Below are 95592 nucleotides of genomic sequence, written 5' to 3'. Positions count from 1 at the left end.
ATCAAGTGAGCACAATAGAACATTTCATAGATTGGCTGATGAAGCAGTTGGCCAAGCCGCTGAAGATTCCCATCCGCATCTTTTTCTTCAGTGTCCAGCACTGAGCAAAATTGCCAGGTAGTGCCCTAAAGAAACTGGTTCTTAACCGGTTAATAACTGATATTTACCATACAACTACCACAGTTGATTAGTAAATATTTATAACCGAAATTGCCCTATACTCCTCTACCGTTAACCAAACGCATCGTATGCTGCGCCAACTCCTGCTTTTGGGGCTACTGCTGTTGGCATCGCCCAGCCAGAGCCAGTTACCCGAAAAGCTTACCTTCGACCAGCTCAATACCGTCGACGGCCTGCCCGAGAATTTCGTGCACGCCATGCTACAGGACCATCTGGGCTTTATGTGGCTGGGTACCCAAAACGGGCTGGTTCGGTATGATGGCGCTAAAATGGACGTTTTTCGTTACGACAAGCGAAACCCATTCAGCCTGAAAGCCCTAAACATTAGGGCGCTGCTCGAAGACAAAAACGGTGATGTCTGGATCTGTGGTGATGGATTGTACCGTTTTGACCGGACCACCCAACATTTTATTGATTACACGCCCAAAGGCAAAGATGCACCTGCACAGACAGAACTTGGTCTCTATATGCACCAGGATCGTCAGGGCCAGATCTGGACCATCGGGTGGAGCGATAAAGTAAAAGCACATGTATTGAACCGGTTAAATCCGAAAACGGGTCAGTGGACCGTCTACCGAAACGATGGCTCAAAACGACCCAACCTAACGCACACGGCTATTCATTTCAATCCTTATTTTACAGGAGATCGCCAGGTTAATTTATCGTTTAAGGAGGATCAACAAGGCCAGGTTTGGGTGATTACAACCGATCAAAGAGGGTACACCAGCGGGTTGCTATTACACCGGTATAACCGAGAGAGCGATCGTTTCGAAATTTTTCAGCCTCTGATCGCCCCCCAATCTGACGTAGCTTTTGAAAGGCCTTCAGGCGTTTGCCTGGACAAAAGAGGCCTTCTTTGGGTAAGCACAGCAGGCAACGGTTTATTTCAGATTCATCCGCGTACCCGTAAGATACTAGCCCATTACCAGCACCAGACAGCGCCTGGACTGGCTAATGATTCTATCCTTTCTTTGTATCAGGACCGGCAGTCTAATCTATGGCTGAACACCGTCAAAGGACTAACCAAATTTATACCCTCGTCCGGTACATTCAGGCACTACCGACATATTCCGGCTAATCGGCATACGCCCAGCGGCTCTATTTTGTGGTCGCTGCGGGAGATGAAAAATGGAGATATGTGGTTTAGAGCTCAAAGTACCTGGGGTTATGTCGATCATATTGGGGTAGATTTTTATGACCACCGTACTGACCAGTTTACCCGTTATAAAGATAGTCCGGGGTTACGCATTACCTGGGGTGTTTCAACAGTGCTGGAAGACCACAGCGGTTCAGTGTGGGTAAATGCACCAGGGTTTGGGCTGTTCAAACAGAATCGAATGCCCCGTTTCACCCGATATACCCACGATTCTACCCAAAAAAATACCGTATCTGATATTGTGGTAACCGCCATTTACGAGGCACCCTCAGAGCCCGATGTCCTATGGCTGGGCACATTTAAAGGTCTCGACCGGTGGAACAGGAAAACAGGCGTATTCACGCATTATACGCATGACCCTAAAAATCGTGCATCAATTGCAAAGGGTGGTGTATCCAGTATTGTAGAAGACCGCCAAAAACGGTTGTGGGTTGGGACCTACGGAGGTGGCTTATGTTTGCTCAATCGCCAAACAGGCACATTTACCCGATTTGCAAATAACATCTACGATCAACATACAATAAGCAATGATGTAGTTGAAGCCATTCTACCCGCCCGCGATGGTTCGCTGTGGGTTAGTACAGAATGGGGACTGAACCGGATGGACATTGAACGTCGGCAATTCAAGGCCTTTCATCAGGCAGACACCACCTACCAGGACGTTTTACTCCGACAAGTTGATATGCTGTTGAGGCAAGTTAAGCCGATTGCATCCATTTTACATCCCGCTAATAAGGTAGATAAAACAATACCTTTTGCCCTGACCAAACCTGGTGCGGTACTGGTTACTGCTATGGGAGAGCTAACGGCTCTGAACCGCTCTGACTACGGCTGGATTGAAGACAGCAAAGGACACATCGTCTGGGAAATGAACGTTGCCCGCAGCCGCCATGCCGGAGGCAGGCTCGACAATCGCCTGCAGATCGAACCGATTCAATTAGCAGCGGGCAGTTACCGGCTTCGGTACCGGACAAACGAGTGGCACAGCTTTGGTCAATGGCTCTATGCAGGCCCCGACCGACCCGATTGGTGGGGTATTCAGGTGCTGCCGCTGACAACATCGCAGACAGAACAGATAGCAAAACTGGTCCGGAAGTCACAGCTAAACGGTCTATTAGATTATAATAGTCACTGCCTTCTTCAGGATAAAAAGGGAAACATCTGGATTGGAACTGGTAACCAGGGAGTGGCAAAGTACAACCCGGCCACAAATACGTTTATTCACTACCATAATCAGCTCGAAGGCCCCCATTTTGTCGTGTCTCTGCTGGAAGATACCTCAGGTTCAGGTACAATTTGGGCCACCGATTACTTTAAAGGGCTCATGAAGATTGACCCGGAGAAAGGCACTATAAAACGATTTACCTCGGAGCAGGGACTACCTTACCAAGCTGTACGGACGGTGCAGCAGGACCGGCATGGATATATCTGGCTTGGCTCAGATAACGGTCTAAGCCGCTTTGACCCGGCTACGGGTCGGGTCCAGAACTTCAACCCTTCGCAAGGCTTTCCGGATCTGCGCTTTTTCCACCGCAGCACCAAAGCACCGGATGGTACCTTTTACTTCGGCGGGTTTGAAGGCTTTGTCAGATTTCGACCGGATCAAATAACCACCGATACTATTAAGCCAAAGGTAGCGCTGACTGGCCTGACTATCTTCAACACCCCGGTCGAAATTGGCGACAAACAGCCCCTCAAAGCACATATCTCCGTAGCCGATGAAGTTACTCTGGCGTATGACCAGAATGATCTGACGTTTCAATTTGTAGCTCCCCACTACATCCGTGCCGCTCAGATACAGTATGCTTATCGGCTGGATGGTTACGACAAGGACTGGTCACCGGCCACCACCCGGCAGGCCCGCTATACCGATCTGGCCCCCGGCACCTACACCTTCCAGGTCAAAGCCGCTAACGCCGATGGATTATGGAGTGAACGTCCTACCTCAATCAAGGTAATTATATATCCCCCCTGGTGGCATACCTGGTGGGCGTATGTGCTGTATGCGGTGCTGCTGGCCAGTAGTTTGCGGGCGTATATCCTTTACCGCTCCCGCACCTTACGGCGGCAGAACCGGATACTCGAAGAGAAAGTATCGCTCAGAACCCAGCAGATTCAGCAGCAGAAGGAAGAGATCGAAACTCAGCGTGATAACCTGGAAGATACCTTAACTGAGTTAAAAGCCACCCAGGATCAACTCGTCCAGAAAGAAAAAATGGCCTCTTTGGGCCAACTCACCGCCGGCATCGCTCACGAAATCCAGAACCCGTTGAACTTCGTCAATAACCTCTCAGAGGTAAGCACCGAATTGATCGATGAACTCGTGGAAGAGGCTAAAGCCGGCCATACCGACGATGTGCTCGACATTGCCAGTGACCTTAAAGAAACCCTGGAGAAAGTCAGTCACCACGGCAAACGGGCCGATAGCATTGTCAAAGGCATGTTACAGCACTCCCGCGCCAGCAGTGGCGAGAAGCAACCCACCGACCTCAACGCCCTGGCCGACGAATACCTCCGACTAGCCTACCACGGCATTCGGGCCAAAGACCAAAATTTTAATGCCGACCTGCGGCTGAACCTGGACCCCAGCGTAAAGCAGGTTAATATCGCCCCGCAGGAGATAGGCCGGGTACTCTTGAACCTCTACAACAATGCCTTTTATGCCGTGCAGGAAAAGCATCGGCAAACCGGCAACGGCTATCAGCCACAGGTGGAGGTAACCACACATCAGGAGAACGGCAAAGTAGAGTTGCGGGTCAAGGACAATGGCACGGGCATTCCATCGGAAATCCTAACTAAAATCTACCAGCCCTTCTTTACCACTAAACCCACCGGGCAGGGTACAGGACTGGGGCTAAGCCTGAGCTACGATATAGTCACCAAAGGTCATGGGGGAGAGATGCAGGTGGAGACTAAAACAGGCGAGGGGACCGAGTTTATAGTCGAGTTACCTGTTACGGAATAATAGATAAAGAAGGGATAAGATAAGTCGTATAGCAACCGGGCAACCCTGACCCCCGGCTAGTTTCACCACCGCCTTCAAAGAAGCCTGGGTCCCAATGTAGGTAGCGCCGGATGTCTCTCCGGTAGCTTTAATGTTGGCAACATTGGTGTGAAAGGTAAATGTACCTCGATTTTTATTAACAACCCCGACCACCACTGTATTCCCTTGCCCGGAAAATGCGATCATTTCACCCGTGCACTCATTGTAAAGCTCTCCACTCAGCTCAAGCGGTATCGTTTCGTTAAATAAAACCGGCGAGGCCCGTTAGCCTTTCTGACCGTTCGATAAATGGCAGGCCGCAACAATAAGCACTTTTACTTAATATAGGCAACCGATTCCAAGTGAGGCTATCTGTTAGCTAAGCCCTGTTAAACCCTTGCCATTCTGGTCAGCATGATGCCGTCCGTGTTAACTGCCTGCCTGCTATTAGTCAGTGTCCTGCTCCAGGCCATGCCACTGCCACGCACCCGCACGCTGACCATCAACGACGGACTACCCAACAGCAGCGTCAACGGTGTGGTGCAGGACCGGGCCGGCTTTATCTGGCTGGCTACAGCCGATGGACTGGCCCGCTACGACGGCCGTATCATGAAAGTATTCCGGCATACTACCCAGGCTAATTCGCTGGCCGAAAGCAGCATCGGCTGGATGCAATCGTTGTCCGATGGTACGTTGCTGTTACAAACAAGAACCGGCGATGTTCAGCGGTTCGAACCCGCTACTGAACAATTTTCCATGTGGCTACCCCGTCATCGGCAGGGTCGGAACAAGATTGAGTCCGTGGATTTTGCGCCGGATGGTAAAAGCCTCTGGGCGTTATGGCGGGGACAAAAAGCGCAGCACTACGACCTGCGGAGTGGCCGGGTGCGGTACTGGACCGAGCAGCAGGTCGGACCGGCCATCCGGACCCTTCACTCGCTACAGGCCGCTTCCAACGGCCGGGCATTCGGGCATTATGATGAGGGAATAATCGAATTTGATCTGCAGACCGGCCGGCACCGCCTACTTCCCTATCCGGGCTCGCTCAGCCGCTGGATGTACCGCAGTATGCGCGCCATCGACTGGTCTCTGACTGTTGAGCGAAAACCGGGTGAGCTTGTGATTGTCGGCCGGCACTATCTGTTTCTGCTGGACCTGCGCACCGGTCAGTATAAGGATGTCCCCATGCCCGGCACCGATACGGAGCAGGAGATTTACGGCATGCGGCTACTGGCCGACGGAAACGTATATATCTGTATTGCCAACCGAATCTACCGGTTTACGGCCGACAACCAGTTTACGCAGATTGGCGAACTGGCAATCCCTGCTGATAACCGAACCCCGTCCGGAATGCCGATGCTGCTCGACCAGTCTGGTGTGTTGTGGCTCCGGACCCACGAAGGCGGGGTAAGCCTGATGGATCTCCACGCGTTTCCGTTTCAAACGTATCCATACCGCGACGGCTGGAAGTCAGACCTGCTCCGGATGGTTTTAAACATAACCCCTCCTTCCTGGGTCGATTCCAACGGTGACTCCTGGACGCGGTTTACGTACGCCAACAACCACCTCTGGTTTATCGACCTGGCCTCCCTGTACCGGTGCAATCCCGAACCGAAACGGACCACCAGCAGTCACAGCGGTGATAGCACGGGCTGCAAGCTTACCCTTAAAGCTGACCAGCGGGGACACTTTTGGCTATACAGTAATGTAGCAGGCCTGGCTGAAACAGACTCTACCGGTAAGATCATTCAGAAATGGCCCAACAGTATAGTACCGCTGACGTACTCGAATCCCGGACTGGATGTGGGCGATCTGGAACCGATGGGTTCGGTTGTCTGGATGGCTTCCTTTCTGGGAAAAGGATTATTTAAATACGACCTCCACCAACGAAAGATCGTCGCGCAACTGTTGCATCAGCCCACCAAACAGCAGTCTCTGCCGACGAACCAACTGATGTGTCTGGCGGCCGATCCGTATCATCCGGCCGTGTTATGGATTGGCACGCTGGGGGCGGGTCTCGCCCGGTTCGATACCCAAACCGGTCGGTTCCGAACCTTTTCCGAACAGGACGGGCTACCCAACAATACCATTACCAGCCTGCTCACCGACCGGCAGGGTTATCTGTGGGCGGCAACCTATAAAGGACTTGTCAGGCTAAACCCTCGTACGTTCCATAAACGCGTCTTTACACGGTCCGACGGGCTGCAGGACCACGAGTTTGTTTATGCCCTCTCCACCCGGTTACCCGACGGCCGGCTGGCTTTCGGCGGCCGAACCGGCATGACCGTGTTTGACCCGGCTGCCCTCCAGGAGAATTTATTTGAGCCGCCCGTGGTCTTATCGGGATTACGGATCAACAACGCGGTGATCGAAGCCGAGGGGCCCTCCTCCCCCCTACCCGAACCCATTAACGCCCTTGACCAGCTCACGCTCGATCATACCCAAAACTTCCTGACGTTTGAGTTCGCGGGGCTGCAGTACAGCAAGCCGGAGAAGATTCAGTACCGCTACCGGCTGGCGGGTGTCGATGACGACTGGGTAAACGCCGGCACCCAGAACACCGCCAACTACACCCAACTCCGGCCGGGCCGTTACACCTTTGAGGTCATGGCCACCAACGCCGACGGCCGGTGGAGCCGCCACGTCAAGCAACTGGACGTGATGATTACACCCCCGTTCTGGGCGACCTGGTGGGCCTATGCGCTGTACACCCTGGCCTTCGGCGGGGCGGTGTTTGGGTTTGTGCAGTTTCGGATTGGGCAGGCCCGGCAGCAACAGGCGATGCAGTTAAAACAGCAGGAAGCCGAACAACTCCGGGCGGTCGACGAGTTGAAAACCCGCTTCTTCTCCAACATCACCCACGAGTTCCGCACGCCACTGTCGCTGATTCTGTCGCCCACCGAAAAACTGCTGCAGGAGACTAAGCACGATACCGCCACCCGGCAAACGCTGTCGTCCGTCCACCGCAACGCGCGGCAACTCCTGCGGCTCATCAATCAACTGCTGGACCTCTCTAAACTCGAAGCCGGCAACATGACCGTATCCCTGGCGCGGGGCAAGGTAAGCCAGTTTGTAAAGGAATTGCTGAGCGCTTTTCAGCCGCTGGCGCAGCAAAAACGGATAACCCTGCGCTTCACCACCATCGGACCAGACCCGGAGCGGCTGTTCGACGCCGACAAACTGGAAAAGATCATGTACAACCTGGTATCAAACGCTTTAAAGTTTACCGATGCCGGTGGACAGGTCACCGTCCAATTTGACGCCGACGATGCCCATGCCCGACTTACAGTAACCGACACCGGCCGGGGCATTCCGGCCGACAAACTGCCCCATATCTTCGACCGCTTCTACCAGGTCGATACCTCCCGTACCCGAGCCCATGAAGGAACCGGTATCGGGCTGGCGCTGGTCAACGAACTGACTGAATTGATGAGCGGGACCATTTCGGTTAGCAGTGAACTGGGCACTGGCACCCGCATAACCATAGAGATTCCTATGCCGCTGGCCAAAGGACATGAACAGCCCGCCAGCCTGCCGGCCGTACCGGTGTTATCGCCGACGCTTAGCGCAGCCCCGCTGGTGGCTTCTGCTCAAGACGACAGCGACAAACCCCTTATGCTGGTAGTAGAAGACAATACCGAACTCCGCGATTTTATTGCCGGTGAACTGACCGCCTACGTTCGAGTGTTGACGGCCGCCAACGGCGAAGAAGGCTGGCAACTGGTACAAACCGAACTGCCTGCTATAGTGGTTTCGGATGTGATGATGCCGCAGATGGACGGCTACGAGCTGACCCGGCTCATTAAGCAAACTCCCGCCACCAGCCACATTGCCGTGGTGCTGCTGACAGCCAAAGCCGCCCATCCCAGCCGCCTTGAAGGCTTACAGCAGGGTGCCGACGATTACTTGACCAAACCCTTTCATTTCGACGAACTGCACCTGCGGCTGCGTAACCTCCTGGAGCGGCAGTGCAAATTGCGCGACTTCTACCAACGGCAACTCACCTCGGCAAACACCCCGTTCCGGCCCAAAGAAATAGACGAACCGTTCCTGCGCGAGGTCTTTGAATGCATCGAGAGCCGGTTAGACGATTCCGGGTTCACCGTAGATCAACTGGCTGAGATGCGCAACATGAGCCGGCGCACGCTGCACCGCAAGCTCACAGCGCTGACCAATCTATCGGCTAACGACGTCATCCGCAACTACCGGCTGAAGCGGGCATCTGAGTTGTTGCGCCAGGGGCATACTGTTTCGGAAACGGCTTACCTGGTAGGCTTTGAGAATCCCACCTATTTTTCCACCGTCTTCAAGCAGATCTACCAGCAGACCCCCAGCGAGTTTGCCGTTCGGTAGCCTAAAATCCTTTCATTTTTTTACCGCTTGCTCAAGAACGAGTGAGCTTTCCCTGCTTTGTCCCAAAATCAAAGCATTCTGTCCCAAAAGTGAAGGCGGAAAAATCAATCCTTTTCCACTTTTATCTCGTCAGCGTCCCAGCGCTGTTCAGAACAACCAAAACAATCAATAAACGTATTGTACTATGCTATTCTTAAAAACCAAGCCTCTTTTTACGACGGCTCTCCTTTTGGCCTCTCTTCTGGCGTGTGTAAACGAGCCCGTACTAACTCCGATTCACAGTGCAGCCAACGCCCGGCTGGCGGCAACCGATGACCAAGTGCCTATTATTCGCAAAGGCCGATATGTACTGATGTCCACTAACCAGCTTCCCGCTACCCTGACGGCAGATGTGGCGAAAGTCAACGGACGAATTGGTACCCTGATGAGCGGCTTAGGACTTGCTACGGCTACTTCCGATGATCCGGACTTTGCCACCAAAGCCGCTCGTATACCTGGTATTGAAGTTGTGGTGCCGGAGGTACTGTCGCTGCGGACAACGCCACATGATGAACGCACGAAGAAAGCCACCCCACAGATCCAGGCAATTAACCCGCCTAATAGTACTAACACGAATCCACTCTTTAACCGGCAATGGGGCCTTGATGCTGTAAATGCGCCCGAAGCCTGGCAGGCCGGCTATACTGGCGCAGGTGTGCGCGTAGCGGTGCTGAGTGGAGGCTTCGACCTCGACCACCCGGATCTGATGGGCAACATTGAATTCAGTAAAAGCTTCGTACCCGGTGAAGGTGCAGGTTTTCCTGATGAATTCTCCTTCAGTAGCGGTTCTCAGGCAGCGGGTATTATAGCCGCCATGGACAATAACATCGGCATAGTGGGTGTAGCACCCGAGGCTAAACTGCTGCTCTACAAAGTAGCCGGTGATTATTCTTTTTTCTTCCCTGATTCATGGGCCTGGCAGGCCATCGTCGATGCGGTAGACCATCAGGCAGATGTCATTCACCTGGATATAATCAGTAATTTTTCCCGGAATGGCGATTCTTTCTATAATGACAACGGCACGCCCACTGATATCAGCGATGATTACATGGAAACAAACCCCAAACTGGTGCAGTATTACGTGAGTATGTGGAATCGGGTCACTAGCTGGGCCCGCCAGCAGGGAGCTACCTTGGTAGCCCCGATAGCCTTTTGGGGGGAATCAACAAAATATAAATCATCGATTAACGCCGTTTCTGGTTCACCCAACGTAATTGGCGTGGCGGCTACTACCCCCATCGGCTGGGCGGTTGATCCAACTGCCAGCCTGGACCAAATCCCCTTCTACGCCAATCCCGGTACATACGACGTCATGTTAGCCGGGCCTGGTGGCACCATCGAATATTTCTTCGAACATCCCGACAGCGAATGTACATTAGCGGGAGAAACGGCCCCCTGTGCTCTCTTCGACTCAATAATTAGTACGGGTAATGGCTCTTCCGCCGGTGGCGATTACAACCTCGTCTACGGTACCGGTGTGGCAGCCGCACACGTAGCCGGGGTAGCCGCCCTGATCATCGGCAAGAATGGCGGACAGATGGATCCCGCTCGCGTTGAAGCCGTTCTGAAAGCTACCGCTGACGACATTGGCAAACCCGGCCGTGACGCCTATACAGGTTTCGGGCGCGTTGATGCCGCCAAAGCTGTTGGGGCAGGCCTTTAGTGTTAACCCTTAATCCTGCATAGTTACCCCATGATAGCCCGGAGCCAAACCCTTTAGGCTGTCATGGGGATATTGCGCTTACTAATCACGGCCATGAATCTCTTTTTAACCATTGCGCATCAACGTTAGGATTGATTCTGTTACATTTTGTGCCTGCCAGGCATAACCTTTATCCAGACCAGGCGAGTGATCCGGCAAGCCAGAAATGGACAGCTACGGCGCCACCCATTACCATCGATCAATTCATGGGTGCCAATGCGTTTGTGGATGACCCTTTAGACAAGATGCAGATCTGTTGGCTTTATCCGGGAATACCGGGCGCAGATGTACATGCTGCGGGATGTAGATCCTGCCAGTTCCACGCAGTTTTCAACCTGTGGTTTAGTAGGACCAAAAGGCTCCTGGCAACCCAAAAAGTCCTGGTATCAGGCGATCCGTATGGCAGGTCATCCAGACTTTCTATTACCCCTCAGAAAACAATAATCCTCAACGTGAATGAACGTTCACTCTTTGTTGTCATCGACCGAAAAGACAACTAGGTTGCCTGAACGTGTCCGGACATAAAGTAACTTATTTTCCAAATAGCGTATATACCAGAGCGATAGCAGATGAAATGGTAACCGAATAATAAATGGGTATCGTTCTCTTAGTGGAGAAATGTATATGTTAGGTGTTGTGCCTAATCTATATCCCTAACCTATTGCCTATCTTTTGACGTACGCATGAGGGCTTTCTACCTGTTTCAATTGCTGCTTTGCCTGATTGGGGCAGGTATGTGTGCAAAGGTCTATTCGCAACCGCCGGAATTCACCCACTTCTCCATCAACGAAGGATTATCGCACAGCAGAATCCACTGCATCCATCAGGATCGGGAAGGTTTTATGTGGTTTGGCACGTCCAATGGACTCAATCGGTTCGACGGTTATACCTTCACCGTTTACCAACCCGATCCGAAAGACCCTCAGCATAGTTTACGGCACAATATCATCTGGGACATTTGTGAAGACCAGACCGGTAAGCTCTGGATAGCTACCGTAGGCGAAGGCATCCATCAGGTTGACAAACGTACCGGCAAAGCCATTGCCTACCGCACTCCCTATCCGGACCAAAACATCTGCTACCAACTGTGTGCTGATCGACATGGCAAACTTTGGCTGGCCACAGAGGGGGGGCTGAATCAATTTGATCCGGCCACCGGACAGTTCACCTATTATGCCTCCCCTGATCCGAAATCAAAAGCCATTCGGGCGGTTTTAGAAGACAACCGGGGTAGTATATGGGTGGGTACGGCTACCGGGTTATTCCAATTGAATCGACAGACCGGCAGGTTCACCCGCTTTGCGTTGCCGGGTGATCAGGACGGTATGCCGGATTTTGTTATTGCGATTTATCAGGATTCCGGCGGAACTTTGTGGGTGGCGTCCCTCAAAAAAGGCTTGTACCAGCTGGATTTCGATACCCGGCAACAGACCTACCGCCATCCTAAAACCCTTTATCTACCTGGTGACAGCTTTTTTCCTAATTCGCTTTTCGAAGACTCAGCCCATGGTTTATGGATCGGCACCCATGGCGGAGGACTAAAAAGGCTGGATAAAGCTACCGGACAGTGGATCGTATACCGGCCTAACGCATCCGATAAGACAGCTATTAGCAACAATATCATCTGGTCAGTCTACGAGGACAGGTGGGGTACGCTGTGGGTGGGTACCAACAATGGGTTAAACCAAGCCAGTCCAGTAGCTAAAAAGTTTAGGACCTACCAGATTACAGTCGATCAGGAGCTAGCGCAACTGGAAAGAAATGATATTACGAGCATACTCAAAGACCGGAGCGGAAAAATATGGCTGGGTAATTATCATTATGAAGATGGCCTGTTATGCCTCGACTCGCAGGGGAATCTGCTAAGGCGTTACCACCTCCCACCTGTTGCTAATCGTAGCCGGTTAAGTAATCGGGTGAGTGCCCTTTTTGAAGATCATGCCGGGAATTTATGGGTAGGTACTCCCGAGGGCCTTCACCAGTTGGACCAGGCCAAAGGCCAGTTCACCCGTTACCCAACTGCCATCGGCGTATCCTGTATTCAACAGGATCAAGCCGGCGCTTTATGGGTAGGTGGTCAGGGCGGTATCGCACGTTTGCATAAAGGCAACCTGACGTATTATCTGCGTAATCCTCAACATCAGATCAACAGCCTGCTGACGGATTCGTCCGGTACCATCTGGATAGCCATCCAGGGAAAAGGCTTAAGCCGGTTAGACGCTAAACCGGATAAGCCTGTCAGGTACGCTACCCTGAACATAGGGAATGCCGACGATTTTACCAGCCGGGACATAACGGTTCTTCATAAAGACCTGAGGGGTTCACTCTGGATGGGCACCAATCTGGGTGGGCTAAAAAGGCTGAATCTTAAGCGAGGCACCGTTACAACAATCACAACCCGTGACGGGCTACCCAGTAACCACATTGATGGTATTCTGGAGGACAATAAAGGTAATTTATGGCTCTCCACCGACAAAGGGCTCTGCTGCTACTCTGTCAGCCGCAATATTTGCCGCAATTATGATGAGCAGGATGGGCTGCAGGGTAAGGAATTCAATCAGGCATTTGCCCGAAGCCAACAGGGTGAATTGATCTTTGGTGGACGTAATGGTTTTAACCTGTTTCAACCCGACCTCCTGCCTGAGAATCGCCAGATGCCGCCGGTTTTTATTACGGCTATGAAAGTGCTGGATAAAGCCTATCCGTTGTCTGACAGAATTGAGCTTTCCCATGAAGAGAATTCGCTCTCGTTCGAATTTGTAGGACTCAACTATGTTTTACCCGCTAAGAACCAGTATGCCTACCAGTTGAAAGGCGTAGATAAAACATGGACATTGAGTGGCACCCGTCGATATACCAGTTACACCAATTTAGATCCTGGCAGCTATACGTTTCGGGTAAAAGCCTCCAACAACGATGGTATCTGGAACCAGACCGGCAGGTCGGTAGCGGTGATTGTCCATCCACCCTGGTGGGCCACCTGGTGGGCTTACCTGATCTATGCCCTGAGCTTCGGTGGAGCCCTCTTAGGCTTTGTGCGCTTCCGCATTCACCAGGCTCGTCAACAGCAGGAGATTCTCCTCAAACAACGTGAAGCCGAACAACTCCGGGCCGTGGATGAATTGAAAACCCGCTTCTTTTCCAACATTACCCACGAGTTCCGCACTCCGCTCTCGCTGATTCTGTCGCCCACCGAGAAACTGCTGCAGGAGACCAGATACGATACCGATACCCACCAAACGCTGTCGTCGGTCCACCGCAACGCCCGGCAACTCCTGCGGCTCATTAACCAGTTGCTGGACCTCTCTAAACTCGAAGCTGGCAACATGAACGTATCACTGGCTCGGGGACAGGTCGGCCGTTTTATGAAGCAGTTGCTGGATGCCTTTCAGCCCCTGGCGCACCAAAAAGGGATACAGTTGTCTTACACGGCCATCGGAACCGATCCGGAGCGGCTGTTTGATGCCGACAAACTGGAAAAGATTATCTACAACCTGGTCTCAAACGCCCTTAAGTTTACCGATGAAGGGGGACAGGTTACCGTTAAGGTGGAAGCTGACGATACGACGGCTCGGATCGTGGTAGCGGACACTGGCCGGGGTATTCCAGCCGACAAGCTGCCCCACATCTTCGACCGCTTTTATCAGGTAGATGACTCCCGCACCCGGGCTCACGAGGGCACCGGCATCGGCCTAGCACTAGTCAAAGAGCTTACGGAACTGATGCAAGGATCCATTTCGGTCAACAGCACCGTGGATGTGGGCACCACCTTTACCCTACAGGTGCCCATGGCTCTGGCACAAGGCAATGAACAGGCTGCCAGCCTACCACAGCTGGAGACTCTATCCCCAGCACTCATCTTTGCCCCAGTCTCTCTCCCTAGTACAGATGACTCCAGTAAACCCCTGGTGCTGGTGGTGGAAGACAACACCGAACTGCGCAGCCTGGTAGCTAGCGAACTGGCCGCCCATGCCCGGGTGCTCACAGCCGCTGATGGGCAGGAGGGCTGGCAACGGGTGCAGACCGAACTGCCAGATGTAGTAGTTTCGGATGTGATGATGCCCCAGATGGACGGCTATGAACTGACCCGGCTCATCAAACAAGAGTCTTCTACCAGCCACATTGCCGTGGTGCTGCTAACGGCCAAAGCCGCCCACCCCAGCCGCATCGAAGGCTTACAGCAGGGGGCCGACGACTACCTGACTAAACCCTTCCATTTCGATGAACTGCACCTGCGGCTGCGTAACCTGCTGGAGCGGCAGGGCAGACTGCGGGAGTACCATCACCGGCAGCTCACCTCGGCAGATACGACCCTGGAGCCTAAGCAGATCGAAGATCCTTTTCTCAAGCAGGTTTATGAGTGCATCGAAAGCCGATTAGATGATAGCGAGTTTTCGGTGGAGCAGTTGGCCGAGATGAGCAATATGAGCCGGCGCACGCTGCACCGCAAGCTCACGACGCTGACAAACTTGTCAGCCAACGATGTTATCCGCAACTACCGGGTGAAGCGGGCGGCCGAGTTGCTGCGCCAGGGGCATGCCGTATCCGAGACTGCATACCTGGTAGGGTTTGAAAATCCCACTTATTTCTCCACCGTTTTCAAGCAAATTTACAACCAGACGCCCAGCGAGTTTGCCGTTCGGTAGCCTGCCATCCTTTCATTTTCTACCGCTTGCTCAAGAATGAGTGAGCTGCCCCTGCCTTTGTCCCAAAATCAAAGCCTTTTGTCCCAAAACTAAAGGTTTTCTTTCAGCAGTTTGACGACGTTTGATCTGCGTTGAAACGTACACAACTCTACACATTTTTATAATCCGAACGCTATCAGGAGGGGCTGTTGCTTATGAACGCTCGGCCTTCTTACAACTCTTGTTAACCTTAAACTTTGTACCGTTATGTTTATCCTATTAAAAAGATTCCCGTTTCTTGTGGTCTTTATAGCCCTACTGACCAATTGCCAGCCAAAAGAGACAGCTTTTGATCCGGCCCATAGCCCGAAAAAAGTCTGGGATAAAACTTTTGGTGGTACACAAACTGACCGTCTCATCACCATGGTAGCCTCCACAGACGGTGGCTTTCTTTTAACGGGTACTAGTTTATCCGGCATTTCCGGCGACAAATCTGAGAATAGTAAAGGAGACGACGACGTTTGGGCGATTAAGATTGGGGCTAATGGTATGCCCCAATGGAATAAAACCTACGGCGGAACAGGTATGGACTTTGTCAATACAGCTATACCCACCAGAGACGGTGGATTTCTGCTGGCGGGTTGGTCCGTTTCCGATGTCTCTGGCGACAAATCCGAAAAAAAACGGGGAGGGCTCGATTGCTGGCTGGTTAAAGTTGATGCAAACGGAACCAGACAGTGGGATAAGACCTTGGGCGGAACTGGCGAGGAACAAGCCACGGCCTTGGTGGCCATGCCGGACGGCGGTTATCTGGTGGGGGCCTACTCGTTTTCACCATCTTCCGACGACAAATCAGAGGACGGCTACGGAGGGGCGGATTATTGGTTAATTAAGCTCGACGCCAACGGTAATATACAATTTGATAAAACGCTGGGTGGAGGCAAAAATGATTTCCTTAGTGCTCTTGCGCCCACGCCAGACGGTGGCTTTGTACTCTACGGCGATTCCGACTCTAATAGTTCTGGCGACAAATCTGAAAACAGCAAGGGGCAGGTCGACGTATGGCTAGTGAAAGTTAGTGCCGACGGCACTAAACAATGGGACAAGACGCTGGGTGGCAGTAGTCTGGACTATACCTTGCCAATAAACTCAATAGTGGTAACATCGGATGGAGGATTAGTATTCGAGGCTACTTCAAATTCAGGCGCTTCGGGCAACAAATCAGAAGGTAGTAAGGGCGATTACGACTACTGGTTAGTTAAGGTAGACGCTAATGGGAATAAACTGTGGGATAAGTCGTTCGGGACAGCGGGCGCGGATATGGCGTCTGCCTTGACGGCCAGCCCCGACGGCGGCTTTTTACTCGGTTCCCGATCTAGTTCGGGTCAGTCATCTGATAAATCGGAGAACGGACGTGGAAACGTCGACTATTGGCTAGTGAAAGTTGGGGCCGACGGCACCAGGCAGTGGGATAAAACATTGGGGGGCAGTGGACTTGATTACCTGACTTCTGTAGTGGCTACGACAGACGGCGGCTTTTTGGCAGGCGGGTTCTCCATTTCTAATACCAGTGGTGAGAAATCCGAAAACAGCAAAGGGGCTGAAGACTTCTGGATAGTAAAAATCAACTAAAATCAACCAGGGAAGACCCGCCTTTATCAGGCTGAAACGCAAAGTCCGGTCTTACACTTTGCTAATGCAACTCGTTTATTCAAGAACGAATCTCTGCTAACGTTTATACATTTTTATCTTTTAACCTCAAAAAACTGCACTATGAATAAGACACTATTCTTTGCTGTAACCGCTATTGCATTCCTAATCCTGCCTTCTTCCAAACTGCTGGCTCAGACCATTGTTATCGATTATAGTTATAGTTTTCCCGTGTCTGAACCTTACTATACCTGCGATGGCACTGAGATATTTATTCAGGGTACTATTGCAGTATTTGGCAAGGGGGCTATTAATGGCAAACGAGTAAATTTCAATCAACATGTCAATGCTGACCTTACTGGTGTAGATGCGGCCGGTAATACATACATTGGTAAATATAATCAGAACGTCACTCGGAATGGGACCTATGAGGATGGCGCTTATACAGCTTCCACAATTAATATTCTTGATTCCATTCGTTTTGTCAGCCAAGGTTCCGGTCCCAATTTCACAGAACGTTTTCAAGCACATCTCACAGTTACACCCAATGGTCAAGTGACTGTTGACCGAGAGAGGCTTACACCTGATTGCAATTAGTATTCAGGCGTTGGCAGAGATGTGTTCCTAATGACAGTCAGGAGCTTGCTCTCTTGCTCCACAGTTTATTTCTTTTTTCACCTTTAAAAACCCTTATCATGAAAAAGATTCTATTTTTTGTCTTATGTGCTATTGCTTTCCTGTTTCTGCCCTCAACTAAACTACTGGCCCAGGCTGAAGTCGAAAATGGACATTTTGAATATGATTGGTCGGATGTTAATATAGCCTGCGATGGCAGACCCATAGATGTTCAGATTCATAATGTTGTTGATTGGCATGTTGTTACCAACAAAAACAAAACAATTATAAGTGCTTCATTGCGGGGAACCGTCACCGGTGTAGATCAAGCCGGTAATACATATAAGGGGTTCCAGCACTCCCTTAATACTTTCCAAATACCCTTACCGGAAAGCGGCCCAATTAGCCAACATTTAAGACAAATGTTTCACTTAGTTAGCCAGGGTTCTGCTCCTGATCTCAAAGTTCGCTATACATTTAAGGTTACGGTCAACGCAAATGGTGAATTAACGGTTGAACGCGAGAGCCTTAGCATTGACTGTAATTAATGTTCAGGTACTAGCATTGGCAGAGAGCCATTGATGCTACCAGTCCTGACTGGTAGCATCAATGCATACAGACGTATTCATTTTCTCCTACCCAATTTATTAATCATTTTATGCATTTGTACCTGTATCTATGCTCTTACTATTTACGTAAAGCCTTATGCCAGGGCTATGTAATGAGTTTAGCTCTAGCGGTACATAGTGTATCTACCGGTTTTGCCCAGCATTCCCCTGCTGGTCCTGCTTTGCTACCTATAACGGGATCTGTCATTGATTCCGTTAACAGACAGCCATTGGCAGGCGTCAGCATTACCCTTCGGTCGGAACGTACACACTCAACCGGTAGCGTTGCTACTACTCGTGAAGATGGCTCTTTTGTGCTGAGCATACTATCAAATCAGTCTTACGAGTTAGTGATTACCTATATGGGCTATACACCAAAAAAACTACACCTCCCCTCTTCGCCTTCCACTCAACCCACACTCAACCCGATTACACTTTCACCCCAATCCACCACCCTGCAGGAAGTCACGGTAACCGCCCGGAAAAAGCTAATTCACTACGAAGCGGATAAACTCATTTACCAGGTAGCGGACGATCCGGAAAGCACCAACCTCACCACCTTTGAGATACTCCGGAAAATTCCGATGCTTACGATCGATGGAGATGACAACATTGCCATTAACGGTAAAAGCCATTACCAGGTATTGTTAAATAACCGCCCGTCTTCGCTGTTTGTCAATAATGTATCCGACGCGTTCAAAAGCCTGCCGGCCGGTTCGGTCAAAAGCATCGAAATCATTACCCATCCATCCGCCCGATACGAGGCCGAAGGCGTAGGGGGTATCATCAACATCATCACCCATCGAAAAAACGTTACCGGCTATTCCGGCTCGGTACGCGGAGGCTTTAGCACTCCCGGCGGACCCTCTGTTGGCGGTTCAGTACTGGCCAAAGCAGGCAAGCTGGGCCTATCGGGCCTTTGGGGCTACACCGGCAATACCAGCCCAACCACTACCCATAGCACCTACCGGTTGGATAAAGTAAATCAGACCGCTCTTCAACAGACCGGTGAAAACCGGAGCACGGGTAACTTCCTGAATCTGGGTGGAGAACTGAGCTGGCAACCGAATGATCTGAACCTGCTGACTATGTATTACAATACCTCCCAAAGCAATAATCAGAGCCTTGCCACCACAGTAGCCAACATGACCGATGCGAATGGCGTTTCCCTGCAATCATACCGGTCGCTGAACACCTTTCGGACGCGTTCCCCTGGCCACGACTGGGGCATAGACTATCAATTGAGCTTTAAAAAAAGTACCAGCCAATTGCTCACCGTCTCCTACAAAGAACTGAGTAATAGCAGTTCGTCGGGATCGGATAATACGTTACCGGAAAGGAGCAACTCGTCCGTTACCGGCGGGCATTCCGAAAATGACTATCGCTTTACCGAGCAAACGGCTCAGCTCGATTATACGCAGCCGCTGAAAAAGCATTCGCTGGAGGCTGGGGTTAAAGCGATCTGGCGATTCAACGCCAGCGACTACTTTTTTGACCGTGAAGACGCCGGTACGGGCCTGTTCATGCGTGACCCCAGCCTGACCAACCAGTATACCAACCGGCAGGACATTTATGCCGGCTACGTGTCGCTTTCATTACAGGCAGGGCCGTGGCTGCTCCGGGTCGGTGCCAGGGCCGAGCAGACTCACGTTTCAGCCAACTTCCAGACTACCGGCACCCGGATCAGCCAGTCCTATTTTAACATTATTCCGAACAGTACCCTTTCCAGAAGGTTTGGCAACGCCACCACCCTGTCAGTATCGTACAGCCAGCGTTTGCAGCGGCCGGGGCTCTATTATCTCAATCCCTACGTAAATAACCTCGACCCCTACAATATCTCTTACGGTAACCCCACCCTTGGGGCGACGGTAAATCATGTTGCCGATGTCACGCTCAGTACCTTCGTCAATCACACAAACTTATCCGTAAACCTGAACCATAGTTTTACGGATAATGCCATTTTACGCTTTACAACCATCGGGGCCGATACCGTAGCCCGAACGACCTATGGCAACATTGGTACGGAGCAGAATTCGGGTATCACCGTCGGAACCGGATTTACCTTTTTCCGCAAGCTCTCCCTCAATCTGAATAGCAGCCTCAGTTACCGCAAGTATACCACTAGTATCGACAGGCAATTTAAAACCACCGCAGGCTTTACCTATAGACTATCCACTACGGGCAGTTATTCGCTTGGCAAAACCCTGAGGGCGGGTATGTCCATGGCATATAACTCATCTACCTTATTTTTCCAGGGGCGTACCGTTGGCTTCTTTACTCATTCATCTACACTAAACTACAGCTTTCTGAAAAACCGGAAAGCTAATCTGGCACTATCACTCAACAGCCCCTTTCAACTTGCCCGCCGGAATCATACCGTAACCGAACTTTCCAGGTTTTATATGGTCAGAGACCATGTTGTCATCATGCGCCGTTACACGCTGACCTTGAATTACCGGTTCGGAAAGTTACAGGGTGGTATCAAACGCAAACGACGGGGTATTGCCAATGACGATCTGTTGTCGCAATAGGCGAACAGCTACCTGATATGCAGCTGTAAAACCATTACGAGCGAAGCTTGTCCCAAAATCAAAGCCTTTTGTCCCAAAACTGAACGGCCGTTTTTAGCGGTTTGGCGAGGTTTGACTCAGGTTTTCAATCGGTCAACCCGAAAACGTTAAAACAATGAAAACGGCTTTCCTCCTCCCAATCGTCCTGTTGCTGAACCTGCTGTTCGGCTGTCAGGGCAATGAACCAAAACCGGCCAACTCTGAACTGAACCCGGCTACTCCGGTTACTACCAGCCATCAACTGACAAAGGTTGTTTACACCGAGGGATACAACGAGGGCGTACCTCGGTTAAGCAGCACCACCACCTTTACGTATAATGCCGACGGATACCTGGTGAAATACATCCGTCAGTCAACATTATTCAACGAACAGAACCCTACTTCGCAGGGCGCAACCCTAAGCTATACTCCAGATGGACTGCTCGCCAGAGTAGACCGGTTTGGGGGTAATCCCGCTTACGAAACATATTCGTACAGCAACAGAAAGCTTTTTAAGGTGGAGTTTTATGAGCGGGGTTCACTCATTTACCGCTACGACGTCACCACCAACAGCCAGGGGCAGGTTACCGAAATGGTGGGTAGCCGGCATTGGGACGACATCAGCCTGTCGGCTTATCATGTCCGATTCAGCCTGGACAAAACAGGCACCTATATGCTTGCTGACTTTATCTCCAACGGCCGGGTAGACTACCAAATTCAACTGAACAATCCGGATGCCTCCATCCGAAATCCGTACAGCAACTGGAAAGGCGTACCCTTCGATATTACGCGGCACTTCCTGACCTACGTTGAGGAACCGCCCGTCTACGGCTGGCGTGCCTACAACAAGGTGATTACCCAGATTGGCGAGGTATTCAAAGGCAACTATGTAGGTCTGCGTACGCTGATGGAGAGCACCACCACCGTCCAGGTCAACGCCCAGGGGTTACCAACTGAACGCATCGTAAAAGAATATACCGATACAAACCAGCCATTTATCAGACGCAGTAACTACGAATATACCCCGGCCCAAACACGCCAGTGAAAATAGCTTACAATCAATTACATACGTCTATTCTATAAAGTTAAAGAACCAGTAATTATGAAAACACTCAAACTTCTGCTGACCCTTATCATCATCGCTTTTGTTACCGTTACCGGCTGTAAAGAAGATAGTCGTATCGCGCCAGACACCTCCCCCCTCAGGAGCCAACCATCGGCCAGGCAATCCGCCCGGCTTTCTCCCGAGTTAAAAGCAAAACTGGACAAAATGAGAGCCGCCCTGCCGGCTGATTTTCAAAAGCGCCTTGAGCAGCAGGTCAGCAAGTTATCAAAACATCAACCACCATATCGAAAGCGGACGCCCGGTACTTTAAATACAGCAGAATCTGTTTCCTGTGATTTCAACCCACCCATCAATCAATGGCTGGACAGTGAGCTTGCCAACTGGACGGAGGAGGTTTGGCTTCACGCGAATTGGAACGTGCTGTATTGGTTACCCCTTTGGAGTGCGGGTTTCAGCACTAATTCAGAAAATGAATATTTTGGACGTCATGGTGAGTACACGCAGCTAATTACCAAAACAAGCAAAGATCTGAAACGCTTCTGGGGCATCGAATCTGATCAAATTGAGGTGGTTGGTGCGCATGGAAGCGTTTTACGTGATCGGGAGGCTTTGATCAATATGTACATGACAGTATTACAGTTTGACGAGGCAACAGCCGGGAGTACGGCCGATTATATCTTAGCGTTGCTTACTGCATACCCACAATTCCGGAATGGCGATCATCCCTTCCTGACCTTTTTTACCATGTCTTTTGGCGGAACTCCTTCGCGGACGGTAATAGGGGATGGCGTATTGGAGGGTTTTGCGGCCATAGGGTACGGGGATGTAGCGCCCCAGGTATTGTTGGCTCACGAGTTTGGCCATCAGATCCAGATTCAGTCAGGTCAATATGAGGGCAATGGCCCTGAGTTTGTCCGCATGCAGGAATTGATGGCCAGTGCCTACGCGGCTTACTACTTATCACATGCCAGAGGGGCCGCTATGCAATGGAAACGGGTTCAGCAGTTTCTTCAGATTTTCTACAATATCGGCGACTGCTATCCGGATTACTACCAGCATCGCGGAACACCCACCCAACAAATGGCGGCTGCCGAATGGGCTTATAATCTGGCAAATGATGCCCAAAAGCAAGGACATATTTTAACGGCTCAGGAGTTTGCTACCCTCTTTGAAGCACAACTTCCTCTGATTCTCCAGCAGTAAAGACAGTTTGTCCCGTTGCCGTCTATGTTGAGCCTGTCAGCCAGTTAAAAGCTGGTCGGCCAAACATAGACGGCTCATTGTTGCTGCCCTGCCCATCACGGCTGTAGAAAGCCGGCTCATAGCGCAAAAACCACCTGGTAAATAGCCCATAGTATCATCAGGCGGTATACCTTTTACTCAACATGTTTTCATATTCGGGCGCGGGATTGTACATTACCTGCTCAATCGTAACCCCTTCCATGCTGACCCCCGAAGCCCTGGCCCGCCAGCAGATTGACCGAATGCTGGTTAACGCCGGCTGGACCGTGCAAAGCCTGAAACAACTGAACCTGGCCGCCGGGCCGGGCGTGGCCGTCCGCGAATACCCAACCGACTCCGGCCCGGCCGATTACGTGCTGTTTGTTGACCGCCGGCCCGTTGGCATCATTGAAGCCAAGCCCGAAGGCACCGTTCTGACGCCGGTGGAGGAGCAGTCGGTGCGGTACGCGACCAGCCGGCTCAAATGGATTACACAACCAGACCAGCCGCGTGAGCCGCTGCGGTTTCTGTACGAATCGACGGGCGCGGAAACGCACTTTACCGACACCGCCGACCCGGCACCCCGCGCCCGCGACTTTTTCTCATTTCACCGGCCAGAAAGCCTCCGCGACTGGCTCAAACAACCGCAACCCCTCCGCCAGCGCCTGCGGCAGTTTCCACCCCTGAACCCCGAAGGCCTGCGCGACTGTCAGATTACGGCCATCACCAATCTGGAACGCTCTTTTGCCGAGAACCGCCCCCGTGCCCTGGTGCAGATGGCCACCGGTTCGGGTAAGACCTTCACAGCGATTACCACCGTGTACCGGCTGCTGAAGTTCGGCAGGGCTAAACGCATCCTGTTTCTGGTTGACACTAAAAACCTGGGCGAACAGGCAGAGCAGGAGTTTCAGGCGTTTATGCCGAACGACGACCGGCGCAAGTTTACCGAACTCTACGGGGTGCAGCGGCTCAAATCGTCATACATCGATGAGTCGGCGCAGGTCTGTATCTCCACCATTCAGCGGATGTACTCCATCCTGCGGGGCGAAGAACTGGAGGAAGCCGCCGAGGAGCAATCGCTCAACGAAACCAAACCGACGGGCAAAGCACGGGAAGTTGCGTATAACCCCAGGGTACCTATTGAGACATTCGACTTTATTATCATCGACGAGTGCCACCGCAGCATTTATAACGAATGGAAGCAGGTCCTCGACTACTTCGATGCCTTTCTGGTCGGCCTGACCGCTACGCCCGATAAGCGCACCTTCGCCTTCTTTAACCGCAACGTCGTCAGCGAATACACCTACGAGCGGGCCGTGGCCGATGGCGTCAACGTGCCGTTTGATGTGTATACCATCGAAACCGAAATTACCCGCAACGGGGCCGTGGTGAAAGCGGGCGAATGGGTCGATAAACGCGACCGGCTCACCCGGCGCAAACGCTGGGAGCAGGTCGACGAAGATACCACCTATACGGCGACGGCCCTGGACCGCGACGTGGTGAACCCCGACCAGATACGCACCGTAATCCGGACGTTCAAAGAAAAGCTGCCGGAGATCTTTCCCGGCCGCACCGAAGTGCCCAAAACGCTGATCTTCGCCAAGAGTGATTTTCACGCCGACGACATCATCCGCACCGTGCGCGAAGAGTTTGCCGAGCGCAACGACTTCTGCAAGAAAGTCACCTACAGCGTCGGCAAGAATGGCGGGGAAAAACCCTCGGAAGTGCTGCAGCAGTTCCGCACGGCCTATTACCCGCGCATTGCCGTAACCGTCGACATGATTGCCACCGGCACCGATGTAAAGGCCCTTGAGTGCCTGCTGTTTATGCGCGATGTAAAGTCGCGCTCCTATTACGAACAGATGAAAGGCCGGGGTACCCGCACCATGCCCGCCGACGACCTGCGGAAGGTAACCCCCTCGGCCTACGGTAACAAAACGCATTTTGTGCTGGTGGATGCCGTCGGTGTTGAGCAAACCCTGAAGACCGACAGCCGGCCGCTGGAGCGCAAACCCGGCGTGTCGCTGCGGGATCTGATGATGAACGTGGTAATGGGTGATACCAGTGACGATACGCTGACCTCGCTGGCCAACCGCCTGACCCGGCTGGAAAAGCAGCTCTCCCCGGCCGAACGCAAACAGCTTACCGAAGCCGCCGGGGGAAAAACCATTAACCGGGTGGTCAGTGACCTGCTGGATGCCTACAACCCCGACAAAGCCGAAGCACTCGCTAAACATCAGACGGCTGGGAATGGAGAACCCATAACCGACGATACCCTCTCGACCGTCCGGCAGCAGCTCATCCGCGAAGCCGTAGCCGTCTTCGACCAGCCGGGGTATATGGATGCCATCGAAACCGTCCGGCGCAGCCATGAGCAGCTGATCGACGTGGTCAACCCCGACACCGTCACCTATGCGGGCTGGCAGACCAGCCAGACCGACAAAGCCGGCCAGGTCCTGCTGGATTTCCGGGCGTACCTCAACGCGCACCGCGACGAAATCACGGCACTCCAGATCGTTTACAACCAGCCCCACCGCCGGCGCGAGCTCACCCACCAGATGATAAAAAGCCTGTTGGAAAAGTTAAAAGCGGATAAGCCGCTGCTGGCACCCGCTACCGTCTGGCAGGCCTACGAAGCGCTGGAAACGGTGAACGGCAGCCGCCCCAAAAACGAACTGATTGCGCTGGTGTCGCTCATCCGCCGGGTGCTGGAGATAGACCCGGCGCTGACGGCCTACGACATCACTGTCAACCGTAACTTCCAGAACTGGGTATTCCGCAAGCAGGCCGGTACCCTGAAGTTTACCGAAGAGCAGATGGAGTGGCTGCGCATGATGAAAGACTTTATCGCCCAATCCATTCACCTCGACCGCGACGATTTTGAGCTGTCGCCCTTTGCCGAGCGGGGTGGTCTGGGCCGGCTCTGGAAGCTCTTCGGCGACCAGACTTTTGCCCTGATCGACGAACTGAACGAGCACTTAGCCGCGTAACCCCTCCATAAACCGTAACGAGCATGCCAGACCAGGCCCCCGATCAAACCCCTACCTTTTACCTCGGCCTCTGTATGGCCGGAGCTATCTCGGCCGGTGCCTATACCGCCGGTGTTATGGATTACCTGATCGAAGCGCTCGACCGCTGGGAACAGGCCCGGAACAGCCCTGATCCGGCAATCCGGCAGAGCGTTCCCCAACATAAGGTAGTCATCAACGTCATTACCGGCGCATCTGCCGGCGGTATTGCCGCAGCTATAGCCCTGGCTGCACTGCAACGAAAAATTGAACACGTCACCAATGGCCAGTACAAAAACTTTACCGGCAACAACAAGCTTTACGAAGCCTGGATCAACCTTACGGCCAACGAAATGCTGCCCGAATTATTGAAAACGTCAGATATTGATACCGACGGGGGTGCATCTCTGCTGAACTCAAACTTTGTCGATAAAATAGCCGATGAGATTCTCAACCTGGGTGCCGGGGAAAAAGTGGTCCGACCTTATATTAGCGATGATCTGGAGCTTTGCCTTTCGCTTAGCAATCTGACCGGTTTCACCACCGAAATTGTATTCAGCAACATCCTGGCCGATAGTCAAAAATCCCTGGCCGCTCAGGCAGACAATCAAAATGCTCCGCGCTACCTGGCCCGCACCCACCGCGATTTTGGCCATTTCCGGATTGGAAAAACATACCAGAACGACGGCCGTATTCCCCTCTGGTTTGAAGAGTCCGGTCAGACAGGTATCGATACCCTTCGGGATTGTGCCAAAGCGACCGGAGCATTTCCAATTGGTCTGCGCTGGCGTAAAGTCGTTCGGCCGGTCAGGTACATCAACGACAATCCGCTCATTAACCCTTATGTGGATTGGAACAACGGAAAGCCCCGGATCGTCAAGCAGCTGCTAAGCGACGACCCGGCTACACCCGCAGCCGGAGTTGATCGGAACGGTAATTACAGCAGCCTCAACGTAGACGGGGGCATGCTCAATAATGAGCCTTTTGATACTACCGACAAACTGCTGCAAATGCGGGGGGTCGACCTGCGGTCGGGTGCCGGCCAGACGCCGGGTACTGTGCTCATGATTGATCCGTTCCCGAGCGTACCGGGTAAAGATCCCGCTGTACCCAACCGAAATATCCCTCTGCGCGAAATTGTCGAAGAATTGTACAAAACGATGCGATCAGAGCTGCTTGTCAAAGCCGACGTTCTCCAGAAAGCAGCATCGGCCAATAACTATTGTCAGTTTCTGATTGCTCCATCACGCGATGATCGCAGCAACCCGTCCCGAAAGATTTTTGGGGCTGCGGCCATTGCCTGCGGCTCGTTAGGCGGCTTTGGTGGTTTCCTTACCCGTAAGTTCCGGGAGCATGATTTTCAGTTGGGGCGCCACAACTGTCAGAGCTTTCTGCGGAAACATTTTCTGATTCCCCTTGACGCTGATAATCCTATATTCGCCCATGGATACCAACACCTGCAACATACCGGGCCGGGTACATACAGTAAACAGGCTTCCGGCGATAGCAGCCCAAGAACATTTGTGCCTATTATCCCGGATGTGGACCCACAGGGCCGCTTAAACCAGGATCAGGAGCCGGAACCGAGCTGGCCCGCATTAACCTACCCCGAAATAGAAGACCTGTTAATCAAGAACTCCAACGAGATTGAATCCCGGCTTAAAAAGCTCACACTCGCCAATTTCAAGCTGGGCTTTTTCAAGCGTCTTCTGGTATCATGGTTTAGCACAAAAGTCTCCGAGGATAGCCACAGTCAGATCACTGCTCAGCTCAAGGCCCACGACCTCGTCAGGGAGTAGACAACAGAATCCGTATCTTGCCGCGTAATTTTTTGACCTATGAACGATGTGCAGTTGCCCGAAGGGTGGAAGTGGGTAAAATTGAGTGAAGTTTGTCTGAAAATAGACAAAACTGGAAGTAAGTTAAATAATCCGGCGGATGAGTTCTCCTATATTGATATTGATGCGATTGACAACAAGACATACACTATCGTAAATCCGAAAAGATATAGCTGGCAGAATGCGCCTTCACGAGCCCAGCAAATTGTTCAGGCAGGAGACATAGTTTTTTCAACCGTCCGGACTTACCTTAAAAATATAGCCTTAGTTCCAGGTATCCTCAATAATCAAATTGCCTCAACAGGATTTTGCGTGCTTAGAGGAGGCACCCAGCTGCACAGTAGTTATTTGTTTTACTATGTTTTAACAGAGCAGTTTCTCCGGCCTCTGAACGAGATTCAACGAGGTACTAGCTATCCTGCAGTAAGGAATAGCGATGTACTCGATCAACCAATTCCCCTCCCACCCCTCCCCATCCAGCGCCGGATCGTTGAGCGAATTGAGGAACTGTTTTCTGAACTGGAAGCCGGAACGCAGGAGTTGCAAACCGCCCTGAAGCGGCTGAAGACATACAGGCAGGCGGTACTGCATCATTACCTCAGCAATCCGGGATGGGAACGGGTGAGGTTGGGAGAAATCTCTCTAAAAATCCGCAACGGCATATCAGCCAAGCCTGATCGGGAAGCTGGTCTTAAAATATTTCGTATAAGCGCAGTACGACCTAATCACGTTTATTACGATGACGTACGATTTCTTGAAGAAAAAGAAGAATACAGCTCTTATATTTTATCCGACGGTGATCTTCTGTTTACAAGATATAATGGTAGCATCGATTACACCGGAGTTTGTGCTGTTTTCCGACAGAGAAGTAATGACCCTATTGTTCATCCGGATAAATTAATTCGAGTAACACTAAATGGACAATTCTGTAATCCAGATTTTGTTTGTTATACCGCAAATTCAGGGGAATCACGAACATTTATCCGAAGTCGGATCAGGACTACGGCGGGACAATCAGGTATCTCAGGTGCTGATATAAAATCTGTATCAATCCCTCTCCCCGGTCTGGAAACCCAAACCCGCATCGTCACCGAAATCGAAGCCCGTCTATCCGAAGCCGACGCTATGGAAGCCGCCATTCGTCAAAGCCTAACCCAGGCCGAAGCCCTGCGGCAAAGCATCCTGAAGCGGGCGTTTGACGGCAAGTTGGTCAGCGAAGTGCCGGACGATTGGGCCGTTGAAGAAGCCATATCCGATTCCCCAACCAGCAGCCAGCCCCGTGTCCGTGGAGGCAAGAGTGAGCAGTTGTCGTTGTTTTAGCAGCATTATTTTGTAAAAGAGTCGCCCTTCCAGGTTTGTATCTTCAGCATAACAGGGAATGATGCAGGCTATTGAGCTATTAACCGGCATTGCCGTCAGCCCCTACGGGGCAATGGTGGTACGGGAACGTGGCAGTGCTATTAACCGTGAACCCCTACGGGGTATTGGTGGCGCAGGCATGTGGCAGTGCTATTAACCGTAAATCCCTCCGGGGCAATGCTGGACGGGAACGTGGCAGTGCTAGTAACCGTAAACCCCTACGGGGCAGTGGTGTGGCATTGAAGTCGACAGCTTCTTAACCGGAAGCGGCATCGGCCGCCTGACCCTCCGGGGTAGTTAGCCGATCCATTTAGCTCCGGAGGAGCTGACGGTTAATAGAAAGACCGAGCCTTTTGGAAACACCATTGCCCCGTAGGGGCTACCGGTTAATAGCACCGCCACATGCCTGCGCCACCAATGCCCCGTAGGGGCTTACCCATGCGTCGCTTACCTATATTGTGATTATTGATAAAACCTAATTGCTTTTTATGCCCCATGGCCAATACCTATACCCAATTATATGTCCAGATTGTATTTGCGGTGAAAGGCCGACAGCACCTCATCCCCCGGCACCGCAAAGAAGAACTACACCAATACATCACGGGCATTGTACAAAATCGGGGGCAGAAATTATTGGCCGTCCATTGTATGCCTGACCATACCCACCTTTTCGTCGGGTTTAGCCCAACCCTCCCAATTGCAGATCTGGTACGCGATGTAAAACAGGCCACTTCCGTTTGGGTAAAAGAGAAAGGAATTACCCGCTCGACCTTTAGCTGGCAGGAAGGTTACGGCGCATTCACTTATGCCCAGTCGCAGGTAACAGATGTGGTACAGTACGTACTTAATCAGGAAGAGCATCACCGAAAACGGACATTTCGGGACGAGTACATCGCGTTTTTAGAAAGGTTTGAGGTGCCGTACGACGCACGGTATGTTTTTGATTTTTACGATAACTACCCGCAACAGCCCGACCAGTAAGCAAATCAGATCTATTAACCGGCCTCGGCCGTAAGCCCCTACGGGGCAGCTGTTCCAGAAGATTTGCCCCGTATGGGTTTACGGTTAATAGCACCGGCACGTCCCTGCGCCACCGTTGCCCCGTAGGGGCTGACGGCCAAGCCGCTATTTATTTTTGGATTTAATGTATCTTTTGGGCCTTAAGCGCAATGTAATCGTCAACCCACCCAATTAATCTCTATTTATGAGTTCAAGTGCCCTGGTCCAGAAAGTCTGGAACTTCTGCAATACCCTCCGCGACGATGGTGTCGGCTACGGCGATTACCTGGAGCAGCTTACGTATCTGCTGTTTCTGAAGATGGCCGACGAATACAGCAAGCCGCCCTACTTCCGCGACACCCATATCCCGGCCGCGTACAACTGGGAAAGCCTCACCGACAAGAACGGAGCCGAACTGGAAGTCCACTACGTGCACATCCTGAACGAACTGGGCAAGCAGCCGGGCATGATCGGCCAGATCTTCTTCAAGGCCCAGAACAAAATTCAGGACCCCGCCAAGCTGTACCGGCTCATCCAGCTCATCAACGCCGAGACCTGGACAGGCATTGACGCCGACGTAAAAGGCGACATCTACGAAGGGCTGCTGGAGAAAAACGCCGAAGACACCAAATCGGGGGCCGGGCAATATTTTACGCCCCGTCCGCTGATCAAAGCCATGGTCGAATGTATTCGTCCTGAGCCGATGAAAACCATTGCCGACCCCAGTTGCGGCACGGGCGGCTTCTTTCTGTCGGCCTACGACTTTCTGGTGAAACAGAAGCTGGATAAGGAGCAGCTCCGTTTTCTGAAGTATGAGACCTTCCACGGCTGGGAAATCGTACCCAACACCACGCGGCTGTGCCTGATGAACCTGTTTCTGCACAACATCGGTGACCTCAACTCAGAACCGCCGGTACAGCGTAACGACAGCCTCATTAGCCTGCCGTCGCAACGCGTCGATTACGTGCTGGCCAATCCGCCCTTCGGCAAGAAAAGCAGCACCACCTTTACCAACGAGGAAGGCGAACAGGAACGGGAAACACTCACCTACCAGCGGCAGGATTTCTGGGCCACCACCTCCAACAAACAATTAAATTTCCTCCAGCACATCCGCTCGCTGCTGAAGATTGACGGCAAAGCCGCCGTGGTGCTGCCCGACAACGTGCTGTTTGAAGGCGGAGCCGGCGAGACCGTGCGGAAGCGGCTGCTCGAAAGTACCGACCTGCACACGATCCTGCGCCTGCCGACGGGTATCTTCTACGCCCAGGGCGTAAAGGCTAACGTGCTGTTCTTCGACAATAAGCCCGCCAGCAAAGACCCATGGACCCGGCACGTGTGGGTATACGATTACCGCACCAACATCAAGCATACGCTGAAGACCAATCCGCTGCGGCTGGACCATCTGCGGGACTTTATCACCTGCTACCGACCGGAAAACCGCTCCGACCGGCAGGAAACGGAGCGGTTCCGGCGCTTTACCTACGACGAGATCATCGCCCGTGACAAAACCAGTCTGGATATTTTCTGGCTGAAAGACGACAGCCTCGGCGACCTCGACAACCTCCCCAATCCTGATGTGCTGGCTACGGAAATAGTCGAGAATCTGGAAGCCGCGCTGGACAATTTCCGCAGTGTCATAAAGCAGTTGGCGTAATGAATAGCTCCGGGTAGAGGTGTTAGTAGATACGAACGGCCCTATTACGGCTGCAAAAAGCTAAACGTTTTGCCCTGGTAGCGGGACAGACTCAACGACTCCTTCAGGGTGAGAAATGACTGATACGGCCCTGTTTTGGCGACCAAATCAATAACTCCGGCCGGAATCTCTCCACCCAACCCGGCTTTGAAGGTGTATTCAATGTGCAACTGCTTATCGTTCAGCGGGCGCACGTTCCAGACCGCGTGCCAGTAAGGCATCCGGACTACGTTAGGCTTTGGCGGAATTAGGCCAGGTACTTGTCTGGCCTCCACCCGCAACGTTTTGGTGGCGGGGTTCTGCTGGAACGTCATCCGGGCCACCAGATCCCGGTTGCTCACCGGCCAGGGCGATTCGATCTCGGTGTAGTAGATAAATTCATTATCCCGCACCCGACGGACCAGGTGAGCCAGTTTGGTTCGGTAAATCACCCTTGGGTAATAATCAACATCGAACAAATAGGCAACCAGTTGGGGGATCGTTCCGGGTACGTTGCAGATTACCCGTATTTCTTTGGGCTCATCACCTTCCTGTAATCGTGAATATACTTTGATACCGTTCTTGTCCTTCTCCAGTTTCCAACCCTCCACCGATTGCCCAAAGGCTGCGCCCATCAGGCAGAAAAACACCAATACACTCGCAATACGCATAACCGCTTTGATAAACATCTTTACACCCTTCTGCTTAAACGACAGAACCCGGTGTTGTTGTTTACTCAAACGCAAGGGAGAGGTAATAGAACCCGCCAACTGTCGGGCCGGCTACGAAGGTGTAGTACGGCCGGTTCAGCAGGTTGGTGCCGCCCAGTTTAACCGTGAGCCGCAGTGGGGTAACGCGGTAGTTGACCTGGGCATCCAGGTTATGAATGGCGGGCACCATACCCGTGGCCAGCGACGATTGCCACAGGAAAGCGCTCTGGTATTTGTAGTTAACACTAAAGCCGATGCCATTGCCCAGGCTGGCGTTGGACACACCCACGTTGGTAATCCAGCGGGGGGTATTGAAGGCTTCTTCCAGCCCATCTCCGCTCTCGGTACGGTCGAGCCGGGCGTAGGAGGCATTGCCCATCACCACCCAGTTGCCCGCCACGGAATACCGCAGGCCAATGCTGGTACCGTAGTTATACACCGTGGTTTTGGAGTTGGTCCACAGCCGGTAGCGGTCCTGCTGACTACGGTCGGCGAGGTAGTAGGCGATGGAATCCGGGGTGTTGCGTTTGGGGATGTTGGCCTCTACCTGCGCCATGAAGTTGCGGTAGCTGTTGTAGTAAAAATCGGCGTCAATGTACAGTTTCTTTCGCAGCCATAGTCCCTTATAGCCCAGCTCAAGGCTGTTCACCTGCTCAGGTTTCAGGTAGGTGTAGGTGTTTTTCTTTAGCAGGCCTTTGTTTTTCTGAATCGCCTGTTCAGTCGTCAGGCGGTTAACATTGACATCGGTATTAATGGCATTTTGAAAGGCGTCGACGGCCGTGCGGAAATAGGAGTTCTCGAAAATTCCCTGTGACATCACCGGCAGCCCCCCTACCCGCTTTACCCCGCCGGAGTTGACGTTGGAGAAGGCTTCGAACAACGACGGGAACCTGTAACCGTTCTGGTACGACAGCCGCCAGTGGTGCGTCTCCGTCGGCGAGAACACCACCGATACCCTGGGATTCAGCCGGGCGGCAAAGTACTGGTTCTTGTCCACGCGCAGGGTAGCGCTCAGCTTTAGCTTGTCCTGCCAGAACGTGCGGGTCGCCTGCACAAAGCTGCCGAATTGCCGGTAGGTCAGGTAGCGGTCGGCCTCGACGGGATTGATAAAGTAATTGCCGTCGGGATAGACCTGGTACTGCCGGTAATTGACGCCCAGCAGCAGGTTCAGGCCAGTTTTCTCCCGCAATGAGCGCCACAGCACCCGCGTCGGCTCCACCTGCCCATCCACGTGATACAGCCACGAACGCACCCGCAGGGCCGCGCCCACATCCCAGTTGTTGATGTCCCGCAGTTTCGTAACCAGATCCTTGAATGCCGGTGTACCCGGCTGCGGACGACCCCGATCGGCAAACTGCTGGGCGGCTGTCAATGCGGCCGGTATAGGGGCACCGCCGGCTACGGAGTTACGGAACTGCGTCGAGAAATCGGCAAACCAGGCGTTGTCGGATTTGAAGGAGCGGTCGATGTTCTCAGCCATGGACCGCAGGTTGTAGGAGTCGCCGGTGTTTTCGCTGGTGCGGTAGGCTTTTACGGCGATGGACGGTGTGGTGAGCGTCAGGCCGTGCTGGTCGAGCCGGTAATTATCCAGCCGGAAGCGGTTGGTGCGCTGGTAGACGTTGTCGAGCGTGGCCGCCCGGTACAGATAAGCCAGCTCCAGGTTGGGCGTGAACCGGTAATGCAGCGCCAGGTCACCACGCAGGTTGCGCAACCGGTAATCGGTTACCTGTTCTTCGGCGTAGCCGGTGCGCGACACTACATAGCGCTGCCCGTTCAGGGTAAGCGCCCGGCGGTTGGGCGATTCGTCGCCGTAGACGTTGATGGCATCCCGGCCTGGGTTTGTGATACCCAACAAACCGAGGGAAGTATTGGCGTTGGGGTTCAGGTCGCCCAGGTTGCGGGCCAGCCAGTCGTACCCGGTCTGGTAGACCAGATTGACCTTAAACGCCAGCCGAGGGTTAAACACCTGCGCGTACCGCAAGGCCGTTTCGCTGGCCACCTGCGGCCGGATACCTGCTTCCCCGATATGGTTCAGCCCCGTTCGCTGGCTGGCACTGAACCCCGCCGACTCAAACGGACTGCGCGTCAGAATATTGGCTAACCCATTCAGCGCGTTGAGACCATATAGCGCCGAAGCCGTACCGGGCATGATCTCTACCCGCTGGATATCGAGGTCCGACGGAGCCAGCGCCCCCGCAATGGGTGCCCCGATATGGGGTGCCTGGTTGTCCATGCCGTCGACCAGCTGCACAAACCGCACGTTGGTGGTATTGGCAAAGCCACGGGCGTTATACACCTTAAACCCCATGCTGGGCGTCAGCAACTGCACCCCCTTCAGGTTTTCGATGGCGTCGAAAAACGAAGGCTGCGCCGACTGCCCAATCTTTTGGAAGTCGAGCACTTCTATACTCACCGGCGAGCGGAGTACGCTTTCGGCCACCCGCGAGGCCGAAACAACAACCTCCTGCAGGGATAACTGCCGCACTGAATCCGCTTTGGGACGAATGGTATCGGCCGGAGCCGTAAGCGTCAGACCAACAGTGAGTAGCGGTAACAGCATGCAGCGGGTGCTCTATATTCGTTCAAATATAACGACTCGTTATTTCCGCGCAAACACAACGCAAATTAAATCGATTGGGGTTACCGCAATGGCTGGGGTACTGGCTTTACCTCTGCCGTAACCAAACTTAACCGCCCGGCGCTGTCAGGCATTCCACTTTTATTCGTTATGTTTGAAGAACCATAACGAATCCGGCCCCTGATGACCACTCCCGACGATGTACTTTATTGCCGTATTGGCCTGATGCCTTACCGCATCCATCAGCGTCTACCGGCGGTTCGGCCTCTGCTCATCCTGCTATTGGTGCTGGTTTTCAGGCTGCCCGCCCCGGCTCAACCCGGTGCGCGATCGCGGGAGGTTACCATTGCCGCAGCGTCGGATCTGCGGTACGCGATGGATGCGCTGACAGCCACATTCCGACGCCGGCAACCGGCCATCAAGGTAAACGTGGTGTATGGTTCTTCGGGTAAGTTTTTTCAGCAGATCAGTCGCAATGCGCCCTTCGACCTGTTCTTTTCGGCGGATATCGATTACCCCCGGCAGTTACAGCAAAAGGCGCTGACGGCCTCCCCCATTCAGACTTACGCCATCGGCCGGCTGGTGCTATGGAGCCCCACCATCGACCCGAATACCCTGGGCCTGAAAACCCTGCTTGATCCGTCCATCCGGACCATCGCCATTGCCAATCCGCTGCATGCGCCCTACGGTAAGCGGGCCGAAGAGTCACTGCGGCACTACGGCCTTTACGACCAGGTAAAAGCCCGGTTTGTCAAGGGGGAGAATATCGCCCAGACCGCCCAGTTTGTTTCCTCCGGGGCTGCCGATATTGGCATTATTGCGCTGGCGCTGGCCATGAGCCCCCCGCTGAAAGCGCAGGGACGTTATTTTCTGATACCGGCCAATACCCATACATCCCTGGAGCAGGGTTACGTAGTGCTCAAACGTGCCCGGAACAACAAAGCAGCCTTTACCTTTGCCAGCTTCCTGACTACGCCCCCGGCGAAGGCCATCCTGAAACAGTACGGCTTTGCGATGCCCAATTAGCCATGACCGACGATTTTAGCCAAACCCTGCTGTTGACCCTGAGCCTGGCCGGACTGACTACCGCCGTCCTGCTGGTCATTGGCATTCCGCTGGCGTACTGGCTGGCCTACGGCACGTTCCGCCTGAAACCGTTTGTTGAAGCGGTCGTTAGTTTACCGCTGGTGCTGCCGCCGACGGTAACGGGTTTTTACCTGCTCATTGCCTTCAGCGAAGACAGCATGCTGGGTTACTGGCTGATCAATACGCTGGGGCTGCGGTTAAATTTTACGTTTACGGGTATTCTGGTCGGTTCGCTGTTCTACAGCCTGCCGTTTATGGTTCACCCGATCCAATCCGGCTTTCAGAATCTGCCCGCATCCTTACGAGAAGCGTCGTTTACGCTGGGTAAGTCGGAACTCACCACGCTCGGGCGGGTGTTGCTGCCCAATATCAAACCGGCCCTGCTCAGTGGCATGGTGCTGGCATTTGCCCATACGATTGGCGAGTTTGGGCTGGTGCTGATGATCGGAGGTAACATTCCGGGCAAAACCCGGGTGGCTTCGATTGCCATCTACGATGAAGTGGAAAGCCTGAACTACGACCGGGCCAACGCCTACGCCCTGGTGCTGCTGGGGCTTACGTTTTCCATCTTACTGGTTCTATTCTGGTTCAACAAGAAACTGCGCACCCGAACGTTCATATGACGGAACTGCATGTGACCAGGTCCCTGCATTCCGCTCAGGGGCCCATTAGGCTGGATGTCTCCTTCACCATTGCCGAAGGCGAGTTCCTGGCATTGTACGGTCCGTCCGGCGCGGGCAAAACCACGGTGCTGCGCATGCTGGCCGGCCTGGAGCAACCCGAGTCGGGGTACATCCGGTCCAACGGCCAGACCTGGTTTGATCACCGGCAACACCTTTGGGTTGGCCCCCGGCACCGGGCTGTGGGCGTGGTGTTTCAGGACTACGCGCTGTTTCCGAACATGACCATCCGGGAGCAACTGCGGTTCGCCCTACCCGATCAGCGAAACCGGGCGCTGGTGGATACCCTGCTGGAGATGATGAGCCTGACGGAGCTGGCCAACCGCCGGCCAACCGTGTTATCGGGCGGTCAGCAGCAGCGGGTAGCGCTGGCCAGGGCAGTGGCCCGGCAACCCCGGCTGCTGCTGCTAGATGAACCCCTGTCGGCCCTGGACACCGAAACCCGGCTGCGCTTACAGGAAGAAATCAGCCAGGTACATAAACAATTTAAGCTGACCACCGTACTGGTAAGCCACGACAATGCCGAAATCATCCGGCTGGCCGACCGGGTTATCAGCCTGCAGGCGGGTAAGATAGACCGGCAGGGGGCACCCGCTGCGCTGTTTGGTTCATCCGGCGCGGCCCGGCCATCGGGCCGGTTGGGTACGGTTATCGCCATTCAGCGGCAGGGCGCTCAGCTTCAGCTAACGGTATCGACTGAGGGTGCGCTAACGGAGGTGCTGGTGCCGGAGAGTCCGGTGCAGGTGGGTGACCGCATTGTGGTTGTCGTGGAGGAGAACAGCCCGAGTTACCAGCCGTTAAAACGGAATGGCGGCTGACTCGGCCCGTAAAAAGTCCTGAAAACGCGCCTGAAGCTCCCGGTAATAAGCCAGGTACCGCTCGCCTTCCGCTGTGACCAGGGCGCCCCCACCCCGCTCTCCGCCGGTCTGGGTCACCACCAGGGGGGCCGGCGACTGCTCGTTCATGGAATGCACCAGTTCCCAGGCCCGCTTGTACGACATCTTCATCGCTTTGGCAGCCTGGTTGATCGAGCCGGTGCGCTGGATATGCTCCAGCAGCTCCATCCGGCCGATCCCCATAAACCGCTCGTCGCCTTCCAGCCAGATCCGTCCGTTAAGTCGTAGCTTCATACGTTATGCGCTTCGGCAGGGCAGGTGAATGATGAATTCCGAATACTGTCCCGGCTCTGTTTCAACGCTCAGGTCGCCCCCGTGTCCTTTGGTGACAATATCGTAACTCAGCGACAGGCCCAGCCCGGTCCCCTGCCCGGTGGGCTTGGTGGTAAAGAAAGGCTGGTAGATCTTGTTGATGATCTCCTGCGGAATACCCATCCCATTGTCTTTCACCCGGATCTCCACGGTGTCGACATCTTCTTCCGACGCAGCGGGCCTGATCTGGGTACTGACCGATACCTGCGGCTGGTAGGCTGGCGTGCCCCGGGCTGGCGTGCCCCGGCCGTTGGCCAACACCCTGGCCTTTTCCTGAGTGGCATAAAAGGCATTATTGTAGAGATTGAGCAGCACCCGGCCGATTTCCTGAGGGTCTAATTTTATTTTACCCAGATTCGGGTCCAGGTTCACCCGCAGATCGGCGTTGAAGCTCTTGTCTTTCGCCCGCAGACCGTGGTAGGCCAGCCGCAGGTACTCATCGACCAGGGCGTTCAGGTCAGTGGGCTGTTTTTCACCACTGCTGGAGCGGGAATGCTGCAGCATCCCTTTCACAATGCTGTCGGCCCGCTTGCCGTGGTGCGTAATTTTTTCCAGACTATCTTTCAGGTCCGTCAGAATTTCTTCCTCCAGCTCCTTATCCCGCGTCTCCCTGTTCCTTTCTTCCTTCAGTTCCGCCACCAGCTCCGCACTCACCTCGGCCAGGTTGTTGACAAAATTGAGCGGGTTTTGAATCTCGTGCGCAATACCGGCCGTCAGTTCACCCAGGGAGGCCATTTTCTCCTGCTGGATCAGTTTAACCTGGGTAGCCTGCAAATCGGCCAGCGCGTGTTCCAGTTCTTCTTTCTGGCGGGTAATCTCGGCGGTACGCTCCTGCACCATGGCTTCGAGTTCGTCTTTTTTAGCCGCAATAATCCGGCTGTGCTCTTCTTCCTGCAACCGCTTCTGCCGCTCTTCTTCCAGGGCTTTCTGCTGCTTCTGTGTCGTTCGCCACATCACAATTACCCAGATCACCGCAAACACCCCGGCCGACTCAATGTAGTTTTCCAGCGTTTCGTACAATGCTTCATCCCAAAGCCCAACGATACTGGCCATCAGTGCCAATACGGCATACAGCGCCACCGCATACAACATAAGCCGGGCCGAGCGAAACTCCTCCAGCAGATAAGCGACCCCGACAATGGCCAGAATCAGCAGGTGCCACAGCCAGTTCGTAACGGTATCGAAGTTAGTGAAGGTGAGGACATCCACTACCAGAATAGCGATGACTAAATTACGGGCAATAAACAGCCTGTTTTCCCAATAAGGCAACAGGGGCGAATCCTGAAGTGACTGCCGGAGAAACCGGAGGAGAAAGAAAGCAATGAGAAACGAAATTATGTTCATAAAGCTTTAAAAACGGCACTGCCGGCCGTGATGCCGATTCAAATTAATAGTTTCCGCATAAACTTACCTATTTACAAAAAAAGCTTTACCCGAAATTGTCCGCCCGTCAGGGGTACCCGGTCACGAAAAAGCACCCGCCACTCCAATAGTTTCAAAAAAAGTTTCTATTCCGACACGACAAACAGCCGGCAACCTTCTCTTTATAGTTGAATCCGGATTCTCCTCATTACCCTAAATCAGTACCATCGTGCGCTACGACGACTTTACCGTAGAAGATTTTGTGCTCGACCCTGACTTTCAGCAGTGGGCCAAAGCCCCCGATGTCGAATCGGACCGCTTCTGGCAGCAATGGCTGGCGGAGCACCCCGACAAGGCCCAACGGGTGACGGAGGCCCGCCGGTTGATTCAGGCCATCGACTTTCCCGACGACCTGACCGACGCCGACGTGTCGGCCGAATGGCAGAAGCTGCAACCGATGCTCGACCAGCCACGGACCCAACCTGCCGTAGCGGCTGAACCGGTGCCGCTGGGTGGTTTCTGGCGGCAATATGGCCGGTATGCGGCTGTATTCCTGGCGGTGCTGCTGTCGGTGGCGGGTTTCTACCTGTGGCGGCAATCAGCGGGCGGTATGGTGCAGGTAGCGACCGGCTACGGCGAAACCTGGACGGTGCAGTTGCCCGACGGCTCTACGGTGGTGCTCAACGCCAACTCCTCGTTGGCATATCCCCGTAACCTGAAGGAACAGGCGGTCCGGCAGGTGAAGCTGAACGGCGAAGCCTTTTTCTCGGTCGTGCATACGGCCACCGACCAGCGCTTTGTTGTAGATGCCAATTCAGAGTTTAATGTCGAGGTGCTGGGTACCGAGTTTACCGTGACCCGGCGCAACGACCACGCCCAGGTAATGCTGGCCTCCGGCAAAGTCCGGCTGCAGATGGCCGGGCAGCAGATGGTGATGCAACCGGGCGAACTGGTGGACATACAACCCAAAGCAGACCGGCTCCTGAAGAAACAGGTAAATCCGGAGGTTTACACCTCTTGGACCGAGAACCAGTTGATTTTTGAAAATACGTCACTGACCGACATTGCCCGGTTACTGGAAGACAACTACGGCCTGACGGTGACCATTGAAGATGAAACCTTAGCGCAGCAGGAATTTAACGGAACGTTTCCGTCAGGCAACGTCGATGTCCTGTTGAAAGCCCTTGAACGAACGTACCAGCTACAAATCACGCGGCAGGATAACCAGATCCTGATCCGTTCGCAACGCACGAAGACAAACCTGTAAGCCTTACCCCCGAGCAGACCGATTACCTGTATGAAAAAACCACTATGTACGACCAGTGCTGGTCTGTTAGCGATCCTTTTGTTCAATCTGAACGCGTCGCACAGCCAGACCCTAGCCTCCATTCAACAGCCGCAGCAGCGTACTGAACAGCGGACGCCGGCCACCCGGCCCCTGAAACAGGTCCTGAATGAACTGAGCCGCAAACACGGCGTATCCTTCTCCTACGACCGCAAAACGGTTGAGAACAAGGTCGTGGAAGCCGGACCGGCCACCAACGCCCCGGTAGATGACCAGATCCAGCAGCTGCTGCGGTCGGTCAATCTGCGCTACGAGAAAGTCGACAGGAACGTGTACGTGATCCTGCCCGATGAACCAGCCAAAAGCCGCACTATCCGGGAGGTACAGCCCAAAACCTCGGCCACTACCGATCTGGACCCTTCGGCCAACCGGACCACCCTACCCACCTTAAATCCGATGCAATCCATGACGGCATCGGTGCCGGAGATGCGCGTAACGGTAACCGGACAAGTCCGGGCGGGCGATACCGGCGAAGGCCTGCCGGGGGTTAACGTCACCCTCAAAGGCACCCAGACCGGAGCCGTGACCGACGGCAGCGGCCGCTACTCCATCAGCGTACCCGACGAGAATGCCGTCCTGGTCTTCTCCTTTATCGGGTACCTGCCGCAGGAAGTACCGGTAGGCAACCGCACCACCGTTAACATCACGCTGGCGGCCGATGTCAAGTCGCTGAACGAGGTGGTGGTAGTGGGATACGGCACGCAGAACCGCCGGGATATTACCGGCTCCATTGCGTCGGTCGACCAAAAAGCCATCAAAAACATTCCGGTAGCCGGCCTGGACCAGAAGTTGCAGGGCCAGGTAGCCGGGGTGCAGGTCGTGCAGACGTCGGGCGGTCCGGGTGGTGGCGTAGCCGTCCGGATTCGTGGTATGGGCACCGTCGGCAACAACCAGCCGCTGTACGTGGTCGATGGCTTCCCCATTACGGCTCCCAGCGGCAACGACTTAAATACCCTGAACTCCATTGACCCGAACGACATCGAAAGCATGGAGATCCTGAAAGATGCGTCGGCTACGGCCATCTACGGCTCACGGGGTGCCAACGGCGTGGTGCTGATTACCACCAAACGCGGGAAGTCCGGCAAAACACAGGTGGAATTCAATGCCTCCACCGGCTGGCAGGAAGTGGCCCGCACCATTCCGCAGCTTACGGCCCGCGAGCAGGCCGAGGTATACAGCGAAGCCCGCATTAACGGCTGGAACGCCCGCGCCGACCTGCGCCCCGCCAGCCAGTCGCTCGACGCGTACCTGGCAACGCCCAATGCCAACCGGGGGGCCTTCCGCATACCCGATGGTATGATCGACCCCAACAGCTATACCGCCACCACCGACTGGCAGGGAGCCGTTTTCCGGAAAGCGCCCATTCAGACGTACCAGTTGAACGTGTCGGGCGGCACCGACAAGCTGCGGTTCGCCGTCAGCGGAGGGCTGTTCAACCAGCAGGGTATTATCATCAACTCCGATTTCAAGCGCTATTCCTTCCGGGCCAACCTGGACGCCGACCTCAGCCCCCGCGTGAAAATGGGCGTGAGCCTGGCTCCTTCCTATTCCACGGCCAACATTGTACAGGCCACGGGGCACTTCAACAACCAGAGTATCATCAACACGGCCCTGCTGATGTTTCCGGGGGTGCCGGTCTATAACCCCGACGGCTCGTACGGCCAGCAGATTGCCGACTCCCGGCTGAACGTAACCGCCATGTTCAACCCGGTAGCGCTGGCCAGCGAAGCCACCCGTATCCGGAGCATCGGACGGGTATTGTCCAACGCCTACCTGGATATTGAAGTCCTGCGGAACCTGCGCCTGCGCAGTACGCTGGGAGCCGATGTGTCGAACACGCGCAACCGCAACTTCTTCAGCTCGCAGTACGGCACCACTGCCCTGCCACCGACCGTTCCCTCGGCCAATACCAACTCGGCAGAAATCCTGAACTGGCTGAACGAAAACACGCTCTCGTACAACTGGAACCGGGGAGCGCATAATCTGAACGCCCTGGCCGGGTATACAGTGCAGCAGGCCACCACCGAGTTTATGTCGGTGGGTCGGGCTGCGCTGCCCAACGACCTCATTCCGTACCCCATCGGCCCGGCCGATCAGGGTTCGGCCAACAGCGAACAGTGGCGGCTGCTGTCGTACCTGGCGCGGATCAACTACAGCTTCAACGACCGCTACCTGCTAACGGCCACCTACCGGACGGACGGCTCATCACGCTTCGGCAGCGCGAAGAAGTTCGGCTCGTTCCCGTCGTTCGCCGTCGGCTGGCGGATGTCGGAAGAGTCGTTCCTGAAGCCGGTCAGAGCCATCTCCGACTGGAAATGGCGGCTCAGCTACGGCGTCACCGGTAACAACGAGATCGGTAACTATTCGGCGCAGACCCTGCTGAATCCCGGCCAGTACGTGGGTGGAGCCGGCCTGGGCAGTGTCATCGACGCCATTATACCCGCCAACATCGGCAACAACCAGCTCACCTGGGAAACGGCCACCAAATGGGATGCCGGGGTCGACATCGGCCTGCTGAACAACCGCATTATGCTAACGGTCGATTACTACTACAATAAAACCCGCGACCTGCTCCTGAGCGTAGCCATCCCGTCGAGCAGCGGCTTTACGGGTGCGCTCCAGAATATTGGTTCCATTGAGAACAAAGGCTGGGAGTTTACCGTGAACACGCAGAATCTGACGGGCAACGTCCGCTGGAGCACTAACCTGAACCTGTCTACGAACCAGAACAAAGTACTGGATCTGGGAGCCGCCGGTACCCGGCTGTTCGGCGATGCATCGCCCGTGGCGCAGTTGTCGGTTACGCAGGTCGGCCAGCCCATGGCGCAGTTCTTCGGCCTGCTCAACGGCGGAGTTTTCAGGAACCAGCAGGAGGTGGACAGCTACACCAAAGACGGCAAGAAGGTTCAGCCCCTTGCGCAGCCGGGCGACCGCCGGTTTGTGGATGTCAACAACGATGGCGTCATCAACAACGACGACCGTACCTTTATCGGCAACCCGTTCCCGCGCTTCATTTTTGGCATGACCAACAACTTCAGCTACAAGGGCTTCGACCTGAGTGTGCTGCTCAACGGCTCGGTGGGCAACAAGGTCGCCAACCTGCCGCTGCGGTGGATGAGCAATATGAATGGCAACCTGCGGCAGCACGCCATCACCCGCGACCGCTGGCGCTCACCCGAGCAGCCCGGCAACGGTGATGTGCCCCGCGCTATTCTGAACCCCCGGAACAATCCGCCTGATGCGTTCTCGACCTTCTACGTAGAAGACGGCTCTTTCCTGCGCGTACGCAACGTCGCGCTGTCGTACACCCTACCGGGCGAGTGGACCCGAAAAATCAGCCTGGCCAGTGCCCGCCTGTTTGTTAACGGAGCCAACCTGTACACCTTCACGAAGTACCGTGGCTTTGACCCCGAAACCAACGAGCGCGGTGACAGTGCGCTGGAGCAGGGTATCGACGCCGGCGGCTACCCCATTGCCCGTACCTACACGGCTGGCGTAGCGGTAACTTTCTAACCTAAGAACCTGACAGACCATGACATCAAGAATCATATACGCATCCGTATTGACTGCCGTACTGCTAACCGGCTGTGGCGAGCAGTACCTCGAACTGGGTCCCCGTTCGCAGGTAAGTGATGTAAACTTTTTCAAGACCGCCGGGGATTTCAACCTGGCTACGCGGGGCGTTTACGATGCGCTGCAAAACCGCAGCTACCAGGAGTCCAGCTGGGGCATGATGGAGCTGGTATCGGACAATACCCTCACCGTCACCACGCCGGGTTCGTTTGGCGAGACCTGGTACCAGGTTGATGAGTTCCGGGTACTCACCGACAACCGCCTGATGCAGGCCCAGTGGCAGACCTCCTACCAGCTGATCAACCGGGCCAATCTGGTACTCAGCAAGCTGGAGGCTACCGCTATTGACTCAAAAGCGAAAGATCAGTTCCAGGGCGAAGCGCAGTTCCTGAGAGCCTATACCTACTTCAACCTGGTGCGGCTGTTTGGCGAGGTACCGCTGGTAATTACCCCGACGGTCAACCCCTTCGAAGCCTTTAATCAGTTGCGGGAGCCGGTCGATAAAGTGTACGCCCAGATCATTGCGGACCTGCAATCGGCGGAGCAGAAGCTGCCGGACGCCTATACGGGCAACGACATTGGCCGGGCTACCCGCTGGGCGGCCAAAGGGCTACTGGCCAAGGTCTACCTGACCCGGAAAAACTATACCGAAGCGACCACCCGGCTGCGGGAGATCGTCAGCTCCGGCAAGTTCGATCTGCTACCCGGTTACGCCGACGTGTTCCGGCCCAACAACGCCAACCACAAGGAATCGCTGTTTGAGATTCAGTTCAAGGCCGGGCTGGGCACCGACCGCGAGGGGAGCCCCTTCGCCGACGCCATGTCTCCGCAGGATGCCCGCATCTGGGGCGGCAACTCCGGCGGTGGGCAGGGCAATAATGTGCCGACCGAAGACCTGGTGAATGCGTACGAAAAAGGCGACCTGCGGAAAGACCTGTCCATTGGGCAGTTAAAGGCGGGCGAGCGCGGCAATCCGCCCCTGTCCTTTTACCAGAAAAAGTTTAGCAGCCCGCCCACCGCCACGCTCGACCACGACGACAACTTCATTGTGCTGCGTTACGCCGATGTCCTGCTGATGCTGGCCGAGGCACTCAACGAGCAGGGATACGGCAATGCCGAAGCGTTCACCGCCCTGAACCGGGTCCGGAAGCGGGCCGGCTTAGCCGACCTGACGCAGGCCGACGTACCCAGTCAGGCCGCCTTCCGCACCGCCCTGCTGCAGGAGCGCCGGGTGGAGTTGGCCTTTGAGAACCACCGCTGGTTCGATTTGCTGCGGTTTGGCGTAGCGCAGCCGGTGCTGACGGCCAAGAACTACCGGATTCAGCCGTACCAGCTGCTGTTTCCAGTGCCCCAACGCGAGCGCGACCTCAACCCGGCGCTGGCCCAGAATCCGGGTTATTGATCTTGCAAATAGGGTTAAACAATGGTTAGGGATACAGGTAATGGGGCGCTGCATCAGCGCCCCAATTCTTAGCCTGCCCATACCGCCACGTATCCGTTACTTATGCTATTCCTGTTCCACCGTACCATTACTTACCTGCTGCTGGGGACCTGTCTGCTGGCCGGTTGGCTGCTGCTGACCAGCCATGCAGGAAAAGCTCCTCCGCAACGGCCTGACATCCTGTTTTTTTTCGCCGACGACTGGGGCTTTCCCCATGCCGGCATCTACGGCGACAGGGTAGCCAAAACACCCCATTTTGACCGGCTGGCGCAGCAGGGTCTGTTGTTCACGCAGGCCTTTTGTGCATCGCCCTCCTGCACCCCCTCCCGGGCAGCCGTGCTAACGGGCCGCTACCCGCACCAGCTCGAAGCGGGTGCCAACCTGTGGAGCTACCTGCCGAAAAAGTTTTCGGTGTATCCCGATCGGCTGCAGGCAACCGGCTACCGCACCGGCTACTGCGAGAAAGGCTGGGGCCCCGGTGGCGGCTGGCTGCCCGGCTGGAAAAGCCACCCGGACGGCTACGCCAGTAACCCGGCTGGTGAGCGCTATAAATCGTTTACCGACTTCTTGCAGCAGCTCCCCGCCGACCAGCCGTTCTGTTTCTGGTACGGTACCGGCGAACCCCACCGCCCCTTTACCCCCGGCGAAGGCATTCAGGCCGGCTACCGCCCGGAAGCCGTTGACCTGCCACCTTACCTGCCCGACACGCCCGCTACCCGTAGCGATCTACTGGATTATTACCACCGCATTGAACTGATGGACAAGAAGCTGGGCGAAGCGCTGGATGCTCTGGCGAAGAGTGGTCGGCTGGACAACACGCTCATTGTCGTCACCAGCGACAACGGCCACCCGTTTGACCGCGCCAAGACCAATCTGTACGATGCCGGTACGCGGGTGCCCATGCTGGTGTACTGGAAGGGAAAGGTTAACGCCGGCCGGACGGATGCCCTGGTGAATCTGGGTCAACTGGCCCCCACGTTTCTGGAAGCCGCCGGGTTACAACCACAGGACCTGTCATTTACCAGTCTGATGCCCCTGTTCAAAGGAAATACGCCCGCCCCCAAAGCCGTCTATCTCGAACGTGAAGTGCATTACATTCCCATGGGCGATTCGCTCCCGCCCGACGGCCGCCTGAGCTACCCCATGCGGGCCGTCCGGACGAACGATTTTCTGTACATCCGCAACTGCCGGCCCGACCGCTATTTTGCCGGCGAAGTCTTTTACCGCACCGGTATGCAGGAGCGACAACCAGCCTCAGCGCAGGAGAAGCAGTTGTTTACGCTGGCCTATGGGCAGCGCCCGGCCGAAGAATTGTACGATGTCCGCAAAGACCCGCATCAGCTGAACAACCTGGCCGGCAACAAAGCCTATGCCCGCCAACTGACCCAACTGCGGCAGCAACTCAATACCTGGATGAAGCAGACCGGCGACCCACGCCTTGTCCCAACGGACAACCGGTTTGACGAATACCCCACCTACCGGCTCAAATAGATTCGATTCATCTGATATCGATAGCCCGGTAGGCCTGCAGGGCGGCCAGCGTACCCTCCTTGCCGGGTTTGCTGATACCGTGTTCCAGGCCGACAAAGCCCCGATAGCCTTTGTTGTAGAGGTGTTGTAGTACGTTTGGGTAGTTGATTTCGCCGGAGGTTGGTTCTTTCCGGCCGGGGGTATCACCCACCTGGATATAGGCGATTTCGTCCCAGGCATAGTCCAGCGTCGGCAGCACGTTACCTTCCTGAATCTGGACGTGGTAGAAATCAAACAGGACCTTTACGCTGGGCCGCCCCACGGCTTTGGCTAAGGCGTAGGCCTGCGGGATGGTATGCAGGAACATACCGGGATGGTCAATCTTGTGATTCATGGATTCCATGACCATCACCAGCCCGTGGGGTTCGTAGATATCGGCGATGCGCTTCAGCAGGTCGATGGCGTTGGCCATCTGGAAATCCCAGGGAAGTTTCGGGTCGGCCATGCCCAGCACGTTGTGAACGAACTTTGTGTTCATCCGTTTGGCAATCTCTACCGAGGCCCGCACATCGGCCAGCACTTTGTCGCGCTGACCGGCGTCGCGGCCGGCGAAGGTCACATCCTTGAAGGTCAGCGTACCGACAAACTGCCCAAACTCCATGCCGAGTTGCTGAACGGCTTTGCTGATGCGCTCCTGCTCGGCGACCGGCCGGTTTTTGAGCATGGTATTTTCCCACGCCCGGAATCCCTGGTCGTGGCCCCACTTGATCTGCTCCACCGGATCGGTACCGGCCAACGCGCTGAAAATGCCAAACTCGGGCGAAAATTTGGTTTTAAATGGGGTATGATCTTCAGCCCTGGCGGAAGCGGTAACGGCCAGGACTGGCAGCACGGCAGCTCCGGAAAACAGGCTGTGTTTCAAAAAGAGACGGCGTTCCATACGCGATGGGGGTTTAGGTTTTGAGAGACGCTTATCGCAACAGAACCTGATCGGTTTTGGGGTCCTGGTCCTGGGCGAGCAGAAACGCCATCAGGTCGGCCATTTCCTGGGCCGTGAGCAATTGATCCAGGCCCTGCGGCATCAACGAGGTATTCTGGAGTTCCATCGACACAATCTCCGCACGGGGCAGCCGGACCGCCGTTTGGGGCGACGTACCCAGCACCACCATGGCCGGCGACTGCTCCTGAATGATACCGACGTACTCCCCGGTTTTGGTTTTGACGCGGTACGTTTCGTACTCCCGCACAAAGGTGACGCTGGGGTAGACAATGGCCTCCAGCAGGTCGTGGGCCGAGCGGTCGCGCTGGATGGATGTCAGGTCGGGGCCGAGCTTCCCGCCTTCACTACCCAGTTTGTGGCAGGTATAGCACGTGGCTTTTCCGAAGAATAGCGAACGGCCCCGGTCGAGGTTGCCTTTGGCAATCTGGCGTTCCATCGCCTGGAGCCGGGTCAGCCGCTCGCCCTGCACCTGATGCAGTTTGGTCATCAACTGGTCGACGGCCGGACGAACCTCAGCCGGGTACTGCGCGAACACGGCTTTCAGGTTTTCCTCCGAAAAGCTATCCAGACTGGCCGATTTAGCGAGTGTAGCGGCTAACGCATTCCCGATGGGTGCCGAGTGGCCGCCCCGGAATAGCGGCACCAGCCGGGGCAGGATAAACGCATCGGCCTTAGGCAGGTATTCTTCGGCCAGTTTGAGCAACTGCGGTTCTGACAATTTTCCCTGCGCCAGTACCGTAGCCGCCTGCTGTCGTGTTGGCGCATCATGGCCAGTCGATAACTGTTGATACAGGTAGGCAAAGTCTGGTTCAGAGAACGCTGGTTGCGTCTTCAGCAGGGCGCCAATGGCCCCAATCCGCAGCGGGGCCGCATTCTGGTTATCATTCGCTACCTGCCGGAGCGGCTCACTCAATGACGTAATATTGCGCAGGCCAACCAGTTCGAGGGCGCGGGCCTGCACGGGTGGGTCACCGGCTGAGACGAGTTCACGGCCAAGCTGCTCCACCCAGGCCGGGGGTAGTTTCTCACCGCTATAGCGGGCCATGGCGGACAGCAGGAACAGTTTGCGCTCTTTGGAAGCCCCCTGCGTCTGCTCCACCATAAACCGATGCATATCGGCATTCCCGCTGAACGATACCAGTACCTCACCGAAAAGCTGTTCTTCGTCGGCCGTCAGCGGAGCGCCTTTGAAGCGGCTACGCAGAAAAGCCGCCATATCTCCGGCCCAGCCCGGATGCCGCGACGCTACCCAAAGGGCCGTCCGTTGCAGATTTTTGTCGATCCCCGTCAGAAAGGGAGTCAGTTGGGACGCCTGCAGCGTAGACGCCGGCATCTGGTCCAGCGCAATCAGGGCCGCTACGCGTACCTTCGGGGATGCATTCGTCAGCGCCTGCGCTACCGGCTGGGGCTGATTCATCGTAATCATTGAGTATATAAGGGCATGGCGCACGAATCGGTCGTCCGTCTTCCCGGCAGCGGCCAGCAGGGCCGGAATGGATTGCGTATCGCCAATCTGCCCCAGCGCCGTAGCGGCCTGCCGACGAGCCGCCGGCTGGTCACTGCCAATCATTGTGCGGAGCCTTCCCACTGCCTGCGCATCGTGGGCCAGTCCCACCGCCCGCGCAGCCGCCACCCGGACCTCCACGTTTGCATCATTCAGCGCCGAACGCACCGCAGCCAGCGCGGGAGCCGTACCAATCCGGTACAGCGCAAACACCGCCCGTGTACGGGCATCGGCCGAGGGTGACCGGCGCAGCAAATCGGTAAGCGTTGCCACCGCAGCCGGTCCCAGATCCACCAGCCGCTGCACCGCCCGGTCCGTCACAAACGGCCGGGCATCCGCCAGGTAGCCACCGGCTTTAGCCGGTTCCAGTATAGCCCAGTTAACCTGATTCCCATACGGGTCGGCAACCTTTGGAGCGTCTTTCCGACGTACCCGGTAAATACTCCCCTTCAGCTCCGGCTTTGACACCTGCGAGAGCGGACAGCCCTGGATAAACCAACCGCCGGTTTCCACCACCAGCAGACTGCCGTCGGCATCCTCCAGCACATCAGTCGGGTGAGAATCTTCGCTGTCCACTGAAAAAAACACCTGGTCTTCCGTCCGGAATGAAGCCCCCTCCCGAATTAGCTTATGCCGCAGAATCCGGTGCGTGTTAAACTGGGCGCTGAACAGGTTATCCTTAAAATCGCCCCCCAGGGCCGTGTGCCGATACCGCCCGATACCCGACGGAGCCACCCGCGAGAATTTAGTAACCACCGGCATCAGGTCGCCGGTGCGTATCAGGCTGTCGCGGTCGGTTTTCTTATTGGGTTTGGGGTACACGCCCCCTTCTGTCCAGTACACCAGCGCATCGCGCTGCCCGGCTACCGGGTCAGTGAAGTACGTTTCGGTGCCGATGGGTTCGCCGGATTCCGTAAAGGTTAGCTCTACCGGATTGTTCATCCCCCCGGCCGAAATCCACTCCAGCCCCGAGCCGTCCGGACGTACCCGCCAGATGCGGGCCGTCTCTCCCTTCAGCCGGGTACCTTCTTTGGTGGTAACATCAAAACCAACCAGGGCCCCGGTCATGTACAGCCAGCCATCTGGCCCCATAAACGGCCCGATCAGGCTGTTAGCGTTGACGTTCAGCGCCCAGCCGGTCAGCAGCACCTCCTGTTTGTCGGCTACGCCGTCGTTATCGGTGTCGGTAAACTTGAGCAGGTCGGGGGCCGACGAAGCATACAGGCTACCCTTATAGAAAACACCGCCCTGCGGGAAGCGTACGTTGTCGGCGTAGATGGTGCTTTTGTCGTACACGCCATCGCCGTTGGTATCGGTCAGCAGTTTGATGCGGAACTGCGGATTATCAAACGCATCCTGCGTCTTCTTGTACACATGGCCCGTCGATTCATAGACGAACATACGTCCGGTCTCATCCACCGTCGCGAACATCGGGTAATCGACCAGACCCGGGCCGGCGGCTACTTCGACCGTGTAGCCATCCGGCACTTTTATGGGCAGGGTCGGCTGGGCTGTATGAACCGAGCGGGAAGAGGACGTTACCAGCAGGGTGCTTACCAGACCAGTCAGCAACAGGGGGATGGAGCATACCTTCAAAGAAACCATAAAGCAGGGATTAGGAATGGACTGCCTTTAAAGTTAGCCAATTATTGGTTTATTTTGCACAAAACCACTTGTAATACAACCGCCTTGCCGGGCGTTTACCTCCGGCAAGGCAGCGTACGGATAGATAGTACCTACGGAATACGAATAAGCTGGTTTGTGTCCTTGCTGTCAGGGAGCAGCCCTGTTTTGCCGGTTGCTTGGGGAGCGGTTATAAGAGATTTTCGTTCTCGGCTACCAGCCGGCCGTTTGCCGGGACCGGTGCGGTAGCCAGGCCAAACAGGCGCTGTACATTGCCACCCATAATCAGGGCTTTTTCTGCCGGCGTCACCTCACCGTCCAGCAGGGCATGGTATTTGGCTACTTCCACGTGCATCAGTTCAAACGGAGTGTCGCTGCCGAAGCATACCCGGCCGGCTCCCAGCGTTTTGATGGCTTTAAGCAACGGCTGGCACCGGATGACGCTGCCGATGATGGTGATGTTGGGGCACTCCAGCGCAAACTCAATGGCGGCATTCCCAAAATCATGAAAGTGAGCCCCGCCCATGTGAACGTTAAAGATGGGCATCTCCGGAAACAGCCGCGCAATCCTGGCCAGCCGGAACGGATGGGTATTTTCCGGCGAATCGCCCCCGATGTGGAACGCCATCATTTTGCCGGTAGTCGCCATGTATTCAATCACGGGTATGGCCAGCTTCGGGTCGTCGATGCAGAACTCGTTCTGCGCTCCGTTCATCTTGACTCCGTAGAAGCCGTACTCCTCGACACACCGCTTGGCCTCATCCAGGGCGTACTGTAGTCCGCAGTTGGGGTCGGCCCAGCCGAAACCCAGAATGCGGTCGGGATGGTCTCGGGTGGCCTGGTACACGTAGCGGTTCGACTCCTCGGTTAGTCGCCAGTAGGGCGGCTGAATCCAGGTCAGGGCTTTGTCGACACCGGCCCGGTCCATGCGCCGGAGCAGTTCGTCGATGGTGATGCTGTTGCCGCCCGTCGGCCGGGGCGAAATATGGGTATCTGCGTCGATAATCATGGTACAAATCGGCAAGCGTGTAAGAGTTCGGTATCGGGTTTAAACTGAATCAGGTGCGCCAGCGCCGGGTTAAACCAGCAGACCGACCGGCGGTTGCGGGTCACCGGAGAATCGGCCGGTCTGCCTCCCCGTAGTAGTTGCAAAGCGGTCTGAGCGGCCCAGTCGCCCTGCTCGCGGGCTACTTTGGTCTGCCCGTACACCGCAAAAGGCATCATAAAGTCATCGCAGGCCACCACCGGCCGACGCAGGTTTCGGGCAACAAACGCTTTGGCTTCCTCGTTTTGCCAGCCCCGGATGCCGCCGTTGGTGGGCAGGTATATCAGGTCGGCGGTCTGGTTCGCTTCCCGAAAGCCTATTTTCCAGGTAGCGAAGTCATCTACGAATGCGTACACCGGCTCAAAGCCCAGCGCACGGTACATCGTGTCCAGCCCCTGTTTGTTTTTCTGTTCGGCGGGGCTGTTCTCCGATAAGATAACCAGCCGTTTGGCGGTGGGATAGTAGCGTTTCATGGTTTCCAGCGTCTCGCGAATCGGCACCACTTCCAGCATCCCGGTTACGTTGGCCACCGGCAGGCCGTACGCGTCCGCCGACCAGTTGACGCCACAGAAGACCACTGGTATAGCCGTGTTTTTCAGATACGGCACCACTACTTCCCGCACGGCATCGTCGTCGGAAGCCAGCACCAGGTCCGGCTGCCAGCGTTTCAATAGTTCCGCTATATGCCGGGCGTTGGTTTGCATCTGTTCGGGATGGCGCTTGGTATCCATAAACACCACCTCCAGGTCGATGCCGCCGGCCTGGGCCAGCGTCTGCCGGATGCCGGCCATCACCGAATCGCTGGCACCGTAGCCTTCGTGGTAGGAGTTGATGTACAGCACCCGCTTCTGCCCCTGGACCAACGGACAGCCCAGTGCCCAAAGCAACAGGACCATGAAGAATTGTCTCATATCACACCACATACGTTAAGCCCCAGCACCCCGCCAGCCCGACCACGGCCACAATGGTTTCCATCACGGTCCAGGACAAAAAGGTCTGGCGCAGGCTGAGGTTGAAATACTCCTTGAACATCCAGAAACCGATGTCGTTGACGTGCGAGAACATCAGGCTGCCCGCCCCGGAGGCCAGCACGAGCAGTTCGGGCGGCACGGCTCCGCCGGCGTGCATCCCGACGATGGGCAGCACGATACCCGCCGACGTAATGGCGGCTACCGTAGCCGAGCCCAGCGCCAGCCGCAGCAGAGCCGCTACCGTCCAGGCCAGCACCAGCGGAGAAAGTGCCAGCCTGCCGCTCAGTTGGGCGATGGTCTCACCTACGCCACTGTCGAGCAGCACTTGCTTAAAGGCCCCGCCCCCGCCGATAATCATCAGCACCATGGCTATGCTGCTCACGCCCGTTCCGGCCAGTTCCATCAGTTGCCCCATGGTTTTCCCCCGCCGGACGCCCAACAGCCAGCAACTCAGCAGCACCGCCAGTCCCAGCGCAATGGTGGGGTCGCCTAAAAAATGGGCGGCTTTGACGAACGGAGACTCCGGCGCAAAAAACACGCTCAGCAAGGCCGACACTATCATCAGCACCACCGGCAGCAGAGTAGTAATCAGGCTGACGCCGATGCCGGGCAGTTCATGCTCCGGCTTCGGCCGATAGGTAAACAGATGCGCCGGTATCTGCGCGTTGGAGCCCTTAAACCAGCGGGCAAACCACAGCCCGGCCAGCGCAATAGCGGGTATGGCGACGGCAAGGCCGTACAGCAGCGTCAGGTTCACATCCGCCTTGTACAGCGCGGCTACGGAAGTCGGTGCCGGATGGGGCGGCAGCAACCCGTGCGCCACCGACAGGGACGCCGACATGGGAATACCTATATACAGCAGCGGCAGACCGGTAGCGGCCGTCAGGCTATACACCAGCGGAATCAGCACCAGGAACCCGGCATTGTAAATCATGGGCAAGCCCACCACAAAACCCGTCAGCAGCAAGGCTCCCTGCAGCCGCCCCGGCCCGAATAGCTTGATGAGCCAGTAGGTGATGCGCTGAGCGGCTCCGCTTTCTTCGACCAGTTTGCCCAGCATGGCTCCGAAGGCCAGAATCAGCGCAATGCTGCCCAGCGTACTACCCACCCCGTTCTGTACCGACTTTAAAGCCGCTTCCGGCGTCATTCCCTCGGCAATCCCCACCAGCAGCGAGGTGATGATTAAGGCAATGAATGCGTTCAGCCGCAGCCAGATCATCAGGCCCAGCAACAGAAAAATGCCCGCAACAACAATCAGTAAGGCGTTCATGCCCGGTAGCTATTTAGCGAAAAACGTGGTAACGGACCCCGCCGGCGCGTCGTACAGCAGCGTACCCTCATTGGTCAGGTTGTAGTCCCCAATACCCTGATACTGTTCGTAGGCCACGTTCTGGTAGCGGTCTGCTTTCTCCGTAGTCCGGAACGCGGCAAACCGGCGGGCATTGGTGCCTTTGACGGACACCACCACCTTCCGATTGTACGCCGACATATTGGTCACCACAAAAGCATCGGGGTGGCGGGTACCGTTGGCGGCAAAAGCAATGATGGGCATCTCGGAATCCATGGAACTGGTCCGGGCCACGGCCATGCCGGCCTGGCCGGCGCGGGTCAGTTGCTTATAAAAATAGTACCCCCGCCGTACCTCGTAACTGCCGTCTTCGCGCACCGTAAAAGCCGAACCCGGATTGGGGTCGCCACCCACCCACTGCGACGGCCGCTGAATACCGGCCCAGGGGATAATGCCGTTTACCTTGGCGGTGTAGATGTTGCCGTGCATCTCCTTCACATTTTTCGTGTCCATCTGGCTCCAACTGGTCGAGGTGACCCAGGCGTGCAACTCCGGCCGACGCTCCCGCAGGTAGTCGGTGCCCGCGCTGGTATGCTCCCCGAACCAGCGGCCGTAGGAACCCACGTAGAAGCCGTGCGAGGTAATCAGACCGAGGTTGCGGAGCGCTTCCGGGTCGTCGGCCAGCGCGTAGGCATAGCCCCAGTTGCTGAACCGGTACCAGTTGGTATTTTCGCCGGGGGTTACGCCTACCTCTTTCAATCCGGCTTTGTCCAGCGCAGCGCGGGTGAGCTTGACAAACTCGGCGGTCTGGGCCGGCGACCAATACATATTGTAATCGTGGCCGGTGCCGATATTGCCGGTTTTATCCTCGGCATCCCAGCGCGACCAGTCTTCGCCTTCGTTGTGCAGCGATACGTACCGTACCGGCAGTTTCTCCTTATCGCGCAGGTACTTTACCCAATCGGCCAGGTAGTTGGTCAGCGCCCCTTTCATGGCCGGGTTCAGGTCGCGGCCGCGCATGGTATTCTGCTGCGTCACAAAGGGCGGTGGACCGTACAGCGTGGTAATAATCTGCAAATCGGCACCCCGGCTGCGGGTGCGTTTCAGCCCTTCGCGGGCGAAATAGCGAATCCACTGGGTTGAAGCCTCATGGTCTAAATCGCTGCCGGCCGCCGACTGGTGGTGCGGGTCGTAGAACATCTTCAGCAGCCCCACTTTCAGGCCGTCTTCGCCAAAGACCATGTCCAGAATTTTCTGGCGGTCCGGCTCTTTCAACAGGCTGAAACCGCCGTACTCCTGCCGGTCACTGGCGTAATTGATGGTCTGGGCGGTTTCAACGTAATTAAACCCGAACCCGTCCCAGGGACGCAGTTTTTTGGCGAAATCAACTTCGGCCTGCACAGCCGTAAAACCGTTCACCTGGGCCAGCATGTTGGCCGGCCCGGTAAACAGCAGAATCAACCCAAGAATGGTTACCGCTTTTTTCATGGACTAAGTTTACGGAATCTCTCGTTGCGTACTACTACCAGCCCGGATTTTGCTTGATATTCGGGTTGCGCTCCATCACATCCGTCGGAATCGGGAACAGGCGGTATTTGGGGTCGGCAATGCGGGCGCGGTCGATAACCTCTTTGGGCCGCTCCGACTTCAGCGGATTGGCACCGACGGACGCTTTGTCCACGTTGTTGAGGAAAATGTCGTAGAAGCGCATGCCGTCGAACCAGCCGTGACCTTCCAGCACCAGTTCCTTCCGGCGCTCGGTCAGCAGGGCCTTCCGAAACTCCGGGTACGACAGGCCTGCCAGGTCAATCGTCGGGTCGGGGGTATTGATGTCTTTGCCGAAGGCCCGCCGTCTGACCATATTCACCAGTTGGTACGCTTCGGCGTTGGGGCCTTTGTTGATTTCGGTCAGGGCTTCGGCCAGCATCAGCAGCACATCGGCGTAGCGCAAGACTACAAAATTCGGCTCTTCCTTGTCGAGATTGGCGGTTTTGTCGAAATCGACATTCTTGCGGAAGCCGGGGGTATCCTGCGGAAAGTTATTGGCCCTTGGGTCCTCGGGGTTAAATTTGATGGTCTTACCGCCACTCACAAACGAATCGTCGAACGTCACATCCCGGCGCTGGTCACCCGGTTCGTAGGATTTGTAGAAATCCAGTTCTACGTTCATGGTCGAAAACGAACTGGCGTAGGTATTCCCTGTGTTGGCAGTCGAAATCTGCCGGGTAAGCCGGCCCCCCATGCCCCCGATACGGGTGAGCTGAATGTCGAAGATGACCTCTTTGTTGTTTTCGTTCTTCTCGTAATCCCAGAGAGTCGCATAGCTGGCTTCCAGCCCGTGGTCCCCGTCGGCAATCACTTCGCGCAGCAGGGCAGCGGCTTTCTGGTTGTCGTCGTTCTGCGCCAGCTCCTTCACGGTAGCGCGGGTGAGGTAGGCTTTGGCCAGCAGCGTCTTGGCGGCACTGCGCCCGGCACGGCCCCGGTCGGCGGCCCCGTACGACTTCACCGACGGCAGGTTGTCCTTCGCAAACATCAGGTCTTCGATAACCAGGTTGTAGACCTGAGCGGCCGGGGCCGCCGGTACCTTCAGGTTATCCAGGCTGGTGGTAGCGTTGGTCAGCAGGGGCAGGTCGCCGTACAGCCTGACGCCGTTGAAATAGGCCAGGGCCCGCAGAAAACGCGCTTCGCCCAGGATTCGGTTTTTCAGCTTTTCATCCATGGCAATCTTCGGGACGTTGTCGAGCACGGCATTGGCGCGGTTGACAATCTGGAACGTCTGCCGGTACACGCTGGCCTCATCGCCCACGCGGGTGGTCCAGGTATCGAGCCGGCCGTGGTCGACTGACCTGTCCCACAGAATGCTGGTCACGGCTTCGGTGGTCAGCTCATTTATGGCCAGCAGGTTGTAGTCGTAGTACCCGCTGTCGTTGTTGTACAGCATTTTGTACACGGCATTAACGGCCGCCTGCGCATCTTTGGCGTTCCGGTAAAAATTAGACGGGGTCAGAAAGCTGTAGGCTTCCTCTTCCAGAAACTTCTCGTGGCAGCTATTGAGCGACAGCAGCGCAGCCAGCAGTATCGAAATCTTTATCTTTTTCATGAATGTCTTTCCGGTTGATGGGTCTTAGAATTCTACGTTTACACCAAACATATACGTTTTGGCCAGCGGGTAGGCCCCAAAGTCGATACCCTGGTTGATGGCCGACTGCCCCCGGTCGTTTACTTCAGGATTATAGCCGGAGTACTTCGTGAAGGTCAGCAGGTTCTGACCGGCCACGTACACGCGGGCCTGCCGGAACACCGACTTGTTTTTGAAGGGGATGTTGTAGCCCAGCCGGATATTACGCAGGCGAAGGAATGAGCCATCTTCGACGAAGAAATCCACGTATTCATCGGCCGTCGGGGTATTGTTGAAGCTGTTACCCCCGATTCGCGGCAGCGTACCCGTCGGGTTATCGGTATTCCAGGAATTGTACAACACCTCTTTCGCCACGTTATGCCGCGCCAGGTTGTTGTACAAATCGCGACGGGTTGCGTTCAGGACGGAGTTGCCGTAAACGCCCTGCAGGAATACATACAGCTCGAAGTTTTTGTAGCTGACGGTATTGGTCCAGCCGTAGATGAATTTAGGGGCCGGATTTCCCAGAATGGTCCGGTCGTTACCGTCCAGTTTGCCGTCGCCGTTCACGTCCGCATACCGCAGGTCGCCGGGCTGCGCGGCCGGCTGCGCAGAATTCTTAATTTCTTCGGCGGTCCGGAAGATGCCGTTGGTCCTGTAGCCGTAGAACACCCCCACCGGCTCGCCCACCTGCAGCATATTCCCCCGCCAGCGGTAGTCGAAGGTCAGCAGCGGACCAAACACCTGCCCGACGGCCGACAAAGCCAGTACCTTGCTTCGGTTCGCCGACCAGTTGGCATCGGTCCGCCACCGCACCACCCCGTCTACCACGTAACCGCCCAGCGCCAGTTCGATACCCTGGTTCTGAATATTACCCACATTGCCCTGAGTTGACGAAAAACCGGAGTTGAGCGGCAGGCTGATGTCGAACAGCAGGTCGCTGGTCTTTTTGTAGTAGTAATCGAACGTCAGCGAAATGCGGTCGTTCAGGAAAGCGGCATCCAGACCAATATCAGTTTGGGTGGTTGTTTCCCATTTCAGGTCCGGGTTACCCAAAGCCGTCGGGGTCAGCCCCGTCACGCGCTGGCGGTTGAAGGTATAGTCGGCATTGGTGATGCGGGTTAGGGAGCGGTACGGCCCGATTTCCTGGTTGCCAATCTGGCCGATGCTGGCCCGGAGTTTCAGGTCGCTGAAGATGTTGGCCTTCCGGATAAACTCCTCGTCGCCGAGCCGCCAGCCCAGCGCCAGCGAGGGAAAGAAACCCCATTTGTTATTCGCTCCGAACCGCGACGAGCCATCGGCCCGCGCCGAAATCGTGGCCAGGTATTTGCCCCTGAACACGTAATTGAGCCGGCCCAGGTACGATGCCAGCGACCACTTATTCTTATTGGAAGATACACCGGGACCACCGACCTGGGTACCCGCGCCAATATTTTCGAACAGAAACGCATCCGTCACAAAAATGCTGTTGCTCATGCCCCGGCTCTGGAAGGTCCGCTGCTGCAATTCATACACGCCCGTGGCGGTCAGTTGGTGCGCACCGAACGTTTTGCTGTAGGTCAGCATGTTGGTGTTTATCCAGCTGAACGACGCCGTGGTTCCGATGGAGGCACTCCCCTGCGCGGTAGCATCGCGCTCACCTTCCCCGGCGAAGTAGTAATCCCGCTCCCGGTTATCCACGTCAGTGCCTAGCATCACCCGGAGGTTCAGCCCTTCGACCAGTTTCAGGTCGCCGTATACATTACCCAGAATCCGGTTGGCGGTGGTCAGGTCGGTAGCCGATTCGATAATCTGCACCGGGTTATTGCGGCCGAAGGGATTCAGTGGGCTTGGCTCATCTTCCCGGCGCGAATACAGGCCGTTGTTTAGCCGGGTCGGCAGAATCGGCAGGTATTGCAGGGCCGCATGCACGGCTCCGGCATTGGCGTTGCCCATACCGCCGTCGATGGTCTGGTTGTTCAGCGTCCGGCTGACGGTCAGGCTGGTGCCGGCCTTGAAGCGGTTGCTCACCTGGGCGTCGATATTCGTGCGAAGTGAGTAGCGGCTGAAGTTCGATTTCTTCACCACTCCATCCTGGTTGTAGTAGTTGCCCGCAATGGCGTACTGCATCCGGTCGTTGCCCCCCGAGAAGGTTAGTTGATAGTTCGACATGGGAGCCGTGCGGAAGATTTCATCCTGCCAGTTCATGCCGGGGCCGTTGATAAGCTTACCCCAGTCGGCCAGATTATTGAACTGCGCCAGGGTCTGGGGCGTAAAGTAGAGCGGCTGGTTCAGGTTTTTCGCTTCCTGGTTGGCAAACTGAGCGAACTCCTGCCCGTTCATCACGGCAAGCTTTTTGTCGACCTGCTGACTGCCGTAGTACATATCGAAGCTCACTTTGTTCTGCCCGGCTTTACCCCGCCGGGTGGTAATCAGCACGACGCCATTGGCCCCTCGCGAGCCATAGATGGCCGTGGCCGACGCATCTTTCAGTACCTCAATGCTTTCGATGTCGTTCGGGTTCAGCGAGGCCAGTGCATTGGGGGTGGTGCGGAAACCGCCGAGCCGGCCACCGGACGGGTTCGACTCGTCGTTGTTGTTGTAAATTGGGAAGCCATCCACCACGTAGAGCGGCTCATTTCCGCCGTTGATGGAGTTACCGCCCCGGATGCGCACCGACATACCACCACCGGGTGCCGACGAGGCCTGCGTCACCTGGATACCGGGCGCTCTGCCCTGCAACCCCTGTTCCAGCGACACAATGGGCATCGACCGGATATCGTCGGCTTTGATGGACGATACCGCACCGGTCAGGTCACTCTTTTTCACGGTCCCGTAGCCGACGACAACCACTTCGTTCAGCGACTTCACGTCCGGCTCCAGCGTCACGTTCACCGTGGTCTGGTTACCGAGGGGCATCTCCAGGGTGCGGTATCCGATATACGAGAACACCAGGGTCGCTGCCCTGGCCGACGGCAGCGGCAGGGTGAAGGTACCCTTGGCATCGGTCGTAGTACCGACCGATGTGCCCTTTAGCAGCACCGTTACGCCCGGTAGCGCTTCGTCATTGGCGTCCGAGACCCGGCCGGTAACCGTGCCGGACTGCGCCCGGAGCAGGCTGATTCCTGCCAGCAGGAAACAAAGCGGGAGCACCCATGTAAGCCAGGTAAAGTATCCCTTTCTCATGTGCATTTGGTTTAGAGTAATTGTACAATTTTTAGTAAATGTGAGACTGACGGCACCTTATACATCGTTCGCCGGAAGCGGCAACGGGACTTGTTGCGGTGGGTACGATTACTGAAGCTATAGGCCAGCATGCCGGAAAACAAGCATTCGTGTCCGAAAAAATGTGATTTTTTCTACTTTAACGTTACCGAAAACGTTAAAGTAAGGGCGGCTGTCTGTTACTTTTTTTGAGAAGGTCTGGCCAAATACGTATCTTTCTGAACGAATCGGCGTCCCAGACCAGCCAGATTAATTCTTTACATATAGCTGGGGACACCCCGAAGCAGCATCGGCCTGATTTGTACTTTTCCGGCACACCCAGCCTTACTCGGCATCCGTTTATGAAGTCGTCGCAAACTACCATCAAAGACATTGCCAGGCGGCTGAATCTTTCCGTCACCACCATATCTAAAGCCCTGCGGGGTATGCCCGACATTAGCGCCCCAACGCGGCAGCTTATTCTGGATACGGCCCGCGAGATGGAGTACGAGCCAAACCCCATTGCGCAGAGCCTGGTCAGGAACCAGACCCATACCATCGGCGTCATCATCCCCAGTTTCACCATTCCGTTCTACGCATCGGCTATCAGCGGCATCCAGCAGACCGCGTCCGAAGCCGGATACAACATCATGGTTTGCCAGTCCAATGAGTCCTATGAGACAGAAACCAACTACACGCGGGTGCTGCTGAACAGCCGCGTCGATGGCCTGATTGTCTCGCTGGCGCGGGAGACCACCAACTTCGACCACTTCAACCGTCTGGCGGAACGCTCGCTGCCGCTGGTGCTGTTCAACCGCGTGTGCGATGCCGTACCGGCCTCGAAGGTGGTAGTCGATGATTTTGAAGGTGCGTATCAGGTTGTGCGGCATCTGATTGAGATGGGCTGCCGCCGGATTGCCCACATTGCCGGTCCGGCCAACCTGTTGCTGAGCCGGCAGCGCCTGCAGGGCTATCAGCAGGCGCTGCAGGAGTCTGGATTACCGGTTTGTGAAGACTTCATCCGGACCGGTGACCTGACCATTGCCAGCGGCACCCGGATTACTGAGGATTTTCTAAAACTGGACACTTCGCCCGACGCCATCTTTGCCATCTGCGATTCAGCCGCCTTCGGGGCCATGCAAACCCTCAAAAGCCGGGGTCTGCGCATACCCGACGATATAGCGCTGGCCGGCTTCACCGACGAACCCGTAGCCGCCATTGTCGAGCCGGCGCTGACCACCGTAGCGCAGCCTACCTTTGAAATCGGGCAGATTGCCGCCCAACTGTTTCTGGACCAGGTACGCGGTGGAGAGAGCTACCAGCCAACTACCCAGGTGCTGAAAACCCACCTGGTCATCCGGGCATCGTCGCAGAAAAAGAGCAGGGTCTCTTAAATCATACGTGGTAAGCCCAGAAACAAGAAAGCGGAACCGCTTATGCCGGCTCCGCTTTACCTTTCAACAAGCAGTGTCAGCTGCTCTAACCAAACCGTCAAAACTAACTCTACAGGCATTATCGTTCGAGTGCTACCTGCCGGCCGCCAAAGACCGACGTGGTGCTGACCCTGAATTTTCTAACCAGCGTATGGCGATCATCGGAGATGATGACCCGGTACATACCGGTGGGTAATTGTTCCATATCCAGACGAGTCTGCACGGTGCGGTACGGGCGGCCCACCTGTTTGCCGATCAGCCGCTCGCCCTGCTCGTTCCGCAGATCAATTGAAATCTGATGCCCCTGCGGTTTGGTTACCACCACCGCCAGTTTACTGTCATCGTCGGTGAGGTAAACCATTGAGCGAAAAGCCATTTTATGTTCCGGCTTTTTAGTCCAGTTGACAGGCAGCAGCGGTGACATTACGCCCAGCAGGTATAGAAGGAGTGTGAATTTCATACGTGTTTCGGTTGAAAAGTGAATCTGATACTTAAAAAAGGGGTAGTCCCTTATTACGCCAGCCCAACCAGTTGCATGTCCTCCTGGAAACGGGCCAGCATGGCATGCTCCGCGTCACAAATGGTACCATCGATGCGGGCCGTCGGCTTTCGCCATGGCATACACCAGACTACCCAATCCCATGTAAAGATCCGCTACTGCCATACACTTAGTTGATTCGATCGGGCATCCGAGTGGGCCTCTCCGGGCCTGACTCTACCGGGATTCCGATCAAGTTCCTGTTGCAACAGAAGCAATTGCCGCTGCATATCCAGGTGAGCGCCCAGCAGCGAATCATGCCGCAGAAGCTGCGTGTTGTAGAGCTGCCGTAACTGCCGGTTTTCCGACGAATACCAGAAAAAACCCAGCAGCGACGCCCACCAGCCCAGAAGCGCCAGACCAAGTACCGTCCAGGGGAGCCAGCGACGCTTCAGCCAGCGACTCCGGGGCCGGTCATGGCGCAGGGGCCAGCGGGGCACCGGGGGATTCGAGAAGTCGAGCGTAAACCGGGACATAACAAACTGTAATCAGGCAGAGCGTATGCCCTGCAGTTTCACACTACAAAACTGCACCGACGGCATTAGACCCGTGTTAGGTCGGAATTAGAAGCAAATTAGAAATGGCGGAGTAACTCAATAACCACCGTTGTGCCGGCAGCCTCAGTGGACTGGACACTGATACGGCCCCGGTGCAGGCGGACGATGCGCTCGGTCAGCGACAGACCGACGCCGTGACCGGCTATTTGCCGGGCGTTGCTCCCGCGCCGGAAGGGCTTGAAGATTTCGGGCAGTTCGTCAGCCGGAATGGCTGGTCCTCCATTGTGAAAACGTAACCGGAGCAGCGACAATTCGGATTCGAGGGTGACAATGACCTGATGATCGGGCGAGAACTTGCAGCCGTTTTCCATCAGGTTCAGAAAGGCAATATGCAGCAGGGGCGCGTTGCCCGTTAGTGTCAGATCGGGTGCCGTATCACCAACTTCGGGGAGCTCTACCCGGATGGTGTATTCCGGATGCACGCGCCTGACTTCCGTGCGGGCCTGCCAGATGAGATCGTCGGTTTGCACCGGACCCAGCCGCACCGCCGACTCGTCCATGCTAACGTTGGCCAGACTCAGCAGCCCGTTTGCCAGCCGGTTCAGGCCGCGCACATCGTCGAGCACCGACCGGATCATCGCCCGGAGCTCTTCAGGGTCGTCATCGGCCAGCAGAGCGACTTCCAGTTGACCGGTAATGGCCGTCAGGGGTGTTCGCAGTTCGTGGGAGGCATGGGACACAAACGCCCGCTGCGTCCGGAAAGCGTCTTCCAGCCGGTCGAGCATCCGGTTGAACCGGCGGGCCAGTTGCGTAATTTCGTCGGCCGCGTCGCCTTCTTCCACCCGCAGGTTGAGCTGGGCCGCCGTAATTTCGTCGACACGCCCGATCACCCGCTGCATGGGCTTCAGCGAACGGCCGGCAAAGTACCGCCCCGCGCCAAATACCACCCCGGTGGCCAGCAGCCAGCCGGCCGCCAGAATCAGGGCCAGATTCCCCTGCTTCAGAAATCCGTATTTATCAATGGCCGACGCAAACACCACCAGGCGGTTGAGCGGGTCGGCATACAGCACCCCGGTGATTTCGCGGTCGCCTTCCCGCCAGTAGACCTCTTTCTCCAGCCGGACACGATTTAATGTCTCGGGGGTAACGGTCAGGTAATCGGTGCCGCTTTCATAAACGATCTGGTTGCGGTAGTTGTAGACGATAATCTCCTCCTCATACAGCACGGTCATATTGTTGAGATCCAGCAGCCGGAACAGTTCCGGGCCGATCGTTTCTTTACCGAACAACAATTTGGCGCAGGTGAGTGCTTCTTCCCGTAACCGCTCGCGAAATTCGTTTTGCCGGTAGCGTTCGGCAGAAAAGAAAATGATGAGACAGAAAAGCAGCAGCAGTCCCGAGACGATAGCCGTAAAAAGCAGGGTCAGCCGGGTGCGGATGGTCATGGCAGCTGGCTATTTTTCCTTGAGGGTATAGCCCATGCCCACCACCGTGTGAATGAGTTTGGGGATATGCACATCAATCTTTTTGCGGAGGTAGTTGATGTACACATCGATTACATTGGTACCGGTATCGAAGTTGATATCCCAGACATTTTCGGCAATATCCAGGCGGGAGAGCACGCGCCCCCGGTTGCGCATGAGGTATTCCAGCAGCAGGTACTCACGGGCCGTCAGTTCGATCTCCTGACCGGCCCGGCGGGCTACTTTCTCGTCGAGGTCGAGTTCCAGATCGGCCACCCGCAGGATGGTCCGCTTTTCGGGCTGCTCGGCCGACCGGCGCAACAGGGCCTTCACCCGCGCCAGCAACTCCAGAAAATCGAAGGGCTTCACCAGGTAATCGTCGGCTCCGGCTTCAAAACCCGCCAGCTTATCGGCGGTGGTATCCAGGGCCGTGAGCATCAGAATCGGCAGTTGGGGCTTGAACTGGCGGATGGTCTGGCTGACGTCCAGGCCGCTGATGTCGGGCAGGTTCAGGTCCAGAATAACCAGGTCAATATGTTCTTCGCCCAGCAACTGGCGGGCGGTGGCACCGTCCGGCGCGACCAGCGCCCGGTAGGATTGCGTTTCGAGGCCCCGGCGCAGCACAGCTGCCACTTTGGCCTCATCTTCAACTACCAGGATGGTCGCCGTTGACTGAACAGACATAATGATGAAACCTTCGGGGTTAGTGGGTTACCTGCCCGAAGGTAATCGTTACATCGTACTTATCAAAGCGTAAGCGGTGCCGATACGCCCCGATGGTTTTACTTCACCGCTACTGCCGGGGCCGGTTTGGCCACCTCATTGTGCGGCATTTTATAATTCCGCTTAGCGTCCTCTATCGAAGTATGCGGTATGACCAGGCCGCTGGTCAGAACGGGACTCTGTACGGGATGCTTGTAGTTAGCCGCCATGCGGGGCTGTCTGGCCCGCACATACGCCTGGCTGGACCACTGGCGGGCGGCAGCCGCCTTATTCGGGTGTTTGTAATTATGCGTTGAATAGGTGACGTCGTTCCGCACTTTGTCTTCCGATTGGGCAACAGCGGTGGTGATGGCAAGCACACTCAGGACTATACTAAATAGGTATGTTTTCATGGCTGAATTGTCTTAAAATGAATCAGTCTGGCTTGAATGATCTGGTCGCCTGACCGACATCACAAAGATGAGACCCCTGGGTTAGGCTCGTATTAGTCTTGAATTAGAACTGTATTAGAAATGGAAACCTCACCACTGACAGCCGTCGCCGTTCGAAAAAAAGTACAGATCCGGCTTGGGTGAACAGCCGATATTGCCTAACTTATTGCGTTATTCCCTATCTAAATTAGTTTCATATGAAAATGTATTGGCAGCATCTGCCCCTGTCAGCCGGGCAGAAAAAAACCGACGGGATTACCTTAGCCAGAAAATCGGTTGTCTGGCCGCTCACAACACTTCTGATTTTTTGGAACCTGGCCTGTCAGCCCGTTCCCGATAGCGGAGTTAGTCCCGCTGCAACCGGCAGCGCCCGCCTGGCCAGCGGTACGGTCAACCTGAATGTCCTCCTGAATGCCCCGGTCACTGATGCGATTCTGACCGATTTAGGCAAGTACGGTACCGTGACCGGAACCCTCAACAGGATTAATGCGGTCACCCTCAGGACCTCGTCCGCGAATGTGTCAGCGGTTAGAAGGCTATCGTACGTCCGGGCCGCCAACTCCGACGCCGAACGTAAAGGTTCACCGGTCGATGCCGTGCCCGTTTCTGATTTCAGCGAGGGCATGAACACCTGGGATCTGGATGCCGTAAACGTGACGGACCTGGGCGCTACCAGCCGGAAGGTACGCGAAGATGGCAGTGGCGTGTACATCGGTGTCCTTGATACGGGCCTGCTGGATACCTGGCGGCAGTATTTTCCCGAAGAGCGCATTGCTACCCAGTATGCCAGGTCCTTTGCCGGCAGCGATGCAGGTACGGTAACCGATCCCACCAACATGTGGGAGCATGACCAGGATTCTCACGGCACGCACGTAACCAGCTCGATCATTGGGTACAACCTGAGGGGAACGGCCATCAACGGTGTAGCGCCAAAAGCGACTGTTATCCCCGTAAAAGTGCTGGGCCAACAAGGCTGGGGCTGGTCTTCGGTCATTGCCCGTGGCATCGTGTACATCGCTGAACTGAAAGCCGGTCCGCTTAAAAATAGCCCGGTAGCCATTAACATGAGTCTGGGGGGCGGTCAACTCGACGCGATTGAACAGGCTGCCATTGATTATGCCATTGCCCAGGGCGTCATTATTGTGGCGGCCGCCGGTAACGAAGGCGATTTGGGCATGTCGTATCCGGGAGCGTATGCACCCGTCATCAGCGTAGCGGCCAGCGGCTGGGTAGGTGAATGGACGGCCCCAGGCAGTTGGTGGCGCAACCTGGACGTACCCGACCCGACCAGAGCCGGTGATTTCTATATCACCGATTTCTCCAGCCGGGCCAAAGCCGGGCAGGACCTGGACGTAGCGGCTCCGGGTAGCTGGGTGGTTGGCCCTTATCAGGTAAACAGCGGCCCTACCTCGTATTATTTCCTGGGAGGCACCTCCATGGCCAGTCCGCACGTAGCGGGTATTGTCGCGCTGATGCAGCAGCGTAAACCGGAGCTCACCGCCGACCGGGCCGAGAGCATCCTGGAAAGAGCCGCCATTGCATTACCCGCCGGCAGCCGCATCATCACCAATCCGGACGGCACTACCGCTACCATTACGTGGGGAGCCGACGCCACCGGAGCCGGCCTGATTACCGCCGACCGGGCTTTGGCCAAAATGACCAATATGTAATTCCCCTTTTCTTTTACGCGCCGGGGCTGCTCCAAAACGGCCCCGGCGTTTTTGTTTGTTGCTCCCGCTCGTCCGAGTTTGCAACGCGGACAGGTTAATCTGCGCTAAGAGCTCTTCGATTTGCTATTCGCGTCACAGACGCAAGTCTCGCCCGTCTCGCGTTACAAACGCGGACAAGCGGGGCGAAACGGAGCTTAATCGCTGCTGGCCATCACGCGGCTGCGGCCGGACGGGTGGCGGCAATCATGGTGTCGGCCAGGAGGGTGTAGCAGGCGGTCCAGGCGGCTTTTACCTCGGGAGTCCAGGCCGTACCCAGGGCTTGTTCCAGGGTCCAGAGCAGCGACTGCCCTACGTAGGCGTAATGGTGATCGGCTACCCCGTAGTGCTGATGCCGACGGGCCAGGGCGGATACTTCCTGCACGATGCTGTCCAGTTTATCGAGCCGGTTAATCACGTAGGTCAGCATTGTCACCAGTTTTTTTGATTGCTCACCAAGGGGTGTTCGTCTGAAAAGAGGTCGTACTTCCGGGGCAGTTATGAATAATTGATTGTAGAAGAGATGGCCAATCGTTTCTGCCGGTACATGGGCGAGTAGTTGGTAGGTGGTTTTGACCAGGTGTACTTGTTCCGTTGTCATGACATAGTGTGGTTTAAAAAGTGATGCCGTAAACTTACGGAGGCACCCGGCCCTTTTACAAAAATTTCACCCTGACTAGTCAGCTAATCCCGTTGAACGATGCCGAAAAGAGATTAAACAGCGGAAAACAAAACGCCGGGGCCATGTTATAGCCCCGGCGTTCAAATACAGGTGTTATTCACGTTAAATCACGGGTGCCCAGCCTTTGGCGTACTCGCGGCTCCAAAGCTTCATGGCTTCCTTGTCGCGAATGTGACCGTTCTGCGGGTCAATGTCCAGCGGCTTGTTGGTGCGGTAGGCGATGTTGGCCAGGTGACACATCAGGGTACTCTTGGCTCCTTCGTCGATAGGTGATGCCTGCTTCTCTTTGCCCCGAACGGCTTCGAAGAAATTGACGACGTGGCGGGTGGTCATGTCGCCCCCACCGCCCAGAGCCGTTCCGGCTTCGGAACCACCCGACTTGCTGTTTTTAATGGCTTTGCCATCGCGGTTAAACAGCGTATATCCGTCACGGTCAACGTATACAGAGCCATTGCTGCCGTAGATGATGGTGCCCCGGTCGCTGCCGTAGGTCCTATGGGCGTTGCGGCTCTTGCCGTCCCACTTGATAACCTTGTTGCCGGGGAAACGGAAGGTCGCATCCATGGTATCGTACATCGTCCAGCCGTCGTCCAGGAAGTGCCGTTTGGCGGCCTCGACCTCCACGCGCTCCGGAAAATCGACCTGCAACGCCCAGCGGGCTACGTCCAGTTCGTGGGTAGCGTTGTTGCCGGCTTCGGCGGTGCCGTAGTCCCAGCCATACCAGTGCCAGTTGTAATCCCAGGTGTCGTGGGTGTACTCCCGGCGCGGAGCCGGTCCCTGAAACAGTTCCCAGTCCAGGCCGTCGGGCACGGGTGCTTTTTTCTGAATTGGTACTTCGCCCCGGCCGCTGGCGTAAAAGGCAACGGCCTTAAAAACGGTCCCGATCGCGCCCTTGTGAATCTGATTGATAATGTCGATGGACTCCAGGGCCGAGCGCTGCTGATTACCCATCTGGATCACCTTGCCGTATTTCTTCTGGCACTCGACCAGAATTTCGCCTTCACGGGGATTATGGCTGCAGGGCTTCTCCACGTACACATGCTTACCAGCCTGCACCGCCAGCCAGGTACCCGGCGCGTGCCAGTGGTCGGGCGTTGCGTTGATGAGCACATCCACGTTTTTGTCGGCTATCACCTTCCGGATATCATTCTCCAGTTTCGGCTGATAGCTGATGTGCTTGGAAAACCGCTGGGCTCCCGATTCGCGCTGTTTCTTCATGACATCGCACAAATAGACCAGCTCTACATTGCTGTCCTTTTTACCAATCGGCTCATAATAAGCGCCCAGTCGGCGGCCGAGTCCGGCAATAGCCACGTTCAGTCGCTCATTGGCTCCAATGATCTTAGCGTAGCTTTTTGCCGACATGCCGGGGACGATACCACCAATGGTAAGGCCGGCGGTACCCAGCGCGGCTTTCTTCATAAAATCTCTTCTGGAATTTTCCATGGTATACAGAAAATAAGGGTTCTCAAGTCTTCTTGTTCATAAAAGAGGGTCAGGACCAATCTTTACCTGCATTCGGACACACAACAGTATCTGAAAACCTGATAACTGCCAATAGACCCCCGTTACAGACGAGCGTTTAGCGCTGATGACGCCACCACTACCCGCTTGTAAATCAACTTATTTTTAATCTATTTTTAATTTTAGTCCAATTTTTTAAGTAGTCTGGTCAAGCACTTTTCTTTACCAATTGAATTGCTTAAACGATACAGCTCTTAACTACAAAGCTCCATTATCCTTGGTACTGACCACCTTCCGTCAAGTTAATTAACCTTTTAATTCTTAAACCCATGTTCTATTCTTATTCCTTTATCACCCCATGACAAAATCTACTATTCCTATTAAGAAACTTCTGATTAGTGGTGCGCTGGCCGCTTTTCTGCTGCCGCTGGACCCGGCCCTGGCCGGTCCGTCCGCCACACCCCCACCGACAAAGGGGTGGTTCGCCGACAAGGTGATCACCGGCCGGGTCATGTCGAAAGAAGAAAATATGCCGCTGCCGGGGGTCAATGTGGTCATCAAAGGCACCACCACCGGCACCACCACCGATGCCGGGGGTAACTTTCGCATCAACGTGAGCGGAGATAAAGACATTCTGGTTTTCTCGGCGGTGGGCTACCAGACGCTGGAACGGGTAGTCGGCAACCAGACAACGCTGGACATCTCGCTGGCTATTGACCAGAAAACGCTGGATGAGGTAGTGGTTGTCGGGTATGGCACCCAGAAAAAACGCGACCTGACCGGGGCCGTTTCGCAGATCAACACCAGCCGGCTGGACAACGAAAATCCCAACTCCGTACAGGACATTCTCCGGGGTAACGTAGCCGGTCTGAACGTGGGGATGTCGCCCTCGGCCAAAGGAGGAGGCAGCCTGCTGGTTCGCGGCCGTAACTCGCTCAATGCCGCCACCAGCCCGCTGCTGGTACTGGACGGCGCTATCTACTACGGGGAATTATCGGACATTAACCCCAACGACATCGAGACCATCGACGTCCTGAAAGACGCCAGTTCGGCGGCCGTTTTCGGCTCCAAGGCAGCCAGTGGGGTTATTCTGATCACCACCAAAAAGGGTAAGGAAGGTAAGCCCATCATCAATATCAACACCAACATGGGTGTCGGCAGTGTGTCCCGCCATCAGCCGGTGCTGGGTGCCGACGAATTTATTGCCTGGCGTAGCGATGTGATGAAGAACATCAACACCAGCTATAAGCCGGGTCAGTTCGACAATCCCGCCAATCTGCCGGCGGGCCTCACCCAGGAGCAGTGGATGGCCTATGACGGCTCCAAAGGCGACCCGACTACCATCTGGCTCCAGCGTCTGGGCATGCAGCCGATCGAGATTGAAAACTACAAAGCCGGCAAAAGCGTGAACTGGTATGATAAGATCTTCCAGAACGGCATGCGTCAGGATCATACCGTCAGCCTGTCGGGCAAGAAAGACGAAACCTCGTACTTTATGTCGCTGGGGTATCTGGATAACAACGGTATCCTGTACGGCGATCGGTTCAAGACGGTCCGGGGCCGGTTAAACCTGGAAGGTAAAGTCAACAAATTCCTGTCCGTGGGGGTAACCACGCAGTTTGCCGACCGCGACGAGAGCCAGGTACCGGTAGACCTCAACATGGCCCGCACGCTCTCCCCCTGGGGGTCGGAGTACGACGCCAGCGGCAACTATATGTGGCGGCCCAATACCGAAGCCAGTGGCGGCAAGCACCCGTACTATGACCGCAGTTTCATTGACCGGCGGGTTAAGATCACCACGCTGAACACCACCCTGTACGGGATTGTCAACCTGCCCGCCGGCTTTTCGTTTCGGCTCAACTACACCCCCCGCTACGAGTTCTACGAGCGCTACAACCACGAATCATCCAAACATGCCGAATGGGCGACCGTGGGCGGTAACGTAAGCCGGCAGCAGGCCAAAACGTTCTACTGGCAGATCGATAACATCCTGAAATGGACCAAAAGCTTTGGCGATCACAACTTCGACGCTACGTTCCTGGCCAATGCCGAGAAGTTCCAGCGCTGGGATAATACCATGACCAACCGGGGTATGCTGCCCAGTGATGTCCTGGGTTACCACGGTATCAGCACGGGTATTAATCCGACGGTCAGCAGCAACGACGAATACAGCACCGGCGACGGTCTGATGGGCCGGTTGTTCTACTCCTTCAAAGACCGGTACATGGTCACCCTGTCGAGCCGCCGGGATGGCTATTCGGCATTCGGGCAGGAAAATCCGCGGGCGATCTTTTCCTCAGCCGCGCTGGGCTGGGTGTTCACCGACGAGAAGTTCTTCCAAAGCAGCTTCCTGAACTACGGAAAGCTCCGTTTCTCCTGGGGCAGCAACGGCAACCGCGACATAGGCCGGTACCTGGCACTCTCTGATCTGAACACGGGTAAATACCTGTACGTAAAACCGGACGGCACCGTCTACCAGGTAAACCAGCTGTACGTCAACCGGATGCAGAACAAAGGACTGAGGTGGGAGCGTACCTCTTCCTTTAACCTGGGGTTTGATTTTGGCCTGTTCAACAACCGGATCGACGGTTCGATTGAAGTCTATAAATCCCGCACCACCGACCTGCTGGTTCAGCGGTCGCTGCCCGATATTCTCGGCTTCAGCTGGGTGATGGACAACCTCGGCGAAGTGCAGAACAAGGGCTTCGAGTTCAGCCTGAACTCCATCAACATGAACCTGCCCAACTTCTCGTGGCGCACCACGGCCAACTTCCAGTTGAACCGTAACAAGATTGTTCACCTCTACGGGGATGTTGATGCCAACGGCAAGGAAATAGACGATGTAGCGAACCGCTGGTTTATCGGCCACTCCATCGATGAAATCTGGAACTACCAGGTAGATGGTATCTGGCAGACCAGCGAGAAAGAGCAGGCCGCCAAATACGGCGTGAAGCCGGGCGATTTCAAGATCAGGGATGTAGACGGTGACGGCAAGTACACCAACGCCGACAAAGATTTCCAGGGCTGGACCAACCCCCGGTTCCGGTGGACGCTGCGCAACGAGTTCAAGCTGTTCAAGAACCTGGATGTGTCGGTAACCATGTATTCGTACTGGGGCCACAAGGCCTCGTTTAACCAGATGAAAAACCGGGACGGTTTCCTGGATCGGACCAGTTCGTATGTGTTCCCGTACTGGACCGAGGCCAACCCGTCGAATGAGTGGGCCCGGCTGTATTCCAGCGAAGGCGGAGCCAGCGGCTTCAGCGTATACCGCGACCGGTCGTTTATCCGGTTAGACAACATCTCCATGGGGTATACCATACCAAAGGCACTGGTTCAGAGGGCCAGCATTCAGAACCTGAAGGTCTTTTTCTCGGCCCGGAACCTGGGCTATTATGCCCCCAACTGGAACTTCTGGGATGCTGAGCCGGACGATAGCGGGAATAACGTTCCTACGCCACGAATCCTGACGCTGGGCGTCGATCTTACCCTGTAATGCTGTTCCGTTAAATCCTTTTAGAAAAATGACTAAGCAATATAACCAAACCAAGCGAGGTCTGCGACTGGGAGCCCTGATCCTGGCCACTACGCTGAGCAGTTGTGATAAATCCTGGCTGGAGCCCAAACCGCTCTCGTTTTTTGCGCCCGAAAATACCTTTAACGACCCCAGCGGTTTACGCGCTACGCTGGTCGCCTGCGAGCGGAATATGCGCTACGAATGGTACGGCGACAGCCCCCCGATTCTGACGGAGAGCATCTTTTCCGACATTGCCGTGGAAGGCACCACCGACAAATCGGGGCCGGCCCAGAACATGAACCTGCAGATTACTCCGGATGCCCAGCTTAACCATACCGATTACAACCGGATTGGCTGGTACTGGTACGAAGGATACAAAGGCATTAAATACGCCAACGTAGCCATCTCCCGGATCGATCAACCCAAGTATAAATCAGAACAGGAGCGCAATGAGATTCTCGGGGCGGCTTACTTCCACCGGGCTTTCCGCTATTACCGGTTGGTCCATCAGTTTGGCGATGTGCCGCTGATCCTGGATGAGGTAATCACGCCCAAGCTGGACTTCTACTCCACGAAACGGGAAGTGATTCTTCAGAAAATGAAGGAGGATCTTGAGTTTGCGGAGAAGTGGGTACCGGTCAGTCCCGACAAGGGCATGGTCACCCGGGGGGCGGTGAGTCACCTGCTCACGAAAATAAACCTGTCGCTGGGCTTATTTGACGACGCTATCAAGTCGGCCAGTAACGTCATTGACGGTGGCGCTCACAACCTGATGAAGACCCGGTTTGGGATAAATCAGAGCGACGCTACCCGAAACGTAATCTGGGATTTGCACCGGCCGGAGAACAAATCACTGGCGGTCAACCGGGAAGCGCTGATGCTCGTCATCGACCGGCTGCTGATCGAAGGCAATTTCGACGGTGGTACCCAGAGCATGCGCCAGGGGGTACCGTTCTGGTTCAACAACATCAATACCCCCACCGGTAACCGGGGCACGCTGGATCAGGCCAACATCGAAATTGACCAGGTCAACAAATACGGGCGGGGTATCGGCCGTCTGCGGCCTACCTGGTACTCGACCCATAGCGTTTGGGATGATAAAAAAGACCTGCGCCACGCTCCCGGCAACTGGATGCGGATGGAGGACCTGTTGTACAACAACCCGTCTATCAAGGGCAGAGATCCGTACTACGGCAAAAACCTGCAACTGCGCACCGAGTCTGGGGCCCTGCTGACCATCGATACGATTCGCTGCTGGTTCGACTGGCCGCACTACAAGCTGTATATTCCCGATCCGGAGCGTGTGCAGGCGAGCGGTGGGCACACCGACTGGTACGTATTCCGGCTGGCCGAGACCTACCTGCTCCGCGCCGAAGCTCACTTCTGGAAAGGGAACCTGGCCGGTGCCGCTGCCGACCTGAACGCCGTCCGGACCCGCGCCGGCTGCGATCCGCTGCCCCCTTCGGCCATCAACATCGGTACCATTCTGGACGAGCGCGCCCGCGAACTGTACTACGAGGAGCCCCGCAAAACCGAGCTGACCCGGATTTCCTACATCCTGGCCAAAACCGGTAAACCAGCTTATAACGGCAAAACGTATAGTCTGGATAACTTCTCCGATAATAATTTCTTCTACGACCGGATTATGGAGAAGAGTAACTTTTATAACAAAGGGGTGAAGACCCGGCACGGCGATGAGTACAAAATGAGCCCTTATCACGTGCTGTGGCCTGTTCCGCAGAACGCCATCGACAGTAACTCCAAAGGCATACTAAATCAGAATAAAGGGTATGCCGGTTACGAGCGGAACCGCCCGCCATTGACGGAGATTCCCAAAGGCTAGGTAGCCGCCGGCGTTATCCTGCTGTCTTGATAGGCGACAACGGGCTTTCTAAGCCATAAATTTATTGAGGATTGTTTTAGTTGGATTGTATGACTAAAAAAGCCGGAGTTGTTGCTCCGGCTTTTTTGTGTTTGACGTTACCAGGCGGAAGCGGATTGCAAGGCCGCTGGGCCTTAAATCACGCTGTCGAACTCCGAGGTAAGCTGCTTATCCAGTTCGTAGAGGTCTTCGCGGAAGTTGAGTCGGCCTTCGTCGTCCTCAAAGGCGGTCAGGTAAAAGATGAAGACGGGTACTTTTTTTGCCAGCCGCACAGATTCATTCCGGCTGCCGTTCATCTTCTGCGTTACCTGTTGCTCGTTGAGTTGGGGAAGAAGCCAGTCACCCAGCCAGACAGGGTCCTCTACGCGGATACAGCCGTGGCTGAAGGCCCGCTGGGTCTCGTCAAAAATGTGTTTGTCCGGCGTGTCGTGCAGGTAGATGGCGTGTTCGTTGGGGAACATAAACTTCACCCGGCCCAGGGCGTTCCAGGGTCCCGGCTTCTGACGAATGCGGTAAGTCTTCAGATTGCTCCAGTTCACCTGACTCGGGTTGACTACCTTCGCGTTCTTATCCCAACCGTTCAGGATTTCCATATGCTGCCGGCTCAGGTAGCCCGGATCAGCCTTTATCTTCGGCCAGAGTTCCTCCTCGGCAATGCTCTCGGGCACATTCCAGTACGGCGAAAACTCCACGTATTCAATCATGTCGCTGAAGATAGGGGTAGCGTTCAGGTCTTTACCGACCACCACTTTCATCTCCCGGACCTCGTTTCCACCTTCCATCACCCGGAGCTTATACTCCGGCACGTTCACAAATACGTAGGTTGGCGGCATCTCGCTGGAGGCAAACCAGCGGGTGCGGTCCAGATTCAGCAGAATCTGCTTCAGACGGGTCTCCACCGGCACGTTCATGCTGGCCACCATAGAGTCGGTAATGGCCGGCTCCACCACCAGACCATTTCGGGCCTGATAGCGGTTGACCGCCCGCACCAGCGCCGAGTCGTAGCGCGTTGGCTGCTGCCACTGATCCGGCGGGGTCTCCAAATCGCCCGTCATGTAAAGCCGCTGGCGGATCGTCGTCAGGCGCTGGTCGGTAGCACCCGGCCGCAGAGCAGGACCTTTTGCGGTTTGGGGCCAGCCGCCCTGGTCCATAATTTTGCGGTAGGCTTTCAGGTGCTGCTTCAGTTTCTCGTACTGGGCAAAACGCGGCCGAAACGAATCCAGCGACGCGTTGACCTGGCCCTGTCCACCCACGGCCGCTTCCAGATGCGTATACAGGGTGTCGGGAGACTCCGGTTTGATGTGCCACGAATCCGAGAACTTGCCCGGATTTACTTTGCCGGTAGCCATCATCTCGGCCAGTTTGAGGTACGATGCCGACAGCAAAATATCCAGACTGGCTACGGTGGAGTCCGTCGCCCGGTCGCTGCTGGCTGAGTCCAGCAGGGTGCGGAGTTCCTGGATTGGATAAGCCTCGGGGTTAAACCCTTCCTGGTCTACCGTCTGAAGTACGCCCAGCAATTCCTCAGCAGTGTTTCGGTTCCAGGCCGGGCTAAAATCCCGGTTTCGGTAAAAGGCGTACAGGTCCGGAGCGACCTTCTCGTCGTTGATCTTGGGGAGATCTTTTTTTATGCGGGTCGAGTCTACCCAGGTTTCCAGATATTCGCCGGGGCCATTGTCATCCCCTAAAAACGTGCCGGATTTCGTAACCTTGTCGCAGGCTGTAACCGCAAGCAGCCCGAGCAGAAAAATATATAATTGAGGTAATTTCATGCGTTCATCTATTTTCGGCCGTGGCACCAAACCAATGACCGTCTAGTAATGAACTGGCATTCTCACCCGAAAGTTTGGTTAATGTCGGGCTATGTTTTGTTTATAGCGCAGGCTGTCACGAACGGGGCTGCCGCGCAGAATAAAAAAAGCCAGGGGGGCATACATCCGGTCCCGGTTTACTTTACGGATCGTTTTCAGAAAGAAGAACAGCCGCAACAGCAGCCGCGCCGGCCAGCTGTGGAACTTGCGGTAATAGTGAAACAGCGAAATGTAAAACTCCTTCTCAATATTCAGGTTACGCCGGGTGCTGCCTCCACTGTAATGCACGAATCGGGCATCGGGCACCAGCACCGCCGGGTGCCCCCGCTGAGCCAGCCGCTTGCATAAATCTTCTTCCTCGCAGTACAGGAAATACACCGTATCGAATCCGCCGACTTCCGCAAACGCCGTCGCCCGCACAAACATGGCGCTCCCCGACACCACCGGCACCCGTACCGGCATTTCGTACGCCGTTTTCAGCGAAGGATACCCGTCGGGCCGGAACAGCCGCATAGCTCCGTGGCCGACCAGCTTTACCCCCGGCGTCGGAAAATAGCTGAAGGAATGCTGTCGTTCACCCGCTTCATTGTACATCTGCGGCACGCAAACGCCCACGTCGGGGTGCTGCTCCATGTACTCGTATAGCCGGCCGCAGACATCGGTCAGCAACTGACAGTCGTTATTCAGGAAAAAATAATAGGCCGCATTCGGGCTGGCGGCCTGTACGCCCAGCATATTGCCGCCGGCAAAGCCCAGGTTCAGACGGCTGCGAACCAGCGTCACCGCTGGCTCACCGGCCAACGGCTGCAGCCGGGCGAAATCGTCCGGCTGCGAATTGTTATCGACGATGATCAGTTCATAGTCCGGCACCCGGGTCTGCTCCCGGATGGAGGCTACGCACCGGAGGGTGAAGTCACTGGAGTTGTAATTGATCAGAATAATGGACAGCTTCATACATCAGCATACGATGCACAAAGATATCCTTATCCAACTTTAAACTGCCGCAGGGTGTACGTAAAGGTCATCATGAAGTACCGCTGCAGCACCAGCGAGCGGGTATCTTCTACGTACGTGTCCGTCAGCGACCGGCTGATGCTGGTGTTTTGCTTCAACAAATCGAAACCCGTAACCTTGATTTCGCCCCGCTGATCTTTCAGGAATTTCTTGCCGACCGATGCGTTCCAGAGCGTAAAGTTCTGGTTGAAACCACCCGTCAGCCCCCGGTACTGCTGGTTGGTCAGGTCAGTCTGGAACAGGAAGCCTTTGCCGAATAACCAGTTCACACGGGCCGAGGCCACGCTGAAGTAGTAGTTATTGTCTAACTGCGGCTGGATCGTGTTCTTGATCTGGTTGTAGTTGAACGTGTACGTCAGCGTAAAATCCAGTTTCTGGCTGATGTTGCTGCTCAGCACCGCGCCCTGCGAGAACAGCGAGCCGTTGGCGTAGTTGATGCGGTTGTTGATCAGACCTGGTGTCCGGCTGTAGTTGACGCCGAAGTTGATGCTTAGGTTACTCTTGATAAAGCCCAGCGGAGCGCCGTAGGTGACAAACGACCGCATATTCCATAGCCCATCCAGGTTCACCGGCCGCGACAGCTGCACACCCTGACCTATCAGGGTTCCGTTCGGCAACTGAGCGGTGCCATCGCTGATCAGGGTGGAGTTACCGATGTAGTTGTTGGTCATGCTGGAGCCAACCAGCACAAACAGCGTACGCGACTGCACCGGCTTGGTCAGCGAGTAGCGGGCCGTGAAGTTATGGCTGTAGGCCTGCTTCAGGTCCGGGTTACCGGCGGTCAGGAACAGGGGGTTGGAGTTATCGATCACGTTCTGCAACTGCGTTACCCCTGGTGCCTGGGTGTTGGTCCGGTAAAACAGCCGCAACCGGCTGTCTTTGCTGAGCCGGTAGTCCAGCGTCATAAACGGTAGCACGTTGGTAAACGCAGCCTGCACATTGTTTACCCTGGGAAACACCTGCTCGCTGATCAGATCGGCCCGCTGCACGTTTACGTTGACCGTAAAGCCGACTTTAGGCGTCCGGTAGTTGTAGCCGGCACCTACCTGGTTGGTCACGTAATCGTTCAGGAAGGTGTTCGACAGCAGCGTATCCAGTTGGTTATATTTCAGGAAGACCGGGTCGTAGCGGTAGGTCTCGCGCTCCGATTCGCTGTTGCGGTACGATACATTATAGTTCAGCTGCAACTGGCTCACCTTGCTCAGCGGCTCGGTGTAGGCAATGTTGGTCGATAGCTGATAGCTGGGGGCCGTACCCGTGGTCCGCTGCTGAATGCGGTCAATGCGATTATTCTGCGTAAAATACTGGTTCAGCGACAGCAGCGTGCTGTAGCTATCCCGGTTCGACAGGTCGGTGCCGACGTTGACCGACATGGTACGGCCGCGCTTGGCAAACCGGTGCCGGAACAGGATGTTGTTCGAGAAATTATAGCCGGTATTCCGGGCAAAGTAATCGTTGCTGGTCTGGTTGAGCCGGAGCGTATCCGACAGGTAGGTCAGGCCCATCACATCGCTGTTGGAACGGGAATTCTGCCACCGCAGCCGGGGCGTAATCAGCAGCGAATTGTTCTGGTTGATGTTGTATTCAATCCGGGCGTCGATCCGGTGGTTGAGATTGGTACTGCTGTTATCCGAATTTTCGTTGTAGAACTGGGTAGTATTTTCGCCCAGGAAATACTGCCGCAGCACCGACTGCGTATTGCGGTTGTTGCTGTTGTTGAAAAAGTAGCTACCCCGGAAGGTAACCTTCTTGCCCCAGTCGTCGGCGTAGTTGACCCCGAAAGAATTGGTGCCGTTGATACCGTTCTGCTGGCCGACCAGGAAGTTATCTCCCCCGCCACCACCGCCCCCGAAGTTACCTCCGCCACCACCGCCCCCGCCCCGGGGACCACCACCGCCACCTCCGCGGCCGCCACCGGCACCACCCCGGCCACCACCGCCCCGACCACCAAAGCCACCACCCCCTCCGCCACTGTTGACGCCAAGGAGATCCTGGCTGGCGAAGTTCTGCTGGTTGACGTTATTGGACAAGCCCACGATGGATAACCGCCGGGCTCCTTTGAAGAAGTTGACGTTACCACCACCGGAATACACATCATCGGTGCCGTACCCGCCGTATACCCGGCCGAAGGTACCCTGCTGCCGGTCACCCCTGGTCACGATATTGATGGTCTTCTGAGTATTGCCGTCGTTGAAGCCGGTAAACTGCGACTGATCGCTGAGCCGGTCGAATACCTCTATTTTGTCTACTACCTCGGCCGGCAGGTTGCGCAGGGCCGCGGTCGGGTCGTCGCCGAAGAACGGTTTCCCGTCGATCAGCACCTGCTGCACATCTTCCCCCTGCGCCTTTACGGTACCGTTCTCTACGGTAACGCCCGGCATCTTTTTCACCAGGTCTTCGGTGGTAGCATCCTGATTTACTTTAAAAGCGTTGGCGTTGAACTGGAGCGTATCCCCTTTCTGCTGCGCGGTTGCCTGCCGGCCAACCACCTTTACTTCCTGTAGCGTTTTGGCATCTTCCTGAAGTACCAGGGTACCTATATTCTGTCCATCCTGCGTGAGCCGCACAAACCGGCTGAACTCCTGAAAACCCAGATATGTGGCCCGCAGCCGGTACCCACCGGGGGCCAGACTGGTAAATACAAATACCCCGTTGGTATCGGTAACGGCGTATTTTTTCTGGGTCGTATCCTGCCGCGCTGACAGAATGACCGGTACACCAATCAGGGGCTCCTGTTTGGCGTCGGTGATCTTACCGGTCAACTGAAGATTCTGCGCCTGGGCGGGCAAAGCCGCCCAGCAGAAGCCCAGGACAAGCAGCCAGCCGGTAAGCCGGGTTAAGCGGCTGGGGCGGGTTCGGGATAGTTGGATCAGGATATGGAAGGACATCAGCTAAGAAGGTAAAATAAAATACGGAAACGTTGAGTTGATGAAGTGTAATGAATGGGGGGGCGGTCGGCCTGGTATCTCCTCCACCCTGATTGGGTGGAGGAGACATCCGGACACTGTTTCATTGATCAGTCAGATACCGGTCTGAGCTTACTTCTGATTGCCACGCTGGCCACGACCCTGGCCCATCGGGCGCATGGCCATTTCTTCTTTGAACGTGCCTTTGGCGTCAAAAACCAGCCGTCTGCGGGTGGTATCTGCCGCTATCATCACGTGATAGTTCTGCTCGGTATCCTGCATCGCCCGCCGGATTTCGGCTTTTGGATACTTTTCTTTAACATAATTGGTTACGGTAGCCGGTAAGGCCGAGGCTTCCACAGGGGTCATATCACGGAAGCGCCCCTGCTGTCCACCACCACGCTGCTCCGTCTGCGGAGCCTGAGTCTGTTGGGCATAGCCTTCATACGAAACGGTTCCGGCCAGCAAAAGGCTAAAAAAAAGGACTGATTTCATCGGTATTTTGTTTAGATATGCTTCCTTAGGTGTCAACCCGGGGCGAAACCTTCGGAAACGGTTAAAAATTTATTGTTTTTGTCCGGTTCGGGCAGAATCAGCGCCGGGCCGGTGTCCGCGCCCCCCCTGACCGGCGCGTCCGCTAAACCAGCGGGCCGGGAATCGGGCTAGCACCTCCGTCAGCTTTTCGCGTTGGTCAGGTGTACAGAGTTGCCGCACCTCCTGAAAATGCCGGAACGTCATTACGTCGACACGGGCCAGTTTAATTTCCAGTTGCTCGGCCTGTTGCAGCAGTTGGGCATCCGTCAGGGTAGTATCATTTATCTGCTGAAAAAAGGCCTTCCGGCTTTCGTGTATTTCTTCCAGCATGGGCCGGATAGCGTTGAAATGTTCCTCCCGGAGCGTCCGGTACTGTTTCCGCTGCTCTTCGGAGAAGTTAAGCTCCTGCGACAAAAACAGCCTCCGGTCGGTCCGGCGCTTCTGCTGCTGGGGAGCCAGGTACATCCAGGCCAGCAGCGCCAGGTTCAGCAGTGCCAGCCCCACAATAATACCGACCATCAGCCGGTCCCGCTTCGTCTCATTCATCGGCATACAGTCCCTGTCGGTTTAACTGATATTCGGAGGCAAACTCCTCGTAGGTGTACTGGTCTGTTTCCGGCACCCGCTCGGCCGCCCAGTCGCTGGCCACGGCTGCAGCCACGTTGAGGCCTACCAGCAGGCAAAGGGCACCCAGGGCGTAGCCGGGATTGCGGAGCCACCAGGGCAGCACCGCCGAGGGTTCTGTCCGGGCGCTTAGCCGCGCTTGCAGGCGGGTGTAAAAAAATGGGCGTGGCTTTGCTGGTTCGATCTTTTTCAGTTGGTCAAACCAGTTTTCCCAGGATTCATGTTGGTCAGATGGATTGTTTGATGGATTCATGGCTTATTAAACTCCGTATAGTATGTATTCAGTTGTTTACGCAAATTCTGTTTGGCCCGGTGCAGCAGCGACTCTACCGCCGACACGGTGTTCTGCATAATCTCGGCCACCTCCTGGTAACTTGCCTGGTTGAGATAATGCAGCGTAAAGGCCACTTTCTGACTCTCAGGCAGAGCGGCAATGGCCCCAAAAAGCAGTTTCATCTGTTCTTTATTTTCCAGCGCTACGCCCGGATGGTGAAAGTCCGCCGGCTCATGCAATACCTCGTTTTCGCTCCCGAACAGGCTGGTGATAAACGCAAACCGCTTTTTGGCTTTCCGGCGCCGGTGGTGTTCCAGCGCCTTGGAGGTGGTAATCCGGTAGATCCAGGTCGACAGCCGGGACTCTTCCCGAAACCGGTCTATTGTCTGATAAACTTCAATAAATACCTCCTGCGCTACATCTTCGGCTTCTTCTTCCTGCTGTACAATCACCAATGCCATGTTGTACACCCTATTCTGGTAGGATTCGACAAGGGTTCGGAAGGCCGGCTCGCTGCCCGACCGTAATGCAGCTATTAGTTCTGAATCCTGCAACCAGGTTACTTAATTAAGGGTCATGTGGATTGTTTACTTAGGTGCGTAGTTAGCAAAAAACCTGCGGGCTGGCGAAAAAAACTTAATGAGGGACTGATAACCAATGGTAAGCGTAGCCTATATACAGACAGAACAGGCGGGTGAGCAGACTGCCTGCCGGTTGGTAACTGTTTCAGAGAAGTTAACCAATTATATGAACAATTACGATAACGGGTCGTTCTACCTTAAGTTTGTAAACAACGTTATGATGATCAAAATAAGTACGTTACGCTTCATCCTAATCAGTCTATTTGCCATTAGTCTGTTTATGGTCCACCGCCTGCTCTTCCAGGATACCGGGCTTTTCGCCAGTCACTTCAATATTGGGGCTTCCCTGGGCTCAGGCGCAGCCATCAGTTTTTCGGCCGTTGCCGGTGTTAGTCTGGTACTGTTGCTGATCATGACCCCGCCGGAGAGCAAAGAAGAACACAAGCCTTAACCAAAACCCTGAATCCGCTTACAAACGCTTCAGCATTACTGCTGCCGAACCGGAAATCCGTGTATGTTGCGGTACGCCGATGGTGAGGTGTTTTTCTTTGGCTGTACCCAGCTTTTGCGCAAACCGGCATACACGCCAAACTGATCGGTGTAGAGCCTGCCCCGGTCGATGGCGGCCGAAAGGTTGACCTGCCAGCCGGTTCGGGTGACAGGCAACTGAAGCGCCAGCAACGACGAAAACTGCCAGGCCGGCGGGGTAAACGGGATGTCGTAAATCCCCTGGTTTTCGCTGACGGAGCATTTGAGAAACAGGCTGTACCGGGACTGGACCAGCAACTGCAGGGCGGTATGAAACACCATCACCCGGTTGTTGTTGGTAAACCAGTGCGTCGGCAGGTCAGAGCGCGTTGTATACCAGGGCGTAATAAACGGGGTTCCGATGGTTCTTCCCTGATACGACCAGCCGTCGCGGTACTGGCCATGGTTAAAATAGTTGTCGCGCCCCCGGAGCCGGGCCGGCGAGTCGGCAAAGACCGATCCGCCCTGACTGCGGGTATAAAGAAACTCGACCAGAAGCCGCTGGAGTGAAATTACGCTCCGGAGCCGCCTGCGGTTGGTAAACCGGATGCCGTTCAGGCCGTCGGCGATGTTGGTGAGGTAATACAGGGAGCCATCTTCATAAATTGACTGCCGGTACAGCAGCAGCGAATACTCCCGCCCCCGGATTTCCAGCCCCAGATCAACCGTGCCCAGGTGATTACCTAACCGGTTCTCCCGGTCAAACGGACTGTATTTTGACGTATCAACCTCCAAACGGGTCCCCAGGCTCTTTCCCGTAATGACATCGACATAGTCGTTCAGGCCAGACGGGAAACGTCCCCCCCGGACATAACCGGTCGGCAGACTTTCGCGAACCGCTCCCCCCCATTGCACCTGGTGGTTAAGGCCCGCGTACAGTTGTACCGGCCAGTGTGGCTTTCCGAACCGGCCATACAATGCTTTCTGGTGGAGATACGAGTTTTTGACGAAGCCGTTGTCAAACCAGCCGTGCGCAAAAAAGCCCTGCACCGCCAGCAGGCCGCCCGTCATGGGCAGGGGCGTGAAATCGGGCAGCCCAATCTGGATTTTAGGGATAGGCAACGCATTACCGGACCAGGCGTAAGGACCCAGGCCCATGGTTGAATCGGCCAGGCCGATCACCTCGCGCCGGCGACCGCCCCAGACTTCGAACGGCCCCACCTTAGCTTTCAGGTAAGCCTCGGGGATGAGTACCTGCTGGGTTTTCCCCACATTCAGCGCAGCCTCCAGGCCGTAGGCCAGGCAAAAAAAACTGCGTTTCCGGGAGGGTACCCCACTGGTATCCATCACCATACGGTGGTGACGGTCGTCGTGCCGCAACCCCACACGAAACGTGCCAAAGGGCATTAAAGCGGGTATAATACCCGATTGGTTAGCCTGTAGCCAGAAGGGCGTTCGCTGGTTGGGCGCGTAAAAGCCCCCGGCCTCGCCAAATACATGTGTCGGTTTAAGCGACCCGGAAGCAACCTGGCCACATACAACGGCTGGTAGCAGCCAACAGAGTATAAGTATTCGCATAGGCCGACGGAAGCAACAGATAAAATCGTAGCAAATCCAGCGCACTGCTGCCCTGATTTCAGGACAAAAAATGTACCAGATAAGCAACAGGCGCGTATTCTGCCGGACCCGAACTTATAAGCAACAGTAAAACAAGACATTAGCAGGATTGTATTGAAAAAGGCCGGGAAAAGCAGCAACCGCCAACGTATAGACCGTTCCGGTAAATTCGGACCATTCCCTCAAATACTAACCCACCCTTTAACAATCCGGCACAGTTATGGTTAAAGGAACAGGTTGGAACACAACAATCTGCTTTTGTCTTTGATACGAGCAAGCCACATAGGATTCGATGGGGTATAGACGTATCGCTTGAAGCTTTATCAAGCTACGAAGAGCATATTGTCACCAGCCTGGTCTCTTGCCAGGCTTTTTTATTAATTTTTAGCCATATTAATTCACATGAAAATTACAGAAACCTCAACGTCAGAATCTCCCGTCGCAACCGGTATTACCAGTCAGACTACTCCTGCAACGTCCAACCCTTTACTGTCCAGATCTTTTGAAAAAAGTGCCCAGAACCTGTTTTGCTTCTCTCACCTTCGGTGGAATTTTGTGTATCAGCGCCCGCAGCACCTGCTGAGCCGGGCCAGTAAACAATGGCGCATCTGGTTTATTGAAGAGCCTATCTGGGGAAATGAGCTGAAGGTAGAGGTGCGGGCGATCAACGACCATCTTAATGTAGTGGTGCCTCATGTGAAGCATGGCACCCCGGGCCAGGATGTTCTTGCCTACCAGCGCCGGGTAGTCGATCAGTTGCTCGAAAGCGAACGCATCACCGATTTTATGGCCTGGTACTATACACCCATGGCCCTGGAGTTTACCGATCATCTGAAGCCTCAGCTGACCATATACGATTGCATGGACGAACTGTCGGCGTTCCTGGGTGCTCCTCCGCAACTAATCGAGCAGGAGAAGCGGCTCATGCAACAGGCCGATATCGTCTTTACCGGGGGGTACAGCCTGTACGAAGCCAAGCAGACGCGACATCCCAGGGTGTTTGCCTTCCCAAGCAGTATCGACTACAATCATTTCTGCCAGGCCCGGCGCCCACTGCCCGACCCGACCGACCAGCGCAGCCTGCCCAACCCGCGTGTGGGTTTCTGCGGAGTCATCGACGAACGGTTCGACTGTGGTCTGTTCGCCGAACTGGCCCAGCGTCGCTCCGACTGGCAGTTTGTCCTGCTGGGTCCGACGGTAAAAGTAGATCCGGCCTGCCTGCCAAAGGCCAGCAACATTCATTACCTGGGCATGAAAACGTACCAGGAGTTGCCGGCGTACTTCAGCAACTGGGATGTGGCTATGATGCCGTTTGCGCTGAATGAATCGACCCGATTTATCAGTCCGACCAAAACGCCGGAATACCTCTCGGCCGGCTTACCGGTCGTCTCAACACCCATCCGCGATGTGGTGCGCACCTACGGCAGTGCCGGGCATGTGCAGATTGCTGATGACGCCAAAGCGTTTGAGCAGGCGATTGAAGCAGCTCTGCTCGGGCGGCACCCCGCCAACTGGGAAGCCATTGACGGCTTTCTGGCCGAGAACTCATGGGATAAAACCTGGAGCGACATGGCGCGCATTATGCAGGGCCACCTCCAGCTCGTTACCGAACAATAAATGGCGGATGATGGTAGTGCCGTCTACTCGCCCTTCGGCACTACCATCACCACATCTTCCTTATCAATAACCACTTGTCCCTCGGCCAGGCCTTTGGGTTTGCGAACAAACTTTTTCGGTGTCACAATCACCGGGCATAAACTATCCGTCCGGCGTTTGGAGTACCAGGCCGCCAGTTCGGCCGCCCGCTCGATCACCGTCTTCGGAAAAGTCTTGCCCGCCTGGTGTTTGATGACCACGTGCGACCCGGACACATCGCGGGCGTGCAGCCACAGGTCATCTTTGTAGGTGTATCGCTGGGTGAGCAGATCATTGTTTTTGGCATTCCGGCCAATCAGGATTCGGAACCCTTCGTGCTCCACTTCTTTGAATAGCTGAACAGGCCCCTCGGTTATAGCGTCCGACAGCAGGTTGTGCTGTTTGATGTATTTGCGTAGTTCTTTCAGGGTTTCAATCTGATCCAGAGCCAACCGGTACTCTTGCATACGCCTGATTTCTTCCTCACGGGCGGTAAGTTGCCGCTGCCGGTGTTCTTCTTCAATCTTTTCGTTCTTGGCTTTCCGGTAATACCCTTCGGCGTTTTTCTGAGGAGTCAGGTCGGGCTTTAACTTAACGGTGATAGGCCGGTCGTGGTAAAAGTCGTGCAGTGTCACCGACTCCGGCGAACGTGCGCCGGGCGGCTCTGGTATCTGGTGCAGGTTGGCCATCAGAATGTTTGCGATCTGTTCATTCCGGCTGTTTTCGTCGCGCTCAATGATCCGTTCCAGGTTAGTGTCGATATACGCCTGCGCCCGCTTCAGCCGTTTGTCAAACAGCCGCAACACCTCCCCCTTTTCCCGTTCAAAGGTGTTCTGGCCGTTGTAGGCAATATAAAACCGGTTTGACGCGTCGAGCGGCTCGTCAAACTCCCGCCGAATCTCCCCTACCGGCAGCAGCGACAGGGCCGGCCGGTGCTCAATACGCGTCAGGTAATACCGCGGCCGCTCCAACTGCGCCAGTACCTCCTGCACAATCGCCCACTTCTCCGCCCCGTCTGGCTCCTCTCCCCGTCCAAACCGCTCCGCCAGGTACCCATTCACTACCTTCCCGAATGTCGGAAACAGCTTGCGATGATCATAACCGGCCCGCACGAAAGCCTCCCACGACTGGTCGATGGGCCGGTCGAGCGCATCCAGCACAAGGTGGCTGTCCGCCACCAGTTTCTGGTTGAACAAGTCCATGACGGTGTTGCCTTCAAAGGTCAGCAGATTGGGACGGTTGCCGAAAAACTTGAACAGCAGGGCGTAGTTGTCTTCCAGCAGAATAGCCAGGCAGCGTTCGTTCAGGAATGAGCGTACACCCAGCACCGCCCGGTCGTACAGCGACTCAAAGAGATCGGCACTGTTGGTACGTGCCCGTTGCACCACCTCTGGAAACAGCAGCCCGGAGAAATCCGGCCGCAGGGTAGCCTTGATGTAAAACGGTCGGTAGTAGTTTATTTTTCCCCGTGCCTGCGCAAATACCAGCACCAGTTCATCGCGGTCCTGACTGAAACACTCCATCAGTTTCAGGCCAGCCAATTGCGACTCCAGGGCCGGCCCCAGTTGACGAAGAAAGTAATAGTTGGTGTGCATGGCACAAAACTAAGCGGAAAAGACTCGGTGTCCGGTAAAGAAGCCTTATTTGTTAAACAATCCACTCAACCGGTAGGTTAAACCAGCATAACTAAAATTGCTTAACGTCATGGGAAATAATAAAACAACGCATCAGCCGGGGGCCAACGACAGACAGCCGCACTCGGAGCGTAGTCAGCAGCACGAAGCCTACGATACCAGCCAGCAGAAGCCCCATATGGAGCAGATACGCTCCGATCAGGATAAAAGCAAGCAGGGCGAAGAAGAAAACCACGACCCGAACGCCAAGACCAAATCTGAACTGCAGTTCGAGCGCGGAGGCCACGGCCGCTCCGGCCACGCCAGCACCCGCAACGGCAGCGAATCGGGCAGTTAAGCGTGAGAAGTTAAGGCGTAAGTATCAGCCGCGACTCTGTCGCGGCTTTTATTTTTTGGGTGGAAAAGTAGACCGGGAAATACTCATTGCGGGACCAGAGGGGAAACAGATCGCGGTAGTGCGGACTGGCCGGGTCGCCCGACTGGCCGGGGCTGTTGATGCCCAGAGTTTTATCCCAGTCCTGGGTATCGACCAGGATGCGGAAAGAAGCGCCATGCTCCTGGTTCAGGCTGCTGCCGGTGTTGTTGACCGTTTCGCCGTAGCCTCCGCGGGGTGCCGGCCCCACGTTGATGCGGGCCTGCTCGCTCTCCTCCAGCCAGTCGCTCAGCGGGTGTTCCAGATAGATATGCTTATTGTCGGATTGCCCGTATTGCCAGCGGCTCCGGTCGGGTCCCAGGCGCTGAGCCAGGTCCCGCATGGCGTAGTCGAGGCAGGTCAGCAGCAGGCTGTCGCGGTCAGCCGTTGTGGCGCTGGCGATGGTTGGCAGTTTAGCCAGCGTAGCCTCAGGTTCGGTCAGCCAGTCGACCATACGTTTAGTGGGAATATTTTTCAGGTACCGGCGGGCCTTATCGGGCAGGGCCGCCTGGTACAGCACACCCCGAAGGTAGCCCTCCCACAGCACATACACCGATGCCGGAACGGAGCCGGGGTCCAGCCGGCAATCCCACGCCAGTAACTGCTGCCGCGCCCACGCTACCGATTCACTGCCGCCTTTCAGCGACTTCAGCAAGGGTACCAGCCGGCGGGCGGCCATCGACAGGTAGTCGGCCTGAATAGCTTTGAAATCGGTAAGCGTTTGTTTGGGTTTACTGGTCAGCAGCTCTTTGATCCGGTCGGACCGCACCGGATTGGACCACACCCAGCCAACGGCGTTGCGGTGCGGAAAGTCGGCCGGTGTCTGGTTATCGTTGGCGGTTACGATGTAGCCTTCCGTTGGGTTTAGTTTATGCGGTAGCTGCTGAATGGGCAGGTAGCCATCCCACTCAAAGCGCCCGTCGCCCGGTACGGGCACCAGCCCGGTCCAGTTCCGGCGGATGGGCGAAATGCCCACCGCCTGCCAGCCAATTTCTCCTTGCTGACCCGCGGATGGCCGCCCCACGGATGGCCGTCCCGCCCAGATCATGTTTTCGCCGGGGATGCGGCTGTAGGTGCAGGCCTGCCGGAACTCCGCCCAGTTTTTCGCCTGGTTCATTCGCAGGCTGGCCAGGTAAGGCGCACAGCCGGCTTCGCGCCAGCCGGCCCGTACGGCATAAATCTTCCGGTTTTTGGCATCCTCAAATACCACCGGACCGTGTCGTGTATACTTCAGCGTAACTGTCTCTGGCTGGCGGTCTTTAACGGGTATGGATTCTGTCAGGGTGGTCAGCAACTCCCATTGACCCTTATAACGGTACTGATTGGGGTCGGCCGGATTGGCTTCGTAGACGTACAAATCTTCGTTGTCGGTTTCAAAAATGGTCAGCCCCCACGCTCCATCGTCGTTGTGCCCGATAGACACCCCCGGCAGCGCCGGCTCCCCGGCACCGATCACGTTCCAGCCGGGCGCGTTCAGGTGGACCCAGTACCGCAGCGATGGCACCTGCTGCGCCCGGTGCGGATCATTGGCCAGCATCGGAAAACCACTGGCCGACCGTGCTCCGCTGATTACCCAGTTATTCGACCCTACGTACTGCTTTTCGGCCTCAAACCAATTCATCACTTCCTCATCACTCCACTGCTGCCCTACTTTCTGCCCCGGTGCCGGAAACGCTACCGGTAATTTGAAGGCTTCGTATAGGTCCAGAATGGGCTGAAACAGTTCTTCTCCGGAAACGTGCAGCGTCAGATCCGGCTCGGCGGGCGTACGGGCGGGATGGAACCACTGCACCTGGCGCACGTGGTCGGCCCCCAGCAGATGCACCAGCCGGCCGTTGTTCAGTTCGTCGCGGACGTTGCTGAGCAGCCCTTGGTGACGGCTGATGACTACCTCCGGGGTCCAGTAGCCGGGCTGGGCTTTCAGCAGGGTAAATTCAAACGGTAATTTGTCTGGTGTCTGCCGGATTTCGCGGATATAGGCATTAATGCCATCGACAAACGCCTGAATGATCTGCGGACCGCGGGGGTGGTAATGTTTCAGTTCCTCATCCAGCTTACCCCGGAAGCGGAACAGCCGCGAGCCGATGTCGCGCTTGAGTTCCTGCGGTCCCAGCAGTTCAGCCACGGTGCCGGTGGCCTGCCGTCGCCAGATTTCGAGTTGAAACAAGCGGTCGGAAGCGGCCGAATAGCCCTGGGCAAAAAACAGATCGTGTTCGTTTTGGGCGTAAATATGCGCGATACCCCAGCGGTCACGCAGGATCTCGACCGGCTGCCGTAACCCTTTGGTTTGTAATAGCTTACTACGTTTCGTACAGGAAATCTGGTTCGTCAATAAAAAAAGCAGGATTATCAGCCGGAACGGATTAAAACACATAGAGAAGGTTGGAAAGTAGGGTAATAAATGTAGAAATTTACTTCTTTCTGGCAAAGCGCCCTGCTTACAAACCGTTGTAACCAACCTATGCGAAAACTGATACTCTTTATTGCAACCAGCCTGGATGGCTACATTGCCCGGACAAACGGCGAGGTAGACTGGCTGCTGGCCGACGAGGATTTTGGGTATGAGGAGTTTTACCAGTCCGTTGATACGGTGCTGCTGGGCAACCGGACGTACGAACAGGTGCTGACCTTCGGAGAGTACCCATACCAGGACAAAACCAGTTACGTTTTTACCCGGAATACCAGCCGCGCCCAGCAGGAGTGGGTAGCCTTTGTGTCGGAAGACATAATTGACTTTACCCGTATGCTGAAAGAACAACCCGGCGGCAACATCTGGCTGGTAGGTGGGGCCAATGTCATTCACCCCCTTCAGAAAGCCGGCCTGATCGACGAATACATCCTGTTTATCCACCCCACCATTCTGGGCTGTGGCATTCCCCTGTTTAAACCTCACACGCGCCAGACAGAATTAAAACTGACTAGTACAAAGATTTACCCTCCTGGGTTGGTAGAGGCCCGGTACGAGCGCGTGTAGCATGGTTCGTTAGCCGGCAACTTAGAGTCCTTCTACGGCAAAGACATCAATGGTTGTCGTCCGGAAATTACGGGTGCGGGTAAATACGGCCGTGCCGTTGCTTGACCCTTTGCTATCGGTATTGCCCTCGATCGTCTCAAAACAGTCGCCAACCACGCGGGTAATAACACCGGTATGATACCAATCGTTGAGGTTGGCATATTTCAGCAGGAATACGTCGCCGGGCCGAACCTGAGCCGGATTGTTCCGAATGGCCTTACTGGCAATCAGACGCCCATTCTGCCGGCCCGCCATGGCCACTACGTCGCAGCTTAACGAAGCGGGCATGATTCGGGTGTAGTCGCGTCCCATACCGGCAGCAGCCTGGTCCAGCACCGATTGCACAAATCCCATACACCATTTAAAGGGCGAACCCTCGTAGCCGTCGCAGTAGCTGCGTACCCACGGGCCAAGATTCTGGTCCTGGGCGGTCTGCAGTTCAGTGGCCCGCTGCCGCAGGTGCGTCCGGGCGTAGTGGAGAACGACCTGGTGAATGGATTCCGGATTGGAAACCGGGGGTGTTTGAAAGGCCGTGCTTAGCGGTTCGGCCAGTCGCTCAAACAATGCCGGGGTTACCACACCGGTAGGCTGTTCGCCAATCGCTTCCTGAAAATTACGAACAGCCCGCTCGGTAGCACTGCCAAACTTACCATCGACGGTTGTGGCCGTCACGGCTTCCGGAAATCGCAGCGGACTCAGGCATAACCACTCCTGAATCCGCTTTACATCTGCCCCTTTGTCTCCTTTGCGGCAGCTTTCGGACAGGGTCAGTTCTTTTTTAAAATGTGTCTTTTTCATAAGCGTGGCTAGTCGGGTTTACCGCTACAAGGTACACGCTTTATGAACCGGCCCTGACAGGTATTTAGCGAAAGGTCAGCCTTTTAGTCATCGTCATCATCCGCTTTGGCAATGCGCACAAACGCTCCCCGGCGGGGGGCCGGCATCACGGAATGTTCGCCTTTGACGGCTTTCCAGATCACCTCGCTGAACTCATAGTCGTCGAGCGTATCCGCATGGCGCAGGTCAAACTTTTGCGAGCGCCGGGCGGGTTCGTTCCAGGCGGTATTTTTGGCTTCGAGGTCTACCTGCGCCGGGCGGTGGGTGTAGGTCGTCAGATCAGGGGTGTTGGTAAAACAGGCAAACATAGGTGTAGCGGCCGCGTCGTACTGGCTCATGGGCGGCAGGCCCAGGATCAGTTCCATGGTCCGCAGCATACCGGAGGTTGAGTACATGCTATGCTCGACGTGCCGTCGTTTGGTGTAGGGACTGATGACCAGGGCCGGCGACCGGTGCGCATCGACATGGTCGGGGCCGTTCTGGGCGTCGTCTTCCAGCACAAACACAGCTGACTCTTTCCAGATTGGGCTCTTGGACAGGTATTCGACAAACAGCCCCAGCGCCAGATCATTGTCGGCTACGTGAGCAAACGGTGTTGGTGCGCCAATGCGGGCTCCGCTGGTATGGTCGTTGCTGAAGCGCAGGGAGTTGAACCGCGGAACAGCATTCAGGGCCAGCAGGCTGTCGAAGTCGTTTTTCCAGGCTTCAAAGCGGGTAATGTCTTTAACGCTGAGGTCATATACCGGAAACTTGTTTGCCATGTGTCCCGCCAGCGCCGAGCCTTTCTGTTTGGAGTAGGCCATAAACTCACCATAGCTCCGGTACGGAATCCCCGCCCGCTGGCAGTAGTCCCAGATGAAGCCTTTCTTGGGGAAAGCGGTCCGGCGGCTGCCTTCAAAATCGTAGGTACCGCCCCGGCCGCCGTAACTCATGGGCCAAATCTTTTCCACGTAATCCGTTGCGTAGGCAGCCGTCGACCAGTTATGTCCATCAGCACTCACTTCGGCATCGACGTAGAAGTTATCGAGCAGCACAAACTCTCTGGCCAGCGCGTGGTGGTTCGGCGTTACCTTTTCCGGAAAGAGACATAGGTTCGGATCACCGTTGCCTTCGGGCATATCGCCAAAAATCTGGTCGTAGGTGCGGTTCTCCTTGACGATGTAGAACACGTATTTGATGGGTGATGCGGGGCCACCCACCTGACGGGGAATAGGATTGTTAACCTCCCCGGCGGCCATTTTTTCTTTGTCTTTGTTGTACGGTGTATTCCGATAAACGATCTGCGAGGTGGCCGACAGCGTAGCCTGATCCGGCATCTCGAACACCGAAAGTGTTCCGGTAAATAGCCCGCCGATATGCTGCGTGTCGGGTTCTCTCCGCTTCGCCGGATTCGGGCCGTTGGGGTTCGGCTTGGAGGTGCAGCCCTTGCCGTTGGCGACAAGCACCTTTTTACCAACCACCTTTACCGCTGTCGGATACCAGCCGGTCGGAATAAAACCAACGGAGCGGCTGCGACCGATTCGGCTTATATCAAACACAACCAGGCAATTGTTATCGGCATTGGCGACTAACAAGGTATTTTCCGGTCCGCCGTTGCGGTCGGCGCTGAGCGCCAACGCATTGGGCGTACTGCCGGCCGGCGCATCCGGATAGAGGGACGTCACCATGGTTTCGACAACCCGCCGGGTTTTCAGATCAATAACGGAGACGCTATTGTCGTTGGCATTAGCCGTAAACAGGTACTGCCCGTTGCGGGTAATCAGCATATCGTTCGGGTGGCTCCCGACCGGAATTTCGCCCGTTATGCGCTGCTGCGCCGGGTTATAGACCAGCACCTTTTCGCCACCCCACAGCGAAATATACAGTTCTTCCGATACCGGCGACCGCAGGCAGGTATACCCCTCGGCGGGTAGTTTGATACGGGTACGCACCTTTTTGGTGGCGACATCACAGACGTACAGTGAACTGTCATCTTTAGTGGTTACGTATACCGTTGTGCCTTTGGCATCCAGTTCCAGTCCCGTTGGCCAGATGCGGTTGGGCCACGGCCGGCCCAAGGCAATAGAGTCGGCTTTGTTGAGCTTATTACCGGCCACATTAAAGATAATCACCTGATTGTCGTTACCGCCCGACGCGTAGAGTTTTCTGCCATCCGGGCTAAACCGCAGCCCCAGCCAGGCTTTCTGGATTTCGGCTTCATCGAGTACTTTTTCGGTAGCAATATCGATGAGTTGAATGGAATGTTTCGAGTAGCCGTTGTTGGTCACGGCCATGAGCTTCTTCGACGGCGAGACTGCCATATTGAGCGGTAAATCCCCCAGCGGCAGCGACCGGCCGTAGGGTGTCAGGCTCCAGCCGTTGGGCAGGGTAAGCCGTTTGGCCTCCAGCGCCTGTAGCACGTTTCGTTCACGGGTAACGGTCTTTTGGGCCAGCACCGAAAAGGGAAGCAGACATAGAAGCAGAAAACAACGTATCATGATGTGAAGGGTAGGTATCGGTGTTAAATGTACAGGTTTAGTCCCAAAACAGACTATTATGAAATCGTAAACCTTACACCGAGTGCCTTGAATACCTTATTCCTGCTCCCTCTCGGTCAGCCAAAGACCTTCAGGAGCGCATCCTTGCGGCTGCGCGATACGTTGACAGACGACGTATCACTCAGTATCACGTAGCCACCCTCACCCCGGACGTAGCGCTGCACCTCGTTCAGGTTAATAATGTGCGAGTGATGGACCCGCAGGAACGAATGGCCTTCCAGCAGTTCTTCAACCTCCTTCAGTGTACGCGACACGGTTATTTTCCGACCACCTTTCACGAAAAAGTAGGTGTAGCTACCGTCCGACTCGCACCGGATAATGGTATCCAGCGGGACCAGTTCAAAGCCTTCCAGCGTCGGTAAGGCTATCTTCTGCAAGCCGGTCAGCCGGCCTTCCAGCTTTTGCATCAGGATATCTAACTGCTGGTTCGTGGCAGGAGCCGGCCGGGCCTGTACTTTGGCCACGGCGTTAATCAGGTCGTTCCGGTCGATGGGCTTGAGCAGGTAGTCCAGCGCACTGAAGCGAATGGCGTTGATGGCGTAGGTATCGTA

At 55.5% G+C, this 95592-nt stretch carries 63 protein-coding genes (1 of these 63 cut by a window edge); 31 read left to right on the top strand and 32 right to left on the bottom strand.

Annotated elements, in window-relative coordinates; all coding sequences use genetic code 11:
* The first annotated feature begins 248 nt into the window (after window positions 1–248).
* The 16 genes from ABD949_RS06750 (at window position 249) to ABD949_RS06675 (ending at window position 31605) form a co-directional block, all read left to right on the top strand.
* Entirely contained in the window at window positions 249–4301 is a 4053-nt protein-coding gene (locus ABD949_RS06750) for a two-component regulator propeller domain-containing protein (RefSeq protein WP_345241864.1), read from the top strand.
* A gap of 432 nt (window positions 4302–4733) precedes the next feature.
* A complete protein-coding gene (locus ABD949_RS06745; RefSeq protein WP_345241862.1) occupies window positions 4734–8672 on the top strand; it encodes an ATP-binding protein in 3939 nt (1312 codons plus the stop codon).
* A 184-nt stretch (window positions 8673–8856) separates the two neighbouring features.
* Window positions 8857–10374 (top strand): S8 family peptidase, encoded by a 1518-nt coding sequence (locus ABD949_RS06740; RefSeq protein WP_345241861.1) that lies wholly within the window; start codon window positions 8857–8859, stop codon window positions 10372–10374.
* 722 nt (window positions 10375–11096) lie between these two features.
* Window positions 11097–15059: a two-component regulator propeller domain-containing protein gene (locus tag ABD949_RS06735; RefSeq protein WP_345241860.1), complete on the top strand. Its 3963-nt coding sequence runs from the start codon at window positions 11097–11099 to the stop codon at window positions 15057–15059.
* Between the two features lie 402 nt (window positions 15060–15461).
* A complete protein-coding gene (locus ABD949_RS06730) occupies window positions 15462–16670 on the top strand; it encodes a hypothetical protein (protein WP_345241858.1) in 1209 nt (402 codons plus the stop codon).
* A gap of 141 nt (window positions 16671–16811) precedes the next feature.
* Window positions 16812–17285 (top strand): hypothetical protein, encoded by a 474-nt coding sequence (locus ABD949_RS06725; RefSeq protein WP_345241856.1) that lies wholly within the window; start codon window positions 16812–16814, stop codon window positions 17283–17285.
* A 98-nt stretch (window positions 17286–17383) separates the two neighbouring features.
* Entirely contained in the window at window positions 17384–17851 is a 468-nt protein-coding gene (locus ABD949_RS06720) for a hypothetical protein (RefSeq protein WP_345241854.1), read from the top strand.
* Between the two features lie 173 nt (window positions 17852–18024).
* Window positions 18025–20442, top strand: coding sequence for a TonB-dependent receptor (locus tag ABD949_RS06715; protein ID WP_345241852.1), 2418 nt, complete (start codon window positions 18025–18027; stop codon window positions 20440–20442).
* Window positions 20443–20596: 154 nt separating this feature from the next.
* Complete coding sequence (locus ABD949_RS06710; protein WP_345241850.1) at window positions 20597–21505, top strand: hypothetical protein; 909 nt, start codon at window positions 20597–20599, stop codon at window positions 21503–21505.
* A 57-nt stretch (window positions 21506–21562) separates the two neighbouring features.
* Window positions 21563–22729, top strand: coding sequence for a hypothetical protein (locus tag ABD949_RS06705; protein WP_345241848.1), 1167 nt, complete (start codon window positions 21563–21565; stop codon window positions 22727–22729).
* A gap of 182 nt (window positions 22730–22911) precedes the next feature.
* The gene (locus ABD949_RS06700; RefSeq protein ID WP_345241846.1) at window positions 22912–25737 is read left to right on the top strand and encodes a type I restriction endonuclease subunit R; all 2826 of its coding nucleotides are present in this window, start codon (window positions 22912–22914) and stop codon (window positions 25735–25737) included.
* A 23-nt stretch (window positions 25738–25760) separates the two neighbouring features.
* Entirely contained in the window at window positions 25761–27554 is a 1794-nt protein-coding gene (locus tag ABD949_RS06695) for a patatin-like phospholipase family protein (RefSeq protein ID WP_345241844.1), read from the top strand.
* A gap of 39 nt (window positions 27555–27593) precedes the next feature.
* Window positions 27594–28913: a restriction endonuclease subunit S gene (locus tag ABD949_RS06690; protein ID WP_345241842.1), complete on the top strand. Its 1320-nt coding sequence runs from the start codon at window positions 27594–27596 to the stop codon at window positions 28911–28913.
* A 58-nt stretch (window positions 28914–28971) separates the two neighbouring features.
* Window positions 28972–29109, top strand: coding sequence for a hypothetical protein (locus ABD949_RS06685; RefSeq protein WP_345241840.1), 138 nt, complete (start codon window positions 28972–28974; stop codon window positions 29107–29109).
* A gap of 338 nt (window positions 29110–29447) precedes the next feature.
* Window positions 29448–29933 carry an IS200/IS605 family transposase gene (gene tnpA, locus ABD949_RS06680; RefSeq protein WP_345241839.1) on the top strand — a complete coding sequence of 162 codons (486 nt, stop codon included), beginning with the start codon at window positions 29448–29450 and terminating at the stop codon, window positions 29931–29933.
* Window positions 29934–30156: 223 nt separating this feature from the next.
* Window positions 30157–31605 (top strand): class I SAM-dependent DNA methyltransferase, encoded by a 1449-nt coding sequence (locus ABD949_RS06675; protein ID WP_345241837.1) that lies wholly within the window; start codon window positions 30157–30159, stop codon window positions 31603–31605.
* Between the two features lie 44 nt (window positions 31606–31649).
* Here the strand turns inward: ABD949_RS06675 and ABD949_RS06670 are convergent, their stop codons facing one another.
* Both ABD949_RS06670 and ABD949_RS06665 read right to left on the bottom strand, forming a co-directional pair.
* Complete coding sequence (locus ABD949_RS06670; RefSeq protein ID WP_345241835.1) at window positions 31650–32363, bottom strand: START domain-containing protein; 714 nt, start codon at window positions 32361–32363, stop codon at window positions 31650–31652.
* The gene (locus tag ABD949_RS06665; protein WP_345241833.1) at window positions 32356–34893 is read right to left on the bottom strand and encodes a TonB-dependent receptor; all 2538 of its coding nucleotides are present in this window, start codon (window positions 34891–34893) and stop codon (window positions 32356–32358) included. The genes ABD949_RS06670 and ABD949_RS06665 overlap by 8 nt, the downstream gene beginning before the upstream one ends.
* A gap of 201 nt (window positions 34894–35094) precedes the next feature.
* On the opposite strand from ABD949_RS06665, the gene modA reads away from it, so the two are divergent.
* The 3 genes from modA to ABD949_RS06650 are packed head-to-tail and all read left to right on the top strand — an operon-like array spanning window position 35095 to window position 37495.
* Entirely contained in the window at window positions 35095–35937 is an 843-nt protein-coding gene (gene modA, locus ABD949_RS06660; protein ID WP_345241831.1) for a molybdate ABC transporter substrate-binding protein, read from the top strand.
* Between the two features lie 2 nt (window positions 35938–35939).
* Window positions 35940–36620 (top strand): molybdate ABC transporter permease subunit, encoded by a 681-nt coding sequence (gene modB, locus ABD949_RS06655; protein WP_345241828.1) that lies wholly within the window; start codon window positions 35940–35942, stop codon window positions 36618–36620.
* Entirely contained in the window at window positions 36617–37495 is an 879-nt protein-coding gene (locus ABD949_RS06650; RefSeq protein WP_345241826.1) for a sulfate/molybdate ABC transporter ATP-binding protein, read from the top strand. The genes modB and ABD949_RS06650 overlap by 4 nt, the downstream gene beginning before the upstream one ends.
* Here ABD949_RS06650 and ABD949_RS06645 read toward each other — a convergent pair.
* Both ABD949_RS06645 and ABD949_RS06640 read right to left on the bottom strand, forming a co-directional pair.
* Complete coding sequence (locus ABD949_RS06645) at window positions 37475–37807, bottom strand: winged helix-turn-helix domain-containing protein (protein ID WP_345241824.1); 333 nt, start codon at window positions 37805–37807, stop codon at window positions 37475–37477. The genes ABD949_RS06650 and ABD949_RS06645 overlap by 21 nt on opposite strands.
* Window positions 37808–37810: 3 nt before the next feature.
* Window positions 37811–39229 carry a sensor histidine kinase gene (locus tag ABD949_RS06640; RefSeq protein WP_345241822.1) on the bottom strand — a complete coding sequence of 473 codons (1419 nt, stop codon included), beginning with the start codon at window positions 39227–39229 and terminating at the stop codon, window positions 37811–37813.
* A 247-nt stretch (window positions 39230–39476) separates the two neighbouring features.
* On the opposite strand from ABD949_RS06640, the gene ABD949_RS06635 reads away from it, so the two are divergent.
* From ABD949_RS06635 to ABD949_RS06620, 4 genes are all read left to right on the top strand, one after another.
* Complete coding sequence (locus tag ABD949_RS06635; protein ID WP_345241820.1) at window positions 39477–40514, top strand: FecR family protein; 1038 nt, start codon at window positions 39477–39479, stop codon at window positions 40512–40514.
* Window positions 40515–40544: 30 nt separating this feature from the next.
* Window positions 40545–44105 (top strand): SusC/RagA family TonB-linked outer membrane protein, encoded by a 3561-nt coding sequence (locus tag ABD949_RS06630; RefSeq protein ID WP_345241818.1) that lies wholly within the window; start codon window positions 40545–40547, stop codon window positions 44103–44105.
* Between the two features lie 19 nt (window positions 44106–44124).
* On the top strand, window positions 44125–45567 hold the full coding sequence (locus ABD949_RS06625) for a RagB/SusD family nutrient uptake outer membrane protein (protein WP_345241816.1): 1443 nt from the start codon (window positions 44125–44127) through the stop codon (window positions 45565–45567).
* Window positions 45568–45669: 102 nt separating this feature from the next.
* Window positions 45670–47097, top strand: coding sequence for a sulfatase family protein (locus tag ABD949_RS06620; protein ID WP_345241814.1), 1428 nt, complete (start codon window positions 45670–45672; stop codon window positions 47095–47097).
* A gap of 7 nt (window positions 47098–47104) precedes the next feature.
* Here the strand turns inward: ABD949_RS06620 and ABD949_RS06615 are convergent, their stop codons facing one another.
* From ABD949_RS06615 to ABD949_RS06580, 8 genes are all read right to left on the bottom strand, one after another.
* Window positions 47105–48016, bottom strand: a complete 912-nt coding sequence (locus ABD949_RS06615) for a hydroxypyruvate isomerase family protein (protein WP_345241812.1) — start codon at window positions 48014–48016, stop codon at window positions 47105–47107.
* Between the two features lie 31 nt (window positions 48017–48047).
* Window positions 48048–51185: a PVC-type heme-binding CxxCH protein gene (locus ABD949_RS06610; RefSeq protein WP_345241810.1), complete on the bottom strand. Its 3138-nt coding sequence runs from the start codon at window positions 51183–51185 to the stop codon at window positions 48048–48050.
* Window positions 51186–51393: 208 nt separating this feature from the next.
* Complete coding sequence (locus tag ABD949_RS06605) at window positions 51394–52212, bottom strand: amidohydrolase family protein (protein ID WP_345241808.1); 819 nt, start codon at window positions 52210–52212, stop codon at window positions 51394–51396.
* A complete protein-coding gene (locus tag ABD949_RS06600) occupies window positions 52209–53159 on the bottom strand; it encodes an ABC transporter substrate-binding protein (RefSeq protein WP_345241806.1) in 951 nt (316 codons plus the stop codon). The genes ABD949_RS06605 and ABD949_RS06600 overlap by 4 nt, the downstream gene beginning before the upstream one ends.
* A 1-nt stretch (window position 53160) precedes the next feature.
* Window positions 53161–54489 (bottom strand): GntT/GntP/DsdX family permease, encoded by a 1329-nt coding sequence (locus ABD949_RS06595; RefSeq protein WP_345241805.1) that lies wholly within the window; start codon window positions 54487–54489, stop codon window positions 53161–53163.
* A 9-nt stretch (window positions 54490–54498) separates the two neighbouring features.
* The gene (locus tag ABD949_RS06590) at window positions 54499–55995 is read right to left on the bottom strand and encodes a glycoside hydrolase (protein ID WP_345241804.1); all 1497 of its coding nucleotides are present in this window, start codon (window positions 55993–55995) and stop codon (window positions 54499–54501) included.
* Window positions 55996–56029: 34 nt separating this feature from the next.
* Window positions 56030–57607 (bottom strand): RagB/SusD family nutrient uptake outer membrane protein, encoded by a 1578-nt coding sequence (locus ABD949_RS06585; protein WP_345241802.1) that lies wholly within the window; start codon window positions 57605–57607, stop codon window positions 56030–56032.
* Window positions 57608–57631: 24 nt separating this feature from the next.
* The gene (locus ABD949_RS06580; RefSeq protein WP_345241799.1) at window positions 57632–60790 is read right to left on the bottom strand and encodes a SusC/RagA family TonB-linked outer membrane protein; all 3159 of its coding nucleotides are present in this window, start codon (window positions 60788–60790) and stop codon (window positions 57632–57634) included.
* A gap of 380 nt (window positions 60791–61170) precedes the next feature.
* Here ABD949_RS06580 and ABD949_RS06575 point away from each other — a divergent pair, with 380 nt between their 5' ends.
* Entirely contained in the window at window positions 61171–62202 is a 1032-nt protein-coding gene (locus tag ABD949_RS06575) for a LacI family DNA-binding transcriptional regulator (protein ID WP_345241797.1), read from the top strand.
* A gap of 118 nt (window positions 62203–62320) precedes the next feature.
* Here the strand turns inward: ABD949_RS06575 and ABD949_RS06570 are convergent, their stop codons facing one another.
* The 5 genes from ABD949_RS06570 to ABD949_RS06550 form a co-directional block, all read right to left on the bottom strand.
* Window positions 62321–62701, bottom strand: coding sequence for a hypothetical protein (locus ABD949_RS06570; RefSeq protein WP_345241795.1), 381 nt, complete (start codon window positions 62699–62701; stop codon window positions 62321–62323).
* A gap of 194 nt (window positions 62702–62895) precedes the next feature.
* Window positions 62896–63255, bottom strand: coding sequence for a hypothetical protein (locus ABD949_RS06565; RefSeq protein WP_345241794.1), 360 nt, complete (start codon window positions 63253–63255; stop codon window positions 62896–62898).
* A 98-nt stretch (window positions 63256–63353) separates the two neighbouring features.
* Window positions 63354–64721, bottom strand: coding sequence for a HAMP domain-containing sensor histidine kinase (locus ABD949_RS06560; RefSeq protein ID WP_345241792.1), 1368 nt, complete (start codon window positions 64719–64721; stop codon window positions 63354–63356).
* Between the two features lie 9 nt (window positions 64722–64730).
* On the bottom strand, window positions 64731–65423 hold the full coding sequence (locus tag ABD949_RS06555; RefSeq protein ID WP_345241790.1) for a response regulator transcription factor: 693 nt from the start codon (window positions 65421–65423) through the stop codon (window positions 64731–64733).
* A gap of 98 nt (window positions 65424–65521) precedes the next feature.
* Window positions 65522–65854: a hypothetical protein gene (locus ABD949_RS06550; protein ID WP_345241788.1), complete on the bottom strand. Its 333-nt coding sequence runs from the start codon at window positions 65852–65854 to the stop codon at window positions 65522–65524.
* A gap of 236 nt (window positions 65855–66090) precedes the next feature.
* Here ABD949_RS06550 and ABD949_RS06545 point away from each other — a divergent pair, with 236 nt between their 5' ends.
* Window positions 66091–67563, top strand: coding sequence for a S8 family peptidase (locus ABD949_RS06545; RefSeq protein ID WP_345241786.1), 1473 nt, complete (start codon window positions 66091–66093; stop codon window positions 67561–67563).
* 211 nt (window positions 67564–67774) lie between these two features.
* Here ABD949_RS06545 and ABD949_RS06540 read toward each other — a convergent pair whose 3' ends face one another.
* Window positions 67775–68200 (bottom strand): globin domain-containing protein, encoded by a 426-nt coding sequence (locus tag ABD949_RS06540; protein WP_345241784.1) that lies wholly within the window; start codon window positions 68198–68200, stop codon window positions 67775–67777.
* 183 nt (window positions 68201–68383) lie between these two features.
* On the bottom strand, window positions 68384–69727 hold the full coding sequence (locus ABD949_RS06535) for a Gfo/Idh/MocA family oxidoreductase (protein ID WP_345241783.1): 1344 nt from the start codon (window positions 69725–69727) through the stop codon (window positions 68384–68386).
* A gap of 376 nt (window positions 69728–70103) precedes the next feature.
* On the opposite strand from ABD949_RS06535, the gene ABD949_RS06530 reads away from it, so the two are divergent.
* Together ABD949_RS06530 and ABD949_RS06525 are read left to right on the top strand one after the other, a co-directional pair.
* Window positions 70104–73241 (top strand): SusC/RagA family TonB-linked outer membrane protein, encoded by a 3138-nt coding sequence (locus ABD949_RS06530; protein WP_345241780.1) that lies wholly within the window; start codon window positions 70104–70106, stop codon window positions 73239–73241.
* A 28-nt stretch (window positions 73242–73269) separates the two neighbouring features.
* Window positions 73270–75105 (top strand): RagB/SusD family nutrient uptake outer membrane protein, encoded by a 1836-nt coding sequence (locus ABD949_RS06525; RefSeq protein WP_345241778.1) that lies wholly within the window; start codon window positions 73270–73272, stop codon window positions 75103–75105.
* 173 nt (window positions 75106–75278) lie between these two features.
* Here the strand turns inward: ABD949_RS06525 and ABD949_RS06520 are convergent, their stop codons facing one another.
* From ABD949_RS06520 to ABD949_RS06490, 7 genes are all read right to left on the bottom strand, one after another.
* Window positions 75279–76916: a L,D-transpeptidase family protein gene (locus tag ABD949_RS06520; RefSeq protein ID WP_345241776.1), complete on the bottom strand. Its 1638-nt coding sequence runs from the start codon at window positions 76914–76916 to the stop codon at window positions 75279–75281.
* Between the two features lie 78 nt (window positions 76917–76994).
* Window positions 76995–77909 carry a glycosyltransferase family 2 protein gene (locus ABD949_RS06515; protein ID WP_345241774.1) on the bottom strand — a complete coding sequence of 305 codons (915 nt, stop codon included), beginning with the start codon at window positions 77907–77909 and terminating at the stop codon, window positions 76995–76997.
* A gap of 29 nt (window positions 77910–77938) precedes the next feature.
* Window positions 77939–80857, bottom strand: coding sequence for an outer membrane beta-barrel protein (locus ABD949_RS06510; protein ID WP_345241772.1), 2919 nt, complete (start codon window positions 80855–80857; stop codon window positions 77939–77941).
* Window positions 80858–81007: 150 nt separating this feature from the next.
* Window positions 81008–81370 (bottom strand): hypothetical protein, encoded by a 363-nt coding sequence (locus ABD949_RS06505; protein WP_345241770.1) that lies wholly within the window; start codon window positions 81368–81370, stop codon window positions 81008–81010.
* 69 nt (window positions 81371–81439) lie between these two features.
* On the bottom strand, window positions 81440–81961 hold the full coding sequence (locus tag ABD949_RS06500; RefSeq protein WP_345241769.1) for a Spy/CpxP family protein refolding chaperone: 522 nt from the start codon (window positions 81959–81961) through the stop codon (window positions 81440–81442).
* Complete coding sequence (locus tag ABD949_RS06495) at window positions 81948–82286, bottom strand: hypothetical protein (RefSeq protein ID WP_345241767.1); 339 nt, start codon at window positions 82284–82286, stop codon at window positions 81948–81950. Before ABD949_RS06495 ends, ABD949_RS06500 begins: the two co-directional genes overlap by 14 nt.
* Window positions 82283–82861, bottom strand: coding sequence for an RNA polymerase sigma factor (locus ABD949_RS06490; RefSeq protein ID WP_345241765.1), 579 nt, complete (start codon window positions 82859–82861; stop codon window positions 82283–82285). Before ABD949_RS06490 ends, ABD949_RS06495 begins: the two co-directional genes overlap by 4 nt.
* A gap of 193 nt (window positions 82862–83054) precedes the next feature.
* On the opposite strand from ABD949_RS06490, the gene ABD949_RS06485 reads away from it, so the two are divergent.
* Window positions 83055–83339 (top strand): hypothetical protein, encoded by a 285-nt coding sequence (locus ABD949_RS06485; RefSeq protein ID WP_345241763.1) that lies wholly within the window; start codon window positions 83055–83057, stop codon window positions 83337–83339.
* Window positions 83340–83374: 35 nt separating this feature from the next.
* Here ABD949_RS06485 and ABD949_RS06480 read toward each other — a convergent pair whose 3' ends face one another.
* Entirely contained in the window at window positions 83375–84934 is a 1560-nt protein-coding gene (locus tag ABD949_RS06480) for a capsule assembly Wzi family protein (RefSeq protein WP_345241761.1), read from the bottom strand.
* Between the two features lie 441 nt (window positions 84935–85375).
* Here ABD949_RS06480 and ABD949_RS06475 point away from each other — a divergent pair, with 441 nt between their 5' ends.
* Entirely contained in the window at window positions 85376–86590 is a 1215-nt protein-coding gene (locus ABD949_RS06475) for a glycosyltransferase family 1 protein (protein ID WP_345241758.1), read from the top strand.
* Window positions 86591–86613: 23 nt separating this feature from the next.
* Here ABD949_RS06475 and ABD949_RS06470 read toward each other — a convergent pair whose 3' ends face one another.
* The gene (locus tag ABD949_RS06470) at window positions 86614–88203 is read right to left on the bottom strand and encodes an NFACT RNA binding domain-containing protein (protein ID WP_345241757.1); all 1590 of its coding nucleotides are present in this window, start codon (window positions 88201–88203) and stop codon (window positions 86614–86616) included.
* Window positions 88204–88312: 109 nt separating this feature from the next.
* On the opposite strand from ABD949_RS06470, the gene ABD949_RS06465 reads away from it, so the two are divergent.
* The gene (locus ABD949_RS06465) at window positions 88313–88579 is read left to right on the top strand and encodes a hypothetical protein (protein ID WP_345241756.1); all 267 of its coding nucleotides are present in this window, start codon (window positions 88313–88315) and stop codon (window positions 88577–88579) included.
* A 10-nt stretch (window positions 88580–88589) separates the two neighbouring features.
* On the opposite strand, the gene ABD949_RS06460 is transcribed toward ABD949_RS06465, so the two are convergent.
* Complete coding sequence (locus ABD949_RS06460; RefSeq protein WP_345241754.1) at window positions 88590–91028, bottom strand: penicillin acylase family protein; 2439 nt, start codon at window positions 91026–91028, stop codon at window positions 88590–88592.
* An 87-nt stretch (window positions 91029–91115) separates the two neighbouring features.
* Between ABD949_RS06460 and ABD949_RS06455 the strand changes: the two genes are divergently transcribed.
* Window positions 91116–91628 carry a dihydrofolate reductase family protein gene (locus tag ABD949_RS06455; protein WP_345241752.1) on the top strand — a complete coding sequence of 171 codons (513 nt, stop codon included), beginning with the start codon at window positions 91116–91118 and terminating at the stop codon, window positions 91626–91628.
* 21 nt (window positions 91629–91649) lie between these two features.
* Here the strand turns inward: ABD949_RS06455 and ABD949_RS06450 are convergent, their stop codons facing one another.
* The 3 genes from ABD949_RS06450 to ABD949_RS06440 form a co-directional block, all read right to left on the bottom strand.
* Entirely contained in the window at window positions 91650–92465 is an 816-nt protein-coding gene (locus tag ABD949_RS06450; protein ID WP_345241750.1) for a peptidoglycan-binding protein, read from the bottom strand.
* 83 nt (window positions 92466–92548) lie between these two features.
* On the bottom strand, window positions 92549–94981 hold the full coding sequence (locus ABD949_RS06445) for a YVTN family beta-propeller repeat protein (RefSeq protein ID WP_345241748.1): 2433 nt from the start codon (window positions 94979–94981) through the stop codon (window positions 92549–92551).
* 116 nt (window positions 94982–95097) lie between these two features.
* Window positions 95098–95592 carry the 3' portion of a LytR/AlgR family response regulator transcription factor gene (locus tag ABD949_RS06440; protein ID WP_345241746.1) on the bottom strand. Its footprint extends 246 nt past the window's final position, so 495 of the gene's 741 nt are visible here — the last part of the coding sequence; the start codon falls outside the window, past its right edge — the gene reads right to left on this strand; it ends in the stop codon at window positions 95098–95100.

The sequence above is a fragment of the Nibrella saemangeumensis genome, from assembly GCF_039541915.1.
Lineage (GTDB): Bacteria > Bacteroidota > Bacteroidia > Cytophagales > Spirosomataceae > Nibrella > Nibrella saemangeumensis.
This window is presented reverse-complemented; position numbering and strand designations above follow the sequence as displayed.

Coding starts and splice junctions, on each gene's coding strand:
- ABD949_RS06750 (WP_345241864.1), top strand. CDS start 249: ATGCTGCGCCAACTCCTGCTTTTGGGGCTACTGCTGTTGGCATCGCCC.
- ABD949_RS06745 (WP_345241862.1), top strand. CDS start 4,734: ATGATGCCGTCCGTGTTAACTGCCTGCCTGCTATTAGTCAGTGTCCTG.
- ABD949_RS06740 (WP_345241861.1), top strand. CDS start 8,857: ATGCTATTCTTAAAAACCAAGCCTCTTTTTACGACGGCTCTCCTTTTG.
- ABD949_RS06735 (WP_345241860.1), top strand. CDS start 11,097: ATGAGGGCTTTCTACCTGTTTCAATTGCTGCTTTGCCTGATTGGGGCA.
- ABD949_RS06730 (WP_345241858.1), top strand. CDS start 15,462: ATGGTAGCCTCCACAGACGGTGGCTTTCTTTTAACGGGTACTAGTTTA.
- ABD949_RS06725 (WP_345241856.1), top strand. CDS start 16,812: ATGAATAAGACACTATTCTTTGCTGTAACCGCTATTGCATTCCTAATC.
- ABD949_RS06720 (WP_345241854.1), top strand. CDS start 17,384: ATGAAAAAGATTCTATTTTTTGTCTTATGTGCTATTGCTTTCCTGTTT.
- ABD949_RS06715 (WP_345241852.1), top strand. CDS start 18,025: ATGAGTTTAGCTCTAGCGGTACATAGTGTATCTACCGGTTTTGCCCAG.
- ABD949_RS06710 (WP_345241850.1), top strand. CDS start 20,597: ATGAAAACGGCTTTCCTCCTCCCAATCGTCCTGTTGCTGAACCTGCTG.
- ABD949_RS06705 (WP_345241848.1), top strand. CDS start 21,563: ATGAAAACACTCAAACTTCTGCTGACCCTTATCATCATCGCTTTTGTT.
- ABD949_RS06700 (WP_345241846.1), top strand. CDS start 22,912: ATGTTTTCATATTCGGGCGCGGGATTGTACATTACCTGCTCAATCGTA.
- ABD949_RS06695 (WP_345241844.1), top strand. CDS start 25,761: ATGCCAGACCAGGCCCCCGATCAAACCCCTACCTTTTACCTCGGCCTC.
- ABD949_RS06690 (WP_345241842.1), top strand. CDS start 27,594: ATGAACGATGTGCAGTTGCCCGAAGGGTGGAAGTGGGTAAAATTGAGT.
- ABD949_RS06685 (WP_345241840.1), top strand. CDS start 28,972: ATGATGCAGGCTATTGAGCTATTAACCGGCATTGCCGTCAGCCCCTAC.
- tnpA (WP_345241839.1), top strand. CDS start 29,448: ATGGCCAATACCTATACCCAATTATATGTCCAGATTGTATTTGCGGTG.
- ABD949_RS06675 (WP_345241837.1), top strand. CDS start 30,157: ATGAGTTCAAGTGCCCTGGTCCAGAAAGTCTGGAACTTCTGCAATACC.
- ABD949_RS06665 (WP_345241833.1), bottom strand. CDS start 34,893: ATGCTGTTACCGCTACTCACTGTTGGTCTGACGCTTACGGCTCCGGCC.
- modA (WP_345241831.1), top strand. CDS start 35,095: ATGACCACTCCCGACGATGTACTTTATTGCCGTATTGGCCTGATGCCT.
- modB (WP_345241828.1), top strand. CDS start 35,940: ATGACCGACGATTTTAGCCAAACCCTGCTGTTGACCCTGAGCCTGGCC.
- ABD949_RS06650 (WP_345241826.1), top strand. CDS start 36,617: ATGACGGAACTGCATGTGACCAGGTCCCTGCATTCCGCTCAGGGGCCC.
- ABD949_RS06645 (WP_345241824.1), bottom strand. CDS start 37,807: ATGAAGCTACGACTTAACGGACGGATCTGGCTGGAAGGCGACGAGCGG.
- ABD949_RS06640 (WP_345241822.1), bottom strand. CDS start 39,229: ATGAACATAATTTCGTTTCTCATTGCTTTCTTTCTCCTCCGGTTTCTC.
- ABD949_RS06630 (WP_345241818.1), top strand. CDS start 40,545: ATGAAAAAACCACTATGTACGACCAGTGCTGGTCTGTTAGCGATCCTT.
- ABD949_RS06625 (WP_345241816.1), top strand. CDS start 44,125: ATGACATCAAGAATCATATACGCATCCGTATTGACTGCCGTACTGCTA.
- ABD949_RS06620 (WP_345241814.1), top strand. CDS start 45,670: ATGCTATTCCTGTTCCACCGTACCATTACTTACCTGCTGCTGGGGACC.
- ABD949_RS06615 (WP_345241812.1), bottom strand. CDS start 48,016: ATGGAACGCCGTCTCTTTTTGAAACACAGCCTGTTTTCCGGAGCTGCC.
- ABD949_RS06610 (WP_345241810.1), bottom strand. CDS start 51,185: ATGGTTTCTTTGAAGGTATGCTCCATCCCCCTGTTGCTGACTGGTCTG.
- ABD949_RS06605 (WP_345241808.1), bottom strand. CDS start 52,212: ATGATTATCGACGCAGATACCCATATTTCGCCCCGGCCGACGGGCGGC.
- ABD949_RS06600 (WP_345241806.1), bottom strand. CDS start 53,159: ATGAGACAATTCTTCATGGTCCTGTTGCTTTGGGCACTGGGCTGTCCG.
- ABD949_RS06595 (WP_345241805.1), bottom strand. CDS start 54,489: ATGAACGCCTTACTGATTGTTGTTGCGGGCATTTTTCTGTTGCTGGGC.
- ABD949_RS06590 (WP_345241804.1), bottom strand. CDS start 55,995: ATGAAAAAAGCGGTAACCATTCTTGGGTTGATTCTGCTGTTTACCGGG.
- ABD949_RS06585 (WP_345241802.1), bottom strand. CDS start 57,607: ATGAAAAAGATAAAGATTTCGATACTGCTGGCTGCGCTGCTGTCGCTC.
- ABD949_RS06580 (WP_345241799.1), bottom strand. CDS start 60,790: ATGAGAAAGGGATACTTTACCTGGCTTACATGGGTGCTCCCGCTTTGT.
- ABD949_RS06575 (WP_345241797.1), top strand. CDS start 61,171: ATGAAGTCGTCGCAAACTACCATCAAAGACATTGCCAGGCGGCTGAAT.
- ABD949_RS06570 (WP_345241795.1), bottom strand. CDS start 62,701: ATGAAATTCACACTCCTTCTATACCTGCTGGGCGTAATGTCACCGCTG.
- ABD949_RS06565 (WP_345241794.1), bottom strand. CDS start 63,255: ATGTCCCGGTTTACGCTCGACTTCTCGAATCCCCCGGTGCCCCGCTGG.
- ABD949_RS06560 (WP_345241792.1), bottom strand. CDS start 64,721: ATGACCATCCGCACCCGGCTGACCCTGCTTTTTACGGCTATCGTCTCG.
- ABD949_RS06555 (WP_345241790.1), bottom strand. CDS start 65,423: ATGTCTGTTCAGTCAACGGCGACCATCCTGGTAGTTGAAGATGAGGCC.
- ABD949_RS06550 (WP_345241788.1), bottom strand. CDS start 65,854: ATGAAAACATACCTATTTAGTATAGTCCTGAGTGTGCTTGCCATCACC.
- ABD949_RS06545 (WP_345241786.1), top strand. CDS start 66,091: ATGAAAATGTATTGGCAGCATCTGCCCCTGTCAGCCGGGCAGAAAAAA.
- ABD949_RS06540 (WP_345241784.1), bottom strand. CDS start 68,200: ATGACAACGGAACAAGTACACCTGGTCAAAACCACCTACCAACTACTC.
- ABD949_RS06535 (WP_345241783.1), bottom strand. CDS start 69,727: ATGGAAAATTCCAGAAGAGATTTTATGAAGAAAGCCGCGCTGGGTACC.
- ABD949_RS06530 (WP_345241780.1), top strand. CDS start 70,104: ATGACAAAATCTACTATTCCTATTAAGAAACTTCTGATTAGTGGTGCG.
- ABD949_RS06525 (WP_345241778.1), top strand. CDS start 73,270: ATGACTAAGCAATATAACCAAACCAAGCGAGGTCTGCGACTGGGAGCC.
- ABD949_RS06520 (WP_345241776.1), bottom strand. CDS start 76,916: ATGAAATTACCTCAATTATATATTTTTCTGCTCGGGCTGCTTGCGGTT.
- ABD949_RS06515 (WP_345241774.1), bottom strand. CDS start 77,909: ATGAAGCTGTCCATTATTCTGATCAATTACAACTCCAGTGACTTCACC.
- ABD949_RS06510 (WP_345241772.1), bottom strand. CDS start 80,857: ATGTCCTTCCATATCCTGATCCAACTATCCCGAACCCGCCCCAGCCGC.
- ABD949_RS06505 (WP_345241770.1), bottom strand. CDS start 81,370: ATGAAATCAGTCCTTTTTTTTAGCCTTTTGCTGGCCGGAACCGTTTCG.
- ABD949_RS06500 (WP_345241769.1), bottom strand. CDS start 81,961: ATGCCGATGAATGAGACGAAGCGGGACCGGCTGATGGTCGGTATTATT.
- ABD949_RS06495 (WP_345241767.1), bottom strand. CDS start 82,286: ATGAATCCATCAAACAATCCATCTGACCAACATGAATCCTGGGAAAAC.
- ABD949_RS06485 (WP_345241763.1), top strand. CDS start 83,055: ATGAACAATTACGATAACGGGTCGTTCTACCTTAAGTTTGTAAACAAC.
- ABD949_RS06480 (WP_345241761.1), bottom strand. CDS start 84,934: ATGCGAATACTTATACTCTGTTGGCTGCTACCAGCCGTTGTATGTGGC.
- ABD949_RS06475 (WP_345241758.1), top strand. CDS start 85,376: ATGAAAATTACAGAAACCTCAACGTCAGAATCTCCCGTCGCAACCGGT.
- ABD949_RS06470 (WP_345241757.1), bottom strand. CDS start 88,203: ATGCACACCAACTATTACTTTCTTCGTCAACTGGGGCCGGCCCTGGAG.
- ABD949_RS06465 (WP_345241756.1), top strand. CDS start 88,313: ATGGGAAATAATAAAACAACGCATCAGCCGGGGGCCAACGACAGACAG.
- ABD949_RS06460 (WP_345241754.1), bottom strand. CDS start 91,028: ATGTGTTTTAATCCGTTCCGGCTGATAATCCTGCTTTTTTTATTGACG.
- ABD949_RS06455 (WP_345241752.1), top strand. CDS start 91,116: ATGCGAAAACTGATACTCTTTATTGCAACCAGCCTGGATGGCTACATT.
- ABD949_RS06450 (WP_345241750.1), bottom strand. CDS start 92,465: ATGAAAAAGACACATTTTAAAAAAGAACTGACCCTGTCCGAAAGCTGC.
- ABD949_RS06445 (WP_345241748.1), bottom strand. CDS start 94,981: ATGATACGTTGTTTTCTGCTTCTATGTCTGCTTCCCTTTTCGGTGCTG.